Source organism: Halostagnicola bangensis (genome assembly GCF_054653435.1).
Map to the genome: position 1 here is coordinate 1,577,452 of NZ_BAAIGG010000002.1, position 112,450 is coordinate 1,689,901.

Consider the following 112,450-nt stretch of genomic DNA (forward strand, 5'->3'; position numbering starts at 1 on the left):
CACGGACAGTTCCTCGGAATCGAGAACACAGACAATCGACAAGAATCGACACACGTGCTGTAACTACGTCGAGTAGACAGCCGTCGAACCAACCTCCTTGCATCTTCTAACTCCCACTGAGCGACGGGTTCTCGAGAAGACAACACTCCAAAAGACCCGATCGACCGCACCGTCCTCGAGTGGGAGCCGAAAACGATCGACTCAGTCGGACGCCTCGGCGGCCGCCAGCGGATCGATCGCGATTTCGACCGCCACGCCTTCGACCTCCCACTCCTTTCGGTGACCGTCCTCGAGCGAGCCGAGTTCGTCGGCGCGAACCTCCTCGCGGATCAGGTCCTCGTGGTCCGCGACGAGATCGGCGACGCGGTCGTCTTCGACCTCGAACTCGAGTGCAATTCGCTCCTCGACGTCGAGGTCGAGTTCCTTTCGCATCTCCTGGACTCGGCGGATGACCTCTCGAGCGTAACCCTCGCTCTCGATGTCCTCGGTGAGCGAGGCGTCGACGTAGACGACGCCGCGGTCGTCACCGTCGGTTCCGAAGGCCGTTCCGGCGACGTCCTCGGGCGTTTCGGTGACGAACGAGACCATCGACGCTTCGAGACCTTCGTCGTCTTCAAGTACGTCGTCGACCGCCGCTTCGAGCGCCTCGAGGTCGGGATCCTCGATGCTGGCCTCGTTGAGGGCGTTCATGACTTCGCCGGCCCGACCGCCGAAGGCGGGGCCGAGTTCGCTCATGTCTGCCTCGGCGCTGTAGGCGAGTTCGCCCCACTGTTCGCCGGGGGAAACGACCTGCACCTCGCGGGCGTTGAGTCGATCCGCGAGCAGGTCGGTGTGACGGGTTACGGCTTCGACAACGCGGTCGTCGTCGGCCGCGACCACGACTCGCGCGATCGGCCAGCGGAGCTTGCGGCCAGCCTGCTGGCGAGCGTTCGCGCCCGCCTCCTCGATGCCACGGAGGAGCGCCACGTCGGTCTCGAGTTCTGGATCTTCCCAGGTTTCCTCGACCGCGGGCCAGTCGCACATGTGGACGGTGTCGTGTTCGTCCTCGCCGGTGAGCGTGCCGTAAATCTCCTCGGAGATGAACGGTGCGTAGGGTGCGAGCAAGGCGACCGTTTCCCGAAGGACCCGGTAGATCGTCGCGTAGGCGGCTTCCTTGGAGGCGCTGTCGTCTTCCTCCCACATTCGTTCGCGGACGGCCTGAATGTAGAATCGAGAGACATCGTCGACGACGAACTCCAGCAGCGCATCGAGCGCGCGGTCCTGACGGACGTCTTCGAACGCCTCGGTCATCTCGGCCTTGGTCGACTGAAGACGGGCGAGGATCCACTCGTCGACTAACTCGAGGTCGTCCTCAAGAGTCTCGAGGCTGGACTCGTTCGGATCGAAGCCGTCCAGACGCATGTACGGAAGCGGGAACCGGAACACGTTCCAGAGGGTCCGAAGCTGGTTTTCCAGCGTCGCCATCTCGTCCCACGAAAAGCGCATGTCCTCGCCCTGCGGGTTCGCCGAGAGCAAGAACAGCCGCATTGCGTCCGAACCGTGGCGCTCGATCGCTTCGTCGGGTTCGACGACGTTGCCGACCGATTTGGACATCTTGCGGCCGTCCTCGTCCAACGCGTGGCCGTGCATGAGAACCTCGTCGTACGGCACCTCACCCATCGCGGCCGTCCCCATCCCGAGCTGGGACCAGAACCAGCCGCGGGTCTGGTCGTGGGCCTCGAGGATGAAGTCAGCTGGCCAGAGCTCGTCGAATCGCTCTTCCTCGCTGGGATAGTTCAGCGTTCCCCACGAGGCGACCGATGAGTCGAGCCAGACATCGAAGACGTCGGGAACGCGGGTGTAGGTCGTCCCGTCCTCGGTGATCGTCAGATCGTCGACGGTGTCTTTGTGCAGATCGACGGAATCGGCGTCGATATCCTGATCGACGCGTTCTGCGAGTTCCGCTCGGTCGCTAACGACGATCATATCCTCGTCGTCATCGCGTCCTTCGGGCGTCCAAACTGGAAGCGGGATCCCCCAGTAGCGCTGGCGGGAGACGTTCCAGTCCGGGGCGTCCTCGACGAAGTCACGGAAGCGGTTGTCTCGAGCCCAGTCTGGGTGCCACTCGCTGTCCTCGACGTTCTCGAGAAGCTCGTCCTTGACATCGGTGATCGTGATGAACCACTGGTCGGTGACGATCTGGAGGATCCCCGTGTCGCAGCGCCAACAGTGGCCGTAGCTGTGGTGAACGTGTCCTGACGATAGCATCGCGTCGTTGTCCTCGAGGTCGGCGATGATCTCCTCGTCGGCGTCCTTGACGAACTGACCTTCGTACGTGCCAGCTTCCTCGGTGTAAACGCCGTCGCCGTCAACGGGACAGAAGATCGGGAACCCGAGTTCCGTCCCGCGGTCGAAGTCCTCCTCACCGTGGCCCGGTGCGGAGTGGACGAGCCCGGTGCCGTCGCCGTGGGTGTCGACGTAGTCGCCCGCGTAGACCTCGAGGGTTCCCTCGGCGTCGACGTGGTCGGGCACCTCCTCCTCGAGCGGGTGCTCGTAGGACCAGCCGATCAGCTCCTCGCCGGTCAGCTCCTCGACGACCTCGTAGTCCTCGTAGCGGCCCTCCTTGAGGACCTCCTCGTGTTTGGCTTCGGCGAGGTAGAGAAGTTCCCCGTCTCGCGACTCATCGCCGCTCGACCCATCCGAGGCGCTTCGCGCCTCGCGCTCACCGTCTTTCCAGGCGCGCACACCGACGTAATCGCCCTCCTCGTCGACGGCGACGAAGGTGTTCGCCGGGATGGTCCACGGCGTCGTCGTCCAGATGACGATCGACCCATCTCGGTTCTGAAGGTCGAACTTCACGTAGATCGAAGGATCCTCGACGTCCTCGTACTCGACTTCGTTGTTCGCGATGGCGGTTTCACAGCGTGGACACTGCGAGATCGATCGGTGGCCCTTCTCGACGAGGCCACGATCTGCGGCCTTCGAGAAGCCCCACCAGGCGGCCTCCATGTACTCCGGCGAGAGTGTCTTGTAGGGGTCGTCCCAGTCCATCCAAACGCCGAAGGACTTGAAGTCGCTCTGGAGTCCCTCGAGTTGCTCCTCGGCGTACTCCTTGCAGGCGTCGATGAAGTTCTCCTCGCCGAACTCCTCGATGTCTTTTTTGTTCTCGAACCCGAGGTTTTCCTCGACCTGGGTTTCGATCGGGAGTCCGTGCATGTCATAGCCCGGCCGGTCCGTGACGTCGTAGCCGCACATTCGAAGGTAGCGGATGTAAACATCCTTCAGGGACTTGTTCCAGGTCGTTCCCATGTGGGCCGATCCGGAGGTGTACGGTGGGCCGTCGACGAAGAAGAACGACTCGCCGTCCGCGCGGTGCTCGACCGTCTGCTCGTAAGCGTCGACGTCGTCCCAGTACTCGAAGACCCGTTGTTCTACTGCTTCGGGGTCGTACTGGTCGTCGACCTCGCCGAACCTGCTCATGCGTAACGTAATTCGCTGGGGAAGTAAAGAGGAATCGATATCGTGAGTCGGGGACGGACGACCGCAAGGAGGACGACGAGACGGACCCGGCGGAGAAAGCCGGATTACCGATGCATCAGACGCGCGAGCAGTTTCTGATAGCCGAGCCCGTAGACGCCCGCGTAGAGCATGACGCCGCCGAGTGCAGCGAGCCAGACGGCGACCATCGCTTCACCCGAACCGAAGTGTTGGACGCTGGCATACTCGGCGGCAATACCCGCCGCAGTAAGGGCAATCGCGGCGACCGTGTAGACTAATAGTGCAAGGGCCTCGATCAGCAGTTCCGCTCTCATGGCTGCCGTAAGCCACTCAGTAATTGTAAACTTGTCCCCTCGAGCACTCGAGTAACGGGCCGAGCGGGGCGAATCCGACAACGCCGAGTCGCTGGAGAACGAACCGAGACTGTGCCCGAACCCGACGCCGACTCGAGCGGAAAATCCTCCGTGAGCGCAGAAGACGTCACGAAAGCGGCGTTTCCGACCACGCGCAACGTCCTCGAGCGCGACTGCACCCGCTGTCGCGCACTCGCCGATTCTCGCGAGTGCATCTCGTGGGGAACCGGCGACCTCGAGGCCGACATCGTCGTCGTTGGCGAAGCACCCGGCCGCGGAACCCCCGAGGCGGACCGCTGGCGGGGCGGCAACTGGACGGGGAAAGCCTACACCTCGAGACACTCAGGCCGGCGAATTCGTACGATGCTCGAGCGGATCGGCTACGGCGAGGAATCCTACTACACGAACGCGGTCAAGTGCTTTCCCGCCGATTCGGACGATCCGACGACCAACCGGGAGCCACGCGACGAGGAGCGGGAGAACTGCCGCGTCCACCTGCTGACCGAACTCGAGACGATCGGCCCCGAAGTCGTCCTCGCGACCGGAAAACACGCGACGACGACGGTCCTCGAGGCGGAGGGCAAGTCCATCGACGGCTTCCTCGAGACCGTCCTCGAGCCGGTTCACTGTGAGAGCCTTGGGGTCTGGCTCATTCCGATTCTGCACCCCTCGTATCAAGACGTCTGGATCGGGCGGCTGGGCTACGAACCAGAAGAGTATCTCGAGGCGATTCGAGAGACGCTCGAGAGGGTGCTCGAGTGACGGACGAAATTCTATCCGAGAATAGGTTCACAACTGGATATAGTCGACGAGTGCATCGGTTACTTTGGTGACGAGCGGATCATCGAGTCGCCCCTGCCAGAAGTCGATATCCTCGCTGTCGATCGACTGTATCGCCCACGGAATGATTCGACTATCATCGGGAGTCCCACCTCGAATCCACGCATCTTCAGGAATCTCGACGAGGTCTTCCATCCATGTCCGTGTCGTCAACGAGAGGGCAATATACTGCTCACCGTAGAACGGCTTTCGCTTGTGGTTCGAGATGACGAGCCACGGCCGTGCGTCTTCGTCACTTTTGTACGGATCAGCGCCATAAACGACATCTCCGGGCTCGTATATCGGTGTTTCGTCGGCTGTCACTCCTCATCCTCCTCGAGACTCGGGTGTTGATCGTCAGGAATGTGTGCCCGCCACTCTCGGCGATCCTCTCTTCCGAACTGCTGGTTGAACAGTCTCGTCGCACGGGCGTATCCGTTGTGCTCATCGAGTCGCCGCTCATCTGCCGTAATCGCCCAGTACGTTCCTTTGTGCTCGACGAGCGATCGGTTCTTCAAGCGAGTCAATGCCGTGCTTACGGCCCCTTCATCGAGATTAGTCTGCAAAGCGATTTCTCGTGCTTTGAACGCCGTATCATCATTTTCGGCAAGGTATCCAAGCACGTAATCAGCCACCGAAAGGCCCTCGAGTTCCTCCTCGCTCGATTGTTCGAAGGTTTCTCTGTCGATGGACATCGGTATCTGTGGGTACGGTACGTAGTGTTATAAGCGTGATTCACGAGAACCACGTGAATTGATGTGGTCTCGAGTAACCTTCTTGGGTGGAGGCGACACACACCTGCGTATGGGTACGATCTTCAGCCAGATCATCGACGGCGACATTCCGGCACGAATCGTTTACGAAGACGAGACTACGATCGCCTTTCTCGACGCAAATCCCCTCGCGCCAGGACACACGCTCGTAATCCCCAAAGAGGAGTACGAACGACTCAACGACGTTCCCGACGATGTCGCGACCGACCTCTACGCGACGATCCATCGGCTGGTTCCCGAAGTCGAGGAGAGCGTGGACGCCGACGCGAGCACCGTTGCGTTCAACAACGGCGAGGCGGCCGGTCAGGAAGTCCCCCACGTTCACTGCCATATCGTGCCGCGGTTCGAGGGCGACGGCGGCGGCCCGATCCACGCCATCGCTGGCGATGCGCCCGATCTGTCGGACGACGAACTCGACGATATCGCCGAGGAGATCGGCTCTCGAGTCTGAACTGTCGTCACCAACTCAGCTCGACTCGAGCGGAGAGATCCGTTTTCCCGCCAATTCCCGGATCGAGTCCGCCAACCAGTTCCCGTATCGAGTTTCCCGACTACTTCTCAGGTCAGGTCTCCCAACCAGTTCCCAGATCAGATAACGGCCAGCCGAGTTTATCACCTGTGGGCTGTAAACACCCATCATGGGCGCTATCGACGTCGACGGACTGACGAAGGACTACGGAGAAGTTCTCGGGGCCGACGACCTCACCTTTTCCGTCGAGGAAGGCGAGATATTCGGTTTTTTAGGCCCGAACGGTGCCGGCAAGACCACGACGATCAGGCTCCTGCTCGGTCTGCTCGAGCCGACCGACGGCACCGCTAGTGTCCTCGGCGCGGACATTCGCGACGAGAGCGCCCTTATCGAGGCCAAGCGCCGACTCGGCTACCTACCGGCGGATCTCGGCTTCGACGAGAAAGCAACCGGGGAACGAGTGCTCGAATACTTCGGCTCGATTCAGGGCGACAGCCGGCGTGAGGAACTGCTCGAGTTGTTCACCCCGCCGCTCGAGCGGGAGATCCGGGAGTACTCGAGCGGGAACAAGCAGATGCTCGGGCTCGTCCAGACGTTCATGCACGACCCCGACCTCGTCATCATGGACGAGCCGACATCGGGACTCGATCCGCTGAAACAGGAGCGGCTGCTCGAGTTTCTTCGAGCCGAGCGCGACCGTGGAACGACGGTTTTCTTCTCCTCGCACGTGCTGAGCGAGGTTCGGCGCGTCTGTGACCGCGTCGGAATTCTCCGCGAGGGCAGACTCGTCGCCCTCGAGGACGTCGAGACCCTGCTCAACCGCGGCGGGAAGCAGGTTCGACTTCGACTCGCCGAGCCCAAAAAGGGGTTCGAGCCGATCAACGGCGTGGCCGAACTCGAGAGGACCGGCCGGTCGATCGCCTTCACCTACACGGGCGAGTACAACGCCTTGCTCTCGCATCTGGCGAGCTACGACGTGGTCGACGTCGAAATCGACGAGCCGGCGCTCGAGACGATCTTCATGCACTACTACGGAGACGCGGACGAGGAAGTCGAGGCTCGAGCGGACGCCGAGACGGTCGACGACGAAACGAGGGAGCCGAGTGCGGAGCCGACGACGGAGGAGACGGATGCTTGATATCGCCCGGTACGAAGCCGAACGCCGGCTTCGAGGAACGGTCGCGCTCGCGATCGGAATCGGCGTGCTCTCGCTGGCGTTCATCGGCTTTTTCCCCTCGTTCGCGGACGCCGACATCGACGAGCTCGTCGAGGCCTACCCGCCGGCAATGCAGGAGGCCTTCGGGATTCAAACCCTCGGGACGATCGAGGGCTTTCTCGCCGTCGAAATCTACCAGTTCATGTGGTTGCTCCTGCTCGGCCTCTACGTGGCTTACGCCGCGGCGAACTCGGTCGCCGAGGACGTCGAACGCGACCGGATGGACCTCGTCCTGTCGCTTCCGGTCTCTCGAGGCCGCGTCGTCCTCGAGACGTTCGCCGCCCTTGCTGTACCGGTTCTCGTGCTCAACGCCCTCGTTCCGGTCGCCGTTTACACCGGCGTCGTCGCCATCGGCGAGTCGATTTCCGTCCAGGATCTCGCGATGGTGCACCTCCTCTCGATCCCCTACCTGCTCGCGTGTACCGCGATCGGACTCGTGCTCTCGGTGACGGTTTCTCGAGCGACCGTCGCGAATCGACTCGCCATCGCCGTCGTCTTCGTGCTCTTCCTGATCGAATCGATCACCGTGGGGACGGACGACTACGGGTGGATCGGGAACGGTAGCCCGACACACTACTACGATCCGACCGAAATCCTCGTCGAGAGCACCTACGACCTGACCGGCGCGGTGATCCTGCTGATCGCGACCGCAGTACTCGTCCTCATCGCTCGAGCGCTGTTTTCACGCGGGGATATCGGGGCGTGAGCCCGTAGCGTACAGCCCCTGCCCGATCCAGCCCGGAGGTACTCGACCGAATCGAACTGCCGTGAGTGTTTTTACACTCGAGCGTGAGCCTCGAGTATGAGTCCGGCAAGCGGATTGAGCAGGTTGGCCGCGCTGGCGCGGGAACACCCCGTCGCGGCGGCACTCGAGGTGGCGACACTGCTTGGGTGCGTGCTGTTGGTCGTCGGAACCTACGTCGCGATAGCGAGCGGGCCGCCGACCGGCACGGGCGAGTTGTGGCTCGGAATTATCATCGGCGGCGGGGCGATCGTCGTGCTCTGGACGGTTCTCGTGCCGCTGTACGAACGACTGTTCGCGTGAGCGGTGAGTAGCCTCTCCCCCAACACCTTCTCCGAAAATAGCGAATCGCGCTATCAGCTCCCGAATCGGCTCTCAGACGAACAGACCGAACAGAAGATCGCCGTAAACCAGCGCGATTACCAGTCCGAGGAAGACCGGTACCAGAAACGGCGTTCCCGGCGAAATCCAGACCGTCTGTTCGTCCGTCAGGCTCTCGAGTCCCGACCGGAGCGACTCGGCAGACGTGCCGTAAGCCGCGTGATCGATGTCCTCGAGGAACGCCTCGGCACCCCACGGATCGTCGATCGCGGGCTCGGTTTCGGGGGCGGCCACCGACTTCCCGTCGATAGTCGGCTGGTCCGACTCCTCGTCGAGATCCGCCTCTCCCGACTCCTCATCGAGGCCCGCTCGTTCCGTCTCTTCATCGGCAACCGACGACTCGAGGGGCTCCCCGCCGTCGGTTCGAACCGCCGCGTCGACGGCACCGTCGGTTGGCTGGTTCGGTTCCTCGGGGAGCGAGTCGGGATCCCGATAGCGCTCGGGATCCGACCGAAGCTCCTCGAGAGAGACGTTGCGCCAGCGGAGGTACATCCGAAGCGCATCCAGATCGAGTCCGCCGCGGTTGAGCACGCTCGGCGACTCGAGAAGCGTCCCGTGGGTTTCGGTCACCCGATCCCACGAGATGGGCCAGCCGAGGAACATCACCGGCGCGATTCGCCCGGCGAGGGCGTTTCGGGCGGCGAGTGCGAGCGGAATGGCGATACCGATCAGCACGGCATTTGTGAGGATCGTAAAGGAGAACGTGCCGACTGGCGTCGTCGCCGTCGGAAACCCGACGGAACCGACGACGTACTGCGGGAAGGTCGGAAAGAGCAACGCGAGCGCCATCAGCGCCTTGGCGTCCGCCCCGCCGAAACCGCCGAACCACCAGAACAGATACGCGAGCGGGACGACGAAGCCCAGGCTCACAGTCACCGGTAGCAAGAATTCTTCGAACCAGACGGTCGAATCGGACGCGTTCCAGGCGAGCCACCCGTCCCAGACGAGCAAGAGCGCACCGAGCGTCGACAGCGGAATCCAGACGCCGCTCGAGACGCGCCGAGTTTTGATATCGCGATACGCGACCCACGCGAATACCGGAACGGCGATCAATCGAAGGAGATCGGGAACCGCCGTCAACGAAGCCGAACCTATCACACGACTCCCTCTCGAGCGAGGGAGCGTTATAGTTTCGGCCCAACAGAGATGTGGCCGAGTCAACCGGTGAGAACAGCAGACGATAGACGAGCGATCAGAGATGCTCCTGATCGAATTACCGGCCACAGATAATACCAATTATATTGGATACTAGAATACTCGTTATGAATATAGTATGAAATATCAAAACGACCTGAAGGAAAGTAGCGTACTAACCGGGATTGAACGGGGTATGCAGTGATTTCATCGCTGTACTGGTTTCTCTTCTATGACAAACGGGCGGAGTCGAATGCTTACAGGGGTGGTGTGATCTAAGTGCGTAATAAGGTATTACGGACACAGTTTCGGACGTATTAGATATACATAAATATATTGAAGAGCCATCGACTATCGGTTATTGGCGGGAGCATTTTATATAAAATATATGTTCTATTTGCATAGTTCTTTGTTAGTTGTTATATCGTCCACGCCACTCCCTCGGATTACTGCATGCGACTCACTCCATCGTTTCGCCTACTGACCGTACCGATACTTGATCCTGATCGTATCCGCCGACTCCTCCGCCTCCCGAAGGAGCGTCCGCTGGTAGGACTCGTTTTTCATTCGCCCGGTCGGCACTGCGATACCGATGCAGGCCTCTAACTCCCCCTCGACGATGATCGGGACGGCGAGCAACCCCATTCCGTTAACTTGCTGGTCCCAATCGACCGCGTATCCCTGCTCGCGGATGGTCTCGAGTTCGTCTAAAAGCGTCTCCCGATCCGTAATCGTGCGATCGGTCACCTGCGGGAGCCCGCGCGTCTCGAGGAACTCCTCGAGGCGCTCGTCCGACATGTGTGCCAGGATGGTTTTTCCGGGCGCGTGGGAGTGTGTCGGAAGGGTCATGCCGGGATAGATTCCTAACTCGAGGGATTGATCCTCGAACTCCTCGTGGAGAATCACGGACTGTCCCGCCTCTTCGATCACCAGCGTCACCAGTTCGCCAGTCGCCTCGGTGAGTCGCTTGAGCTCTAGCTTCGAAACCTGATAGATCCTGCTTCGGTACTTGATCCGCGACCCCGTCGAGAGGAACTTGTAACTGAGAGAGTACTCGCCGTTCTGGTTGACGACGTAGCCGGTCGTCTCGAGCGTCCGGAGGTACACGTGCGCGGTGCTTTTTGGAATCTCCATTCGTGTCGCTATTTCGGACGGGCCTGCACCGTTGGTTTCCCAGAGGAGGTGGATGACCTCGAACACCCGTTGGACCGACGTGAGTGATGGAGTGGATTTAGTCACGGTATCAATTGGCACGTTGAGTCTGTTAAGTGGTTCGATTATATTAGACGAGGTGGATGAAAACGTACCACAACGAGCCGTACAAACTGAGTAGTGATGAAGTGTTGGCTCAGCAACCACATGGCGTCCAAGCAAAGTAGACAGTGTGAAGATCATCTGCCAACATCAATTACACACATAAGATTGTAATGGGATCGTGTTCCGTCGTTTATTACATGATTTTTTCTGGATAACAACCATCGTCGCGGGCTAAGCCAATGTATCCAACTATATTGGACAGTAGGGGTCCCGGGTGACGGGCGTTCTCCTGACCGGCTGTCCGGACCGATACCGACAACGCTCGATAGCGGCAACTGACTGGCTGTTACCCGCCGGTAAACGACGGTAGCGGCGAATCGCCGGGTGTCGCTTCCAAAGATATATGAGAACCAAACACGCAGTTTCCATTGATGACGATTGACACAGTGAGACGAGTCGCGGTTCTCGGCGCAGGAAGCATGGGTCACGGGATCGCAGAGGTCGCTGCGATCGGTGGCTACGACGTAACGATGCGCGATCTCGAGGAAGACCTCGTCGACGAGGGCTACGAAAATATCGAGTGGAGCGTCGAAAAGCTCGCGGAAAAGGGGCGAATCGACGAATCCAGCGAAGACGTTCTCGAGCGAATCGAGACGACCACCGACCTTCCCGACGCCGTCTCGGACGCAGATCTCGTGATCGAGGCCGTTCCCGAGCAGATGGAGATCAAGAAGGATACCTTCTCGACGGTCGATGAACACGCGCCCGATCACGCGATTCTGGCGTCGAACACCTCGAGTCTCTCGATTTCGGAGATCGCAATGGCGACCGACAGGCCGGAACAGGTCATCGGGCTTCACTTTTTCAACCCGCCGGTGAAGATGGATCTCGTCGAGGTAATCCGCGGCGAAGCGACGAGCGAGGAGTACGCCCAGGCCGGCTACGAGTGGGTCGAGTCGGTCGACAAGACCCCGATCCACGTGCGCAAGGACGTCCACGGCTTCGTCGTTAACACCGTCCTCGTCCCGTTCATGGAAGAGGCGGCCTGGATGCTCTCGAACGACGAGACGGACATTCAGACGGCCGACGCGACGATGGTCTACGAACGGGGCTATCCGATGGGGCCGTTCGAACTCAACGACTTCGGCGGCATCGACATCGGTTATCACTTCCGCGACGCCTCCGACCAGCCCGTTCCACCCGCAGTCGCGGAGAAAGTCGAGAACGAAAACCTCGGGAAGAAGACTGGCAAAGGGTTCTACGACTACGGCGACGGGGAGGCGTCGGACGCCGACGGCGTCGATTACGGCCCGAGCGACGCCGGCGACTTCGACGCGCTTCGAACCGAGGCAGTCATGATCAACAACGCGGCGTGGCTCATCGGAAACGACGTCGCGACACCCGAGGAGATCGACACCGGGCTCCGTCTCGGCGGCAGTTTCCCCGAAGGGATGTGCCGGCGCGGCGACCGCGTCGGCCTCGACGCCGTCCTCGAGAAACTCGAGTCGCTCCACGAGGAGTACGGCGCGGACCGCTACGAGCCGTCCGACTACCTCCTCGAACTCGTCGAGGAAGGCCACACCGGCGAAGACGCCGGCAAAGGGTTCTACGACTACCGAACTGACCCACCATACCACTACCTCGACTGGGAACTCACCGACGACGGCGTCCTCGACGTGGCGCTCGACCGCCAGGAACGGCTGAACTCGATGTCCGAGGACATGTTCGCGGAGATCGACCGATTGCTGACCGATGTCGACGTCGACGAAGTCAGCTGCGTCGTCTTCTCCGGTGCCGGCGACCGGGCGTTCAGCTCCGGCGCGGATATCACCGGCTTCACCGCCGGCGAGCCGGTCGACATCATGGACCCGGACGACGTGTTTACGACCGTCTATGAGTTCGACCGGCCGACGGTCGCGAAGATCGACGGCTTCTGTCTCGGCGCGGGTATCGAACTCGCGCTCGCCTGCGACATCCGGATCGGAAAGGAAGGATCGACGATCGGCACGCCCGAGACGGATCTCGGCCTGATCCCCGGCGGCGGCGCGACTCAGCGCCTCGTTCGACTCGTCGGCGAGAACCGAGCGAAGGAGATGGTCTTCCGGGGCCTCAAGATCGGTGCGGAGGAGGCCGAAGAGTGGGGGATTCTGAACCACGCCGTCGAGGACGACGAGTTCGAAGACGTCGTCGACGACATCGTCTCGGATCTCGTCTCGGGGCCGCCGGTCGCGCTCAAGGCCGCAAAGCAGGTCATCAACGAGGGCCAGGAGACGAGCCTCGACGCGGGCCTGTCGATGGAAAAGCAGTCGTTCGCCCTGCTGACGACCACCGACGACATGCTCGAGGGCGTCACGGCGTTCAGGGAGAACCGCGATCCGGAGTTTACGGGTGAGTGATCGATGACCCGCAACGTCGCAATCGTCGGCGGCGGGCAAACGTCGTGGGGTGACCGCGACGCTAGCTGGAAGGACCTCGCACAGGAGGGCGGCAAGGCGACGTTCGACGCCGTCCCAGATATCGGTCCCGAGGACATCGAGGGGCTGTTCGTCGGCGCGGTCCAGCCCGAACGGTTCGCGTTCCAATCCCACGTCGCGCCGATGGTCGCGGAACTGCTCGGTATCGACGTGACGAAGATGATCGCACGCACGGAACTGGCCTGTGCGAGCGGCCAGGCCGCCCTGCGATACGCCTGGCTCGCCATCGCGGCCGGCCAGTTAGACGTCGCGCTCGTCCTCGGCGTCGAGAAGATGAACCTCGGCAAAGAGCAGATGCCCGAGATGCAGGCGTCGATGTCGAACGTCCTCGACAGGGAGTTCGACGGCGTCAACGGCCTCTCTGCGCCGCCGTTTTTCGCCTGGTACGCCCAGCGACACATGCACGAGTACGGCACGACCCGCGAACAGCTCTCGCAGGTCGCCGCCAAGAACAAGTCCAACGCGGCGAAGACGGACTTCGCACAGTTCCAGCGCGAGATCGATCCGGAAGATGTCACCGAATCGCCCGAAATCGCACCGCCGCTTCACCTCTACGACTGCAGCGGTATCACGGACGGCGCCTCGGGCGTGATCGTGATGAGCGAGGAGAAAGCTCGAGAGGTAACCGACACCCCCGCCTGGATCACCGGGAGCGGTCAATCCTCGATGGCGGGCAACTCGATCAACAACCTGCCATCCTACGACGGCTGGCCGCAGGCTCGAGAAGCCTCTCAGGAAGCCTACGATCAGGCCGGCATCGAGGACCCGCTGAAAGAAATCGATGTCGCGGAGGTCCACGATTGTTTCTCGATCAGCGAGATCATCGAGTACGAGGAACTCGGCTGGGTCGAACGCGGCGAAGGCGGCCAGTTCATCGAGGACGGTCGAAGCCATCTCGACGGCGATATCGCGGTCAACCCGCGCGGCGGCCTACTTGGCTGTGGCCACCCGCTCGGGGCGACCGGCGTCTCGCAGGCCCTCGAAATCACGAATCAGTTCCAGGGCACCGTCTCGAGTGACCGACAGGTCGAGGACGCGACGACCGGACTCATCCACAACTTGAGCGGCAGTGCGTCAGTTCACAGCGTCATGACGCTGGGGCGTGATCCACAATGACGGAGCAACCAGATTCCACCGATTCGACCGATCAGTCCGGCTCGAACGACGCGAACGGATCGGTCCCGAGAACAACCGTATCGATCCCCTCGGAGATCGAGCTCCCCGACCTGCTCGATTTCTACGAACGACAGACGGCAGAACACACCCAGATCTACGAGTTTTACGAGAACCTCGACGAGGGCAGGCTGACGACCACGCGCTGTCTCGAGTGCGGGGAGACCCACTACCCGCCCCGGATCGTCTGTCCCGAGTGTATGAGCGACGACCTCGAGTACGTCGACTTACCACACGAGGGCGAGCTATTCGCGTTCAGCGAGTCCCGCGGCGGCACGCCGCTTGGCTACCACGACACGTCACCGTTCGTCGTCGCCATCGTCGATCTCGGCGAGGTCAAGCTCTCGGCGCGGATCGACGACGCTCGGTACGACGACCTCGAGATCGGCGATCCGGTCTCGCTGAAGATCGTCGACATCGACGACGGGACTGAACGGGAGCGGGTCTTTTATCGGTTCGAACCACGAGGTGAAGAACAATGAAAGACTACGAACTCACCCTGCAGGTCATGCTCGATCGGGCGGTCTCCCAGTTCGGCCACAAGGAGATCGTCTCCGAAGAAGCGGACGGTACGACGCATCGCTACACCTACAGCGAGGCCGAAGAGCGGATCTGCCAGCTCGCGAACGGGCTCGACGAACTCGGCCTCGAGCTGGGGAGTCGAGCGTCGGTGATGGCGATCAATCACCACCGCCACTACGAACTCTACTTCGGGCTCTCCTGTAGCGGTCGGAGCATCCACATGACGAACCACATGCTCCCCGAGGAGCACATCGTGGAGATCATCAACGAGGCCGAAGACGAGGTCGTCTTCGTCGATCCCGAGTTCGTCGACACCGTCGAAGCCGTCGCGAATAAGTTAGAAACGGTCGAGGAGTACGTGATCCTCGACGACGAGGTTCCCGAAACCGACCTCGAGCCGGTCCGGTCCTACGAGGACCTCCTGGAAGGACAGGCCACCGACTACGAGTGGCCCGAAATCGACGAGGAACGCGAGGCCGGGATCTGCTACACGTCGGGAACGACGGGGCTCCCGAAGGGCGCGGCCTACACGCACCGCGGGCTCTACCTGCACACGCTCACCCACAGCCACGTGGACGTGTTCAAAATCAGCGAAAACGACGTCGTCATGCCCGTCGTCCCGATGTACCACGTCAACGGTTGGGGGCTCCCCTACACCGCGACGTTCTGTGGCTCGAAGCTCGTACTGCCGGGACCGAAGACCAGTTCCGAAGAGACGGCGGCGCTTATCGACCGCGAGAACGTCACGGTCACCGCGGCGGTGCCGACCGTCTGGCGCGAGATGGCGAGTTTCTATGACGAGCGCGACGACGTGGAACTCGAGAGCTTAGACCGAGTCCTAACCGGCGGTAGTTCGCCGCCCGAGTGGCTCATGGAGAAGTTCGACAAGGAGATCGAAGCGCCGATCCACCAGGGTTACGGGATGACGGAGGCGGCTCCCCACCTCGTGAACACGATGACGACCACCGAGGTCCAGGAAGAACTCGACGAAAGCGGGCAGTACCACCAGCAGATGAAACCTGGCATTCCCGCACCCGGCGTGCAGATCCGGCTTCGGGACCAGAACGGCGATCCCGTTCCTCACGACGGCGAGTCCTCCGGCGAGATTCAGGCCCGATCACCCTGGCTCATCGACGAGTACTTCAATCGGCCGGAGCAGACCGAGCAGTCGTTCACCGAAGACGTCCCCGAGAGCGAAGCGACCGGGGAGTCGGACGGCGCGTCTTCCAGACGGTGGTTCAAGAGCGGCGACGTCGGCACCATCGACGAGTACGGCTACCTCGAGGTCGTCGACCGACTCGACGACATCATCAAGAGCGGCGGCGAGTGGATCTCCTCGATCGAACTCGAGAACGAACTGATGGCCCACGACGCGGTCGAGGAGGCGACCGTCATCAGCGTCGAACACGAGAAGTGGGACGAGCGACCGGTCGCCTACGTGGTTTCGAACACGGAAGACGTGACCGCCGGCGAACTCGAGGAGCACCTCCTCGAGCGGTATCCCAAGTGGTGGATGCCCGACAAGATCGTCTTCCGGGAGCAGATTCCGAAGACGACGACCGGGAAGTTCAACAAGAAGGTACTCCGTGATGACTTCGACGAGGAGTACGACGGGCTTCCGCTCGAGGAGTAGCGAGTCGATTCGGTCGTTCGGGCACGTTCGGGCTCGATTCGATTCCTCGAGCTCGGTCCGATTTTTCAGGACGCACTTGGTCCGAACCTATTCGGCGCATGATCCGAGCCGATCAGTCGACGACCGGGAGTACCAGACAAGACCGACGGTCCTCGTCGTGGAACACCTGCTGTGTCGCGCGCTGAACGTCGTCTTCGGTGGCTTTCGATATCTCCTCGATATCGGTGTTCGGATTGCGGTCGAATCGCGGGAAGTTACTGCTACTCACTTCCAATCTGATCCGGTGACCCTCGGCGAACGTGTGCGCGGTCGGCCAGAGGTCGATATCGAGTTCGTAAACGGTTCCCGGCGTCATGAACGACGGCTCCGCGAGCGAGTCGCGGTACCGAGCCCGGACAACGCCTTCGGTGATGTTCGCGGCGTAGCCGTCGGGCTCGACGTCGACGAGTTTCGCCGTGAAGTCGGTGTCGGGCGCGGAACTCGAGGCCGAAAGCGCGACCGATACGGGGCCGGCGATCGAGACCGACTCGACCAGTTTCTCAGACGTGTAGACGAGCACGTCCGATCGCTCTTCAACAGCTGATTGATTCCTCACCCCCGGCGGGACGGCTTCGGGATTCAAAACTGGGCCGCCGACGGAGGGAACGGGGTCAAGGGGATCGTACTCGTAGGTGTCGGCAGTCGTGCCGGACTTGGTGGACGAGTCAACGAGTTTCCCGTCACCGTGTCTCGAGTTCGCTTCGCCATCACTCGTCAGGAAGTGCGTCGTTGGTTCATGAGCTGGCGGCCATCGACTGTCTTCGCGCCACTCGTTGTCGCCCATCTGGAAGTACTCGACGTCGGGATAGCTCGCCGCCTCCGTCTCCTTGCCCTTGAGGTGGTGATCGAACCAGGGGAGGATCCGTTCTGACACCATCGTTGCCGCGCTCTGTTCGCCGAAATCGCGGTCGCCGACCTCGGTCTCCGACGTTCCGAAGGTCATGTGGTCCCACGGGCCAATAACCATGTGGTGGTTGTCGCGAATCCGTTCGCCGCCATCCTCCTGAATCGCCCGATAGACGTCGGTGTGGCCGGTCAGGAAAATATCGTACCAGCCGCCGGCGTGCAAGACCGGGATATCGACGTCGTCGATCCCTTCCGTGACGTCGAGGCCAGCCCAGAACTCGTCGTACGTCGAATGTTCGTGCCAGTCGCGCCAGTACGGCGCGAGTTCGTCGAAGCTGGGAATCTCCTCGAGCGGGCGGTACTCCATGTACTCCATCGGATTCTCGGCGATCTCCTCGGTAAACGTCCCAATCGCTTCCGGGTCCGCATCCTCGATTTGACCTCCCTCTAAGCCCTGAAAAGTGACCTGTATCGTCCACCCGAACGCGCTGGCCAGTTCGAACGCGCCGCCCGGATACTTGATGTGCTCGTAGTAATCGCCGGGCGTGATCGTCGGGGCGATGGCCTCGAGGGCGGGCGGTTCGGCTAACGCGGCTTGCCAGGTCGTCATTCCGACGTAGGAACTGCCCAGCATGCCGACCTGTCCGTCGTTCCACGATTGCTTGGCGATCCAATCGATCGTGTCGTATCCGTCGTCGGCCTCGAAGACGAACGGATCGAACGTTCCTTCCGAACCAAATCGGCCCCGGACATCCTGTAAAACGACGGTGAAGCCGTTCTCAACCGCGGCTTCGGTTCCTCCGGGGACGCCCTCCTCGGTCTTGTCGTACGGCGTTCGCATCAAAAGCGTTGGATACTCGCCGTCGTCCGACGGCCGGTAGATATCCGTCGCGAGTTCAACGCCGTCTCGCATCTCGACCATGACGTCCGTCTCTGTTCTTCCGTTTAGCGGGTCGTCGGCCGTCTCCTCGGACTCGAAACATCCGGCGATGCCCGTTGTCGCTCCAGCACCGAGCAACAGGAGTAATCGGCGACGACGCAAACGCGTGTGACTGTCTGAATGCATCCAGTACGAGAGTTACATGGTAACATACATAAGAATACCTTAAGCAGTCAACACAATCACCTATCGAGTACGTTATGCTCGAGAGAATTTCCAGACAACGGTCGTTTATTTGCACTAAATCCGGTGGGCTACAACTCCGAGCCGAGGTCTTGCACCTCCTCGTGGACTTCTCGGACTTTGTCGGCCTGCCGGTCGTTCGTTTCGGCCAGCGTTTCGATTTCCGAGGCGACTTCTTCAATCTGACTGACCGACGTGCCGAGCATCGTCGTGACCTCCTGGGCGGTCGCCGCCTGGTCGTCCGTCGCCCCGGCGATCTGGTCGATACCCGTATTGGCTTCCTCGACGGCGGCCCGAATTTCGGATTGTTTGTCGTCGATCGTACGAGCGCGCTCGACGGCTTCATCGACGCGGCTGATCGTCGTCTCGACGCTATCGATCGTTTCGGTCGTGTTCTGGCTGACATCCTTTACGATGTCCTCGATCGTCCCGACTTCCGCTTTCGATTGGTCGGCAAGCTCTTTGACCTCGTCCGCGACGACGCCGAATCCTTCGGCCCCAGCATCTACCTGCGCGGCCTGAATGTTCGCGTTGACGGCCAGCAGGTTCGTTTCGTCGGCGATCTTGTCGATCACGTCGACGATCTTGTCGATCTCTTCGATCCGCTGCTCGAGGGTTCGCGTACTCTCTGAAAGGGTATCGGTCGCGCCGCGAACCTCGTCGATCATCGAGACGATGTCAGCGGTCGCTTCCTTGGAATCGGCGGCCAGTTCGGCGGCCGTCTGGCTCTGGTTGCTGACCGCTTCGGCGCTCGCGGAGATTTCTTCGACGGTCGCCGACAGCGACTCCATCTCGTTGCGAACTTCGGCGAGGTTCTCGACCTGTTGTGCGGTCAGGTCGTCGACGTCGTCGGTGATCTCCGCGTTCGTCTCGGCCGCCGTAAGCAACTCCTCGACCGCGCCGTCGACGGTTTCACTGATCGCCGCCTGTATCTCCTCGAGTTCGTTGCGCTGGTCGACCAGATCCGTCACGATGGTGATGTACTCGAACGCGCCGATCGACTCGCCGTCGGGCGAACGAAGCGGGACGCCGGCCGTGCGGATATGCCACTGATCGTCGGGTGGACCGCCGGAGCGTATCTGTTCTTCCTGAATTGGGGTTCCTTTTCTGGCGATCTCCTCCGCCAGGGTTTCCTCGACGCCTTCGGTGCCGATCACATCCAGCGCCTGCTCTCCGACCGCGTCCGCTTCGGAGACGCCGGTCAGTTCCATACTTGCGTCGTTCCAGTGTGTGATAGCACCGCCGTCGTTGACGACGAGGATCGGTTCCGGGAACTCGTCGACGATCCCTTCGAAGAGGTTTCGCCAGAAATCGCGTTCCGCTCGCAACCGGCCGTTCTCGTCTTCGCCGTCCATGTCGTCGCGAGCGATCTGATCCGGAAGCAACAGCTCACTGCTAGTCATTAGCGCACCTGTTGGAAGACCGTCCGAATATATCTACCGGCCGAACACTTTTTCCGAGGGTGGTCGGGTAGTGTTCTCTCGAGAGCGAGATGATCTCCTCGAAGAAAGAGACGGTGCGCTCGAGGGGTCCTCGACGAAGCTTCGAGAGAAGAGGTGAAAACCGGCTTAGTGCGGCAGTTCCCGCCCGTAGAGGCCGGTCGGTTTGTAGAGCAACACGAGGATAATCACGATCAGCGCCGTCATACCGCTTAATCGCGGCGAAATGGCGGTCGTCGTGAACACCTCGAGAAAGCCGATGACGTACGCGGCGATGAGGCTCCCCCGAATCGAGCCGATGCCGCCGAGGATGACGATCGCGAACGCCAGAACCAGCGGCATCATACCCATATCGTAGGACGCGGCCCGGAAGGTCCCGTACATAACACCTGCAGAGCCAGCAAGGAGACCGGCCACCGCCCAGACGAGGAGCGTGATCTGGTTCGTGTTGATGCCGACCAGCGCCGCGCCCTTTTCGTTCTGTCCCGTCGCGATAATCGCCTGTCCGACTTTCGTGTGGTTGATGAACACGAACAACCCGATGATGAACAGCCAGGAGATGACGAATATCAGCAGGTTGTTGTAGAGAAACGAGACGCCGCCGATCGATGTACTGCCGGCGAGCATCGAGGGGACCGATCGAGGATCGGTCCCGACGGCCGCTCGAAACGAGTACTCGATGACCAGCCAGGCCAGGAGCGTGATAATGAGGACGTTGACCGGGTCGTCCGTGTGCTTAACGAAGACGGAATGCAAGACGACGTGGAAGAGCGCTCCCATCACCGTCGCGGCAGCAAGCCCGATCCAGACGCCGTATCCCATGCCGGCGACGAACCATGCGGTAAACGCGCCGACCGTAATGGTTCCGCCGTGGGCGAGGTTCGCCTGCCCGGCGACGCCGAACACCAGCGTGAACCCGATCGCGATGAGCGCGTACAGCGAACCGAGGATGAGCGTGTTCGCGACGATACCGACGATGTCAACCATTCGTCAGAACCACTCTGGTTCCTGATAGTCGGCCGTTGCCAGATCCTCCGGGTAAACCACTTCCTGGATGCCGTCTCCGTCGTCGTCAACTTGCCACTGGAAGTTGACTCGGCGAAGGCGGTCCTCCCCGAACTGGGCGTCGTGGGGGAATTCGTCTCCTTCGCCGTTGAACGCGACCGTTCCGCGGGTACCCTCGTATGTGTGCGACGCGAGCGCCGGAACGATCGCCTCGGAATCTGTCGTCTCCTCTTGCTCGACGACTTCGGCCCACATCTTGATGCCGTCGTAGGTGGCGTAGGAGAAGGCGTCGTTCGGATAGACGCCGAATTCGTCGTAATAGTTCTCGGCGAACGGAATCGTTTGATCGGTGAGTTCCGCGGTGTGGACACCCGGCGTATTGCTCATCGCGAACTCGGTCGCACCGTCGAACGCCTCGTGTGCGCCGGGGTCGTTGATCTGTGAGATCAACCCGGCGATCGCGAACTCCCGTTCCTCGTCTCGCCACTGAATCTGTGCGGGACCAGCGGTGTGTGCCATGCTCATCAGAACGGCGTCGGCGTCTTCTCCCTCGATACTGTCGAACATCGGTGTGAAGTTATCCGTGTCGCCCGGATAGCGCTCGTTGTACGGCACTTCGATCCCCTGGTCCTCGAGCAAGTCCGGGAGATCCTCCGAGAACGGCTGGGTCCACTCGAACTCCTCGTTGAGCACGGCGATTCGATCCCACCCCTCTTCCTCGTGCATGTACCCGGCGAACTCCGCGACCGACTCCGCCCAGAGGACTCCGTTTCCGTAGGGTCTGAAATGGTACTTGTATCGATCGTAATCGTCCGCGAGGTACCGCGAAACCTCCGGCGACGTGTTTCCGCCGCTGATGTGAACGACCTGATGTTCTGCGATGTTCTCCATGAGGTCGAGCATGACCTCCGTCTGGAACACGCCGGCGGTCATATCGACGTTATCGTCGACGACGAACTCGAGATACCGATCCTCGGCGGTCGTCGGCGAACCTTGATAGTTTGCAACGTGAAGTTCGACCTCCTCTCCGAGCACTCCGCCGTCGTCGTTGATTTCGTCGACGGCCAGTTCCGCGGCGTATTCCTGTGCCGTTCCTTGCGGTGCACTTCCCGGTTCGAAGGCGAGGAGCCCGATCTGGACCCCATCATCGCCGTTCCCGCCGTTTGAACCACCGAGACACCCCGCAACGGACATCGTTGCACCTGCACCAATCATTCCGACAAACCGTCGTCTGTCGATACCCTGGGTTGCGTTATCACGCATAATAGTTGGGATGACCACCCTCCTAAATAAGTGTGTTGGTAACATGCCATAACCCACGAGTCAACACTGGACAATAAGTTATAAATACAATGTTGCGTCATCTCTAGCGAGAGGGTAAGTGATGACATGACACGTCTGGATCTCGAGCCGCGACAAGCAGTGGGTATCGTCTGTCTGATAGGGTTAGCATCTGCACCGTTTTTGCTCCCCGTTCTTACGTTACGACAGCTTACGGGCGCGCTGTTTCTCGGGATGTTCGCGATGAGTTGGGACTACGTCTCGGGGTACACCGGTCAGCTCAGCTTCGGACACAGTATGTTCTTCGCCACGGGCGGCTATACGGCGGCGCTTTTTAATCTCCACCTGGACGTTACACCCCTGCTCGCAATCATCATCGGAACGATTGCGGCGGGAATTCTCGGCGTCGTTATCGGCGTTCCCGCACTTCGGCTTCGAGGACCGTATCTCGCGCTCATCACGCTCATCGTTCCGCTCATACTCGTACAGATCGTCAACATCTTCCCCGGAACGCTCGGTGGAGAAGCGGGGTTGCGCAGTCCGGATAATCTGATTTCCGTCGGTGACACGATAGCACCGATCCTTTCGACGATCGGTTTCGAAACGCCGTTCGATCAGGAGGTGTTCGTCTACTACTATCTCAGTCTCCTGTTGTTCCTGGCGATCTTCGCCCTGTTTTACGTCTTCACTCGCTCGTACGTCGGCGACATATTCACGGCGATTCGAGAGGACGAGGACGCGGTACTCGCCTCGGGTATCAACCCGGCGAAGTTCAAGGTTTTCGCCTTCACGATGAGCGGTGCGGTCGGCGGCCTCGCCGGGGCGGCGTTCGTCCACACTCCGGTCGGGAATCCGAATCCGGGGCTTCTGTTGGCGGTCGTCGTCAGTATCGAAGTCGTACTGATCGCCATTCTCGGCGGGATGGGGACGATCACGGGCCCCGCAGCCGCTGGGATCGGCTACTACTTCGTTCGAGATTTCCTCCAGTCGACCGTCAGTCACGTCTCGATGGTGATCTTCTTCTCGGTCGCGCTTTTGGTCCTGTTTTTCCTTCCGAAAGGAGTCGTTCCGTGGCTGGCCGACCGGGGACGTACGTTGCTAGCGTGGCGAGACCAACGCGGAAAGCCGACCACTTAATACGGAGACATCAATGAGCTCACAATCTACGCAATCGACGGATGGGACAGCGAACACGGACGACGTGCTCAGACTCGAGAACGTGACCAAGCGCTTCGGCGGCGTCGTCGCCGTCGACGATCTTTCGTTTTCGGTTCACGACCGGGAAATTCTCGGGTTCATCGGGCCGAACGGAGCCGGCAAGTCGACGACGTTCAATTGCGTCTCGGGGGCGTTTCCGCCGACCGACGGCAAGGTGTACTATCGGGACGAAGACATCACGGGCGTGCCACAGTACGCGCTCGTCGAGAAGGGACTGGCACGGACCTATCAGACGTTTCGACCGCTAGACGATCGAACCGTCCTCGAGAACGTTTCGCTCTCGATGGTACCTAACAAGTTGTTCTCGATCGAAGAGTTTCGGACCGACGTCGAGGATCGGGCCAAAGATATCTGTCAGCAGGTCGGGTTGACCGAATACATGCACCAGACGCCGGACGAACTGCCACACGCCGGGCTGTTACGCCTCGAGGTCGGTCGCGCCCTCGGGACGGATCCCGACCTCCTGTTAGTCGACGAACCGTTCGCCGGACTCACGCCCGAAGAGGTCGAACGAACGGCGACGCTGTTCCGATCGCTTCGCGAAGACGGCATGACGTTGATCGTTATCGATCACAACATGCACGGACTCCTCGACCTCGTTGACAGGGTCGTCGTGATCTCGTTCGGCGAAAAGATCGCCGAAGGCAGTCCGGAAGAGATTCGAAACGATCCGACGGTTCAGGAGGCCTATCTCGGAGGTGAACTATGAGTACAACGACGCCGGACGCCGACGACGCCGTGCTCTCGGTCGAGAACCTGTCGGTATCCTACGGGAAAGTACAGGCGCTCAAGGACGTCGACATCGCCGTTCGAAGCGGCGAAACCGTCGCGGTTATCGGCCCCAACGGAGCGGGGAAATCGACGCTCGTCGATACGATTGGCGGGTTTCACGACTACGAGGGAACCATCCGGTACAACGGGACGGAGATCGCCGACTCGTCGACGCCGGCACTGATCGACGACGGCTTGTTCTACTGCACGGAGCGGCGGGACCTGTTCGACTACATGAGCGTCGAACAGAACCTTCGACTCGGCTCATACCTGAACGACGAAGGGGAGGAAGAACGACTCGCAGACGTCTTCGATCTCTTTCCGCGACTCGAGGAGCGACGATCCCAGGAGACACAGTCGCTGAGCGGCGGCGAAAAGCAGATGCTCTCGCTCGGGCGGGGGCTGATGAGCGATCCCGAGTTCCTCATCCTCGACGAGCCCTCGATCGGACTCGCACCGGTTATCCTGCAGGATATCAGCGAAGCCCTCGAATCGATTCAAGAACTGTCCGTCGAGGTCCTCATCTGCGAACAAAATATCACCTTCGCGCTCGAACACGCAGACCGCCTCTACTTGCTCGAGAACGGGGCCGTTCGACGCTCGGGAACGCCGGACAGCCTCGAGTCGGACAAGTTCGTCGAGACGTACATCGGCGGCTAGGACGGTTTCGGATTTCGCCGTCCGAACGACGCGGAGTCGGTTTCGACGAACGACGATTTCTCGAGGGGCGGTTCGGCCATGCGATATATAGAGACCCACATATAGGATCGAACCCAGTGAAACCACCGAGACGCGGTTGGGGCTTCCGAGCGAACCGTGCGACAAAAATCGGGAGACGAATCTGCGAGAATGATTCGAATCGACCAGCCTGAACCGTTCCTATGATGCCATAAATAACATATTACACTACATATTATCCAGATGTTACTTAATGGACCGGGAAGATACTTGAGAAAGCCAACTCACAGAAGGAAGTGCTGTCTCAGTTATCTAGCGAACGAATTTCCCGGGATAAGAAGAAGAATAGGAAAGCGTTCGTAGAGCAGTTCAATCGATCAGACAGTCGGCTATATTTTCCAGTTATACACTACATTATTCGAGATTTTATCTATAGATGTTACAGTCGGTGGAGTATTCAGCGGAGAGAACCCGATAACCGATTACCCCACAATATGAAATATAAGAAGAGAGAACCAATAATAGACAGTAATATGATGGAAGATACCTCTCAAGATATTGTAGTTCGAGAGCCGAGCAAGGTGGTGGGGCGTTTCTGACTCCGAGCAAGGGCAAAGCGGTGGGTCGTTTCTGACTCCGAGCAAGTCGGCGCGACGGTTTCATCGGCTTCGCGTCGCTATCGCGAAACTACGGCGATTGCTCGCGAGAAACCGGAAGCGTAATCGTAAACGTCGAGCCCTCGCCGGGAACCGAATCGACGTCGATCTGTCCGTCGTGTCGCTCGACGATCCGCTTGCAGAGTGCGAGTCCGATGCCGCTCCCTTGCTGATCGTCGGCGCTTGGGAACCGTTGAAAGACCTGAAAGATACGGCCTTCGTTACTGGGATCGATCCCAACACCATTGTCCTGAACGGTTATTTTCCACTCGTCTCCATCTCGCCTGGCCGAGACATCAATCTGCGGAGGATCCGCCCCCGAATACTCCATTGCGTTGCTCAAGAGGTTCTGAAACACCTGTCGAAGCTGATTACCGTCCCCCTCGACACACGGAAGCGAACCCCCCGTGATTCGAGCGTCGGTCTCCTCGATATGAACTTTCAAGTCCTTTCGGGCGTCCGCGAAAACGTCGTTCAAATCGATCATATCGAACGGATCCCCTCGCATCTCGACTCGTGAATACTCGAGGAGTCCGTCGATCATCTCGTGCATCCGCTCGGCACCGTCGACCGCGAACTCGAGAAACTCTCGCCCCTCCTCGTCGAGGGCCGCGCCGTGTCGACGTTCGATCAGGTTCAGATAGCTCGTGACCATTCGAAGCGGCTCCTGCAAGTCGTGACTCGCCGCATACGCGAACTGCTCCAGCCGTTCGTTCGAGCGCTCGAGTTTCCGTTCGTACTCCTTGCGCTCGGTGATGTCGCGAAAATACAACGAGACGCCCGTTTCTGACGGATAGATGTTCCCCTCGATCCAGTTCCCGAGCGGTTCGTAGTAGTGCTGGTAACTCGTCGGTTCCTGGGTTTCTATCGCCGTCTCGAAGCTCTCTCGAACGTCCTGATCGTCGGTCGCATCGGGAAACATCTCCCAGAGCGTGTTCCCGAGGAGTTCTTCCTCGGAACGCTGGAGGAGCACTTCCGCGCGATCGTTGACGAGCGTATATCGAAGCTCGTCGTCGAACGCACAGAACGCGTCGTCGATCCGGCCCAGTATCCGCTCGAGCTTTCCTTCGAGTTCTTTCCGATCGGTGACGTCCGTTTGCGTACAGACCGCGCCATCGAAGGAGCCGTCGCCGTCGAACAAGGGGGTACAACGGACCGACAGCCAGACGCGCGTCCCGTCTGCCTGAGTAATGCCGATACCGTCTTCGATCACCGGTTCTTCGGTCCGCTTCGTGCGTGAAAAAACGGTGTTATCCGGCGAGATCTCGTTGCCGTCTCGATCGGCGAACTCCCACGATTCGTCGAGAACGCTGGTCGGAAGTTGATCGGTCGAGCCACCGAGGAGGTCCTCGGCGTGGTCGTTCGCGAAGGTAATCGTTCCGTCAGCGTCGATGGCGGTAATGCCGACCGGACTCGTCTCGAGGATTCGGTCCGTGCGTCGGTCGTTATCCCGACGGTCGGTCCGCCGCGGTCCGTCGAGAGCCGACGTGAGAATACTGGCAACGTTTTCGACGAAGCGGGCATCGTCTTCGGTGAAATCGCGGGGGTTCGTCGAGTACGTGCCGAGAATACCCCACGGATCATCATCCGGTCCGAGCGAAACGGTAATGCCGCTTGTGATATCGTGTTCGACGAGGACTGAAGCGACCGAAAAGCGATTCCCGGGTTCGAGCTCAGAAACGATAACCGGCTCGTCCGAACGCAGGGTGTGTCCAAACAGCGACTTCGACATCGTCGACAGGTTCGAGGACTCCGCTCCCGTCTCGTCCCACCCGGCACCCTCGCGAAAAGACAGCTGCTCGTCGCTCGAGTCCGTTTCGAGAACGTGACAGAATTCCGCGTTCAACGACGTCGTGATCGCTTCTATAGCATCCTCGAGCAACTTATCCGAATCGTCGTCCTCGAGCGCTTGCGTTCCGAGGTCGGTAACGAGTTCGCGTTGGTGAACCCTGATCTCGAGTTCCGTTCTGGGCTTAGATGACGAACCCATTTTGGGACCAGTACTGGCTGGTTACGGTAAAGTCTTGCCGCGCATACATCGAGGTTTGAAATCTACGCCGAGGGACCAAAGCTTCCGTGACGAAATCGCCCGCTGTGTCGAAATGCGTTCGGAACAAGCGAGGGGGCGACCGAAGAGAGCCACTCCGGGCTGGACAATCAAGGCTACGGTCGAATAGTAAAGCGGGATCACGAGGGATCCCACAATCCGTGTAAATACGACGGGTACGAGTACGGTCGTTAAATGACGCGGTTCTGCAGGTAGTCGAGGTGTTTCGCGTTGTAGACGATTTTGACTTCCTCGGTTTCAGCCGAACCGATACAGGTCAGGACGACGTCTTTCTCCTCGACTTCTTCGTCGGAGAGAATCTGTTGCATGTCCATCTGGATTTCGCCTTCCTTGATGATGGCTGCACAGTTTGCACACGCGCCAGCTCGACAGGAGAACGGCCAGTCGTAGCCCTGCGCCTCTGCGGCCTCGAGGATATACTCGCCTTCGGCGACGTCGAGGGAGCCGTAATCCTCATCGTCGAGACCGGCGTCAGCCGCGTTCTCGAAGAGGTCGTCGTCGTCCATCTCCCATCCCTGGTCATCTAACACTTCGTAGTTGAGGTATTCTACGGTGGGCATCAGGCGGTGATTCGAGTCCCGCACTGGTATAGCTTGCTGTTCAGTCCTAAATTGTCTTTCACATAGAATTGGTAAGTATCCATGGATTGGTTCGGTGATCGTATAGTTTCACGGCAGATATCGGTCTAGAATCAAAGATACGGGCAGAAATAGCTCGAACGGTTAGAATCCGAAGATCGGAACGTATCGGAACGTGAGAAATGCTCCCGTCGTCGAAATAATCGGAACGACGTTTTGCATGAGGATCACCCGAGCCGTCGTCGAGGGATTGAACAGATCGGACGCTTTCGGAATGTCGCTGACTTCCTCCTCGCCGATTTCCGGGGACGGTTCGCCTTCCTCGTCGGCCGTGAGCGCACCGACCGAAACCGCCGTCTCTTCGCCTCGAGCTGCCTCCGAGAGTCGAGTCGTCCGGGTTGCACGACCCCAGCCTAGCCCGACGATGGACATGGTCGCGATGACGACGAAACTCGCCGGGATCCCGATCCAGGAGAGTCCGACGACGAGCATCGAGCTGATGACGGCGACGACAACCGCCGCGGTCAGAGGCAGGTTAGTGATATCGTTACCGAGCGTATCGAGCGTTCGGCGGGCGATGGTAAACGCGCCGATAGCCACCGCGATCGAACCGATGATGATGGCGGGATCCTCCGCGAGTTCGCCGCTCCCGACGAGCGGTGCGACGGCGTTCGCGATGTTGCTCGTTCCCGAACTGAAAGCCATGAGACAGCCGATAATGATAACGACTGTCGACCCAGTCCACTCCCGTCTCGAGACGCCGGCTTCGACGCGCAATCGGGGAATATACCCCGAAGTATCGATTCCGAGCAGGGCGTCCTCAGCGGCGTTGCCTTCGATGGCCACCCACTCGTTGATCCGCGTATAGAAATACCGGCCGACAACGCCGCCGATCCAGAAGCCGATGATCGGGGCGACGATCCACCAGATGGCGATTTCTCCGAGGACGGCCCAGTTGAGTTCGCCCGTTGCCAGGCCGAGCGCGGCGATCGCGCCGACCGCCGTCATCGACGTGGAAGCCGGAACGCCGGCATAGTTTCCGATGAAGAGGGCACCGCCGATGAAAAAGAGGACGGCGACATTGGCCTCGAGGGTGAAGATAGCCGTGCTTGTCACCAGTTCGTTTCCGAGCGTATGGACGACCTCCCGTCCGATCGTAAATGCGCCGATCGCGAAGAAGATCGACATCAGCGCCGCTGCAATGCCTTTCGAAAGGATATTTGCACCGACGGCAGGCCCGAATGCCGGGCCGGTCGTTGCACCACCGATATTGTATCCGACGAAGGCTGCAACGAGAATTCCGACGAGTAGCAGTACTTCTGTCACGTCTGTAAAATAGAGTGTGAAGACCTAAAAGCACGCGTATTTTTGTTCGCCGCTGACCGGTCGAGATCGAAGGGTGTTGGTACAAACGAACCGTCGAGAGCGGTGCCGAGTCGTCGCGCCGGACCAACGGGATTATCCCGACCGGCACCGCGCGTTCCCGTATGAGCCAGTTCCCAGCGTTCGAGGTGATACCGGCCGTCGACGTGCAGGATGGAGAAGTCGTCCAACTCGTACAGGGCGAACGCGGTACCGAAACGCGCTACGGCGACCCCGTCGATGCCGCACAACGGTGGATCGACGCGGGGGCGAAAACGCTCCATCTCGTCGACCTCGACGGAGCCTTCGAAGGGGAGCGAGCGAACGCCGACGCGATCGACGCGGTCGTCGATTCGGTAGCCGTTCCGACGCAACTCGGCGGCGGCATCCGAACCGCCGAGGGTGCGACCGATCTGCTCGAGCGCGGCGTCGACCGAGTCATCCTGGGGACGGCGGCCGTCGAAAATCCGGAAATCGTCGCCGAGATCAGCGAGACCCACCCTGATTCGGTGGTCGTGAGCCTCGACGCGAAAGACGGCGAGGTCGTCATCGAAGGGTGGACCGAAGGGGCGGGAATTACGCCCGTCGAAGCCGCTGAACGCTACGAGGACCTCGGTGCCGCCGGGATCCTCTTTACGAACGTCGACGTCGAAGGGCAACTCGAGGGGGTCGCCACCGAACCCGTCCGGGAACTCGTCGAGGCGACCGATATTCCCATCGTGGCCAGCGGCGGCGTCGCCACGCTAGAAGACGTGCGGGCGCTCGAGGAAGCCGGCGCGGCCGCCGTCGTCGTCGGGAGCGCGCTGTACGAGGGCGAGTTTTCGCTCGAGGAGGCCCAGGCCGTCGTCGACACCCAATAGCACGAAACGATCTGAGAGAGCGGTGGCCGGGAGCGGGCGTCGAGCCACGGCGAGACGCCCGCGACCCGGGGAAAGGCAGGCGGTTCACATCCATCTGAACCGCGAGGTCACGAGAGCACGGCGCGACGCGCCGCGGGACGACGAACGGGCGACGCCCGTGAGTCAGTGACCGAGCGGGCCGACAACTGACTCGGAGTGAGCAACGCGAACGAAGAGGAAGGAGGAGCGCTTTTAATCGAATTTTTGCCGAGGGCCAGCTTGCTGGCCCGCAGAGCAAAACTTCGGTGTCAAAACTTCGGTGTCAGAACTTCGTTCATTAGGACTGCCAGAACGCCGGCGTCAACAGTACCAGTACGGGGATGATCTCGATGCGTCCGATCCACATCATGATGATCATGACGAACTTGGAGAACACCGAGAACCCTTCGTAGTTGCCCATCGGACCGGCCATTCCGAACGCCGGTCCGATATTCAGGAAGATCGAAGCCGCCGCCCCGAGCGCGTCGAACTCCGAGACGACAGTGGTGGGATCTCGAGCGGCGTCGACGACGAGGAAAATCGTCAGCAGGAAGAAGATCACGATGGCGAGCAGGACGTACGAGAAGATGTCGGTGATCGTATCCTCGTCGACGACGCTGTCGCCGAGTCGCACGGGACGAACTGCTTGCGGGTGAATCGAGGTAAAGAGGTTCCGATGGAGGCTCTTGAGAACCACGAGCCAGCGCAGGGACTTGATCGAACAGGTCGTACTCCCCGCCATGCCGCCGATGAACATGCATAAAAAGAGCATGTGCTTCGCGCCGGGCGACCAGAGGTCGAAGTCCACCGAGGCGTAGCCCGTCGTCGAGACGAGCGAGACGACGTTGAACACGCCGTGTCGGACCGTCGGCTCGAGCCCCTGATCGAACGTCGAGTCGACGTACAAAATGGCGACGACGAGCAAGCTGAATGTGCCGAGGATACTCAAGTAGAAACGGAACTCCTCGCTTTTGAACGGCTGGAGGTAGTTACCCTGGACGACGTAGTAGATCAGCACGAAGTTCGTCGCCCCGAGAATCATGAAGGGGACGATCGCCCACTGAGCGATCGGCGAAAACGCGCCGGCGCTCTGGGCCTCCGGCGAAAAGCCGGCCGTCGCGACGCTTGTAAAGGCGTGTGACACGGCGTTGAACAGATCCATTTCCGGCGCCAGACCGAGGAGATAGAGCGCGTAAAAGGTCGTCACCGCCGCGACCGTTAGTCCGACATACAGTCCCCAGATGAGCCGAGCGGTGTCGCCGATGTGCGGACGGAGTTTCGTGACGTTTCGCGTCTGCGTTTCGGTCTCCATCAACTGTGCACCACCGACCATCAGGTTCGAGAGCAGGCCGATGGCGACGACCAGGATACCCAGTCCGCCGAGCCACTGGATGAGCTGTCGCCAGAGCATGATCGCTCTCGAGTGTTCATCGAAATCATCGATCACGGTCGCTCCCGTGGTCGTCAGTCCACTCGTGCTCTCAAAGAGCGCGTTGACCGGATGGGCGAGCGTGCCCACGCCGGCGACGAAAAACGGGATCGCGCCGATAGCGGCGACGGCGAGCCACGTCACCGCGACCATCAAAAACGCCTCGCGCTGGCCGAGATCCCGCTCCACGCTGAGTCGCTCGAGCCCCAATCCGGCCAGTAATGTCGCAATAATCGCGACGACGAACGGCGTCGGATCGGAGCCGTCGATCATCGCCAGACCGAGCGGCGCGGCCAGCGGAACGGCGAGCCACTTTAACACCGTTCCGGTGAGGCTGCAACTCGAGCGCCAGTCGACGCGGATCTTCATCGAGTCAGAACGTGAGGCGGAGAGGAAATAATCGGTTCGGTCGGCGATTCACCGGAGATCGCGTAACCGAGCAACCACGTAGTGTGCAGAATAGCGGCGAGTTCGCGGTCAGGACGATCGGTTGTAGCCGTGACCGAAATAGAGGGCGAGGACGTTGATTGCTAACAGAGCGAGAAATGCCATCGTAACGGTCGGGTCGCCGAGACCCTGAGAGAGCAACGGGACGTGAACGAACGGCAAGGCGATCGCAACCCAGAACGAGAGGAACTGGGCCGGTCGTTTGATCGTCCGGAGCAGGCGGCGATGGGTGTCAATATCTCGATCCGTCTCAGTAGGCGACTGAGCGATCGATTCGTTCGGGAGCGGGGAGGAGTTGGACATCTCGGGACATTCACCTCAGTTACTCATGACTTTCATCGGCGATAACATATAATAGGGAGAAGGTTGGCGTAATTTCGGTCCGTTTTACGCGAGTAGGCGATGTAATCGGATGTTTCGAGACGCACTCAAAAATCTTTAGACATTTTATAGAACGTTCTAAAGGAGTTTTACCGGATTAGCGTGAGTTCTCAAACCGGGCTTCAGAGAGGGGGTCAGCGAGCAGTTCGAGCGCAATCGCCTTGTACCGCCGGCCCCCTCGTTTGCCCATGAGCGAGCGAACGGCGACCGTCACCCGCGAGACGGCCGAAACGACGATCGAGTGTACACTCACCGTCGACGGTAGCGGGACCGCCGACGTCGAGACCGGAATCGGGTTCTTCGATCACATGCTGAGCGCACTGGCCAAACATGGATTGTTCGACCTCGAGGTCGACTGCGACGGCGACCTCGAGATCGACGATCACCACACGGTCGAGGACGTCGCGATCGTCGTCGGAACGGCCCTCTCGGAGGCGCTGGGCGATCGAACGGGGATCGTCCGGTACGCCGACCGACGGGTTCCGCTGGACGAAGCCGTCGCCTCGGCGATCGTCGACGTGAGCGGTCGCCCTCGGTTTTACTTCGACGGCGAGTTCTCTCAGGATCAGATCGGCGACTTTACGAGCGACATGGCCCGGCACTTCGGCGAGTCGCTGGCGATGAACGCCGGGCTAACGCTCCACCTCGCGGTTGAGGGCGAGAACGCCCACCACGAGGTTGAGGCGCTGTTCAAGGCGCTCGCTCGAGCGCTCGACGACGCGACGCGGTTCGACGAGCGCCGGGAGGGCGCGCCGAGTACGAAAGGGACCCTTTCGGAGTGATAGGAGCGCAGTCGTTCGGCCGCAGTATAATCACGGCGCGGTGACGATGTTAATCCGTTTTTACCGCCTCGAGATGCCGCCCGACCGGCGGCGTGAGCGAGAAGAGAGGACGAATCCGACCTCGATCTTCGGACGGCGTATTTCGGGAGCGCTCGTACGTCTCGAGGAGCGGTTCCGTGTCTGTTCGCCTGGAAGCCCCACAATCTGCAGCGAGCGTGCGACGGCGGAGCCACCAACTGAACGCGAGCCAACAACCCAGTACTCCCAGCGCTCCGAGAAGGCCAAAAACGGAGAGTCCGACGATGGTCGATGCGAGCAAAATACCCGCAGTGATCGCTCGTAACTCTCGGATACGCAGCTTGTGAGAACCCGCTTCGCGAGTGCACCGAGCCTCGAGTTCCGCGTCCGAACACGTCTCGAGGGCATGATCGGTAACGTACAGCCGCCGGTTCCAGAACGGGCCCTGGAGATAGACGGCTGCGATTCGATTCTCCGCTCCGGGGAGAACGCCGCCGATGGACGCCTCGAGGTCGGTTGCCTGGAGCGCGTCCTCGAGCCGTTGGCGCTGTCCGTCCGTCGGTTCGGTGACCTCGTTGACGAGACGGGTCGAAAACTGCCCCCAGAGATAAAACATGGCGACGAACAGGATGCCGGTAGCCGGGCCGGCGATCCAGAGCGGCGTCTCGAAGACGAGACCCGCGGTCGCGATCACGACGACGGCGATCGCGAAGAGACCGAGCAAAAACCTGGTCAGTCGCCACGTCGCGCGAGCGGCGGAAAGGTCGGTCTCGGCTCGCTGGCGAGCATAGGGGAAGACACCGAGGGAGGACACGATTACCACCGCGAAAACGGTGCCGAGCGCTGGAATCCAGGCCAGCACCATTGCAATGCCACCACCCAGCGCCGGGTCGATCGACTCGAGAACCGCCTCGGTCCGTGCGGGAAAATCACCGACGAAGACGGTTCCGGCGAGCGTCAGAAAACCGACGGCGATGAGCTGTCGATACGTCCCCGCGCTCGCACGCTCAGGATCGACATCGTCTCGAGCGGTGTACCAGCCGTACAATCGAAGCCAACAGAAGCCGATAACGAGGGCGAGACCGATTCCGAGGAGCGACCGGGAGACCATACGGCGATCATGATACGTTCGTCAATTGAGCGTTTCGGTGTCAACGGGCGGCCAGCAAAACCGGTACAGACCGAGGAAAGAGCGGAGACTACCGGTTCACGAACGAACGAGTTGGTCGCCATTTTCGGCGAACTCGCCGTCCTCAAGCGCGTGCTCGATGATTTCCTCGACTTCGCGCGTCTCGAGATCGTAGGCCCCTGCGGCGAGCGTTTCGACGGCGCTTCGGTCCATCGGGAACTCGCGGTTTCGGAGCAGACGGATGACCTTGCCGTAGCCCTGTGGCGGGCTCGCCTTCGAGTTCGCGTTCGAATTACTGGAGTTCGAGGAGCTGCTGTCTTCCCCAGTATCGGAGGAGTCTCTCTGTTCGTCGGTACTCGAGGGGGCATCAGTAGTTGAAGATTCGTCTGTACTCGAGGACTCTGTGGATACGTCTTCGGTGTCCTCGGATTCGGAATCGGGGCTTCGCTCGAGCGTGATTCCGAGGTCCCGGTCGTCAGCTCCGGAACCCTCACGGTCCGAGTCGTCCACAACGGCGTCCGCTTTGGCTTCGCTCACGTCGATTACGGATGGCCGGCCAGTTCGGTCCGGATCCTCTGCTGTCGGTTCCACGCCGCTCGCATCGCCACAGGGAGATGAATCGTCAGCGTCGGTCACATCGTCGGCGGCGGTCACATCGTCGGCGGCGGTCACATCGTCGGCGTCGGTCACATCGTCGGCGGCGGTCACATCGTCGGCGGCGGTCACCGCATCGGAATCGCTCCCGGAAGTCGGTTCCTCGGACGACTCGACGCCGGCGCGAGCGAGCAAGGGTTCGAGCAGGTCCTCAAGTCGATCGCCACACGTACGACAGAGGACGACGCGGCGCTGTTCGGCTTCGGTCGGTTCGAGTTCGGGTGGTAGCAGTTCGAAGGTCCCCGCGGCGTCGGTTCCGCAGAAGTCACAGTGGCTGAGTGCGCGCATGAGAACTCGTTTCGACTACGCCCTCAAAAACGTCCGTCAGACGCGAGGTGAGCCGTTCGCGTCTCGTGGCGTTTTAACAGCGACGAGCGACCACCGGACATTATACCACGGCCCGCGAATATACGAGAACGAATGTTCGACGAGATCATGGAGAAGTTCGAGGGATCGCCGAGCCAGCAGGCGGTTATCCGCCTGCTGCTCGAGCGGGGGTTCTCGGTCAACGACGAAGGCCGCGTCGTCTCCGGTGGGATCGAGATTCCGAACACGGGTATCGCCCGCGAAATCGACGTCGACCGACGCGTCGTCGACTCGACGACCGACGCGATCCTCGAGGATCCCGAACTGAGACGGATCTTCCAGAACATCTCGCAGGTGCCGAGCCTGATGGATCTCGCGCCGGTGCTCGATCTGACCGTCCTGTCGATCGAGGTCGACGACGCCGATAAGAAAGGAATCGTCGCGACGATCACCGGACTGCTGGCCGATCACGACATCTCGATTCGCCAGACGATCAGCGAGGATCCCGAGTTTACCGATGATCCGCGCCTGTACCTGGTCACCGACGAAGATCTGCCGGGAGAGCTGTTTACGGACTTACGGGAGATTACGTTCGTCCGCAAGATCGAACTGCAGTGAGAAGCAAGGAGAGAAGACAGTGACCGGAACGTACCGCACCCTTGCCGAGCCCGCCACCGCCGAGTTCGTCGACCAGGGATCGGAGTTCCTCGGACACGCCTGTCCCGCCGAGTCCGTCGACGCGGCGGAGGAGTTCGTCGAAACGGTCGAACGGGAATACGACGACGCGACCCACAACGTCCCGGCATACCGCGTGCGAGCGGACGCCGAGGGCAACTTTTTGCGGGAGTACTCGAGCGACGACGGCGAACCGTCGGGATCGGCCGGCAAGCCTGCGTTGAACGTCCTCACACAGGAGGAACTCGAGAACTGCGCGGTCGTCGTAACGCGGTACTACGGCGGAACGAACCTCGGGGTCGGCGGCCTCGTCCGCGCCTACTCGAAGGCCGTCAAAGACGCCGTCGAAGAGGCGGGTGTCATCGAGGAACGCCCCCACGAACGGGTTGTGATCACCGTCGAGTACGACGATTCCGGAACCGTTAGAGGAATTATAGAGAGCGAGGGCTACGAGTTCGACGCGAGCTACGCGACCGACGTGAGCTTCGGCGTTCGGGTTCCAATTGCGGAGAGCGAGGCGTTCAAAGATCGACTGCGGAGCGCGACGAGCGGGCGGGTCGATCTCGATTAGCCCGAGGACGTAACCGAAATCGAATTTCCGGGAATGATGGAATTGCGAGACCGATTTACCGAGGAAATCGAAACCCTACCATGACAAAAAATACGCTCAAAATCACGTTTAAACAGCGCAACGACCACCAGGACGCGGCTCGAGAGCGACTCCGACGCGCCGAAGCCGGTGAAAGCGGTGATGCAATCGAGCAAGACGTGCGATACATCCTGAACTTCGAAGAGTTCGACGATGTCGACCGCCTTATGCGCACGTCGAATCTCGAGCTCATCGAGGCCATCGTCTCCGAGGGCCCCAAAGTATTCGACAAACAGCGACTGTCGTCGATCGAGATTATCGCGAAGTGCATCGAAACCTGAAAGAACTCGAATCGTTAGGTGTGGTTGAGTTCGAGACAACGGGACAACGGAAGAAACCGATCCTTCGTAACGGGGCCGAGACGATCGATTTCTCGATTCAATTTCCAGATTCCGGCGACAATGGAACGATATCCAACGCATCTGCGTAAAGTGATGTCGTCGTCCGTCGCGTATTCTGACTCGGCCCGTTCGTGAGCAGGAGACTATTTCGAATCGAAACTGCTAATTCTCGCGGCGAGGTGACACGTATCATGAAGACGATCTCCCCCGACGATTACTATGCTCTCACGCAGGTCGAGAGTCCCCAAATTTCGCCCGACAGCGAGCGCGTCGCCTACGTCGAAAAGGTTCCAACTGACGAGGAGAGCTACGAGGCGACGATCCACGTCGTTCCGCTGGGCGGAGACGACCCACAGCAGTTCACCGTCGCCGAAGGCGTCGATAGCCAGCCCCGATGGAGCCCCGACGGCGAATACCTCGCGTTCGTCAGCACTCGAGGCGCGGACGACGATCGGCCGCAGTTGTGGATCCTTCCGACGGCTGGCGGCGAGGCGAGGCAGGTGACGAACGTCTGCGGCGGCGTCTCCGATATCGAGTGGAGTCCAGACGGGACGAAAATCCTGTTCGCCCAGCAGGTCACGGACGAAGACCGCGAGGAAGGTCGCGATCTCGAGGTCGAACCCGACTACGAACCTGAGTCGCCCGATCCGCGCGTGATCGACCGGATGATCTATCGCGCCGGAACGCAGTACCTCGACGGCAAGCGGGCGCACGTGTACGTACTCGATGTCGCCGCGGCGCTCGAGGACGGAGCGGGCACTGCAAACGAGAACCAGGCCGGTGGCCCAGGCCGAGGTGAGGACGACGGCACCGACTCGGAGCCAGTCGAACGAATCACCGACGGGGACGACGATTTCGTCGGGCCGACGTGGGGAGACAGCGGGACGATCTACTACGCGAGAAAGGTGACTGAGGACGACCGAGCGCCAGATGATTCGGTCACCTTCAAACTGCTCGAGTGCGACCTCGAGTCGGGCAAATCGGCGGCGTTCACGGAGACGACCGGCTGGATCGACTCGCTGTGGGCGACCGAAGATGGACGGATCGCCTACCCCTCCACCCCCGAAGAACGACTCACGCTGGCCCAGACTCAAATTCGGGTCCACGATCGGGAGACGGGAACAGAGACGGCGCCGACGGAATCGCTCGATCGAGATCTCGCTCACGACGGCCACGTTGAGTGGGGGCCCGACGGTGAGTTGCTGTACTTTACCGTCCCTGACGAGGGGTCCGTCGTCTGCTATTCGGCACCCGGAGACGCGAGCAAGCCGCCAGAGCCGGTCTACGGCGAGGGCGTTACCGTTGAAGACTTTTCTGTCGGCCCGGACGCCATCGCGTTCGTCCAGAGCGAGTGGGACCACCCCGGAGACGTCTTCGTGACGACTCGAGGTGGCAACGAGACCACGCGGCTGACTCGTGCCAACGACGAGTATCTCACCGACCGCGCCGTCTCTCAGCCCGAAGAATTGTGGATCGACAGCGACGCGGGGACGATCCAGGGGTGGGTGCTCACCCCGCCCGAGTTCGACGAGGACGAAACCTACCCGCTCGCCGTCGAAATCCACGGCGGCCCGCACGTCCAGTGGACCACCTCGGGGACGATGTGGTACGAGTTTCAGGCGCTTGCCGCCAGCGGCTACGTCGTCTTCTGGTGTAACCCTCGAGGGTCGACCGGCTACGGGCAAGAACACGCGGCGGCGATCGAACGCGACTGGGGCGACGTGACGCTGACCGATATTCTCGCCGGCGTCGACGAAGTCTGTGAACGCGAGTACGTCGACGAGAACGACACCCACGTCACCGGCGGAAGCTTCGGCGGCTTCATGACCGCCTGGTCCGTGACCCAGACGGATCGATTCCGGGCCGCCGTCTCGCAACGCGGCGTTTACGATCTGACGGGATTTTACGGCTCGACGGACGCGTTCAAACTCGTCGAAGGCGACTTCGGAACGACCCCATGGGAGGACCCCGAATTGCTCCGGGCGCAATCGCCCGCCGCACACGTCGAGGGTGTCGAGACCCCGACGCTCCTGATTCACTCCGACCGGGACTATCGAACGCCCGCCAACACCGCCGAACTGTTCTACCTCGGACTGCAAAAATACGGCGTCGATACCCGTCTCGTTCGCTACCCTCGAGAGGGCCACGAACTCTCCCGAAGCGGCGAGCCTGCCCACGTCGTCGACCGCCTCGAGCGCATCGTTCGCTGGTTCGACGGCTACTCGAACTATCACGACTCGCCGCCTGCGCTCGAGTGCGATCCGGGCGAGGGATTGAGTGGAGGCGAGAGCGAGGAGACGGGAGACGAAGGCAAGAACGAGAGCGAAACGGACTAGGTCCAATTCGACTGCAACTATTGACTAGGGAACCGCCAGCGGGCTCGAGGGTTCGAGGTGAAACGAGAGGGTTCAAACGGCGGGGATAGGTTCGCGCTCTCGAGTCGAAACGGGGGTGTGTGCCTGAGGCACAAAGCAGGGAGTGACGTGCCGACAGCTGACGGGAATACCGTTAGGAGTCTCGGGTCCAAAACTCAGCTATGGACCGAAACGTCGGCGGGATCGATCGGCTGCTTCGGTTCGGCGGTGGATTCACACTGCTGATCTACGGGTACCGGAATCGAGAAACGACGATCGGCACGCTCGCGTTTATCGCCGGAAGCGATATCCTCGCGACCGCGATCATCCAGCGGTGTCCGATAAACGCCGTGTTCGGAATCGACACCTGCGGCGAGGAGAACTGGTAGAGCAAGGGCGACTCGAGACACAGCCCAAGAAGTCACTGGAGAAACCGCAAAGTAGCGCTCAGGTCGTTCGGAACGCGCGGTCACCCGCGTCGCCCAGTCCGGGGACGATGAAGCCGTCGTCGTCCAAACGATCGTCGATCGAGACGGTGAGCAGATCGACCTGCTCGAACTCCTCGTCGACGCGCAAGAGCCCGTCGGGTGCAGAAACCGCAGAGAGAACGATGAGATGCTCCGGATCGACGGAGTTCTCGACGACGTGGTCCAGGACGGCACACATCGTACTCCCCGTCGCGAGCATCGGGTCGGCGACGATGACGGTATCTTCCTCGTGGATCTCCGGCAGTTTCACGTAGTCGATCGTGATCGGGAACGAGCCGTCCTCGCCCCGGCCGGCTTCTTCGTCTCTGCTCGCGCTGATGACGCCCTGTCGCGCGCGAGGGAAGGCTTTCAGCAAGCCTTCGACGAACGGAGTCGCCGCGCGCAACACGTTGATGATGACGACGTTGTCGAGTCCCTTGACGCGCTCGCCCATCGTCGGCTCGAGGGGCGTTTCGATCTCGGCGTACTCGGTTTCCATCCGGCCGTCGATGATCTCGTAACCGCAGATACGGCCCAGTTTGACCAGCCCTTTCCGAAAGCCGACCTGTTCGGTTTCGACGTCTCGAAGGCGTGAAAGCGTATCTTTCGCCAGTGCGTGAGTGACGACGTAGGCGTTGTCCCGCTTGTCTATCGGCATAGTAGTACAGCCACTCGCCGGATAGTTCATGGTATCGATCCGGTTCGAGCGGGTGACGACGAGCGAACCCGCAGATTTCCCCCCAGCGGAGAAGTTTATACCGCTTCGCGCCATACGACTCCCTTAACCGAATGGAAGAGAGCATCTCGGGTTTCAAAGTCCGCGGTGATTGGTCGACCGTCGTCGAGCACGGGGAGCGAGTCACACGCGCGCTCAGAGACGCCGGTGTCCACGACCCCGATCACGACTACGGCGCGCGCTTCGCTCGAGCCTTCGAAGAGTGGGAGGAGTGGCGGCCGAAAGCCCACGAAACGCTCGAGCGAGACGTCAGCGAGAAAACCGCTGATCAAGCGAGCGTCGAAGAAGGAAAAGGCGAAAAGGCCGGTAAAGATCCCGACGAGGACATCAAAACCGCTGGCGAGAAACTCTCGGAGTCCTACGAGCAGTTAGAAGAAGACGACGCCGAAGCCGCCGTCGACAACTGGAAGGAATCCATCGATTACGTCGCGCGGGCGGCGGATTCTGCGAGTCGAAAAGCGCTTCGCCGCGTCGAGGACACGGTCTACCAGAACGTGATGACCCAACTCGCACCCTACTACTTCGACAACGAACTCGTCAGCGCGAACATCCAACAGTCCGCCCGTGGAAACGACAACGGCGAGTCGTTCGTCTTTGAGGTCAACGTCAACGACGACGTGCTCAAAGACGATATTTCGGAATCGCTCGCGTCCTACGAGGACGAGGTCGATCGCTGGCACGTCGTCACCGAGAAGGATACGGAGGCCGCCGAAGCGATCGAAGGTGCCGAGCCGCCGCCGGAACCCGAGGACAACTCGAAGTCGACGACGAACTGACCGGTTCGGAGGGGGGTCGGTACCGGAGACACCGTTCGAGGGGATCGCTCTCGCAAGTAGGCCGGCACACACTTGTAGGGCCCGCTGGTAACCCCGTATAGATGGTCGATATCGCGACGATCGCGACGTTTCTCATAGCCGCACTCGCGGCGCTTTTTATGGCCTGGTCGATCGGTGCCGGCTCAAGTGGATCGACGCCGTTCGCACCAGCCGTCGGTGCGAACGCGATTTCAGTCATGCGAGCCGGGTTTTTCGTCGGTATCCTCGGATTTGCGGGTGCGGTGTTACAGGGTGCGAACGTCTCCGAAGCCGTCGGGACCGAACTGATCGGCGGCGTAACGTTGTCGCCGATCGCCGCTGCAGTGGCGCTCACCATCGCGGCGACGCTCGTCGCGATCGGGGTCTTCGCCGGCTATCCGATAGCGACGGCGTTCACCTCCACCGGGGCCGTGATCGGCGTCGGGTTAGCGATGGGTGGTGACCCCGCGTGGGCGAAGTACACGGAGATCGCCGCGATGTGGATACTCACGCCCTTTGTCGGCGGCGGAATCGCGTACACGATCGCACGGGTTTTACGAGACGAACCGATCGGCGAAGAGCGGTTGATTATCGGGCTCGCCGCACTCGTCGGCGCAGTGGTCGCAAACATCGAGTTCGCCGTGCTCGGTCCACCAGACGGTGGAGAATCGATCGCACAGACGATCGGCGGCTGGCTCCCGCTGTCGCCGATCCTTTCTGTCGCCAGCGTGACTCTGGGGATCGCGATACTCTGGGGGATCGCCATCGGAGCCGACCTCAACAAAGGGACCGAACGCGGCGAGAGACACTTCCTGCTCGTTCTCGGCGGGCTCGTCGCCTTCTCGGCGGGCGGCAGTCAGGTCGGTCTCGCGATCGGACCGCTGGTACCGATCTCCGGCGACCTCGAGTTACCCCTGATCGCATTATTGCTCGGGGGCGGCGTCGGACTCCTGATCGGTTCGTGGACGGGAGCCCCCCGGATGATCAAAGCCATCTCACAAGACTACTCTTCGCTGGGGCCGCGACGCTCGATCGCCGCGTTGATCCCGTCGTTCGCGATCGCACAGGTCGCCGTGCTGTACGGCATTCCCGTCTCGTTCAACGAGATCATCGTGAGTGCGATCATCGGAAGCGGCTACGCCGCATCGACGGCGGGAGGAGGAGTGAGCGGGAGGAAAATGGGGTACACGGTCCTCGCGTGGGTTCTTTCGCTCGTCGGCTCGATCCTCATCGCGTTCTTCGGCTACTGGGTTATCGATATCCTGTTGCTCTGATAGGGTCGTTCGTAATTCTCTCCCAGCATAGATACTCAGTCGTCGGTTTCACTCGGCAAAACTCGTTCTCCGCTAAGGCTGGCTGAAAATAGGTACGAACGACCCTATGAGAGGAAGACGGCGAGCGCGATACCGAACGGCATTTACACGAACGGCCGTGAATTCCAGTATGGCAGTAGACGATTCCGAACCGATTCAGTGGCGGCGGGACGCCGCAACGTCGCGAACCGTTCGTATCCTGTGGTCACTCGGCGTCGGGACGTTCTTCGCCGCGGCGCTCATCATCGTCTTCTGGCGACTGTTCGATATGACCGGCCAGACCGGCGGCCAATCGATCATCGTCGCCGGCCTCGCCGCACTCGTCGTTACAATCCTCGCGTTCGCGTTCGGTAGTAATACCGAACAGCGAGTCGCGCGAGTGAGCGAACGGCTCCCGGTCAGTGCACCGACCGGAACGAGCCTCGAGCGAGCACTCGATGCGGCGCTCGGAATGCTCGTGATGGCCGGCGCGATTGCGGCCCTGATGGTGACCGGTCGGTACGTCTCGCAGAACGAATTGCTGGAACTCGGTGCCGGTCCGTTTACGTTGCTCGCGGCACTGACGATTCCGCTCGCACTCGTCGCAATTGCACTCTCGTCGTTTCTCCGGTCGGTCGGCACGCTCGATCACGAAGAGCGAGTGATCTACCTCCACGACCCCGATCAGGCGATCGAACTCGAACTGATCGAGGACACCTCGATCCGCAGACTCGGAGACGCGGCGATCTTGAGCCTCGAGTACGCGCAACCGGACGGTCAGTACGTGCAGGGACCGCGGCGGATCGTCGTTCCGCCGGCGGTCGCACGAGAAGTACAGGAGTTAGTCAACGCCGACAACTGATAGGGTCGGTTGTCAGTTATTTCCGGCCATTCGCCGCCCCGCTCTGGCGACAAACCGGTACACAGGGACAACCAACCCTATGAGCGCTCCTCGGAATGTCGTCCGCCTCGTCTGCTCCTCCGTCTCTTCTTCAGCCGCTTGTGCCCCGCCTACTCCTCCGTCTCTTCTTCAGCCGCTTGCGTCTCCCCGTCTTCGTCCAGTTCCTCGAGTTTCCGGAGTCGAGCCTTCATGATCCGGGTGTTTTCGACATCTTCGACGGTGATCCGGACGCCTTCGTAGGTGAGTTCCTCGCCTTCCTCGACGAGTCGGCCCGCTCGATTGAAGATGAAACCGGCGATGGTCTCGAACTCCTCGCCTTCGGGGAGTTCGATCTCGAGGGCCTCGTTAACGTCCTCGATGTTGACCTCGCCGCGGACGAGGACGGTCCGTTCGTCGATCTCTTCGACGGGGAGATCTTCGCCGCCCTCGAGGATCTCGCCGATGATCTCCTCGATCATGTCTTCCATCGTCACCAGCCCCTCCGTGGTTCCGAACTCGTCGATGACGATCGCCATGTGCATTCGGTTTTCGCGCATCTCAGTGAGCAACTCGTCGACGTTTTTCGACTCGGGCACGTGAAGCGTCGGCTGGATGAGGTCGTCGATCTCCAGGTCGTTGGCCTTGGTTTCGCCGTAGTTGAGGTCGCGAACGAGGTCACGAATGTGGACGATACCCAACACGTTGTCGAGGCTATTTTCGTAGACCGGCACTCGAGCGTGACCGCTTTGGATGCAGGTTTCGATCGCCTCGTCGATGTCGGCGTCCTTTGGAACCGCCGTCATATCGAGTCGAGGGGTCATCACTTCCTTGACGATCGTGTTGTTGAATCGGAAGATCCGCGTGAGCATCTCGTGTTCTTCCTCCTCCAAGACGCCCTCGCGCTCGCCGGACTCGATCATCTCCTGGATTTCGTCGCGAGTCACGTAGGGGGACTCAATCGCCCCTGTAGATCCGGTAATACGGTTGACCTGACGGGTGAGATAATCGAACAGGACGATGAGCGGGTAGAGGAGGTACTCGGTTGCCTTGAGCGGTTTCGAGATCCGAACCGACCAGGTTTCGGTGTTCTCGACGGCGTAGGACTTGGGAACGCTCTCGCCGAACAGCAAGACGATCGCAGTAATGCCAAACGTCGCCAGCAAGACAGCAGCCAATCCGCCGAAATAGAAGCCAAGCAGCGCAGTCGCGATCGAGGACATCGCGATGTTGACGATGTTGTTGCCGACGAGGATCGTCACGAGCAGGCGGTGTGGATCCTCCTTCAACGACTTCACCAGCTCTGCGCCCGGGACCCCTTCTTCGACCATCCCCTCGACGCGGTGTTTCGGGAGCGAGAACATCGCGATCTCCGAGGATGAGAAAAAGCCCGATAATGCGATGAGGACGACGACCGCGAGCGCCCCGAGAATCGTTACTGTCGACCGGTCGAACTCGAGTCCAGCAACTGGAACTTCGTATGTGGCAAGCAAGATGTCGAGGAACGAAGACAACGCCATTGATTATCGAGAAATTATCACCCTGCCGACTAACCCTTTATCCTTTTGTGAGGGATTTCCGGCGACGATACGTTTACCCGCCCGTTTCACCAACGGAGACACATGAGCGCACCGAGTGAATCACCGATCACCCTGTACCGACTGCAGGCCTGTCCCTACTGCGAGCGCGTGGTTGCCCTCCTCGAGGAGTACGACCTCGAGTACGCCTCGCGGTACGTCGAACCGATGCACTCCGAGCGGGACGTCGTCAAACGCGTCGCCGGCGTCCGGTCGGTCCCCGTTATCGTCGACGAGGAAACGGGCGTCACGATGGCCGAAAGCGGGAACATCGTCGAGTACCTCGAGCGGACCTACGGTGAGCACGGAAAAGCACAAGGCGCGGCCGCAGGGGGTGACGACTGAATGCCGGACTTCGACGTCGTCGAACTCGGTCCGACGGATCATCCCGAAGCCGGCGACGAGGCACCCGATTTCACTCGCCCGCTCGTCAACGACGAGTTCTGGGAGGACCGCTCGCTGTCGGAACTAACCGACGAGGGGCGAGTGATTCTCGTCTTCACGCCGATGATCGCCTCCTACGCCGCGAAGTACGTCTGGGACGAACTCACGGAGCGCGGCTGGAACGAGGGCGACACGCGCGTCGTCGGCGTCAGCGCCTCGACGCCCTACGCACACTCGAGCGTGATCGCGGACAACGACTATCCGTTCGAGCTGTTCGCGGATCCGGCAAACGGCGTCGCGGAACGGTACGGCATTGCCCACGACCTCGACGGAATGGCTGGCGTTTCGGAGCCCCGAACCGCGTTCTTCGCGATCGATTCGAATGGCGTCGTCGAGGCCAGCTGGGTCGCCACCGAGTGGCCCGAGTTCCCCGAGTATGACGACCTCGAGGAACGGCTGGATCTCGTCTGAGGTGACTTTCGGAGACGACTCCGTGGGCGACTATCGGTCGACCAAACGTCGATGCGCGCTCAGGAAGATGCGTTTGCCCCAACGAGTCCTCGTTTACGAACAAACAGGCGACGGTACACGACCCGAAGCAAAACGAGGACGCTGAGAACGATCCCTAACCCCATGACGACGAACGGATGAAGCAACACGCCGCCCGAGTCGCCGAAATAGATCACGTAAACGCTCGCCGTTGCCCACCAGAGCGTATACGCGCTGACGACACCGTACAGAACCGAACTAGCGATTCCTAACGCGACGAGAGCCATTGATTGGGGAAGCTCACCCGACATCGCGAGCGCGGAGACGAGTCGGACGCCGTACGCCAGCGAACCGAGTAAAACGAAGAGTGCCAGAACCCCTGGAATGAGAAGTACTGGGAGTACGAACAGATCGACGGGCGGCGTCCAGCCAGTGTCGAGCGGGATCTGCGTCCATACAGCCCAAAACCCCACCAGAAAGATCACGAGGAGTGCAAGCGCAGGTTCTATCCGTTCCCGGTTGAGCCGGAAAATCGGTTCGAGTGATATCATGCCTCATCAATATTGTCCCATTGACAAATGGATATCCCCCACGTAGTTCGAATATTTCTGGAATTTAATGGTTTCCGTGTCAAACCGTGAGGACATACGCACCGAGACGTTCCACGCACCGAACGGTCCAACCGCAACGCGGTACGTTTTTGGCCGCGACGAGCGGAGTTCGAATCGAAACCGTGTCATCGTCATCTCTCGAGCGAGCCGCGACGGCGATTCGGAGCGGCGAGCTCGTCGTCTACCCGACCGAAACCGTCTACGGCCTCGCCGCCGACGCGCTCGACGCCGCGGCGGTCGAACGCGTTTACGACGCGAAAGAGCGGAATCGATCGAACCCCGTCTCCCTTGCGGTGCCGTCGGTTCCCGCGGCGCTCGAGCACGTTCGGGCGACCACCCGCGAACGGGAGTTCATGGCGACGTTCCTTCCCGGCCCCGTCACCGTCCTCTGTCGGCGGCGAGAGAGCGTCCCGGACGAACTCACTGCCGGTGCTGATCGCGTCGGCGTTCGCGTTCCGGATCACCGACTCGCGCTGGCGCTCTGTGAGAAGGCCGAGACGCCGATCACGTCCACGAGTGCGAACGTCAGCGGCCGCTCGAGCGCCAGGCGAGTCGCGGATCTCGACCCGGAGATCCGCGACCGGGCGGCCGTAGTGCTCGACGGCGGCGAAACCGCGGGCACCGAAAGCACCGTCGTAAACGTCTCGACGGGCGAGATCCACCGCCGCGGCGCGATGGCCAGCGAGATCGAGCAGTGGCTCGACGAGCGGTGAGCCGGCCGAGCGTTTCGGACCCGGACGGCCGTACGAGACTCTCAACCCAGCCCGAGCAACGACCGGAGCGTTCGCGTTCTAACGCCACACTCGCCCGCGTACTCGCATGCTTCGCACTTCGAATCGTTTTGAATGCGCGCGGGGGGCCCATCGAGTTCGCGAACCGTCCGAAGCACCCGACGGTACCGGGCCTTCCGGCGAGTCGTCATCTCGAGCCGTCGAACGACGCCGTATGAGGGGTACTCGAGCCAGACGCCCTCGACCGGCGTTTCGTGCTCCCAGGCGAGCGCCTTCGCGGCCGCGACGGCGTGGACCGACTGGGATTCCCAGACGCCGGTTTCCGGCGGCTTTCCCGTTGAGACGAGCGCAGGCTCGAGCGGGTCGGACAGAACCTTGTGAACGATTCCGCGCACGTCGCGTCCAGTGGCAAGGACGGATTCGGCAGCGGGGTTACAGATAGGGTCCCACCGGTCCGCCCGCTCGAGTTTGGACCGGGTGTGCTCGAGCGCACGTCGGAAGGAGTCTGGATCGGTTTTGATCGGCTCGCCCGCGAGGGCGTTCGCGTCGGCCTCGAGCAGGGCTTCGTACCGAAAGGCGAGCGACCGGATGTGTTCGACGGTCGCGGGCGGGTCGCGTTCGTCGCGGCGACGGTCGTAATAGCATTTGCGCGGACAGTAAGCGGCCGATCGGAGATCGCTGAAAGCGACGCGGGACACGGCCGCGTTGGCCGCCCGATCCGATAAAAAGGGTAGCAGGTCCTAGAGCGAGACGTCGGTTTCCATTCCCTCGGTTGCGTCCTCGAGGCCGTCCTCTCGAACGTCGCTGGCCATTCGATCCGTCAGATCCGAATCCGCCAGAACGCTATCGAACTCGTCCCGGTACCGATCGTTGGCTGCCCGGGATTCGTCTCGAGCCGACGCGATTCGACGGTATCGTCGGATCTGTTCCTCGCTGGCGTCGTACTCCGAAGCGATCGTGGCTGGGTCCTCATCACGTTCTCGGATCGCAACGAGGTCGACCTCGTCCGCGTCGACGTCGTCCACCAGATGAAGCGAGGCCCTCGCTTCGAAGATGCTCTCTTCCGTGGCATCAAGCTCCGAAGCGATCTCTTCGTCACTCGTTCCCTCGTAGAACTCCTTGGCCACGTCGATCAACTCCTCGTCCGTGAGCGGGGTATCGAACTCGTATCGCTCGCGCATCTGGGTGACGACGTTCTCGACGCGCTCGTCGATCGTTCGCTCGTCTTTCTCGAGCGAGCCCCGACTCGCCGTCTGAGACTCAGTGACGGTCTCCTCACCGTCGGTAACGCTCGTAAAGAGATCGCGAAGTTCCTCGGTTTTTTCGTTCATGAGTGGACACTGGAGATAGGACGCTATATAAGCCTGTTGCCAGATATCGTCACGACGGAACGGAAAACAACCCACATATCTAAACTCAAAACAAAAATAACATTTTACGCAGACGGCGTCGGGTAGGGGTACCGAACGCGGTGATAAGAGTTAAGTCGAATCCCCGCACGTGATAGAACATGAACATTGTCGCACAGGCGGGCGCGTCGAGGGACATGTATCTGGGGCTTCACGGCGTCGAGATACTCCTGTTTTACTTCCTCGTCGCGGTCACGCTCTTCGTCTTCGCCTACGGAGTGTACCGCCGATTCGCGCGCTACACCCGCGGGGACGAAGATCCGTTCGCTCGACTCGACGACCTGCCGAACCGAATCGTCAGCGCAGCCAAAATCGTGCTCTCAAACGAGAAGCAGTTCAACCGAGACCTCTACGGCGGGCTGATGCACTCCTTTATCATGTGGGGTTTCCTGACCCTCCTCATCGCGACGCTCATCATCGGCTTCGAAGCCTACGCGACCGACATGCTGTTTGGCATCCTCTTCTGGGAGGGCGATTTCTACCTGGCCTACCAGTTCATGGTCGACGCGATGGGACTGCTGTTCGTCGTCGGTATCGCCATGGCGATGTATCGCCGGTACTGGGTCCGAAATCACCGCCTCTGGGATCGCCACACCTCGAGTGAGGACGACATCTTCATCTGGACGCTGTTCGGCCTCGGCGTCGGCGGCTTCCTCCTCGAGGGATTCCGTATCTATATCACCGGGATGCCCGAGCACGAGATCGTCAGCTTCGTCGGCTACGGCCTCGCCATGCTGTTCGGCGCGATCGGCGTGCCGACGGTCGGCGGCGCGGACGTCGCTCAGGAGTACGTCGCGATGGGCGCGTTCGGCGCGAACGCCGAAACCCTCCACTGGCTCTCGTGGTGGTCTCACTCCTTGCTGGCGCTCTTTTTCATCGCGTGGATCCCCTACGCCAAGCCGTTCCACATGATCTCCTCGTTCGCGAACGTCGTCACCCGCGACGAAAAGGCGGGCGCACGACTTCCCGGTGTGCCCTCGGACCTCGACGCGACCAACGCCGAGGATATTGACGACTTCACCTGGAAGGACATTCTCGACCAGGACGCCTGTACCAAGTGCGGCCGCTGTTCGTCGGTCTGTCCCGCGAAAGCTTCGGACCGCCCGCTCGACCCGCGAAACGTCATCCTCGACCTGAAATCCTATCGTGAGGAACTCGACGCCGGCGGCGAGGAGAAACCGATCGTCGCCGACGGAGGCACCTCAGTGATCAACACCGAGACGATGGAATCGTGCATGGCCTGTATGGCCTGCATGGACGCCTGCCCGGTCGAGATCGAGCACCTGAACTCCTTTACGAAGCTCAACCGTCAGATGACCGATCAGGGCGACATCGCCTCCTCAATGCAGGACGTCTTCCAGAACGTTATGCAGGACGGCAACACCTTCGGCAACAGTCCCCGAAACCGGGGCGACTGGGCCGACGAACTCGAGTTCGACGTGACCGACGCTCGCGAGGAGGAAGTCGACTACCTCTGGTACGTCGGGGACTTCCCCAGCTACGACGAGCGCAACAAGCAGGTCGCGCGCTCGCTCGCGACGATCCTCAAGGAGGCCGACGTGAGCTTCGGCATCCTCTTCGAGGACGAAAAGTACGACGGCAACGACATCCGCCGCGTCGGCGAGGAGTTCCTCTACATCGAACTCGCCGGCCACCACGTCGAGTCCTTCGAAGCGTGCGAGTTCGACAAAATCGTCTGTACTGATCCACACTCTTACAACACGTTCGAGAACGAGTATCCGGAGGTCGACTTCGAGGAGTTCGCCGACGACCCGATCATGCCCTTCGAGTACGACGAGTTCTGGAACGACGACGGCGAGATCGACGTGCTCCACTGGACCCAGGCCGTCGAAGAGTTGGTCAACGACGGCAACCTCGAGCTATCCGGAACCGAACTCGATTACACGGTCACCTACCACGATCCGTGTCACCTCGGGCGGTACAACGACGAGTACGAAGCGCCTCGAGAACTCATCAAAGCGACGGGCTGTGAGCTCGACGAGATGCCGCGCAACCGCGCCAACTCGTTCTGTTGTGGCGGCGGGGGCGGCGGCCTCTGGATGGACTTCGAAGAAGAACCCAAACCGAGCGAGGAGCGCATTCGCGAGGCGCTCGAGGACACCGACGCCGGAAGCGGCGTCGAGAAGTTCGTCGTCGCCTGTCCGATGTGCATGACGATGTACGAAGACGGGCGCAAAACGGGCGGCTTCGAAGACGACATCGAGGTCGTCGACATCGCCGAACTGATCGTCGAAGCGATTGGGAAAGAAGAGCGGGCGAGTCTCGAGGTCGCGGCCGACTGATCGGGTCGGTTCGAGTCGGGTCGGCTACGAATTGGGCTCAGAGACGAAACGGAGCCGGCTACGAGTCAGGGTCGTCTTCGAAGAGTTCGAGCGTGGCGATTCCGACAGCGTGAGAAAGCAATGCAACCGTCTACGCGTCCGAAATCGGGCCGTGTTCGTACTCAGGCCGAGGCGTCTCGAGACGTCGTTCCACGCGTTTCCTCGAGACGAACGTCGCGAACGTACTCGAGGAAATTCTCGAAGACAAGTTTCGCCTGACAAGCTTGCTGGTAGTTCTCGTCGGTGATCTCCGTGAGGACGGATTCGCGGCGTTCGTCGGAGAGTTCCTTTCGGTGGACGAGTTCGCGCGCGGTTTTCGTATCGTACTCTGGATGGAACTGAACGCCGAAGACGCGGCCTTTGTTGAAACCGTGGTTCGAGTACTCGTTTTCGGCGAGGGGCTCTGCACCCGGCGGAAGCTCGGTGACTTCGTCGGAGTGACTCGTGAAGGCGGTGAACTTGCCGTCGATGCCGTCGAAGAGCCTCGAGGAGCCGGTGTGTTCGATCTCGCTGTAGCCGACCTCGTAGGCACCCATGTCGGCGACGGTGCCGCCCAGTACGTCCGCGAGGAGCTGGTGGCCCCAACAGATGCCGAGAAACGGGACGCCTTCGTCGATCGCCTCGCTTACCCACTCGTTGACTGACAGGATCCACTCTTCGTCCCAGTACACCGACGACCGCGAGCCGGTAACGACCGCGCCGTCGAACTCGACTGTGTCGGGAACCTCGCCGCTGTTGACGTCGAACTCGACCAGGGAGGCGTCGAGTTCGCGTCGAAAGTTTCGTGTCGTGTTCGCGTCCTCGTGTGCGGCGTTGAGGACGGCGATACGGAGTTGACTCATTACCAGTTGTAGACGGCTCGTTGGAAAAATGCCTTGCGCCCGTCACGGGCGTTGCCGTGATCTGCGTCACGACGAAACTGGATGTCAGAACGGAACTGTCCCGAGGTTCGGCAGAAGCGGCCGTCGGAGGCGAGATTCCAAAGCGATGAGTTCGGGACAGTATGCACTGGAGACGACCGTACACGCGGGGGGACTTAACGAATCGAACTGTGCAGTACGAGCGTCCATCACGGTTCGAATGGTATCGGTTCGTGTAATTATGGACGGAGGTTGGATATCCGGGACGGACGAAACCGAGACGACAGCGGCGCCGGTGGCCGATCGGCTCTGGCTCACGCTCGGCGTCGCGACGCTCGCGATTGTAGTAATAGCTGTGACCATCTCCGGATACTTCCTCGTGACCGGAGAGCCGGGCGGCGAGGCGCCCGCCGGAGTCGTGTACGGCTCGAGCGCCATCGCGCTCGCGCTGGCGGTGGCCCTGCTGTGGTGGCGGTTCGACGAGGCGGAACGGCGGGCGGCATTTCCGCTACGGCGACCGACTCGAGCCGAACTCGGCTGGACGGTCGTGTTCTTTCCGCTCGGGCTAGGCGCGTTTCTCGGCGGCGAGTGGGTCGCGGGGCTTCTCGGGTTCGAAATGGAGCCGTTCTACGCGTACGACTTGACCGACCCGCTGACGTTCGCCGGGGTTGTGTTGGGGGCGGTGGTCGTGGCACCGGTCGCCGAGGAACTCCTCTTCAGAGGGGCGTTGATCAGTTCACTCGGCGACCGTGGGTGGTCTCCGATCGCCGCCGGCATCGGGTCGATCGCCGTCTTTGCCGGATACCACGTCTTCGGACTCGGCATCGCGGGAGTCTTCGCGATCGCTGCGTGGGCGATCTTCCCGACGATACTCCGGATTCGGTTCGACAATCTCGCCGGGGCGTGGTTACTGCACCTGTTAAACAACGTATACGCGTACGTGATCGTGACGCTATTTATCGTCTAAGCGAGAAAACTGACGAGAGGAATGCGAGGAGACGGCGGTAGCATCTACCGATTCTGCGACGGGACGAGCGCGTGAACGATCTCGCGTTCCGCCCGCCGGAGCAGATCCGAGGCGGTGCTCTCGGAACAATTCAATTCCGTTGCGATTTCGGCGAGCGATCCCTCTCGAGGGACTTCGTAGTATCCGACGTTTTCGGCGGTCCGTAAGGCGCGATACTGTCTCGCGGTTAATCGATCGGTGATCCGTCGATCACGACCGTGGTAATCGCCGACTGACTCGATTTCGATCGACACCGCTTCGGAGAGGTCGCTCACCACCTCACGTAGCTCCTGAAAGTCCCCCAGAATCGTGACCGTAACCGTTCCATCTTCGACGACGACCGGCGGAACGTGGATAAAATCGTGGCCCAGAAACACCGACCACCACGAGGTCCGCTCGTGGGCATCTTCCTCCTGCGTGTAGACGTAGAACCTGCCGTCACTGACCGGTCTGATCTCGTGTTTGCATATTTCGGGAGCGTCCGCCAGCGCATCGGCGTAGACGTCTGGATCCCCGTGAACGAAACACAGCTGATTGAGAATCAGTTGGCGACTCATTCGCCACATGAGCAGTTCTTCCCTGATGATCGCATCACTGGCGGCCAGCCGACGACTCAAATCGGACTGAATCGACGGGTCAGGAACGACGGTGAGATCGATAAACTGCATTCGGCAAACCGTTCAGGTGAGTAATACAAAAATTTGGCTGGTGGGAGCCTGCCCCGAGTCCAAAACGGTGGCTATCGGAATCAGCGCTCGTCTTCCTGTGACTCAAGAAAGCCCAGGAGCCAATCATTCACGGTCCGAGAGCGTTCGATAAACGCGAGGTGGCCCGCGTCATCGACCGCTTCGAACTCGCCCCGCGGGAGCCCTCGAGCGAGTCGCTCGCCGCCCTCGGGATCGACGAGTTCGTCTTCGGATCCGTGGACGACGAGCGCGGGCTGGGTGACCTCGACCAGCCAATCAGTCGCATCGAATCCGGAGAGTGCTCCGAGTTGGGCCTCCCATCCCGTTCGGGAGGCGTCGCCGTCGGCTCGCCAGTCGACAATTCCCTCGAGAACCTCGGGCTGGCGTTCGCGAAAATCGGCCGAGAGGACGGTCTCGAGCGACGAGCGGATCGCCTCACGGTCCTCTGGTGGGGCGAACAGGGGCTCGAGGTCGAACGCAGATTCCGTCGGTGCGGTTCCGAGCAACGTGAGCGTCTCTACTCGGTTCGTCGTTCGTGCGGCCGCGAGCGCGACGGCACCGCCGAGTCCGGCACCGACGACGTGGGCCGATCGGGTTTCGGAGTCAGCGATAACGGCCTCGAGGTCCGCCGCGAGCGTCTCGAGGTCGTAGGGTCCAGACGGGGAGTCCGATCGCCCCGTTCCGCGAAGATCCCAGACGATGGTCTCGAACGGGCCGGCGAGAGCCGCGTGTTGCCAGCCCCACGACCAGCCGCCGAGGCCGGCTTCGGGGACGAACACGACGGTATCGGAACTACCGGCGGGACTGTCCCGATAGCCGTCGCCGTCGACCTCGTAGTGAAGCGAGACGTCTCCGTTCGACGCAGTTGGCATGTTCGACTCGAGGTGTTGGAGACGGGCACCGGTTTCGGTTTCGGCTTAACTTCGAAAAACGATATCAATCACACGACGCGTTAGCGCCACGCCGGAAGCTCCGGCGCGTCGTCGGCCTGCATCGAAAGCCACGCACCGTCGGCTGAAATGTCCGCGATGACGTACTCGCTGCTCGATCCTCCCGAATCGATGGAGCCAACGACGGTGTCGTCGGACCCAACCGAGTGTGCGTGACTGTTGGGCATGGGAGAAGTTCTCACCCACACACGTATAAACGCATCGAAATTGACTGTCCAATGGAAATGACTGTCGTCGTAATTGGTTCGATGGGGAGATCGTAACGACCCCGAACAGATGAGGAGGACTCCCGTCAGATCCGACCAGTGAAACACTGGGTTTATACTCATTTTAGCCGTACAAGCGGGACATGAACGTAGCCGACGCGATGACGCCGCGCGAGGAGGTCGTGACCGTCGAACTGCCGGGAACCAGAACCGACGTGCTCGAGTACTTGCAAGAACAGTCGTTCTCGTCGGTCCCCGTCGTCAAATCCACCGACGAGGAGACCGAATACCGCGGGCTCGTCTCTCGAGACGCCCTGATCGAACAGCCGGACGAAGACCAGCTCGTCATGCTGATGGACGACGTGCCGACGACGACCGCGGAGACGTCGCTCGAGGATGTTGCGCGCGAGATAGTCGAAACTGGCGCGCGGCGAGTGCCAGTGGTCGACGGGGAGTTCGAGGGAATCGTCACGGTAACCGACGTTATCCACGCCATCGCGACGGGCGATCAGGAGACCGACGATGTCGTCGGCTCCTATGCGAGCGAGAACGTGAACACGACCTACGAGGGAGCTCCCCTGGCTGTCGCAGAGCGCGAGTTGTACTACGCGAACGTTCCGTACACGGTTGCACTCGATGAGGAGGGGAGTATGAGCGGCGTCCTCACCGAAGTCGACATCATTGACGTGGCTCGCATCGTCGAAGGCGAAGAGGAGACGGGAAACAACTTCCCGGATCAGGACGCCGACTACTCCTGGGAGGGAATCAAAGGCGTCGGGAGCCGCTACCTACCGACTCGAGACATCGAGATTCCGAACGGCCCGGTCGAGGACTTCATGACCGGCGACGTCGTCACTGTGACGGCCAAGCGGTCGGTACAGGAGGCCGCACAGGAGATGATCAGCAACGACGTCGAGCAGATTCCGATGGTAACCGGCGAACAGCTCGCGGGTATCGTCTGTGACGTCGACCTACTGGAGGCACTGTATGAGTAACGAGAGCACAACCCAAGAACAAGAACAGAACGGCGACGCCGAGCGGACGAGCGAACAGCTCGTCGAACTCGCCAAGCGTCGGGGCTACTTCTTCCAGTCATCGGGAGCCTACGGCGGCGTCGGCGGCTTCTACACGTTCGGCCCGCAGGGCGCATCGTTGAAGAGCAACGTCGAGGACGCCTGGCGCGACCGCTTTGCCCTCGAGGAGGGCAACATGGAGATCGACGCGCCGACGATCATGCCCGAACCCGTCTTCGAAGCCTCGGGCCACCTCGACGGCTTCGACGACATGCTCGTCGAGTGCTCGGAGTGTGGCGAAAGTCACCGCGCGGACCACATCGTCGAGGACAACACGGACTTCGAGGACGCCGAGAGCCTCCCCATTCCGGAGGTCGAGGAGGTCATCGCCGAGTACGAACTCGTCTGTCCCTCCTGCGGTGCCGGACTCGCGGGCGAGGCCGTCGAAGCGTTCAACCTCATGTTCGCGACGAACATCGGCCCCGGCGACTCCCAGCCGGGCTACCTGCGGCCCGAAACCGCACAGGGCATCTTCGTCGAGTTCCCGCGGCTCAAAGAGTACGCCCGAAACACGCTTCCGTTCGGCGTCACCCAGATCGGCCGGGCCTACCGCAACGAGATCAGCCCGCGCAGATCCATTATCCGGACTCGAGAGTTTACCCAGGCCGAACTCGAGTACTTCATCGACCCCGAAGAGGACGAACCGGACCTCTCTGCGGTCGAAGACGTGGATGTGCGGCTGTACCCCGTCACCGAACAGAACGCAGAAGACGGCGACGAGATCGAGACGACCATCGGCGACGCCGTCGCGGAGGGCGTCATCACCGACCCATGGGTCGCGTATTTCCTTGGCATCGCTCAGGGGTGGTACGATTCCATCGGCGTCGACATGGACCGGTTCCGGTTCCGCCAGCACCTCTCGGGCGAGCGCGCTCACTACGCGAGCGACTGCTGGGACGCCGAGAGCGAGATCGATGGGAACTGGATCGAGATCGCCGGCTTCGCCCATCGGGGCGACTACGACCTCTCGAAACACGCCGAACACTCCGGCGACCGCTTTACGGTCTTCAAGCAGTACGACGAGCCCAAAACCGTCGAGCGCGCCACCGTCGACCCCGATATGAGCTACCTCGGGCCGGAGTTCGGCGGCGACGCACAGGCCGTCGTCGAGAAACTCGAGGCCCTCGCGGGACGCGATCGGTCCGCATTTGACGACGAATCGGTCGAGATCGAACTCGGGGGCGAGAGCCACGAGATCCCCGTCGAGAAGACCGGTTTCGCCGTCGAGGAGCAGACCGAAGCCGGCGAGCACGTCGTTCCGAACGTCATCGAACCCTCCTTCGGCGTCGATCGGGTCGTCTACACCGTCCTCCACCACGCCTACCGGGAGGACGAAGTCGCGGGCGAGGAGCGCACCTACCTCGAGCTCGAGCCCGAAGTCGCGCCGACGTTCGCGGGCGTGTTCCCGCTTCAAAACGACGACGAACTCGAGACCCAGGCGGACGATATCGCCTCGGATCTGCGCGAAGCCGGGCTGTCGGTCACCTACGACGACTCGGGGAATATCGGCCGACGGTACCGCCGACAGGATGAGGTCGGCACGCCGTTTTGCGTGACCGTCGATTACGAGACAATCGAAGACGAGGAGACGGCGGTGACGGTTCGCGAGCGCGACTCAACCGACCAGAAGCGCCTGCCTGTAGACGGGCTGGCGGAAACGCTCGTCGCACTTCGGAAGGGCGAGGTTGCGTTTTCGGACCTTGAAGAGTAGAACCGCCTGACAATCCAGATCTGCGGTCAACGGCTTCTTCGAACCAGCAGATCGTCAATTGCCTCGAGGAGGTCGTACGGCGACGGACGGTCCAGCGACGTCTCGCCGTCGTAGCTGTAGGCGACCGACGGCTCTCCGCCGCGACAGTCCAGAACGAGTGTCACGGGAACGCGTCCGATCGAAGCGACGAACCGGCCGATCGTTCCGTACTGCGTCGGCTGGTGAAACTCCTCGCGGACGACACCGTCGTCGTCCGCCAGAATCGGAAACGGCGGGTCTACGAGTCGTCGCCAGGACCGAACTTTTGGTCGCGTTCCCGGAACGACCACCGCGACCGTCACGTCCCGCCGTCGGAACTCGTCGTACTCGGCCGCAAGTTCGCGGGCCTGCTGGCGACAGGTTCCGCTCCGATGGCTCTGCATGAGCGCAAGAACGACGAACGCCGCGTCCGAGGCGAGTTCCTCGAGCGAAACTGGATCCGGCCCCTCACCGACATTGGGGTGCTCGAGTGCGAGCGTTTGTGAGTCCATATCACACATACGATCCGACGACCAAAGATGATAGGCTGGCAGTCGCAACGCGTCGAACGACACGATTCAGCGTCCGCCCTTACACTTCGACCGCGGGTCGCCATGACCGACAAACACCCCTCTCGAAAAGTAATCCGACGAACTGAAGGTCACGTACTTCGAGGACTCACGGGATGGCCGACGAACTCAAGCGACGACTGGTCCACTCGAGCGGTGCCGGACTGGTCGCTCTCTACCTGCTCGCCGCCTCTTTCGATCTCGGACTGACGTGGGATCGCTTTCAGCTACTGATGGTCGTCCTCGCGGTCGGGACGATCGGCCTCGAGTTCCTCCGACTCAAGGCCGGCCTCGAGTTGTCCCTCTACGACAAACTCACTCGAGAGTACGAACAGGATCAGTTCGCCGGCTACGGTTACTACATGGTCTCGATGACCGTCGCCGTGCTGGCGTTCCCGTCCGAAATCGCCCTGCCCGCGATGTTGATGCTCGCGATCGGTGACCCGATCAGTGGCGCGGTCTCGGACAACTCCCTCCGGCGGTTCAAGAGCCCGAAGGTGTTCGCGACGATGTTCGTTGTGAGCTTCCTGCTCGCGCTTCCGTTCCTGCGTGAGCATCCCGAGGTCGCGGTTGCGGCGGCGATCGGTGCAATGGTCGCCGACTGTATCACAGTGAAAATCGGCGACTTCGTCGTCGACGACAACCTCACGATCCCGATCTACGCCGGGTTGTTGGGGTATCTGGTTCTCGAGTTCACACCGTTCTGATCGGTGTTGCTTTCGGCGGGGGTTTCAGCGAGGTGCCAGCTACAAATCACTCGCGCGGAACCGCCGATACCCAAACCACGTCGCAAAGACGATCCAACCGAGGAGCACGGCGACCGCGAACGTCGGCCGTTCGTAGAACGCTGGGTCTGCAGGAGCCCGAATGAAGGTCCCGCCCTCAAGATCGGGAAACGCTTCGGCGACGAGATAGGTGTACGCCGCAATCGGGTTCAGCGCGACGATAGCATCGTACCACGCGGGGTAGGTCTCCGGATACGACAGCCCGTAGCTGACGTACACTCCGAGCCGCGGAAGCTGACTCCAGACGTTGGCCGCAAAGATCACGAACGTGCCGAACGCGGCAACGGTCGCTCGAGTGGCCGTCCGGGTGACCGCCGAGAGAAACACCGCGAGCGCGGTGAACGTGACCCCGAGGAGGACGACCAAAACCACCGCGCCGACGAGGTTTCCCGGCTCGAAGGAGATCCCGCGAAGGTAGCCGACCGGAACGGCGGCGGCGATCGCGGCGAGTACCGCCGTCGTCATGACGAGGGACCGGCCGATCAGCGTGCCGAGAACGACCGTTTTCCTCGAGAACGGCAACCCGAGAATAACCGTGAGCGCGCCGCCCGTTCGCTTCTGAACGAGCGACGAACAGAAGAATCCGAGCGCGACAAGCGGCGTGAGCAACACGAGTACCGGGACGAGTTCGGCGAACAGGTCGACCTCCGAGGGCTCGACCACGGACGAGGACGCGGCGTTGTTGGCCACCCACGCGCCAACGAGCACGTACAGCCCGACGATGACCTGTGCCTGGCGCTCGCGGACGGTATCGCGAACGTCTTCGCGGACGTAAAGCGCCAACCTCGAGAAGCCGCCGGACGCCATCAGGCGACACCTCGAGTGTAGTTCTCGAAGAGATCCTCGAGCGACGTTTCGCTGGTGGTGACGTTCAACACGTCGACGCTCGAGTCGTGAATCGTCGCGATTACCAGCGCCTTCACGTCATTTCGACAGGCGACGACGACCGATGTTCCCGTTGTTTGCACGTCCGCGACGCCCTCGAGCTTCCGAATGCGGTCGGGAATCTCCGGCGGGACTGCCGACAGTTCGGCCGTGATCTGGGCAGATTCGTCGGTGTCCGCCCGGAGGTTCTCGAGGCTGTCGACGGCAACTAGCTGTCCGCCGTCGAGGATAGCGATTCGATCGCAGACCGCCTCGACCTGTTCTAAGATGTGACTCGAGAAGAAGACGGTCGCGCCGCGAGCGTTTTCCTCGCGGACGATCTTTCGCATGGTTCGTGCGCCGTTGGGATCGAGGCCGGTCGAGGGCTCGTCCAGTATCAGGAGGTCAGGTTCGCCGACGAGCGCCATCGCGAGCATGAGCCGCTGGGACATCCCCTTCGAGTACTCCTCGAGAGGGTATTCGTCGGGACCGAGCATGCCCACGCGCTCTATCAGTTCGTCCGGATCGTCCTCGGTGCCCTTTGCTTCGATGGCGAACTCGACGTGCTCGCGGCCCGTTCGCTCGCCGATCGGGCCGTAGCCGTCGGGAAGGACGCCGACGCGTTCTCTGGCGGCGACGCTCTCGGTTTGGACGTCGTGTCCGAGAACGTGAACTGATCCGTCGGTCGGTTCGGCGTACTCGAGGAGGAGGTCGATCGTCGTCGACTTCCCGGCCCCGTTCGGGCCGAGAAAGCCGAATATCTCACCTTTCTGAACGGTGAGATCGAGATCTTGGACGGCCGTGACCGAGCGGTTGCCGAGCAAGCCGTAGCTCGTGTACCGTTTAGTCACGCCGCGGAGTTCGATGGCGGCCATACGACAGACGTGTTACGATATTACCATTATCCTTTTGATCGGTTCGTGACGGAAGGGTTCTAGAAGTGACGGCAAACCCCGAGGAGGACGCTGTGCGTAGATCGTATTCGCGTCGACGAATTTCGCGGGTTTCGTAATGAAGTTCGCGCGACCGGAGGATCGAACGGTGACTCGAGCATCGAACTCGAAACGTCTCGTCCGCCGACGACGCATCGCCGAACCGTCGTTTCAGTAGAAAAACCTATACCGTTACTGTAGAATCACGACGACAGATGGGTCCCACGACAATCTCCTCCCTCCGCGAGTCGGGTAGCCGGCTTCGAAGTCGCCTCCGTGACGGCGTTCGGATCGACACGCGAACGCTCGCGATCTTTCGCGTCAGCGTCGGCCTCCTCGTCCTCGCCGATCTGTTCCTCCGGGCGCGGAACTTCGGATACTTCTACACCGACGGCGGCGTCGTCCCGCAGTCGCTCGTCCTCGAGACGGCCGGGACGTACCCGTTCTCGATCTACCACCTGACGACGGATCCGACCCTGATCGCGGGGCTGTTCGTCCTGCAGGGAGTGATCGCGGTCCAGTTGATCGTCGGCTACAAAACTCGGATCGCAGCGGTGCTCACCTTTCTGTTCGTCATCTCGCTGGACAACCACAACCCGTTCGTGTTGAGCTACGCGGACACGCTGTTTCGCCTGTTGACGTTCTGGGCGATCTTCCTCCCGCTTGGCGAGCGATGGTCGATCGACGCCGTCCACGCCGATCGCAAACCCAGGGCCGCCATCGCGAGCGTCGCCTCGGCGTTGATCCTGGGCCAGATGGTCTACATGTACTTCACGAACGGGCTGATTAAATCCCAGTCCGACGTCTGGACGAGCGGGGACGCCGCGCCGCTGGTGCTCGGCCTCGACGAGATGACGTTCCTGCTGGGCGACACCGTTCGCCAGTTCCCAGTCCTGCTCGAGTACGGCGGCCTGCTCTGGTTCGTTATGCTCCTTTGTTCGCCGCTCTTGTTCGTTCTGCGGGGCCGCCCGCGGATGCTACTGGCTGGGATGTTCGTCGCGGGCCATCTCTCGTTCGCGCTGACGGTCCGCATCGGCGCGTTCTCCTACGTCTCGATAGCCGGAATTTTGCTCTTCTTGCAGGCGCAGTTCTGGGACGATCTGGGTGCGATAGCGACTCGAGTGGGGATCGACGTCCCCGGCCTCGCCGCTCGAGCGACGGGACGTCTCGAGGGGGTTGCACGGCGAGTTCCCAATTCAGGATTCGCCGACGAGCGGAAACGACTCACCCTCGCCAGCGAGCGCGCGTACAGCCTTTCGCTGGGGGTCGTCGTCGTCACCGTCCTGTTCGTCGCCACCGTACTGGCGGTCAACGTCGGCGGGGCCGCACTCGACGACGAGAGCGATCAGGAGTTCGAAGACCGAATCGAGGGATCGGTCCACGAGACCCTCGAGGAGCACCGGGGCGTCGCGCAGATAGAGACGGTCGCCTCGAGTCTGGGGATCGATCAACCGGTCGGCTGGGGCGTCTTCGCCGGGCCGGATCCGCGGACGACGGATCGGTACTACGTCTTCCCCGCCGAGACCGAAAGCGGCGAGCTGGTCGATGCCTACAACGAGCGGCCGCTGGCCTACGATCGGCCCCACGACGAGTTGCAACTGCAGTACGACACCTACCGGGAGCGGTTCTACATGAACAGCGTCCGCCGCGGCGGCTACGGCGGAAACGACGTCCCCGCCGTACTGGCCGACGATATCTGCGAGCAGTGGGCCGAGGACCACGACGAGGAGCTCATCCGCCTCACCATGTACGTCGTCGAAGAGGACATCACCCACGAGACGATCGATACGCCCGGCGACCGCAACCGGGAGTACACGGAGTTCTACCGCCACGGCTGCGGCGACAACGAACCTGCGACCGTCCAACCGCCGGAGTGACGGGTGTCCAACCGCTGAAATGACGGGCGTCCAACCACCGAGATAACGGGCGTCAAACCGCTGGAGTGAGCGACGATCGAAGGAACTGAATATCGTCACGATGCCCGAACTCGAGCATCGACCAACCGCTTTTGCTGCGTTTCCGCCCATCGTGACTACTTCCACCGCGCTTTCTCAACCCTTAACAGCGGCCGCGTCGAACGACCGGCAATGGCAGCGACGGACGAGGACATCCCCTCCATCGATCACCCCCTACTTGCGCCCGACTTTCTCGAGCGACGACTCTACCAGCTGAAACTCGCGGGAACGGCGGCGGACGACCACACGCTCGTCTGTCTCCCAACCGGGCTGGGGAAGACGACGGTGAGCCTGCTCGTGACCGCGCGGCGACTCGAGGAGGCCGGCGGCAAGTCGCTCATGCTCGCGCCAACGAAACCCCTCGTCCAACAGCACGCGGAGTTCTACCGCGAAGCGTTGCAGATCCCGGATGAGGAAATCGTCGTCTTCACGGGCGACGTGAGTCCGGAGGATCGCGCCGAACTCTGGAACGAGTCGACGATTATCATGGCGACGCCGCAAGTCATCGAGAACGATCTCGTCGGCAGTCGAGTCTCGCTCGCAGACGTGACTCACATCACCTTCGACGAGTGCCACCGGGCAACCGGTGACTACGCTTACAACTACATCGCAGAACGGTACCACGCCGACGCCGACCACCCGCTCGTAACGGGGATGAGCGCGTCACCGGGCGGCGACGAGGAGGCCATCCTCGAGGTCTGTGAAAACCTCGGGCTCCACGAAGTCGAGGTGATGACCGAGGAGGACGCCGACGTCTCGGAGTTCACCCACGACACCGATGTCGAGTGGGAGCGGATCGACCTCCCCGAGCAGGTTATCGAGATTCGAGACGCCCTAAACGAGGTGATCAAAGAGCGCCTCGAGAAGTTAAAGGAACTCGGCGTCGCGAAGTCGACCCAGCCCGATCAGTCCCAGAAGGATCTCAATCGGATGCGCGCAGAGCTACAGGAGCTGATCAACAACGATCAGTCGGAGGGGTTCAAGGGGATGTCCGTCCACGCCGAGGTGATGAAACTCCGGCAGGCGGTGACGCTGGTCGAAACCCAGAGCGTCGAGGCACTCCGGCGGTACTTCGACCGGCAGCGAAACCAGGCCCGCTCCTCCGGGGCTTCGAAGGCGAGCCAGCGACTCGTCTCGGATCCGCGGGTCCGCGAGTCGATGCGAAAGGCCGAGAAGTACGACGAGCTCCACCCCAAGTATCGCAAGACGCGGATGCTGCTGGCTGAAACGTTGGGCCTCGACGGCGGCGAGCGCGTGATCATCTTCACCGAATCGAGGGACACCGCGGAGGCGCTGACGGACTTTCTGAACGACAGCTTCGACGCCAAACGCTTCGTCGGACAGGGCGACCGCGAGGGGAGCGACGGGATGACCCAGAATCAACAACAGGACGTGTTGAACGACTTCCGCGCGGGCGAGTTCGAGGTGCTGGTCTCGACCTCCGTCGCCGAGGAGGGCCTGGACGTGCCCGAAGTCGACCTCGTGCTCTTTTACGAGCCCGTCCCGACGGCGATTCGGTCCATCCAGCGGAAGGGTCGAACCGGCCGCCAGTCCGAAGGTCGCGTCGTCGTCCTGATGGCCGAAGACACCCGAGACGAGGCGTACTTCTGGATCTCGAGGCGGCGAGAGAAGGAGATGGAGAACGAGCTACGAGAACTGAAAGGGATGGCCGACAACCTCGAGGAGGAACTCGACGACGCCCAACAATCGCTCGCCGCGTTCGAGAGCGGCGGCGAACGCGCGGGGAGTGAGGCCAGCGATAGTGGTAGAAGCGAAAGCGAAGCGGAAGTGAACGCTGGTGCGACAAAATCGCCCGAAGGAGCCGCATCTTCCAGTGGAAGTGGGGGGGTTTCCGGTCAGCCCGGATTGCAGGAGTTCGACGCCGAATCGGCCGACGAAAGCGACGGAAACGAGGCGGACGGATCGAGCGAAGACGAGGTCGAAACCCACGAGCCACACGCGGAGGGAGACGCGATCGAAATCGTCGCCGACCAACGCGAGATGGACGCCAACATCGCTCGAGAGCTTTCCAAACGCGAGGAGATCGACATCCGCCTCGAGACCCTCGAGGTGGGCGATTACGTCCTCTCGGATCGGGCCGTCGTCGAGCGAAAGTCGGTCGCCGACTTCGTGGACTCGCTGGTCGGCGGCGATCGGTCGGTCTTCGAGCAGGTCGGCGCGATGGCCAGACACTACTCCCGACCGATCGTGATCGTTGAGGGCGACGGGCTGTACGAACAGCGCGACATCCATCCGAACGCCATCAGGGGCGCGCTCTCGAGTCTCGCCGTCGACTTCGGCGTGAGCATCTTGCGAACCGAAGACGAATCCGACACGAAGGAGTTACTCGGCGTCATCGCCGGGCGCGAACAGGAAACCTCGAGTCGCGAAATCTCGGTCCACGGCGAGAAACAGAGCAAGACCCTGGCCGAGCAACAGGAGTACGTCGTCGGTTCGATCGCCGAAATCGGGCCGGTAACCGCGCGATCCTTACTCGAGGAGTTCGGTACCGTCGAGGCGGTGATGATCGCGAGCGAGGACGAACTCCAGGCGGCCGACGGCGTCGGCTCGGTCACCGCAGAACGGATTCGGGAAGTTATCGGGAGCGACTACACTGGTTCCGGAAAGTAGCCGGGACCGAAGGGATCGAACGGTCCTTACCGCAACGCCGACAACGCCTCGCTCGCCTCGCGGGCGGCCTCGAGACACTCTTTGGCGTACCGCGGGTCGTCAGTTTCGGCGGCTTTCCGTGCGAATCGCTCGAGGGACTCGACCAGCGCGTCCTGTGCGACCTCGAGGTCGCCGTCGACGGGGGCGGGAGACGAACGACCGTTGCCGGCGGGGTCTCGACTCGACTGGTCCCCAACGGGGGTTCGAGACCGGTCAAATGGTTCGTCTCGAGCGTCGGACGGCTGAGCGGCCGTTTCGTTCGCGTTCGACGGCTCCGGCTCGTTCCGCGGTTGAGCGGGCGTGGCTCGAGACCCTGTCGATCGGTCGTTCGAAACCGATTCGGTCGGTTCGGGCCCGGATTCGGGAGCGTCGACGGTTCCGGATGCGCCTTCGGTGGTAGCGGGGTCAGCGCTATTCGATTCCGGTGATGCCGTCTGACCGTCCGAAGCGCCAGTTCCCCGAGTGTCCTCTTCGGCCGACTGGTCGGCAACGGACGCCTCGACGCCCTCGGCGGTGCCGTGACAGGACGGACAGAACGTCGTTCCGTTCTGCTGAAAGAGCGGATCGCCGCAGGTGTTACAGTGGGTGTTGGTCATCCGCGCCCCCTTTAGCAGGAGGTCGCTCATCCGCTGGGTCGCCTCCCGCTCCTGTTTGTCGCGCTCGTACTTCTCTCGAAGCTTCTCGCGCTCGGCTTCCTTGTCGAAGTCGCTCATACTCGTCTCAACGGGCTGGAACGTCGAAAAGGCTACGAAGAGGGTTGAAGGGGTTGAGAAATTGGATACGAGCGACCGCGTCGCTATCGCTCCTCGCCCGTTCGGCGGTACATCCCCTTCGATTCGGGTCGCGTCTCCTTGAACCCGAACCGGTCGTAAAAGCCGTCGATGTCCGCCATCAAGTTGACGTACGCCCGAGGCGGGGCGTTCTCCTCGAGGTGCGAAACGAGCGCGGCCATCATCGCCGTCCCGAGGCCGTTTCCCTGATGTTCGGGACGGACCGCCAGGTCGCCAATCTGGAAGACCGTCCCGCCGTCGCCGATGATTCGCCCCATCCCCACGACCTCCGAATCGGGCCCGTACGCGACGGTCACGCCGTAAAGAGAGTTTGGAAGGCCGCGTTCGATTCCCTCGCGCGAGCGAGCCGGAAGTCCGGCGGCGTCACGAAGCTCGGCGAACTGCTCGAGCGTTGGGAGCTCTTCGCGAAGATCGTAAGATTCGGGAATGGTGGCGAAATCGCTCTCGGAATCACTAGTCATACCGGAAACGAGGGGTCCAGCAACCGAAGGAGCGCCTGCTTCGACGCAGCGACGACCGGCGACGGCGGCCGCCGGTAACGTCGACCGGTGAGTCCCTCGAACCAGACATTATCTCTCCGCGACAGCTCGCTCGAGCGTCGCGACCGCCTCCTCGGGCGTCTCGACGGCATCGACGCCGGGAATCTCGTGGGTGTCGATTCCGACGACCGGGCGGTCGTACACCTGTGCGAAGCCGATTTCCGAGAGGGTCCCCGCACTGCCTGCCAGCGCGACGACCCCTTCACCGTTCATCGGAACGAGGACGTTTCGGGCGTGACCCAGTCCCGTCGCAATCGCCGTGTCGACGTACTCGTTCGCGTCGGTCCGGCGATCCGTCGGGAGGATCCCGATGGTCGCTCCGCCTTCGGATTTCGCCCCGCGACAGACCGCTTCCATCGTCCCGCCGAGACCGCCACAGACGACGGTGTGGCCGTTTCGCGCCAGTGCCTTCCCGACCGCCACGGCAGTTCCCTCCTGTTCGTCGGTAATCGTTCCGCCGCCGACCACGCTGACTCGCATACTCGAGACTCAAGGGCCGGCTGTATGATCGGTTCGGTCTCAGTCAGGAAGTCGACGAACACCAGTTCGACGATCAGTAAATCGTACAAATCGACGGGTTTCGACGGATTTAACGCGGGGGACGGTGCACCATTACGTGGTATGACGAAAGTTAGCGTGGTCGGCGCGGCCGGGACGGTCGGGGCCGCCGCAGGCTACAACATCGCGCTTCGGGACGTTGCAGACGAGCTCGTCTTCGTCGACATTCCGGACAAGGAAGACGACACGGTCGGACAGGCCGCCGACGCGAACCACGGCGCGGCCTACGACTCCAATACCGTCATCCGACAGGGCGGGTACGAGGACACCGAAGGATCAGATGTCGTCGTTATCACGGCGGGTATTCCACGGCAACCGGGACAGACCCGTATCGACCTCGCTGGCGATAACGCGCCGATCATGGAGGATATCGGTTCCTCACTCGCCAAGCACAACGACGATTTCGTCACGATCACGACCTCGAACCCCGTCGACCTGCTCAACCGCCATCTCTACGAGAGCGGCGAGCGCGCACGGGAGAAGGTGATCGGCTTCGGCGGCCGGCTCGACTCCGCACGATTCCGGTACGTCATCTCCCAGCGCTTCGACGTCCCCGTCCAGAACGTCGAGGCGACGATCCTCGGCGAGCACGGCGACGCACAGGTCCCCGTCTTCTCGAAGGTTCGAGTAAACGGTCGAGATCCCGAGTTCACTGCCGACGAAAAAGAAGAACTCCTCGAGGAGCTCCAGACCTCCGCGATGAACGTCATCGAGAAGAAAGGCGCGACCGAGTGGGGGCCGGCCACCGGCGTCGGCCACATGGTCGAGGCCGTCATCCGCGACACGGGCGAAGTGCTCCCCGCGAGTGTCACGCTCGAGGGCGAGTTCGGCCACGAGGACACCGCCTTCGGCGTGCCCGCCAAACTCGGTTCGAACGGAATCGAAGAGATCGTCGAGTGGGACCTCTCGGAGTTCGAACGTAACGAACTCGGCGAGGCCGCAGAAAAGCTCTCCGAGCAGTACGAGAAGATCTCCTAACTCGCGTCGATCGGCGCGACCATTTCTCGAGCCCGACGTATCCGGGTCCCGAGCGACGTTTTCCAGAGAAGACAGTAGCAGGATTTATCGACTATATCAATTGAGGAGACTGTCGGGTATCTCGACACCGGTGATTTCATACCCGTTCGCGAGAATAATACAATCATGGCTCCCGAAAACACAACGTACACACGGAGAAGATTCAGCGCTCTCGCGGGCGTCGGTATCATCGGACTGAGCGGCTGTCTCAGCGGAGACGATGACGACGAGCCGGAAGACAACGACGAGGAACCGAGCGAAGACGACAACGGCGAAGACGATAACGGCGAAATCGACGTCGGAGACCAGCCCGACGACGCAAGCGCGGTGATTACAACACCCGAGGACGGCGACACCGTCGAGTCGCCGGTCGAAATCGAGGCGGAAGCCGAAGGCATCGAACTCGCGCCAGCAGGAGAAGCTACCGAAGGTGAGGGACACCTGCACGTGCTGGTCGATCACGAGGGCTTCGAAGAAGGCGAAACCATCCCCGGACCAGGTGACGAAGCCGAAGCGGACGGTATCTATCACTGGGGTGACGGACAGTCCAACGGAGAGATCGAACTCGAGCCCGGCGAGTATGATCTAACCCTCCAGATCGCCGACGGACCACATCGCGCCTTCGGTGAAACCGACGAAATAACGATCACCGTCGCGGAGGAGTGAGGAAGTCACTCCGTCGAAACGATTTCACCGCAAAACGACCTCACATCGAAACGACCCCGAAAAACGAACCACTTCGTACTTGACGGCACTTTCGTAGACGACGTGCAGTCGAGATATGAACGACGTTTGAGAGGAGATTCCGATTCAGCCGTTCCGACCGACCGCGTCCGTCAGCCGAGAACCGATGCCGATCCGGTCGAACGAGCGCCGCGTTATCGCTTCCGCACTCGCGCCTCGAGCGGGCCGGGATCGAGCGTCACACCGAGCGACGGCTCGAGAGACTCCGTGAGGCGGCCGAACTCGACGCGGCTGACGATCGAGGCGAGGGCGAGTTGTAGTTCGATCATCGCAAAGCGCATTCCGAGGCAGTGGCGAGGCCCGCCGCCGAAGGGAAAGTACGCGTACTCGGGCCGTTCGGTATCGGCGAGCCACCGCTCGGGGCGGAACGTCTCGGGATCGGCCCACCAGCGTTCGTCGCGGTGGATGCCGTACGCCGAGAGCTGGAGGGTCGTGTCGGCCGAAATCCGATACCCGGCGAGCACCGCGTCCGTGAGTGGTTCACGGTAGACGCCCGTGATCGGCGGGTAGAGTCGCATCGCCTCCCTGAGAACGGCTTCGGTGTACTCAAGGCTGGCGAGGTCGCCGACTGCGGGGTCCCGATTGTCACAGACAGTCTCGAGTTCCGACTCGAGTTTTGCGCGAAGGTTTGGATTGCCTGCGAGGAGCCAGCACGCGACCGCGAGCGTGGTCGAAGTCGTCTCGTGACCGGCGAAGAGGAACGTGACGAGTTGATCTCGGATTTCGTCGGGCGAGAGTCGCGAGCCGTCTGGGTACTCCGCTCGAGCTAATACAGAGAGGAGGTCGTCACCCGTCGTGTCCGTCCGGCGGCGCTCCGTGACCAGTTCAGTGACGAGTTCCTCGAGGCCGGCCATCGCGGTCTCGTACTCGCGACCGACGCGGTCCGGAACCCACGACGGTATGAGCGAGCCGACAGCGAGGCGGCGGGGCGACGCATACTCGTTGACTGCGGTCGCCGCCCGCGTGACGGTTCGCGTGCGGTCGTCCTCGAGCGGGAGATCAAACAGCGTCCGGGCGAGAACGCGGACGCTGTAGGTCGCCAGACCGTCCCGAAGCGAGACGATGTCGCCGTCGTCCCACCCGTCGACGAGCGCGTCCGCCTCCGCGACCATCTCGTCGGCGACGGCGTGAATGCGATCGGGCGTAAACGACGACTGCAACAGGGTTCGCTGTCGACGCCACCGCTCGCCCTCCGTGAACGCGATTCCGTCGGGGGCGATAAGCTCGCCGAACTCGGTCTCGAACTCGCCCTTTCTGAACTCGTCCGATCGCGAGACGAGGACGGCCTCCACGACGTGGGGGTCGTAGACGAGGGCGAACTCGGTACCGTAGGCCCCGTAGGAGACGATATCACCGTGCTTCCTGGCAGACTCGAGGAACGCGATCGGGTCGCGGGCGATCGAAATCGTGCTCCCGATCAACGGAAGGCCGCGCGGTCCCGGCGGTCGGTCGGCGCTCGAGGAATCTGCCGCCAGCGACGCGGCATCGTCGGAGCGGAGCGAGTGCGGTTCGGTATCGGACATGTTCGTACGCAGGATGGGAAAGATGGTCGGCGTTTTCCCGAAGCACTGAACTTCTTTATTATGGAGCGTGACCGGCGAATATGCAATCAACGGATCTGACGCTCCGACTGCCCGAGCGAATGCAGCTGCCGGTTCCCAGGCCCGATTCCGAACTCGAGTTTCGCCGCGAGGAACTGCTTTCCTGGCACGTCGATCCCGAGACCGAGCGGGTGCGATTCCTCTCGCTGATCGTCGGCGACCGCGACAAAATCCGGGAGACGGCAACCGACCTGACCGTCGTCCACCGGTTCGAGATTACGCCCGTCGACGAGGACACGTTCTACGGCTACGCCGAGATGGACCTCCGGGGGGCCGACGAGGCGTTACTGGGAACGTTCGACGACTCCGGCCTCGTGATCGTGCCGCCGATCATCTACACCGGTCGCGAGAGCGTCCACGTTACCGTTCTCGGCGAGCCTGACGCGCTCGCGGGGCTGGTCAAGCGCTTCCCCGATGACGTCGGCGTCGAGGTCGAGCGGGTGAGCGATCACCAGCGGAAAGCCGAGACCCTCGCCGGGCGACTGACCGCGCGACAGTTCGAGGCGATGGAGACGGCTCGAGAACTTGGCTACTACGATATCCCCCGAACCGGATCGCTGGCCGAGGTTGCGGCGGCGCTCGAGTGTTCTGAAAGCGCGGTCTCGACGCTCCTGCGGACGGTCGAGTCGAAGCTTGTCGATGCAGCGTTACGACGGTGAGAAACGGAGCTACCTACGGAATCAACTGCTCGCCGTCGTCGTCGTAGATCGCGATCGCGTCGACGGGACAGGTCCGAGCGGCGAACTTCGCGTCGAGTTCCGCGTCGTCTGGCACCTCACGAACGAACACCCCCTCTTCTTTCTCTTCGCCCCCTTCGAGAACCGCCTTTCCCGCAGACTTGTCCTTCGAGAAGGCGTCCCATTCGGCGACACACTGGTACATGCCGATACACGTGTCTTCGTCGAATTCGACTTGCATACGCGATGGTTCGGGAGTCTTCGACATACCGCTTCCGGACCGAATTCCGTGGCTGACGGACGAGATGGCAATTCCCACACATATTGCCACCAGATTAAAATGAATGTAAGATAGGGTTAGTATTATAATGACGAGAGAGGAAAGATCACGAGAAACGTACAGTAAAGATCGAAGCCATTCACGACGACGGGTCGTCGCGGCGAGTGCGGGAATCGCTGGTGCTGGCGTTCTGGCTGCTGGGTACCATACCCAGATCGCTCGCTCGCAAGACCTTCCACCGAGCGGAACGGGCCAAGATGTCTACGCGGATGGCTGTGACGACATTGATCACTGGGAACTCGAGCTCGAGGAGGCCGCCGAGAGCTGGAGCGCGCGTTCGAGCCCGAGTCGATACTGCTCGGTTCCGTGTACGTTGACCAACAACGACGAATTAGCGGTCGGTCAACAGGTTCGAGTCGGAACCGGTAACGATGCAGACGAGTTCGAAAACGCGGTGTACACCGTTGCTTCGGAGCACCAAGACGAGACGCTCCGGTTGACGCCGAGCGGTCTCGACCGGATTGGGACGAGCGAGTCGGAGACGGTGACGGTCGGTTCGCAGGCGGTCCATCCGAGCTACGACACTCGCCAAGGTGGAGAGCTGAACGACGAGTACATCGAGTACGTCCTCGAGGAAGACGACGAAAACGGCGAGAGCGATGACGACGAAAACGGCGAGGACGAGAGCGGCGACGTCGTCGTGATCGCGCCCCACGGCGGCTACATCGAGTACGGAACGGACTTTCAGGCCGATCGAGTCGTCGAGGAACTCGGTGCGACGGGGTGGATCTGTTCGGGGTTCAACGAGGGCGGCGGCGCGTTCGATCGCTGGCACAGCTACTCGACGGAGATCCACCCGCGATCGTTTCCGGAACTGGACTCGCTTCTCGATCGAAGTTTCGAATGGGGTGTCGCGTTTCACGGCTACTCGAACGACGGCATCCTGGTCGGCGGAACCGCCGACGACGACGCGAAGGAGGTCGTGACGGACGCCATCTCCGAGCAGCTCCCCGATCGAACGGTCAGCGTGGTCGAACGCGACGCCACGGAGTACACCGGTGCGAACCCCGAAAACGTGCTCAATCAACTCGCACCGGTCGGACGGACAATTCAGCTCGAGCAGCCAGCCGACGTCAGAGGGCAAGAATGGGCGGGGATCGCCGACGGCGTCAGCGAAGCGTTCGAGGAACTCCTCGAGTGATCTCGAGTGCGTCTGCAGAGTCACACCGAGACGATACTTTAAACCGCGGGACGGCACAAGAGCGAGTAATGAACGTCGAGGAGCTGTCGGGGCTCCCGCTGGGGGCGCTCGAGCACTTTCAGGACGAGGGGATCGAGGAGTTGTACCCACCGCAAGCCGAGTCCGTCGAAGCGGGGATCCTCGAGGGGGAGAGCCTCGTTGCCGCCGTGCCGACCGCGAGCGGGAAGACGATGATCGCCGCCCTCTCAATGCTTTCTGCGGTCCAGCGCGGGGGGAAGGCACTGTACATCGTTCCCCTCCGCGCCCTGGCAAGCGAGAAAAAGGCCGAGTTCGACGCCTACGAGGAGTTCGGCGTCACGACGGGCGTGACAACCGGAAACTACGAGTCGACCGACGAGTGGCTCGCCACGAAGGACCTGATCGTCGCGACCAGCGAGAAGGTCGACTCGCTCGTTCGAAACGGCGCGGACTGGCTCTCGGATCTCACCTGCGTCGTCAGCGACGAGATTCACCTGATCGACGACCGGAACCGGGGACCCACACTCGAGGTGACCCTCGCGAAGCTCCGGGAGCTAAACCCCGGATTGCAGACGGTCGCACTTTCGGCGACAGTCGGCAACGCAGACGAAATCGCAGACTGGCTCGAGGCTGACCTCGTCGACACGGATTGGCGACCGATCGACCTCCAGATGGGGGTCCACTACGGCAACGCCCTCGAGTTCGACGACGGCTCGACGAGAGAAGTTCCCGTCGAAGGATCCGAAAAGCAGGAGGCCGCTCTGGTCCGGGACATTCTACAGGAGGGGGGTTCGTCGCTCGTTTTCGTCAGTTCGCGTCGAAATGCAGAAGCCGCAGCGCGGCGACTTTCGCAGGTCTCGAAGCCGGAACTCACCGACGAGGAACGGGACGAACTGTCAGAACTCGCCGACGACATTCGGGACGTCAGCGACACCGAGACGAGCAAAGACCTCGCAGACTGCGTCGAACGCGGTGGCGCATTTCACCATGCGGGACTCGCGAGCGAACACCGAACGATCGTCGAGGACGCCTTTCGCGACCGACTACTCAAGATGATCTCCGCGACACCGACACTCGCCGCCGGCGTCAACACGCCCGCCCGGCGCGTGATCGTCCGCGACTGGCGGCGGTTCGACCCCACTGCCGGCGGCATGTCGCCGCTGGACGTTCTCGAGGTCCACCAGATGATGGGCCGGGCCGGACGGCCCGGGCTCGATCCCTACGGCGAAGCCGTCCTGCTCGCGAACAGCCACGACGAGCGCCAGGAACTGTTCGACCGGTACGTCTGGGGCGAACCGGAACCCGTTCGCTCCAAGCTCGCCGCCGAACCCGCGCTTCGCACCCACGTTCTCGCGACCATCGCCTCCGGATTCGCTCGGACGCGCCGAGGATTGCTCGAGTTCATGCAGGCGACACTCTACGCGAGCCAGTCGACGGAGGGGAGCCGACTCGAGACGGTCACCGACGACGTGCTCGAGTACCTCGAGTCGAACGACTTCATCGACCGCGAGGGCGGACCGACGACGACAGGAACAGGAGGGACGACCGACGAGCAAGCAGAACCAGCGACCGACGCATTCGTTTCCGCCGCGGAGCTTACGGACGAGGAAACCGACAGCGACAGGGATCATGATGCTGGCAACGAGGTCGAACTCACCGCCACCAGCCTCGGACACACCGTCTCGAGGCTCTATCTCGATCCCATGACCGCCGCGGAAATTGTCTACGGTCTCGAGTCGGCGAACGATCGACCGACGGCACTCGGGCTTTACCAGCTGATCTCGCGGACGCCGGACATGTACGAGCTCTACCTCCGTTCGGGCGAGGACGAGACCTTCGGCGAACTGTTCTACAAACGCGAAACGGAACTGCTCGGCGACGCGCCGAGCGAGTACGAGGACGGTCGGTTCGAAGACTGGCTCGCCTCGCTGAAAACCGGCAAACTACTCGAGGACTGGGCCGAGGAACGCGACGAGGAGTGGCTCACCGACGAGTACAAGATCGGGCCGGGCGACCTCCGCGGGAAGGTCGACACCGCCGAATGGCTGCTCGGCGCGGCCGAATCGCTCGCGAACGAAATCGGAAGCGAGTGGACCGTCGCGGTCCGAGAGGCCCGCGCCCGCGTCGAACACGGCGTGAGCGAGGACCTCCTCGAGCTGGTTTCGGTTCGGGGCGTCGGCCGCAAGCGCGCGCGCCAGCTCTACGACGTCGGCATCGAAGGTCCTGCGGACCTCCGAAACGCCGACAAGGGAGTCGTCCTTGCGGTGCTAAAAGGGGAGAAGACGGCCGAGAACATCCTCGAGAACGCCGGCCGCGAAGATCCGTCGATGGACGGTATCGAACCGCGAACGGACCTTGAGGGCGTCGAAGTGACGACGAACGCGGGGAGCGACCAATCCGAAACGACAGCGGAGAACAGCGGGGCGAACGAAACCGACGACGATCAAGCCAGCCTGGGTGATTTTTGATGGAGCTACTCGAGGGGCTACTCGAACTCGAGGACCTCGACTCGTTCGTCGCCCGACTCGGCGAGTTGGGTGACCGCCACGGGGTCACGATTCAGGCCTTCGACGCGAGCTATATCGCCGGCGAACGCCACCTCGAGCGCTCTATCGAGCTGGCGGACCGGGCACGCGAGCGCGGCGAGAACGTCGCCCGCGATCGGGCCGTCGAAATCCTGCTGTACGCCGCTGGGCGAAGACAGATCGACCGAGCGCTCGAGATGGGCGTCAGCGACGGAGAGAACCGCGTTGTCGTACTCTTCGATGCCGGTGGCAACGGCGAGGGCAGCGGAGATGATGGCGAAAACAGCGACAGTGGCGAAAGCGGCGAAGACGGCGGCGAAACGCGGGCCCGCAAAGAGGTAATCGAAGCAGAACAGTTCGATCCCGAGCCGACGCTCAAGGGTCCGGACGAAGAGACGCTCCAGTCGTACTTCGACATTACGTCGGCCGAACGTGAGGCAACCGACGCGGGACTCGAGGATCTCGTCTGCGAGCGAGTTGCGTTGCTCGAGGTCGAAAAGTAGTCACCGGTGAGAGGGGTGACCGCACTCAGACTGCGACTCGACACTACGTTCTTGGTACTTCCGCCTGAATTTACACCATGGCCACGCTCGAGGATCCGATCGAAATTGGCGGAGTACGGGTCCCGAATCGACTCTATCGGGCTCCGTTACTCGAGTGCGCCGGAAACGGCCCCGACGCCGTCGACGCGCTGATCGAGGATCTCGAGCCCGCGGCGGAATCGGGGGTCGGACTCATCTGTCAGGGAGCGACCATCGTTCGCGGCGAGGGCGGGTGTGCCGCGCCGGGAATGACTCGCGTCCACGACCCCGAGTTTGTATCCCGGTTGTCGCGGCTCACCGACCGAATTCACGAACACGGCAGTCGGATCTTCGTCCAGCTCGAGCACGGCGGCCTCCGGAGTATGGAAACCTGGCACGCCGAGCACCGCGCCGAGAATCCGGATCTCGAGCAACTCGCCGTATCGAAGCCGCCGTGGCAGTTGCGAGTGCTCGATCGGCTCGGTTTTCTCTCCTGTGATCCTCACGTGCTGACGACCGAGGAGGTGTACGAACTGGCCGCGGACTTCGGCAGGTCTGCAAACTACTGTATCGAAGCGGGCTACGACGGCATCCACCTCGCGGGGGCGAACATGGGGATTATCCAGCAGTTCCTCTCGCCGTTCTACAACCGCCGGGAGGACGAGTTCGGCGGGAGCCCCGAGGCTCGCCTCGAGTTTCTCGCGCTGGTTCACGACGAAATTCGCGACCGGGCGGGGGACGTTCCGCTGTTGACGAAAGTGCCGGCTGAGACCGCCGCGCCGCCGTGGCCGGTCGTCCGGCGGACCCTCTCGCTCGAAGATGGTATCGAAATCTGCCGTCGACTCGAGAAAATCGGTTACGATGCCGTCGTTCCCGTCAACGCGTCGGTCGTCTGGGACATGAGCATCGTTCGCGGTGAATACCCCGACCGAGCATGGGCGAACGAGGCGATGGTCGAGGGGTACGACGCGGCCTTCGGCGGTCCCAATCGCCGACGGCTCGTCGCCGCGGCGAACTGGATACAATCGCTACAGTACGATTTCGAATCGGCCTGGAACGAAGGATTCTGTCGACGGGTTCGCGACGAAGTTTCGATTCCGGTACTTGCCGAAGGCGGAATACGGGAGCGCGGCGAAATGGATCGGTTGCTCGGCGACTCGAGTCGTCAATCGGGCTCGAGCCGAAACGGCGGGTCGGCGGCCAGCGACATGGTCGGCATGGCTCGACCGTTCTACGCCGAGCCGAAACTGGGTGCGCGACTGCTCGAGCCCGAATCGGCCGAGACTCGCTTGCTGTGTGAGAGTTGCAACAACTGTACGGTGCCGCAAGTGACCGGCGCACCCGGTATCTGTCGAACGCCAGCCGTACTCAGCGAACGCGGCGAACTCGAGCGCGCTGGCGTATACGAACGAGAAAGACGTGGGGGGTGAGACGGCTCAGCTATCGGTGGTGACGGGTTCGTCAGTCAACTCCTCGAGCGTGCCTTCGACGGTGTAATCGGGTGCCTCGACGATCAGCTCGGAGTCGTCGGTCAGATCGGGGAATCGGATTTCGGTTTCGTAGATTCCGTCGCCGTCGATTGGGGCGACCTCGTAGCTTCCGCCGTCGGCGGTAGAAATGTGGACGTACTCGTCCTCGTAGGACGGATCCGATTCGCCTTCGATCTCGTACGTTTCGACATCGGCATCGGCTTCGTTGTACTCCGTCGGATAGCCGGCCTCTTCCCAACCGAGGTAGCCCTCGTCGATGGCGTACACGTCGTTGAATCCGTCCGCCTTGAGATCGGCTCCGCGCCGGACGGCGAGCGAGTGCGGACAGTCACAGTAGGTTACGACCCGCGTGTCGGTCGACCAGTCGTCGGTCGGGTCGTCACCTTCGTTATCGATTCCCGGACTCAGGACGGCACCAGGGATGTGTCCGGCGTCGTACTGACTGACGCCGCGGGTATCGACGAACTTCGCCTCGTCCTCCTCGAACCACTCGTGAACGTCCTCCGCGGGAGCGAGCGGGATCTCCGCTCCCTCGAAGGAGTCGGTTTCGTACTCCGACTCGTCCCCATCGCCGCTATCATCGTTACTCCCGAACTCGTCGAGACATCCGGCAGTGGTCGCGAGGGATCCACTCCCGGCGATAGCGAGAAACGATCGTCTATTCATACCATCGTGTACGAAATGTATTTAAATAGTTCTTCCGACGGATCGGACGCGGGTTGAGACCCCCTCGTTTCGACTGGAGAACAGGAGAGGGGAACGGTAAACTGCTCGAGTTGAAGTAAGAGGATAGTCCATCCTGGATTCGAACCAGGGTCTCGGCCCCCAGAAGGCAGAAGGATTGGCCACTACCCTAATGGACTTCGTGCGACCATAGATTGGGGAAGGTATAGTTTATCGCTTTCGGTTTGTAACCATTCAAATCCTGAGACGGAGCCGGGTTCAGTAGCGAATCAAAGCGAAAACGAACCGAGACGGATAATTCGTACTACGTTCCAGACGTGCGCGAGTGACCATGTTCGATCCTGTGACAATTTGCACAAAGAACGATACAGTGGTCTATTTCAGTACGTATGCGCTCCATCGATCGATTATCCGAAATTAGTTCGGCGACGGTTGAGCGTTTCTCATCAACGTGGTGATAATCCAGAGCCGCCGGATCGTCCTCCGAACAGCTTTCACAACCACCGGTTTTGCGTTTTTGCTCGTGTACGATCCGGCGACATTCACGGGTTGGCGGGTCGTAGTGGCGTTTCCGGTGACAATTTGCACACAATACGACACAGTGTGAAAGTTCATCCTGAAGCGCGTCCCTTCCATATCCGTACGTTACCATTCGACAAACCGACATGGTCTTTTCAGATGGGTCAGCGTGGTGGAAATCCAAACACTGAGCTGTGTCGATAGAACACTGCGGACATCCTCGCACATGTTTTCGGTGGTTGAGCCACTTTCGCAAACGTCTCCGACGTTGCAAAGTGCGTTCAGTGTTCCGCTCGACGTGTCGATAGTGCCAGCGCTGATCGACCGTAAGCTCCTTCCACACCATCCCATCGGGTAACTCGAGCTCGTCAGGCTTGGATTCGACTCGAGAACCACCCGAAGAGTACGTCTCGAGGCCGGCAGCCGCTTTGGCCTCGTTCCAACTTCCGAGCGTCCGGATGATGGTGGCGGAGGCGGGCGTCCACCCCAGCTCCTCGTACTGGGCCTTCGACGGCGATTCCCCGAGTTTCTCCGAAGCCCGTCGTAACGCCGTGAGACAGTTCTCGACAGTCGTCACGGACGGTTTGGTCCCAGTATAATATATAAACAGTCGGAGTCCGTTCCCCACTGGGAGAGTCTAGTTCGGCCGTTCTCACGGTTCGACTGTCACTCGAGGGAGCCCAGTTGAAACGAGAACGCAAATCGAGTCAGAACCGATACCCCTTTTCCGCTCTCTCGCGCAGCCTCGAGTATGTACGTTGGACGCTTCGTCGTCGTCGGCCCCGATGTGGGAGCCTACCGCGTCTCCTCGCGGTCGTTCCCGAACCGAAAGATAACTGCTCGAGAGGACGCCTTGACCGTCGGCCCAACTGAAGACGCACCGGAGACCGACAATCCTTACGTCGGGTACAACTGCCTTCGCGTCGTCGAGACCCCGAAAGGGGAGACGGCCGCCTTCGGAAACGGGTCACACGTCGATCCGATCGCGGAGAAACTCGAGCGGGGCTATCCCGCGCGGGACGCGCTCGCGACGAGTTTGCTCGCGCTCGACTACGAAAAAGACGATTACGATACGCCGCGGATCGCCGCGACGATCGGTGCGGACGGCGAGGCGCTAATCGCCACAGTTCGGAAGGACTCGCTCATCGTCAAAACCGTCGAGGAGCCGACGCTCGTCGCGACCTACGAGACGGACACTCCCGGGGCGTTCGAGTTCGAAGCCACGAGTGCCAAAGAGGCCGCAGGCGAGGCCTACGACCTCGAGTTCGAACACGCCGTCTGTGCGGCGGGCGTCGCCCGAACCGAAGACGGGTTCGAGACAGCGATCGAAAACGGCGACTGATCGGCGGCGCTACTTTTCTCGGCCGAGGTCACCGCCGAACCGCAGGAAGCTACAAACGCCTCGAGCGAGTTGTGTCTCCCATGAACGTCGGCCTCATTTCCGACATCCACGGCAACCGGATCGCCCTCAAGGCCGTCCTCGAGGACATGCCACCGGTCGACGAGCTGGTGTGTGCCGGCGACGTGGTCGGCTACAATCCGTGGCCGGCCGAGTGCGTGGAAGCTCTCCGAGAAGGCGCGATGTTGAGCGCCGTCGGGACGCGGACGGGAGAGCCACGCGATCGCGACGTTCCGACGGTGATCGGAAACCACGACGCCGCCGTCGTCGAGGGAACGTCGTTCCGATTCAACGGAATGGCCCGCGCCGGCGTCGAACACGCGCAGGCGGAACTGACCGACGACCAGCGCGACTGGCTCGGATCTCTGCCCGAAGAACGCGTCGAATTCGACGGCCGGATGAAGCTGATCCACGGCCACCCCGACGATCCGGATCGGTACACCCGTCCGGAGGACTTCTCACCGCGACTGCTCGAGGACGAGGATATCCTCATCCTTGGCCATACCCACGTCCAGCACGTCGAGACGTACGCGGAGGGGGTCGTCGTCAATCCGGGGAGCGTCGGACAGCCTCGAGACGGCGATCCGCGGGCGGGGTACGCCGTCGCGGATCTCGACGCCATGACCGTCGAAACCCATCGCGTCGAGTACGACGTCGAGAGCGTTCAGGAGGCCGTCGACGCGGCCGGGCTTCCCGACCGTATCGGGACGCGACTCGCTCGCGGGAAGTGATCTAACGAACCTCGAAGCGCGAGAACGCTTGAAAGAGCGACCTCGAAGGGGTTTTCACGAAGCCGTTCGTGAAGTGGTGATATGGTAATCGCCTGCCACACCGGCCGTATCGACAGGAATCGACGGCGAGCGACTGTGGCACGGTGTTGTGACCGGCCCAATATCGGAGGTCGACTCGAACGGGCAAAACGGGTTGCTCACGAACAGCCGAGTTGGACGTCACACGAGAGCCGATGATCGGGCGAATACGCGAGGACGCGCTCACGATGTGCAATCGCGACCCCGCCGCAACCGGCTGTCTCGAGGTCGTGCTCTGTTACTCGGGATTGCACGCCGTCTGGGCGCACCGGATCAATCACCGGCTCTGGAATCTGGGTTTCAAGCTTCTCGCTCGAGTGTTCTCGCAGTTCGTCCGGTTCCTCACCGGCGTCGAAATCCACCCCGGCGCGTCGATCGGACGGCGCGTAACGATCGATCACGGGATTGGCGTCGTAATCGGCGAGACGGCCGAAATCGGTGATGACGTGCACATGTATCACGGTGTCACCCTCGGCGGGGACACGAACAAACCCGTCAAACGACACCCGACGATCGAGGACGGGGTCCAGATCGGGGCGAACGCGACGCTGTTGGGCGACATTACGATCGGAGAGAACGCGGCAGTCGGTGCTGGCTCGGTCGTGACGGGCGACGTGGGCCCGGAGACGACCGTCGTCGGCGTTCCCGCCGAGCCCGTCAATTAAAACGCAATTCCGCGGTCACAGCAGTTCAGGAATCGAACTGCTCCCAGATAGCGCCAATCCGGTCGTACACCCAGGGAGCGACCACCCGTGAGAGCAAATATAATTACTGGTCGCGTCTGTATCCCTATTCGTCCGGCCTTATCCCTGCTCGTTACGACCTTATCCCTGCTCGTCGTCGACCGTCCCGCCCGATCCCGGCGGCGTCCCTTCGCCAGTGACGCCGTCGTCTTCCTCGAGGCTCGCATCCATCTCATCACCGTTGGCAAAGCTATCGTCGTCAGAGTTTGCTTCGCCACCGACATCGTCATCGGACGCCTCCACCGCAGGATCGGAGGTATACGCAAGCTCTAGCGTGAGCTTCGCCGTACACTCCATGAGCCCCTCGTCGAGTTCCGTCTCACCTTCCTGCTGGTCGAGATACCCGTTACAGCGGTTGTGCTCGACGACGTTCATCAGCGTCGCCGCCGAGCCACATTCCGGGCAGTCGAGGTAGTAGTTTCCGTCATCGTTCTGGTGCCAAGCGTCCGGCTCGAGTTCCATCCGGGCGACACCCGCCTGATCGCTCATGAAGACTGATAGGACGGTGAGACGGGTAAATTCGGACCCGGCAAACGCAACCAGACGAGGTGTGATCGCCACCACGAATGAGGGAGAAACTGCCGAATGAGTCGTCCGCAGATTGTGGCGAACGAGTCGTCTCAGACCAACGGCTCGAGCAATTCCTCGCCGGCCGCGAGCAACTCCTCGATTCGTTCCTCGTCGGTCGCTTCGGCGTACACTCGAAGCACGGGTTCGGTACCGCTCGGGCGAACCAAAAGCCACGAGCCGTCCTCGAGCAGGAGTTTGAAGCCGTCCGCGGTGTTTACGTCCTCGACTGCCGTCCCGGCAACCGTTTCGGGGATTTCCTCCTCGAGATCGAGGAGAACGCGCTCTTTTTCCGACTCCGGGCAGTCGACGCTGACCTTGTCCTGCGTGACGGTGCCGTGTTCCTCGAGTAATCGATCGACGCGGTCGTCGAGCGGTTCCTCCGCGTGCATCGCCGCCGCGAGGAGGGCCATCAGGACGCCGTCTTTCTCGCGGACGTGGCCGCGAACCGTGAACCCGCCGGACTCCTCGCCGCCGACGAGCGCGTCGTGGTCGGCCATCGCTTGGGCGACCCACTTGAAGCCGACGGGAACCTCGTGGACGGATTCGTCGTGTGCGTCAGCGACCCGATCGATCAGGTAAGTCGTCGACACGGTTCTGACCGCAGCGCCGTCGTTCGACTCGAGCAAGAAGTCATAGAGCGCGGCGAAAAACAGGTTCTCGTCGAGATAGCCCCGTTCGGGCGTGACGATTGCGAGACGATCCGCGTCGCCGTCGTTCGCGATGCCGAGATCGACATCGGAGCGATCGTCCTCGGGTTCTCCCGAAACGATCTCGATCAACTCCTCGAGATTCTCGGGGGCGGGTTCGGGGCCGGTTCCGCCGAACTCGGGATCGAGGTCACAGCGCAACCGGTCGACGGCGGCACCGGCATCCTCGAGGAGCCGATCCGTCGTCCCTCGACCGCTCCCGTGCATCGCGTCGTAGGCGACGGTGAGATCAGATATAGCGGCGCGAGTTCCAGTCGCCTCCTCGAGAACGTCCATCGCGGCCTCGGAGTGGGAGTCGACGAAATCGACCTCTCGGGCGGAGCCGTGTTCGGAGGCCGGAAGCAGATCGGGTTCGGCGAGCCGATCGGCGACGGCGTCCATCACGTCCGGGAGCGCAGGTGCGCCGTCTTCGGGGATGAACTTGACGCCGTTGTACTCCGGCGGGTTGTGTGAGGCGGTGACGACGAGCGCGCCGGCGAGATTCCTGTCGACGATAGCGTGGGCGATCAGCGGCGTCGGGCGGTCGCGATCGCTGAGTAGAACATCGAACCCGTTCGCACAGAGGACACGCGTCAGTTCCTCCGCGAATCCGCGCGAGGTTTCCCGGGCGTCGTATCCGATCGCGACGGGTGCCTCGAGTCCCTCGTCCCGGAGATACGTTGCAACTGCCTGTCCGACTATCCGCACCCGAGGCGTGGTGAACTCCTCGAGTGTCGCCCGCCAGCCGTCGGTTCCGAACGAAATCGTCTCCATAGCGCGAGTATCAGCGGCCGGTGCGAAAAAAGCGACGACGTCCGTCCGTTTCGAAGAATCGGAGTGGGAACCGCAACACTGGATATCCGAACGGTCGCTGGGCCCCTCGAGTACGATCTCAGTCGAATGTCGGCCGCCTCGAACGGGTCTCGGGTCGACAAGACGTTCGGCTCGAGCAGATTCCGTCCGAACGGCGATGACGTTTTCCCAACCGAGATGATAATCCACCTATGACACGTGGTCCCTCCGTCCTCGCCGTTTCCGGTAGCCTTCGGGACGAAAGCTACACCCGGACGGGGCTCAAATACGTCCTCCGGGCCGCTGAGCAAGCGGGTGCACAGACGCGTCTTCTCGATCTTCAGGAGTACGACCTCCCGCTCTACGATCCGGATATCGAAGGGCAGGGAGACGGCACGGAAGTCAAGCGGCTCGTCCGTGAGGCGGATGCCGTCGCGCTCGGAACGCCGGTCTATCACGGCTCGTACTCCGGCGTCCTGAAGAACTTCCACGATTATTGTGGATTCGACGAATACGAGGACACGACCGTCGGGCTCCTTGCGACCGCCGGCGGCGGCAGTTACGGCTCGACGCTCGATCACCTGCGTATCACCGTTCGAGGGGTTCACGGCTGGGTGCTCCCACATCAGGTCGGTATCCGAGGCGCGTCGGGAGAGTTCGATGCCGACCCCGATGCGATCGACGGGCGGGCATTCGTCGATCCGAGCCTCCAAAATCGCGTGGAGAAGCTCGGACGAATGCTCGCCGAGTACGCCTTCATCGAACCCGACGTGAGTTCGCCGCGGACGGCGAACACGGACGATTAGGGAGCCGGCGGCGGCAGGATCCGGAGTACTCGACGGGACAGATCATCGACAGACCGGCTCACTCGAGGCCGACGAGCCGTTCCTTTTCGGTTCTCGAGCACTGCTTGATCTCGTACTCACGCGACATCGCGGCCGACTTCGAGTCGTATCGCTCGTGATAGACGAGCTCAACGGGTGTTCGCGGTTTCGTGTACTTCGCACCGTCACCAGCGTTGTGTTCGGCGACGCGACGCTCGAGGCCCGTCGTATAGCCCGTGTAAAGGCTCCCGTCGGCACACTCGAGGACGTAAACGACGTGATCACTCATCGAGTATCGGTTCGCCCGCGGCGACAAAAAGTCCGACCTTTACGGTGTTCGGGGACGGTTCAGCGGTTGCGTGGTGATCGTCTCTGTTCGCGTTGGGATCAGACGCGTCGAGAGCGTTCTCGTGCAGCTTCTGCGATCCCTGCGTTCGCCGAGCAGCTGGTACACGCGTGGACGTCACCGTGTTCGTCTGCAAACACGCGAACGAAGCGCTCCGAGACGTGCGCACTGCAGTGGTTACACTCTGGCATAGTTCACCGGCGTTTGCCGGCACGTAGAAATAATCGGTAGTGTACTAAATAACCTTCCCCTATCGAAGACTCATATTTGGGCTATAGAAGAATATTTTTCCGATATCTGTTATTCATTGGGGTCGTCGAAAATCATTATCCCTCATTCGATTGTGTCACAGCTCGATCGACGGCCTGTGCGATAAGCGCCGCCTGGGCTCCAGCGACGAAGCCGGCATCGATGTTGACGACCGAAAGGACGGTACAGGACTGGAGCATGCCAGCGAGAGCGGCCTCACCGTCGCCACCGTATCCGTAGCCACTCGAGACGGGCACGCCGATCACGGGTGCATCGATCAGTCCGGCGACGACAGTCGGCAACGCACCCTCGCGGCCGGCGACCACGATCACGACGTCCGCTGCCCGCAATCGATCGACTTGATCGAGTATGCGGTCGAGCGCGGCAACGCCGACGTCGTCGAGTCGATCCACGGTCGCCCCCGCATCTTCACAGACGACCTGTGCCTCGTCGGCGACCGGGGCGTCGACGGTCCCTCCGGTCGCGATCGCGACCGTCGCCTCGAGCGACGGACGTTCGTACTCCGCTGTTCGGACGAGAGCCGATGTGCTCCAGTGATCGATGGTCGCGTCGGGTTCGGTGTCGTCGATAGCGGACTCGAGAACCCTGATTTGCTCATCCGAAAGTCGAGTGATGAGCGCTCGTCCCGTCGTTTCGAGTGCGGTCGTCGATAGCGACGCGACCGCTTCGGGTGATTTTCCCTGAGCGAAGATCGCTTCGGGAATCCCGCGTCGCTGTCGACGGGTCGCATCGAATCGACCGGCGTCGTCGGTGACGTACCCGGCGAGCTCGGCTTCGGCCTGGGCCGGGGAGAGAGATCCCTCCGCGACGGCCTCGAGAAGTTCGCGCATATTCGTTCTCGTCGGCGCACCTACTCGAATCCGTCGGCACTCGTTGCAAACCCACTCGAGGACCGCGCGCGAGCAGGTCTTCGGGGTATTTAGCCGGTCAGAGACCGATCGAAAACTCATCGGACATATATTTTCCGGTGAAATCAGGCGTCGGAACCGACGAATTGGCCCCTGCAGACCCGGTATTGGCGGTAGTAACCGAAACAACTATAAGAGGGAAACGGAAACGAACATTTCGTATGGCAGATCTGATCGTCAAAGCCGCCGTAAAAGAAGCGCTCGATGATAAGAACGTCGCCTCGGACTTCTACGAAGCACTCGACGAGGAAGTCGACGAGCTTCTCGAAGACGCAGCACGACGTGCCGAAGCAAACGACCGGAAGACGGTCCAGCCCCGCGACCTGTAAGGATCGCCCGCTAAAAATTTTTATTGGCGCTACGGTACAGAGCAACAGCACCAGTCAGTGCCAGACCAACGACACCGTTCAGCACAGAGCAATAGCACTGTCCACTCGAGACCACTAGCACTATCTAACGGAGAGCAACGGTCCCACGTTCGTCGCAGTTGTCTCGGTCCGGCGGAACTGCACTGATCGCGTCAACAACGAACGCGGCCAGAAGCAACGGAACAGGAAAATCATCGTCGAACAGTTCAGTCTCTTATCGTCAGGGCGAAACCGGGCTCAGTGCTGGCGGCGTTGCTCGAGGTACTCTTTCGTCCGCCCGAGGACGACGTAATCGTTCTCCTGAAGCGCCGCAATCGATGCCGAGCCCGTAACGAACATCGCCGTCCGAAGCTCGAGCGAGAGCGTCTCGATCAGATCGACGACTGCATCGGTTCCCTGCCCGGCGGGGGCGAGAAACGGCTTCGCCAAGCCGCCGGCTCGAGCACCTAGTGCGATCGCTTTCGCGATGTCGAGTCCGGACCGAACGCCGCCGCTCGCGATCACGCAGTCGTGGGATTCGGCGGCCTCTAGCGTGCTGACCGCGGTCGGGACGCCCCAGGCGCGAAACAGCTGGCCGATCTCCTCCTGTCGGTCGGCACCGACCGCGGCGGCCCGGTACGATTCGATCCCGGACCACGTCGTCCCACCTTTTCCCGCAACGTCGATGGCGTCGACGCCCGCCTCGGTGAGCCGTCGAGCCGCACCTCTCGAGATGCCGTTGCCCGTCTCCTTGACGACCACGGGGACGCTTAGTTCGTCGGCCACGTGTTCGATCTCTGCGAGACAGCCGCGGGCGTCGATATCGCCCTCGGGCTGGACGGCTTCCTGCAGGAAGTTGAGGTGGATTGCCATCGCGTCCGCCTCGATCATCTCGACGGCGCGTTCGACGTCTTCGATATCGTACTCGAGCAACTGGGCGGCGCCGACGTTGCCGTAGAGGAAGGCGTCGGGTGCGACGTCTCGAACGACTGTGTAGGACTCGAGCAGATCCTCGTCGGTGAGCTCGAGGCCGGCACGTTGGCTGCCGACGCCCATGGCGATCCCCGTCTCCTGGGCGGCCTCGGCGAGCGCTCGGTTGAGCTTCGTCGTGTTTGGGTGGCCGCCGGTCATGCTCTCGATGACAATCGGAGCGGCCAGTTCGTGCCCGAACAGCGTCGTCGACGTGTCGATTTCGTCGCGATGAATCTCGGGAAGCGCGTCGTGGACCAGGTCGATATCTGCGAATCCCGTTCCCGACGTCTCGACGTCTTCTTCCTGAATGATACGAATGTGGTCGTCTTTCCGGTCGGAAGTCTCGGGCATCGGTTCGTCTCTACTACGCCAGTAGCCGACGAGAACTGAAAAGGTGTCTATTCGGGCCGGCGGTTCCGTGGGGCGGGAGAATCCACGGTAATAGGCCAAGAACGCTCTGTTACCGGGAATATTTTTGTTGGTTACTAGCAAACATCAGTCTATGAAACGACTCCTGCTCGTGGCGGTCAGCCTCCTTGAGATAGCGTTCCCAGACCGAATCGTCGCCTCGGCGGAACGGCTGGCGTTCGACAATCCCGGCGAGGGTCAGCTGCAGCCGTGGACCATTCCGATGGCTCGCCTTGAGGGACTGCTCTTTTGCTGGCTCGTCCTCACGGGGAGGGCAAAGGCACCCGCGGTCAGTCGGACGGTTGGGATCATCGGCGTGCCGGCGTTTCTCTTTCCGCGACGGTTCGTCACGCTCGCGCTCGGAATGGCCTACGAGAATCCCGACGAACTCGAGTTGAAACCGTGGGTGGTTCCCGCGACGCGGTTGCTCGGCGTGTGTTACGTCGCGATTGCGTTGTTTTCGGGGCGAGCGAAAGCCTCCTCGACTGCGGATTGAAGTGATACTCGAGAACGCAGAGCGAATCTCGAAAGCGGAGTCGAGGGACGGATCTCGAGTCGAAACGACGGGGTTCGAGACGAGTTCGAGGGGAAACGAAGGGGTTCGGCGGGATGAATGGAGCGAATTCAGCGAGGACTACTCGAGGAACGGATCGCCCACGCGACAGCCACAGGGCCGGGCCCGGTGGGCCATCGGCCCGGCGCTGGTGACGACCAACACGGGGCCGCCACAGCGCGGACACGGCGAAAGCACCGAGTCGTCGTCCGAACTCGAAGTCGAGTGAAACGGATGGGAACCAGACGAATCAGGCGAAAAGAGCGATAAGAATAGCGACAATAAGGAGTTCGCCGCCGACGAGAATCAAAAGAACGAGCCACTCCATGTTTCGCTTCATCCAGCCGTCGAACCGTCCTCGAGCGGAGACCTCCGCGTCCTGCGAAGCGTCGGTCTCCTCGTGCCGTTCGGGCGCGTACTCGCTCGCGACGATCCACCCCGATTCGGGGTCGAACGACGCCGGAATCCGCGAGCCGATCAGCTCCTCGAGTTCGAGCGGCGAAACGCCGGCCACCTCGAGAAACCGGAGGAATTCCTCGCACTCCTCGAGCGAGCCGTGTTTCGGGCCGTCGAAGTACTTCGTGAAGTTGGTGTCGCCGTGGGGCGTCTCCATCTCGATGGCGATCGAGGAACCGCCCTCGGGCGAGGAGACGTCGACGACGATTAGCTCGTCTTCCATGTCGTTGCGATAGGCCTCCTCGAGCCGGCGTTTGACCGACTCGTCGACGGTTCCCATCGGCGACACTCGAGGCGCGTCGGCGGCGCTATCGGACGCTTCGATCTCGGCGTCTCGCTCGTCCTCGATCGTTCGACGCGCCATTCGCCTGCTAGTACGATGGAGGGAAAAATAAGCGTACAGGTCGGCGACACGTACGCCCTGGAGGCGACGGTCGGGTTGGCCGGGTACCAACGGACACACCAATCGCTCAGTACTCCCGAACCTCGACGCCGGTCTCGGTCCCGATGTAGGTCGCATCCGTCCGCCCGACGAACAGCCCGTGCTCGAGAACCCCCGGAATCGACGCGAGTCGGCTCGCGAGTCGTTCGGGGTCCTCGATCGGGCCGAACGAACAGTCGAGCACGAGGTTGCCGTTGTCCGTGACGACGGGGCCGTCCTTGTGTTCAGCCTCGCGAAGCGTCGGCTCGCCCTCGAGCTCTCGAACTGTGTCGGCGACGGCCGAATGGGCGTCGGGCACCACCTCGAGCGGAATCGGCCCCTCGAGCCGGTCGGCGAGCTTCGAGGGGTCGGCGACGACGACGAACCGGTCGGCCGCGGTGTCGACGAGCTTTTCCCGCATGTGGGCCGCCCCGCCGCCCTTGATCAGGTCGCCGTCGCCCGCGTCGGATCTGTCGAGGACCTGTTCGTCGCCGTTCCCGGTATCGACGACCCGATCGGCTCCGTCGATGGCCAGATCGACGCTCGAGACTGCGTCAAGCGAGGTGAGAGGGATTCCGACCTCGAGCGCGAGTTGGCGTGATTGAAAGGACGTGGGGATGCCTTGTATCTCGAGTCCGTCCGCGACCATCTCGCCGATCGCCCTGATCGCGTGGGCCGTCGTAGAGCCGGTTCCCAGTCCGACGACGAACCCGTCTTCGACTTCCTCGGCGGCGCGTTCGCCCGCCCGGCGTTTCGCCTCGTCGGAACCGCCCGTGCGTTTCATGTCTCGAGCACTGTGGGGAATCGGCAAAAACGTTGCACCTCCGGTCGAACGGGGCCAGACGACGACGAGCGCGAAACAGTTCACGGCTCTCGGAAAACCCGCGAAGATTTTTCGCCGGGGATGTAGAGGGGACCACCATGTCGAATACGGGGACAAACTCGAACCCGGGGGCCGACCCGAGCCCGGGCACACACCCGAACGGAGGTACTGCGGTCTCTCTCGAGAACGTTCGCAAAACCTACCAGCTCGGGGAGCCGGTACACGCGCTCGACGGCGTCTCCCTCGACGTGCCCCGAGGATCCTACACCGCGATCATGGGGCCGAGCGGCTCCGGGAAGTCCACGTTGATGAACCTCGTCGGCTGTCTCGACACGCCGACCGAGGGAACGGTCGTTGTCGACGGGCAAGATGTGAGCACCCTTTCAGGACGCGAACGAACCAGCCTCCGCGGGACCGAGGTCGGGTTCGTCTTTCAAACGTTTAACCTCATGCCGCGGCTAAACGCTCTCGAGAACGTCGCGCTCCCCCAGTTGTTTCAGGGGATTTCCCGCAGCGATCGACGCGACCGAGCGCGCGAACTCTTAGAGCGCGTCGGACTCGGCGACCGGACGGATCACCTCCCGAACGAGCTTTCGGGCGGACAGCGCCAGCGGGTTGCACTCGCTCGAGCGCTGGTGAACGACCCGGCGATCGTGCTCGCAGACGAGCCCTCGGGAAACCTCGACACGGAAACCGAGGCACAAGTGCTCGACCTCTTCGCGGAGTTCCACGGCGGCGGGACCACGATGATCGTCGTGACCCACGAGCGCCACGTCGCCGAGCGCGCCGAGCGGATCGTGCACCTGCTCGACGGTGAGGTCGAGCGGATCGAAGAACTCGAAGGGGGCCCGGAGGGAGACGAGTAATGGGACCGCTCGAGAGTCTGCGTCTCTCCTGGCGCTCGATCGCGGGCCACAAGCTCCGGTCGGGGCTGACGATGCTGGGCGTCATCATCGGCATCGCGGCAGTGATCGCGTTCGTCACGCTCGGTGCGAGCCTGCAGGCTGGCGTTATCGGCGACATCAGTCCCGACGACCAGCGCAACCTCTACGGCTGGGCGGCAGATCCCGACGTCGAGGCTGGACCGGGTGCCGGCGCACAGCCCGTCTTCAGCCAGAACGACCTCGACGCCGTCGGCGATCTCGAGGATGTCGAGGCGGCCTACGGCTACGCCCCCTTACAGACCCAGACGATCAGCGACGGCAACGAGACAGTGCCACAAGGCGACGGCGTCGTCGCGTCGGGCTCGTCGTACATCCGGGCGGACACGCTCGAGGCGGGCGAGCAGTTCGAGTCGGGCGAGGAGCAGGCGGTGCTTAACCCCGCGGCGGCCGGCCAGTTCGAGGAGGACGTCGAGGTCGGCGACGAACTCACGATCACGCTATTGACCGGCCAACAAGTCGAGACGGAGGTCGTCGGCATCACGGATACCTCCGAGGGGCTAAGCCCGTTCGAAGGGTTCGAGAACTCGCCGAGAGTCTACGTCCCGACCGAACCGTACTACACCGAGCGGGCGGCCGAGATGGGCGGCGGACAGCAGGAGGGGGACGGTGAGCAAACCGGAGACGGTCAGCAGGATGGAAGACAACAAACTGGAGACGAACAACAAGCAGACGGCGACCAACAGAACGGAGGTGAAGGAGACGACCCACAAACCGCCGCGCTGGCGATGCAGGACGAACCCGAAGCCGAAGGGGCCGACGACGCCTGGTTTACCGCGATCATCGTCGAGGCAGAATCGACCGACGAGGAGGCGATCGAGGACGCTCGAGACGCCGCGACGGCCTACCTCGAGAGCGACGAATCGGACGCGAGCGAGTTCCTCGGAGATGATCTCGTTGTATCGCTCGAGACCAGTACGGAACTGCTCCAGCAGTTACAGGACATCCTGAGCCTGCTCCAGAACTTCATCGTCGGCATCGCGGCGATTTCGTTGTTGGTCGGCTCGATCGGCATCGCGAACATCATGCTCGTATCGGTCACCGAACGAACGCGGGAGATCGGGATCATGAAAGCCGTCGGCGCGCAGAATCGGGACGTCCTCGGACTCTTCCTGATGGAATCGGTGATCCTCGGACTGGTCGGCGCGGTGCTGGGAACCGCACTCGGATTCGCCGCAGGCTACCTCGGGGCCTGGTATATCGGACTCCCACTGGTCTACCCGCTCGAGTACGTCGTACTCGCCGTCGTTGTCGGGATCCTCGTCGGCGTCGTCTCGGGGCTGTACCCCGCCTGGCGGGCCGCGCGAACGGACCCGATCGACGCGTTACGCTACGAGTGACGGTAACTGGGCGTCGATCAGGTGTCGAATCGACCGTCGTCATCGTCTCGGGAATCGACTTCGTCGTTGGGCCTTCCGCTATCGCGGCGGTTCCCGACTCGATCATCGTCGGTATCCGTGTTGATCGGGGGCCGGTCTCGATCCCAGTAGGAGTCCGATTCGTGATCATCGACTCGGTCGCCGTCGGAGGGGCCGAATCCGTCGTCCTCGAGCGGGGCTTCGTCTGTCTCCGAACGGGTGCTAGTCGTAGCGTACTCGCCCTCGGACGAACGACTCGAGTCGCGGGGCGCGTTTTCGTACCCTATCGTTTCTCGTGCGGAGGCGTGTTGTTCGGGATACTCGCGCGCCAAATACGCGCCAAGCAGGCCGCCGAACACGGAGAGTCCGACGACGTAGACGAAAAAGCCGCCGGCGACGATACCAAGAAACAACAATCCGACAGCGGCTCCGCTCGCTGGCATTCCGGCCACGCCGAAGCCGACGCCAAATATCACGGCGAAGAACATCGCGATACCGGCCATCGGCAGGAACATGATCAGTCCCGAGAGCGCGCCGGAAATCGCACCATCGCGGCCGTCCGATCCCTCGAGAAATCCAGCGGCGGCACCGCCGAGAATCGTCGAAAACGGGATGAACGAGAAAACGACTGCGACGACCGCGCCGATAACCGCGTTCACGAGTGTCCGTCCGGAAACCATAGTCAGGTTCCTAGATGGCAGGTGCGGAGAAAAAGACATGGGATAGCGAAGACGACGGGAAGACCGGCAGACGAAAGCAACTTGGCCTCAACCGTTACCGGCAGGCCGAGACTCCGGATCGTCGGACGAGTCTTCAGATTGAGCGGGTTCTTTCGGTTCGAAGCCCGAGGCCTCGAGATCGGCGGTCTCCTCGACGATTTCGGTAAACGTTCGATCGCCGTTGACTTCGTCTCCGAGCAGGTCGACGGCTTCGACGAAGACAGCGACGATCAGCGGGCCGACGACGATACCGATCGGACCGAGCGTGAACAGGCCGCCGGTAAACCCGACGAAGTAGAGGCTTCCCGGCAGATTCGCGGATCGACGGGAGAAGTACGGCCGGACGCCCACGTCGGGGAACCACGCGATCAGCGCTACGCCGAGTACTCCTACGAGGATTCCGGCGACGAGTTCGCCGACCGCAACATGGTAGATCGCGATCGGGGCGATGAGCAGACTCGGCCCGATTATCGGCACGAACTGAAGGATCGCGGCGATCATCGCCAGGGTAAAGGCCATGTCGTATCCGAGCGCCCAGAACAGCGGGTAGCCGATGAGCAACGTTGCGACTGAGGTCGCGAGTTGCAACACGTAGATAGCATACAGGGTTTCCCGCGCGCGCTGGGCGAGCGCGTAGACGATGTCGCGGTACCCGTGTGGAACCGGTGCGATGGCCGCTCTCCCAGCCGCATCACCCTTACGGAGCAAGGCGAACAACAGGATGACAAACAGCGCGAACTTGATCGCGAGGACCGGCAAATCGGAAGCGAAGGCGATCGCGACGTCGCTCAGCCAGGAGAGAGCGAACGACTGCACTTCGCCCGCTTCGAGCGTGTACGTCTGGTCGTATACGTCGATCACGATTTCGGATGGAAGGCTTCGAACGAGCGCCTCGAGTTCCTCGAGACGGAGATAGAGCGTCAGGAAGATCGGCGAGAAGACAGCAAGAACGGTTACAAAGCCGAGCGTCGTCGCAGCGATGGCCGCCATGCGATCGGTGAGCCCTCGCCTGATAAGCCAGCCGTGGACTGGGATGAGAACGTATGCGACAGTCAGCGCGAACAAAATCGTCCCGAGCACGTCGAGTAAAATCGCTCCGGTGAGCACGCCGAGTATGGCAACGATTCCGGCGATAACGAGTCGGCGATTCGATGGCACAGATACACCTCACAGTCGATGCCTAAAGTCGTTCGGACCGCCGGAGCGCCGATCACGGCGTTTAAGACTACCGGGTGTCACAACCGAGTAATGCAACGACGTACGTTCGTTCGTGCCGTCGGCGGGGCCACAGCAACTGCGGGGATTGCCGGCTGTCTCACCCGAGAAAACGGCGAAAACGGAGAAAACGGAGAGGAGGACGAAGGTGAACTCAAGATCGCGACGTACTCATCGTTCGTCGAGGGGGAACTCGAGGACGGGGACTCGCCGGCCGAGTGGCTCAAAGAAGCGTTCGAGGAAGAGTACCCGGATACGGAAATCGATTGGACGGTCCCCGAAGAGGGACTCAACGTCTACATCCAGCAGGCCCAACAGGAGAGCGGCGTCGATGCGGACCTCTTTCTCGGCCTCAACGTCGACGATCTGGTCCATGTCGACGACAATCTCGACGAGCAGTTGTTCGAGTCGCTCGACCGAGACGAACTCGAGAACGCGAATCGGATTCGAGACGATATCGACTTCGGTGACCCGGACGACCGAGTGTTACCCTACGATACGGGATACATCAGTCTCGTCTACGACGAAAGCGCGGTCGAGACGCCCGAGACGTTCGACGATCTACTCGATTCGGAGTACGAAGACGAGTTCGTCGTCCAGAACGCACAGGACTCCGATCCGGGACAGGCGTTCTTGCTCTGGACGATCGACCAGTACGGCGAGGACGACTACCTCGACTACTGGCAGGATCTACAGGACAACGGCGTCATGGTTGGCGATAGCTGGACGGACACCTACTTCGGACCGTACGCGAACGAAGAGCGGTCGGTCATCGTCTCCTACTCGACCGATCAGGTCTTTCACGCGGGCGGCGACGATCCCGATCTCACCCGGAACCAGATCGCGTTTCTCGACGACCAGGGCTACGAGAACCACGAGGGGATGGCCGTCTTCGCCGACAGTACCAAGACCGAACTCGCGCACAACTTCATGGACTTCGTCCTCACGAGCGAGGCCCAGGCCGCGATCGCCGAAAAGAACGTCCAGTTTCCCGCGGTCGCGGACGAGTTCGTCGACCTCGACGAGAGCTTCTATGACTACGCCCACGAGCCCGAGGAGTCGGTTACGTTCACCTACGACGAACTCGACGGCAATCTGAACGACTGGGTCGACGACTGGGAACAGACGATCGTCCAATAACGGATCGTGACACCGAGCGACGAACACGACAGCGGTCGGAGTTTGATCGGGAAACAGCCCGTTCGTCGCTTCCTCGAGGATAGTACCGTCGCCGACTGGCTCGAGCGCCACGCGCTGAAACTGACGGCGCTCCTGTCCGCCGGCGTGCTCGCCGTAATGCTGTATTTTCCCGTCGGTATCGTGTTCGCGAACGCGGTCTTCGTCGACGGCGTTCCGACGCTCGAGCACTTCCGGGCCGTGCTGGCCGATCCGTTCTACTTCGGGTCGCTGGCGGCAGTCTTCGAGAACCCGCTCGCGATCGGGAGTCACCTCGGCACGCTCGTCGGCTGGCTCGGCGCGATTTCGATCTCGTTGTCCCTCGAGACGCCGCTTCCGGGCCTCGAGGTTCCGCTTCCCTGGGTTTCCGTTCAGACCCCCGGCGTTCGGGGCGGACTGTTCGGCTTTACCGCCTATCAGGCGGCGCTATCGACGATAGCGAGTTTGGTGCTCGGATTGCCGGCGGCGTACGTGCTCGCAAACTACGAGTTTCGGGGCCGACAAACGATTCGATCGCTGACGATCCTGCCGTTCGTCCTTCCCGGGATCATGGTCGCCGTCGGCTTTTACGCCATGTTCGGGCAGGCGGGAACGCTTAACTCGTTGCTCGGCGCAGTCGGGCTCGGACCGTACTCGTTCATGCAGTACAGTCCCCTCGCGATCGTTATCGTCGCCCACGCGTTCTACAACGCGCCGCTGATCGCCAGAATCACCGTCGCCGCGTGGGAGTCCGTGGATACGCGAACCGTCGAAACGGCCCGCAGTCTGGGGGCGAGTCGCCGCCGTGCGTTCCTCGACGTGGTCGTCCCGCAGTTGCTTCCGGCGGTGTTCACCGGCGCGCTGTTGACGTTCATCTTCACCTTCATGACCTTCCCGATCGTGCTCGCGCTGGGCGGCCTCGAACTGGCGACCGTCGAGGTCTGGATCTACGATCGAATGCGCCGCCTGAACTACGCCGAAGCCGCGACGCTTGCGATCCTCGAGACGATCCTCTCGCTTGGACTTACTTACGCCTATCTCAGGTACGAGTCCGCCCAGTCCGGGCTTTCACGGGCCGCGTCGTCACCCGGCAGAGAAAAGCTCTTTCCGGACCTTCGAACCGCACTATCCCCCAAACGGCTCGCCATCGTCGGCTACGGCGTCGTCGCGCTGGTCGTCTTCGTCGGGCCGATGGTGAGTCTCGTCATCGGAGGAGTTACCGACAGCAACGGTGTTACACTTCGGCACTACTCGTTCTTGCTCGAGCGTCAGATCGAGGGCGCGGATTTCCAGACTCAGCCGTATCCGGCGATTCGAAACTCGCTGCTGTTTGGTCTGGGAACGCTCCTGATCGCCGTTCCGATGGGCGTCATCGTGAGCGTGGTGACGGCTCGCGCCGGGCAAAGCGGGACGATCATCGACACACTCGCGATGGTGCCACTCGCCGTCAGCGGCGTCGTCTTCGGAATCGGGCTCCTCCAGGGACTCGTCTTCGGCATCTCGCTTCCGTTCGGCTGGCAGTTTCAGGTGACCGGGGCGGTCGCGATCGTCGTCGCACACGCCGTCGCCGCCTATCCATTCGTGACGCGAAACGTTTCACCGCTTCTGTCGAATCTCGACCCGGCGATGGTGGAATCCGCTCGCGCACTGGGCGCTTCACGAACCCGCGCTCTGCTCGATATCGAACTTCCGTTGATCGCCAGCGGGATCGTCGCCGGCGCGGCGTTCGCCTTTGCAATCTCGATCGGCGAGTTCTCTTCGACGGTGATTTTGGCCGGCGGCAGCGAGACGTACACGATGCCAGTCGCACTCGAGCGGTATCTGGGCCGCCGATCCGGCCCTGCGATCGCCATGGGGACGATCTTACTCCTCGTCACCGCCTCGAGTTTCGTCGTCATCGACCGCGTCGGCGGGAGGTTCGAGCGGTGACCGAACTCAGCCTCGAGGCCGTCTCTAAGCGGTACGGCTCGGGAGCCGGCGCGACAGAGGCCCTCGAGCAGGTCGATCTCGAGGTTCGAGACGGCGAGTTCTTCACGCTCGTCGGCCCCTCGGGCTGTGGCAAGACAACGACGCTCCGGACGATCGCCGGCTTCGAGGAGCCGACGACGGGAACGATCACTTTCGACGGCGAACCGATGACCGGAACCGACCCCGAGAACCGCGACGTCGGCGTCGTCTTCCAAAGTTACGCGCTCTTTCCGCACATGTCCGTCGGCGAAAACGTCGGCTACGGATTGCGGTTTCGGGACCCCCCTAACGGCACCTCGAGCGAGCAACGCATCGAAGAACTGCTCGAGTTGGTCGACCTCGAGGGCATGGGTGAGCGAGACCCGACACAGCTCTCGGGCGGGCAACGACAGCGCGTCGCCCTCGCTCGAGCGCTCGCGCCCGAGCCGAGCGTTCTCCTGCTCGACGAACCGATGAGCGCCCTCGATGCGCAACTTAGAGAGTCGCTTCGTAGGCAACTGAGCCGGATCCAGGAGACGCTGGATATCACGACCGTCTACGTGACTCACGATCAGGAAGAGGCACTCGCCGTTTCGGATCGTGTCGCCGTGATGAACGAGGGGAGAGTCGAGCAGGTCGGAACGCCCGAAACGATCTACCGAACGCCGGAAAGTCGGTTCGTCGCGGAGTTCATCGGCGACAACAACGTCTTCGAGGGGGAAATCCTCGAGAAGGGGCCCGAGAAGGCACAAGTTACAGTCAACGGGCGAACGTTTCGACTCCCGCCCTTGGACGGGGTCGATGACGGCTCGGTGCAAGACGGAAAAGCCGGGAACCGTGGCCGAGTAACGTTCTGCGTCCGTCCGGAACACCTCTCGCAAAGCGCGGAAACCAACAGATTTCCCGTGGACATCGAAACGAGCGAATTCCTCGGAACCACCGTTCGCGTCCACGGAAAATGGAACGGGATGTCGGTCGTCTTGCTCCTCGAGGAGGTTCCGGACGGCGACCTCACAGTCGGCTTCTCTCCCCGCGATTCAACCATCGTCAGACGAACCACGCAAGGCTGAAAATCGTAGTTCCAGAGGGAGAACCGTTTGTTCGGTCGGAAGACGGTGGATCGTCAGTCACCGATCGTCGACCACCCCGATCGAACATATTCGGGACTGTTCTTCAGGGTTGAGAACCGGAACGGGACTGAAGGAACTGACCACTACAGTTCTTTTCAACGCTGGCTGGTATCACGACCGAGGCCACGAATACGCCGTGACACCGAACGTGTCCCGTTGAACCGGTTGCGAGCCCGTGGATGCGATGGTCTTGCCAGAGCCACAAACGGGCCCGACGTTCCGATATTGCTGTTTCGGTCGTTCTACTGGTTGCCTCGTAGATCGTCTACTTTCGAATGTTCACCCAACACACACCGACAAACACGGCGACATCGTCGAACACATCAAAATCGACGACCGCTCTAAGAACCTACGAATCAAGTACATGAACGGATACACGGCGGTCATTATGATCGCAAACACTGCGACCTTCCTCACCGGCGGTGCAGTCGCGCTGCTTGCGTTTCGGGCGTACAGACGAACGAACGCTCCAGCACTCCGAGCCGTCACGATCGGGTTTTGCTGTATCATCGTCGGGTCGGTCCTCGGCGGACTCGCCCACTATCTCGAGGGGGACGTCGCGCTGGGCGTGGCCGTCCAGAGTTCGGCCACGGCGTTCGGTTTCGCGATCCTCCTGTACTCGTTGTACGCGGAGATGAGCGACTCGGCGTCCGGCTCGACGACAGTAATTCGATAAGCTGAACCCGGTGACCGAGCTGGCTATCGGTGTCAGCCCTCAAGCTGGCTACGACTCGAGTCGGTTACGACTCGAGCCGGCTTCGGAACCGCTCGAGACCGAGTTCGAGCATGTCGGGACTCACCGGCTGGAACTCCTCGTCGGCGGCGAGATACGATCGAACCGAATCCCAACTGTCCCGAGCGTAGCGTTCGTCGAGCAGGACGCGAACGCCGACGTCTTCGGGACTGCGGACCACCCGGCCGATCGCCTGTCGCGCTTTTCTAACTGCGGGAACGGTCAACGCGTACTCGAATCCATCGCCGAACTCGTCGTCGTAGGCGCGGCGAACGGCCTTCGTCCGCGGGCTCGAGGTGTTGACGATGGGGACGCCACAGACGACCGCTGCCGAGAGCCGATCACCGCGATAATCGACCCCCTCGGTGAGCGTTCCCCGCAAACTCGTGACCAGTACCTTTCCCTCGCCCGAGAAGAATTCGTCTTTGAGCGACTGGGTCGTGTCGTCGCTGCTGGAGGCGTCCACGAGGACGGGTTTGGCGATTCGATCCTCGAGCGCTCCCGCCGCCCACTCCGCCTCGGCGTAACTGGGCATCCCGACGAGGACGTTACCGGGAAGGTCGGCGACCTGCTCGAGCGCGTCGACGTAGCTCCTACGGGTCGGGTTTTCTTCGCCAGCGCGACCTCTGTTCTCGTAGGTGAATTTCGGCGCGGCGACCGCGAAGCTCTCGCGGTTTTCCGCCGGAAAATGTAACCCGTACTGGCGCTTCGTGACCGGCCGATCTTCCTCGCGTTCGAGGTACTCGAGGCCCGCCACCTCGGTGAAGGCGTCCATCGGCTCGAGGGTCGCGCTCATGAGCACGCCGCCGCCGAATGTCGAGAGCTGCGAGCCGATCGCATCGCTCGGAACGCAGTTGTGTAAGGCGAGTTGAGCGGTGTAGGCCCGCCGCCACGAATCGTCGGGCTCCATCTCGTTCCACGTCCGCTCGAGTTCGATCTCCCTGAAGTAGTCGGTGTGCCCGCGGCGGTACCACTCGCCGAGGAGACGACCGGCGGCGGGCATCGAGCGGGTTCGGTCCTCGTCCTCCGCGGAATTCAAAATTCGTTCGACGATCGCGCCGACCGCCTCCGCCCGAACCCAGACCGAATCGCTGTATCCCGCTCGAGACGCCCATTCGCTAATCTCGTCCTCTGAGGGTTCGGCGGGGTCTCGAAGCGGTATCTCGTCATCTTCGAGCTGTGTCAGATCCGCCTTCCAGTTTCCGTACTCCTTCTCGAGGTGGGCCTCCACGCGTCGCTCGAGTTCGCCCCGAAGATCCTGCACGAACTCGAGGGTCTTCTCGAGTTCCTCGTAGGAAACGTCGCTATCGGCGAGTTCCCCCCGAACGAGATCCGCGTCTGCGGTCTTGGACCCACCCTCGGTTTCTCTCCCCTGTCGTTCGTGCCGGACCGGCTGGATCACGCGCGAGAGTTCCGTCTCCGCATCTCGTAGCGTCCTGTCGGCCACCCCGTCGCTGACGAGGTTTCGAACGCGGGGCTCGAGCATGTGAGCTTCGTCGCAGACGACGAACGTTGAGTCGTCGAGCAACGCGCCGGTAAACGAAGAGGTCGTCGTCGGATCGAACGCGTGGTAGTAGTTCCCGATCACGACCTCGACGTGGCCGAGTACGGCCCCCATCACCGAGTGTGGACAGGTTCCGTGGCTGGCGGAGAGGCCGACGAGGTCTTCGGGCGTGACGAGTCCCGTCTCGGTGAAATCGAACGGAACCGCTTCGGCGGCGTCGCCGTCGCTCCCTTCGTCGGGAAGATCCTCGAGGTACTGCGCGTAGAACGGACAGTACTCGACCTCGCTTCCGGCCGGCCCGCCGTCGTCGTACTCGGGGAGATCGGGGGGATAAGGAGTCGCTTCGCCTGCGGTCTCGAGGAAGTTGGTCGAGCCGCCTCGAGAGCCGCTGTCGGCGAGCCCGATCTGTTGACTTCGCGCGCGAGAGGCGAGATTACCCGCCGTCGTCGAGCCGCCTTCGCCCGTGAGTGCTCGCGTACGGTCGCGAAGTGTCTCACACCGATCGTAGACGTTGCCATCGTCGATTCCCGCCTTTCCCTCGCGGTTGTAGGGACAGACGTCCGCCTTCCCGACGAGCGTGAGTCCGGAGACAGGGTCCCAGTCGGACGGGAGATTCGCGTTGATCGTCTCTAAATCCTCTTCGAACTGGTGGAGTTGCTGTTTGACGCTCGTGAGGACGAACACGCGCTCGTACTCGCTGTCGGGATCGCGAACGAGGTCGATCCCTGCAGTGAGCGCGATCATCGTCTTGCCGGTGCCACAGGCCCCCTCGATCACGGTATAGCCGCCGTCGCGTGCGGTTTCGATGGCTGACTCGATACCGTCGACCTGCTCGTCGTAGGGAGTCGGATGGCCGAACACCGAGCGCCAATTCGTCATGCTGTGCGTATTCATCGTCGGTCAGCCATATCCTTGACGGACCTCGATTGGTCCGGCTTCCGGGATAAACCCTGGCCCGCTGATCGCTCGGTTGCGTGACTACAGTCTCGATCTACGTTCGACCGCTATTTTGCCACGGTTCGACTGCAAGCCAGCCGAAATTCGACTCGAGGAATGTTGAATATAGTCAGGCGTCCACGATGAATCCTCGGGAAGAATTTCATATTGATACTGCCAGCGTGGGGCTTACACGTGTTGGTCACCTAAGAAAGGTATGAGAGTCCCGAAACAACTACGAGACGTCGACCGACACGGAGCCACCGTTCGGACCTACAACTACGACGACAGCGGCGTTATCGTGGTCGACTTCGGTGCGACGGCCAGCGATATCACAGTCGACGTGGTCGACGGCACGGCGATCGTCGTCACGGACGACGAACAGTTCGAATTCGAACTGCCAGCTGACGCGAGCGAGGTTTCCGTGAACAACGGAATCCTCACGATCACCGAATAGCGCTCCACCATACCATCGCATCACTGGCTACCCATTATTGCCACCCCGTCACTGGCTACCCATTACTAGCCACCCCGTCACTGACCACCCATTATTAGCCACCCCGTCACTGACCACCTCGATCAGTAGTCCTCGCACAATCGAATTTCGGTGTCGGTGATCGAATCGATCGTGTAGATGCGCTCCGAAACCACAACCCACTCGAGTGCTCGGCCACTACGATCGCCATGAGCGATTCGTTCGACGTCGAGACCTGGCGCTCGGAGCTCGAGGAAAAGCGCGCCGAAAAAGACGAGTTCTTCGCCGACCATCCACAGTCGCCGATCCCCCCGGAAGAGCGCGAGGAGTTTTCCGGCCTCGAGTACTTTGAGCCGGACTCGGACTATCGCGTGGACGCGACCGTCACCGTCCACGACGATCCCGAACCCGTCACGATGGATACGACCACGGGTCGAGAGGTCAGATACCTCCGAGTCGTGACGCTCTCGTTTGACCTCGAGCGAGCGGATCCGGAGCTAGCCGATGGGACCTACGAACTGGCGGCGTATCAGATGGAGCGGCCCGAAGAGGAACCCCTATTTATTCCGTTTCGGGACAAAACAACCGGACAGCAGACCTACAAGGGCGGTCGGTACATGGAACTCTCGCCGGAGAGAGACGTGGCGGATGGCGACGACATCGTTCTAGATCTGAATCTCGCGTACACGCCGTTCTGTGCCTACAGTGAGACCTTTGACTGCCCGCTACCGCCGGAAGAGAACTGGCTCGAAGTAACGGTTCCAGCGGGCGAACGGTTCGAGCAATAGCGCATCCGAAACGGGAGATTCAAGTTTCGAGAACGGTGGCATCTCGAAAAGAGGACGGTTTCGACTCGAGCGCGATCGAAGTGAGAGGAAAGCAACGAGCCGTAACCGGGGGATGCGAGTGGTTTTCAATCGGTCTCGAGTGGAAATTAGGGGGTTCGGAACTGGTCGGCATTCTCGCCGGCCACGAGCTGAAAAACGACGGCACTGGGCCGATCAGGGCGAGACGCCGACAGTAAGGAGGGTTCCATACTCTCGATACCGTTCGACCATCTCCTCGCGCGTCTCCCAGTCATCCGTCGGGAATTCGGCTTCGTGCGGGATCGTGGTCTCGCGGTCGGGGATGTTGTCCTGTTCGGCGACGTGAAGGCCCGCGTTTCGGAAGGCGCTTCGGTACTGCTCGCGGTCCCACCGTGTCATCTCGACGGAGATGAACTCCTGCCACTCGTGAGAGTGAACGTTCTCCTCATAATAGTTGACCGCACAGTAGAAGGTCCCACCGGGTGCGAGGACTCGAGCGATCTCCTCGAGGGTCTCGTGGGGGTCCGCCGCGTAATAAAATGCTTCCATCGACCAGACGTGATCGATCGAGTCGGTCTCGAACGGCAGCGAGCCGAAGTCGCCGACGACGTAGCCGACCTGTGAATCGTCCGTGTAGTCCGCGGCGTTGCGGGCCATCTCCGGCGAGCCGTCGAGTCCGTAGACGCGGCCCGCGCCGTTGGTGTCGCGGATCGCCCGACCCGCGTATCCGCTTCCGCAGCCGAGGTCGAGGACGGTGTCGCCGGCTTCGACCGGCATTCTCGCAAGCGCGTGCTTTGCGGTGTGCCAGTGGCGATCCTCCATCCCTTTGTCACGACCGGCCGTCGCCCACTCGTCGAACTCCTCGCGAACGCTCATGTGGGCGCTATTGTGCCGCGGGAGACAAAACGCGTTCGCATGACCGATACACTTTTTAGGATAGCCTAAATTAGTAGAGACAGAGAGGTTTAGGCTGGCCGAAACCCCTGGGCATCGGGTTGAGACCGGCTTATAGCGATAGCTGTCCCACCTCTCGCCCCATTTCTCCGAAACACAATCGGAAGGTATTAGTGTTTTAGGTCAGCCTAAAACTAAATATGCAAGAACGCAACAGCAACCGATCGACTCGAACGCCGACTGGACGACGACGATTCCTCGCCATTACAGGCATCTCAGCAGCCGGCGTTGCAGGCCTCGCAGGATGTCTCGGAGACGATGACGACGTCACCCCGATCGCGGAATCCGAACCGCTATCGGAGTCCGTCGACTCAACTGCCATCAAATGGGACGACCTCGGCGACCTCGAGGGGGAAATCGACATCTACTCCGGCCGAACACGCGACCAGATCCATCCGGTGTTCGAGGCCCTCGAAGACGAGTACGATGATCTCACCGTCAACGTCGATTACGACGATAACGACGTACACGTGAACCAGCTCATTCAGGAAGGTGACGCTGCGGGAGCGGACCTGATGTATTCGCAGGATCCCGGCGCGCTCGGCGAACTCGAGCGAGAAGGCGCTGTACAAGAGCTTCCGGAGGACATCGTCGAGGCCGTTCCCGAAAGCTACCGCGACCCGAACGGGTACTGGACCGGCGTGACCGGTCGCGTGCGCTCGATTCAGTACAACAGCGAACGCTGGGACGGCGACGAAGACGACTTCCCGACCGACATCATGGAGTTCGCGACCGACGATCGGTTCGAAGGGATCATCTCGACGCGGCCTAACTCGGGGACCTTCCGCGGCTTTATTCAGGCGATGGTCGAACGCAAAGGCGAAGACGAAACCCGTGAGTGGGTTCGGGCGATGGTCGAAGATCAGGACATCCAGCTCTTCTCGGGCGGATCCGATCAAGCCGAGGCTGTCAACACTGGCGGTGACGACGATCCGATCGTCGGCCTCGGAAACAGCTACTACGCCGCACGTATTCTCAACGAAGATCCCGACGCACCGATCAGAGCGACGTTTACCGAAGAAGACGCCGGCTGTCTGTTCAGCGTCGCAGGCGTCGCCGCGACGAACAACGTCGGCGATCCCGAACTCGTGGCAGAGTTCATCCGTCACCTCATCGCCGCCGAAGGACAGGAATTCATGATGGAAGCGAACGGAGAGTACCCCGTCGTCGAAGGGGTCGAGTACGTCGGCGACCTCCCGAACCTCGAGGAGATCAACCCGCCGGAGTTCGACCTCAGCGAGTTCGACATGGACCTCCAAGAAGCAGGCGACCTCCTCGAAGAAGAGGGAATGACGGTCTAAGACCACTCTCTACTGGAACCTCACCTACTGGAACCTTACTTTCCACCGGAACCCCATTCTTCCATTTCCACCGGAACCCCATTCTTCCCCTTCCACCGGAACTCCATTCTTCCCCTTCGCCGAGACCTCATTATTTCTCTTCTACCGAAACCTCATTCCTCCTCTTCCACCGGAACCTCATTCTTTCTATTTTCTCATAGTTTATTGATCCTCATGGTTTATTGAATTTTGAATCCGTTCAGCTGTCCACCTCGGGACGCTTCGGGGCATTTAGGTAGACCTAGCTCAAACGAACGAGTAAGAGTCGCGGCCCCTCAGCGAACAGATCAGACGTCCATAATGAAATCACTCACGAACTATTTCGATTTTTCACGTCGACTCGAGCCGATTCTCGAGCGTCTCGGTGAGACCGACCGTTCGATGGTCGCGCTAGGAACGGCGAGTGCCATCGTTGCATTCCTCGTCGTCTCACCGATGTTCTGGCTGGTCTGGCAGGCGACGACGGTCGAGCCGTCACGAGCCTATGGGCTCATCGTCTCCTCGCAGACGGCGTGGGTGACGGCAAACAGCGTCGGACTGATGGCCCTGGTCACCCTGTTTTCGATTCTACTCGGCGTTCCGCTCGCCGTTCTGACGACTCGGACTGACCTTCCGTACCCGCACTTCTGGACCATCGTCGCCGCACTGCCACTCGTTATCCCGAGCTATATCGGCGCGATCGCGTTTACCGGCATGTTCGGCTCCGGCGGGGAAGTCGACTCGGTGTTCGGAATGACGCTTCCGCCCGTTGACGGACTTTCCGGAGCGGTATTTATCATCACGCTGTATACGTACCCCTACGTTTTCCTGACGACTCGAGCCGCGTTACTGTCGATGGATAGCTCGATCGTCGACGCCGCTCGGACGCTCAACGCCGGGCCGTTCGAAGCGTTCCGCCGCGTTACATTACCCCAGATACGACCGGGAATCGCCGCCGGCGCATTGCTCGCCGGTCTCTACGCGATATCCGACTTCGGGACGCCGGCGTTCATGCAAGCGAACGTCTTCACGAGTTCGATCTACTGGGAGTTCAGTAATTTTGCCGTCGAATACGCCGCGTTGCTCGCGTTGCAACTGGTCGCGATCGTTGCCATCGTTCTGGTCATCGAGGCTGGCATCGGGCAAGACGAAGACGCCGCCGGGGGTCCGGGGCAGGGTAGCAAGATGCGACTCGGCCACTGGAAGTGGCCGGCAATGGGCTTCGTTTCGACGATCGGAATCGTCACCCTCGTCGTCCCCGTCGCCATTTTCACGAACTGGCTCATCCGCAGTCAGGGCGATCCGATCCCGTCACTCGAGTTCGAGTGGGGGTACGCGTTCAATTCGGTCTATCTCGCCCTGTTGGCCGCACTGGTCGCCTGCCTGTTCGCACTCCCCGTGGCCTACTACTCCGGTCGGGCCAACTCGCTCGTCTCGCGGATTCTCGAGCGAGCAACCTACATCGGATTCGCCGTTCCTGGCGTCGTTATCGGACTCGCACTGGTGTTCTTGGGAACCAGAACCTTACCCTCATTTTACAGGCAAGGAGTCTGGTTGCTCGTCTTCGCGTACGTCGTCCGCTTCCTGCCACAGGCGGTCGGGACCGTTCGATCGTCCGTCCTTCAGGTCGACGAAAAGACCATCGAGGCCGCTCGGACGCTCAACGCCGGCCCACTCGAGACCTTCCGGCGCGTCACATTGCCGTTCATTATGCCCGGCGTGATCGCCGGTGGGATCCTCGTCTTCCTGACGACAATGAAGGAGTTACCGGTAACGTTGATGCTCCAACCCGTCGGAATGGATACGCTGGTCTCTATCGTCTGGGATGCACAGGACGCGATCGCCTACCGATACGCGGCCGTTCCGGCCCTCCTTTTGATCCTCATCTCAGGACTCTCGATGGTTATCTTGCTCCGGCAGGAAGGCGGAGACATCAGTTGAAACGGTCAGGATAACGGTTGAATCAGATAGATCGAGAGTCGCCCCACAGATGATCTGAGCCAGAGTATAAAGCGAATCTGAGGAGAGATCATATCGAGGGTACCTCATAACGGCAAAGATGGTAGATGACCCACCGTCGTAGGGGGCTGTATCTCGAGATATCCGCACGCTTAAGTCGATCCCGAAAGTTGATATCCTCAATATGGAGTACTCGCTCGAGATCGATGACACCCCGGAAACGGTACCAGGTGGAACTGGAATACTTCTTCTCCATCCAAGCACAGGCGAAACCGACCGCATCGATACGGAATTCTTCAAAACGGATACCGACCACTTCCTCGTCGTTTCCACTCGAACCACCGCTCGAGAGGTGAGACAGAAACTCGAGTACTACGATGTCGACGAGGAATCCGCCGAGATACTCGACACGCTGAGCATCGAACGCGGCTACTCACGCCGCTCGAGCGATACCGTCCATTACGTGAGCGCACCGGACAACATCGACGGAATCCTCGAGCACATTGACGGCTTTCTCGATGCACACGACGGCAAACTCCGGATCAGCTTCGATTCGGTCACGGAACTCGCTTACTACGCCGACGACGAAGCCGCCCTCGAGGCCGTCGAAAAGATTCTCGGACTACTCGAAGAATACGATGCGATCGGGCTCTTTCACCTCTCCGAGGAAGTCCACGACGACGACATCGTCGACGAGTTCCGCGAACTCTTCGACGGCGTGATCGATCTCGACGAGGATGGAACCGTCGCGACGGAGTTCTAACTCGAGCGTAACGTATCGGTTCGTATACTCAGATTGATCGCGTCAGCTGCGGTTCGTCCTCGAGTGCTTTGTTACGGTTCGTCCTCAAGCGCTTTATTACGGTTCGTCCTCGAGTGCTTTGTTACGGTTCGTCCTCAAGCGCTTTATTACGGTTCGTCCTCGAGTGCGTCGAACGTCTTTTTGACCCACTGAATCCCGTACTCGGGACCGTGATCTCGGTAGGCCTCCGTTTCGAGTGCGCCGAACGGCGCTGGGAGTTCGATTGCGTGTTTGATGGCGGCACATGCGAGTTCCGTCGCATCGGCGAAGTCCGTTTCCCCGCGCGCAACCGCCCGTGGGAGTTCGCCCACTCGTTCCTCGAGACTCGAGCCGGCGTCTTGCCACGCCTCGGCGAGTTCAGGGTGGTCGCCGTGCCAGTCGGCGAACTCTTGGCGGGTTTGCAGTCCCGTCCAGCCGTCAAACAGCGCCGCTGCGATCTGGTACGTCGAGTTCGGGTCGAGCGGCGTCGCAGCTGCCAGTTCGGGATACCGCTCCTCGAAGAATCCCAGGAAGTGCTCCGGAATCCCCAGAGAGAGTTCGACGAGCGCCTCTGCGAGCAAGAAATCGATGAATTCGTCCGGAGAGCCCCCGACTCGAGGCTTGACGAGGACGACCGGCGGATCGGTCTGTCGAGTCCAGGCGACGCTTCCGTCTCCCGGCATTCCGATGGTGAACTCGCCGCCTGCATACCGACTCAATAGCGTCGGGGCATCATCGGGAAGCCACGACGCGGGATAAGTCGCCGGCTCGAGCGAATCGACGACGAGCCCGAGATCCTCAGCTTGCGCTGGTGGAAGCGTTTCGAAATCCTGGTTGCAATCGAAAACGAGGGTGTCTGGTGCATATTCATCTCGAACGTCTTCGACCGGCCTTGAGAGGGAACGATCCTCGAACATCAGACGAAGACGGTCTGAAAGACGAGCAGGATCGACAGCAGGGCCGACACGGTGACCGTGGTGAGAACGATCTTGGTTGCAGTACTCATACAGGAGTCGTCTCGGTCACGTTGCTTAAATCCATCTTTCTCCAGTGAATTCGCCAGAAACGTTCGACCACCGGAAAAACGTTCGACCACCGGAACTCAGACGAACACGCGGACTCTCGAGTGGAAATATTCCCCAGTGGAGGAGACTGTGGATATAGATCCTATCGAACGGAAATGAGAGGAAAATACAGTCGAACGAACCCCCACCGTTTCGACTGGAACCGCAACCAAAGGCATTCCTACTCTTCGTTACCGTCTCGCCACGAATCCGGGACATCGATGACGTATCGGCCGTCTTCCTGAAGTGAGATGATGTACTCTTCGCGGTTGTAAAGTTCCATCAAATTCAGCTCGTACTGGCCCGGTTTGAGAATTTTGATACTCTCGAACTGCTCGTTGAGTTCCGCCCGGAGATCCTCGAGCGAGGGTTGTTCCCCCGTCGGTTCGCTCACGACGCGACCGTGATCCGGTGCGGTCGCATCCTCGATTGGCGCTGTCGAATCCGGGAGTTCGTCCGATTGAACGACATCGCTTCTGGCACTTGCCTGTGCGGTATCCTCGCTCTCGGTAAGTTCGGTTTCGGCTCGTTCGGTACCAGTTCGGTCGGGTTCGGCACGAACTGAATCGGTCCCTTCGGATTCGGGACGTTTGGGATCGGTTGGTTCGGAATCGATCGGTTCGGAATCAGTTGGTTCGGGATTTGCCGGTTCGGATTCGGCTTGTCTGGAACCGGTCCGTTCGGTGGCCGAACCCGCAGTTTTGCGATTAGATTTCGAGGACGTGGACGAGGAGAGAGATTCTCCGGATGGGGTGTCGGTCGGTGCGGAGGATCGGCGCTCGTTCCGGCCTGTAGTAACAGTTGAATCGGTCGAATCGTTACCCTCGAGATCAGAATCCGCGGTGGATCGGTCCTCGGGCGGTCGAGCGGAGTCCGGCCACTCCGGAAACTCACCGCTCGAGGACGGAACGTTGTCGCTATCGCTCGCAGTCGTCCAGTCGGAAACTCTGTTCTGAACCGGCTCTTCGAAGCCATCACCGTGATCTGTTTCGTCGCGCGTAGCGGACGAACTTCCAGCGCCCTGAGTTGGCGAATTTTCAGCGTCCTGAGTTGGCGAACTTCCAGTGTCCTGGGTTGGCAAATTTTCAGCGTCCTGAGTTGGCGAACTTCCAGTGTCCTGGGTGGACGAGTTCTCGGCAGTGGTTGGCTGTGATTCGGTACCGGGCGTAGACTGTGGTTCAGTACCGTGTTGAGGAGTCTCCGGACCGGTCTCTGACTGTTCTGGGACGTCGCCGGCACTTTCAGATTTGTCAGCAGGATTCGTATCAGTGGACACGAAATCACGAACCGTTTCGGCCGCTCGAGCGGCGACGCTATCGGCCGACTCTTTCGACGGCGGATCAGGAGGTGTACTCGAGTCGTCCGGCTTGACACCAGATGCGTCTCCTCGAGCCGTCGACGAGGGGGCAAACTGGAACTTGTTGCCGCCACAGTTTGGACAGCCAGAGAGCATTTCTTTCGAGCCGTCGGGAAACGTGCGGCCGCAGTTCGTACACTGATGTGGCATTAGTTACGGCTGACGAGCGCGCTGATGAGCGTTTCGTCCTTGTGAAGTGTCTCGATCTGGTTTGCCGGACCGATAACGGTGAGTTTCTTCGTCGACTCGTTGTTACCCATAATTCGACCGAGGATCGACGAGTTACCCGTACTCGACTTTGGATAGGTTTCGATCTCGATACCGTTGAACTCGTCGGGGCTGATTTCGGCCATCGTCACCTCGATGAGGCGACTCTCCTCGTCGGGCGAGAGACCTTCCTCGAGAATCACGATGTTGCCGTCGTGAACGCCGTCGAGAATCATCCGGATCTTCTCCATGCTTGCCATCCCATCCATTCGTTCGCCACTGATGAGATCGATCTGCACACCGTCGGGGCTCTCCGGTCCATCTCCATCGTCTGCGTTCGTTGCTTTCGGCATCTCAGGTCACCCGAAGTACTCCGCGATGTTTTCGTATACTTCGTCCATGTTGTCGCCTTCTTTCGCCGACAACGGGACGGTCTTGTGCTGTGGGAACGCATCCTCGATACGCTTGACACTCGCATCGTCCAGATCGATCTTGTTGGCGAAGATAAGGACGGGAAGGTCGCGCGATTCGATGATCCCGATTAACATCGTGTTGACCTGCGTGATCGGGTCTTCGGCGCTGTCGAGCACGTAAATGACCCCGTCGACATCTTCGCGAAGCCAGTGCATGGCTTCGGCGACACCTTCCGTCGCTTCTCGCGAGCGACGGATCGCATCGTCTTCTTCCATCTCACCGGTGAACTCTTCGTAGTCCACTTTGGTCGTGACACCGGGAGTGTCAACGATATCGATGGTGACTGACTTTCCGTTGCGCTCGATTTCCACGCCTTCTTTTCTTCGCGCGCGCCGCGTTTCGTGTGGAATGTGACTTTCCGTCCCGATTGCGTCACCTGTCCAGTCTCGAGCGATGCGATTCGCTAACGTCGTTTTCCCGGCGTTCGGCGGCCCGTAGATTCCAATCCGCTTTGGCTCCTGTTCGGAAAACAGCCGATCCGTAGCGCGAGAGATACTATCTTTAAGTCCTTTTAACAGTCCCATCCTAGGGGGCCTCCAGCACCATATGGGTGCATCTGCGCGTACTACGGAACTGTACTCACTTAAGCCTACGTCAGACGTATTTACTATTCAATAAGAAAGAACGTCAATCAAATGAATGGATAGGCATTGTATGAATGGACGAGATGACACTGACTGGGGAAGTGAAGTACAGATAATGAGTAGCAACTGAAGATAATGAGTAGCAACTGAAGATAATGAGTAGCAACTGAAGATCGTGGATGGGAGCTACAGACAATGGGTAGAGAGTACAGATGAAGTGGCGGAAAGTACAGTTGACCCGGTAAGCAAGAGTACCCAGTCGAAAGAGAGGTAACTGAGATTAGGATCAATAGCCGTCGAGCAGAAGTTTTGGGAGAGTCCCAATTCCGAAACCACGAAAACGGAGGATAGAGAGTGAACCGAGCATAATTGTTTCTCTCGAGTGTCAGGATCAATTGTGCGTACTAGAACCATACTAGTATACACGGGCCATTCCCCCACCCCCTTGTTTCGAGTGGAGATGGCGAAAAGAGGGGGGTCGATGAATTTCGGTTTGGAGGGATTTTGCGGGAAAAGAGACGAGAGAAGTCAGAAAAGAGGAGTAGAAGACGTCTCGAGGGTATACGAGAGGGTTGAACGGTTCTAGTAAGTGAACGGCTATAGAGGAGCAGTTCTAGTAATGACTAGGATTACTTAATCTAACTCTAGTAAAACAATGCTTTTGCTAGTTCTGCGGATACTGTTTCCTGACCATAGACATAAAACTTCCCGTTCTAGAATCCTCCCCTCCCCCACCCCCTCTCGTAACGCTCTCCACTCGAAACAAAGGGGTGGGGGTCAATGACAAATCATGCTACCGTCCCACACGTTCCTTTC

The 112,450-nt window shown here is 61.2% G+C and carries 110 protein-coding genes, 1 tRNA gene and 1 pseudogene (1 of these 112 cut by a window edge); 58 read left to right on the plus strand and 54 right to left on the minus strand.

Translation table 11 applies throughout. The features are described 5' to 3' along the window. A protein-coding gene (locus tag ACYQ14_RS09475) for a hypothetical protein (RefSeq protein WP_459887410.1) crosses the window boundary here: on the plus strand, nt 1-63 show its final stretch. Its footprint begins 1,041 nt before the window's first position; only the last 63 of its 1,104 coding nucleotides appear in the window; its start codon lies off the left edge, out of view; the stop codon is at nt 61-63. A gap of 138 nt (nt 64-201) precedes the next feature. On the opposite strand, the gene ileS is transcribed toward ACYQ14_RS09475, so the two are convergent. Beyond that, the gene (gene ileS, locus ACYQ14_RS09480) at nt 202-3,459 is read right to left on the minus strand and encodes an isoleucine--tRNA ligase (protein WP_459887412.1); all 3,258 of its coding nucleotides are present in this window, start codon (nt 3,457-3,459) and stop codon (nt 202-204) included. A 104-nt stretch (nt 3,460-3,563) separates the two neighbouring features. Then, nucleotides 3,564-3,791 (minus strand): DUF8151 family protein, encoded by a 228-nt coding sequence (locus tag ACYQ14_RS09485; RefSeq protein ID WP_459887414.1) that lies wholly within the window; start codon nt 3,789-3,791, stop codon nt 3,564-3,566. Between the two features lie 150 nt (nt 3,792-3,941). On the opposite strand from ACYQ14_RS09485, the gene ACYQ14_RS09490 reads away from it, so the two are divergent. Continuing rightward, nucleotides 3,942-4,592 (plus strand): uracil-DNA glycosylase, encoded by a 651-nt coding sequence (locus ACYQ14_RS09490; protein ID WP_459890036.1) that lies wholly within the window; start codon nt 3,942-3,944, stop codon nt 4,590-4,592. Nucleotides 4,593-4,619: 27 nt separating this feature from the next. Here ACYQ14_RS09490 and ACYQ14_RS09495 read toward each other — a convergent pair whose 3' ends face one another. Next, nucleotides 4,620-4,973, minus strand: a complete 354-nt coding sequence (locus ACYQ14_RS09495; protein WP_459887415.1) for a type II toxin-antitoxin system PemK/MazF family toxin — start codon at nt 4,971-4,973, stop codon at nt 4,620-4,622. Continuing rightward, on the minus strand, nt 4,970-5,344 hold the full coding sequence (locus tag ACYQ14_RS09500; RefSeq protein WP_459887417.1) for a MarR family transcriptional regulator: 375 nt from the start codon (nt 5,342-5,344) through the stop codon (nt 4,970-4,972). The genes ACYQ14_RS09495 and ACYQ14_RS09500 overlap by 4 nt, the downstream gene beginning before the upstream one ends. A gap of 109 nt (nt 5,345-5,453) precedes the next feature. Here ACYQ14_RS09500 and ACYQ14_RS09505 point away from each other — a divergent pair, with 109 nt between their 5' ends. From ACYQ14_RS09505 to ACYQ14_RS09520, 4 genes are all read left to right on the plus strand, one after another. Beyond that, nucleotides 5,454-5,873, plus strand: coding sequence for an HIT family protein (locus tag ACYQ14_RS09505; protein ID WP_459887419.1), 420 nt, complete (start codon nt 5,454-5,456; stop codon nt 5,871-5,873). Between the two features lie 187 nt (nt 5,874-6,060). Continuing rightward, nucleotides 6,061-7,029, plus strand: coding sequence for an ABC transporter ATP-binding protein (locus ACYQ14_RS09510; protein WP_459887421.1), 969 nt, complete (start codon nt 6,061-6,063; stop codon nt 7,027-7,029). Next, nucleotides 7,022-7,813 carry an ABC transporter permease subunit gene (locus ACYQ14_RS09515; protein ID WP_459887423.1) on the plus strand — a complete coding sequence of 264 codons (792 nt, stop codon included), beginning with the start codon at nt 7,022-7,024 and terminating at the stop codon, nt 7,811-7,813. The genes ACYQ14_RS09510 and ACYQ14_RS09515 overlap by 8 nt, the downstream gene beginning before the upstream one ends. A 96-nt stretch (nt 7,814-7,909) precedes the next feature. Next, nucleotides 7,910-8,152, plus strand: a complete 243-nt coding sequence (locus ACYQ14_RS09520) for a hypothetical protein (RefSeq protein WP_459887425.1) — start codon at nt 7,910-7,912, stop codon at nt 8,150-8,152. A 72-nt stretch (nt 8,153-8,224) separates the two neighbouring features. Here ACYQ14_RS09520 and ACYQ14_RS09525 read toward each other — a convergent pair whose 3' ends face one another. Beyond that, nucleotides 8,225-9,328 carry an A24 family peptidase C-terminal domain-containing protein gene (locus ACYQ14_RS09525; RefSeq protein WP_459887427.1) on the minus strand — a complete coding sequence of 368 codons (1,104 nt, stop codon included), beginning with the start codon at nt 9,326-9,328 and terminating at the stop codon, nt 8,225-8,227. 513 nt (nt 9,329-9,841) lie between these two features. Beyond that, on the minus strand, nt 9,842-10,603 hold the full coding sequence (locus tag ACYQ14_RS09530; protein ID WP_459887429.1) for an IclR family transcriptional regulator: 762 nt from the start codon (nt 10,601-10,603) through the stop codon (nt 9,842-9,844). Nucleotides 10,604-11,052: 449 nt separating this feature from the next. On the opposite strand from ACYQ14_RS09530, the gene ACYQ14_RS09535 reads away from it, so the two are divergent. Genes ACYQ14_RS09535 through ACYQ14_RS09550 form a run of 4 tightly spaced genes read left to right on the plus strand, consistent with a single transcriptional unit; the run spans nt 11,053 to nt 16,423 of the window. Further along, nucleotides 11,053-13,017 (plus strand): 3-hydroxyacyl-CoA dehydrogenase/enoyl-CoA hydratase family protein, encoded by a 1,965-nt coding sequence (locus ACYQ14_RS09535; RefSeq protein WP_459887431.1) that lies wholly within the window; start codon nt 11,053-11,055, stop codon nt 13,015-13,017. 3 nt (nt 13,018-13,020) lie between these two features. Continuing rightward, nucleotides 13,021-14,211, plus strand: coding sequence for a thiolase C-terminal domain-containing protein (locus ACYQ14_RS09540; protein WP_459887433.1), 1,191 nt, complete (start codon nt 13,021-13,023; stop codon nt 14,209-14,211). After that, nucleotides 14,208-14,750, plus strand: coding sequence for a Zn-ribbon domain-containing OB-fold protein (locus ACYQ14_RS09545; RefSeq protein WP_459887435.1), 543 nt, complete (start codon nt 14,208-14,210; stop codon nt 14,748-14,750). The genes ACYQ14_RS09540 and ACYQ14_RS09545 overlap by 4 nt, the downstream gene beginning before the upstream one ends. After that, the gene (locus tag ACYQ14_RS09550; RefSeq protein ID WP_459887437.1) at nt 14,747-16,423 is read left to right on the plus strand and encodes a long-chain fatty acid--CoA ligase; all 1,677 of its coding nucleotides are present in this window, start codon (nt 14,747-14,749) and stop codon (nt 16,421-16,423) included. The genes ACYQ14_RS09545 and ACYQ14_RS09550 overlap by 4 nt, the downstream gene beginning before the upstream one ends. 112 nt (nt 16,424-16,535) lie before the next feature. On the opposite strand, the gene ACYQ14_RS09555 is transcribed toward ACYQ14_RS09550, so the two are convergent. The 4 genes from ACYQ14_RS09555 to ACYQ14_RS09570 form a co-directional block, all read right to left on the minus strand. Next, the gene (locus ACYQ14_RS09555) at nt 16,536-18,374 is read right to left on the minus strand and encodes a CocE/NonD family hydrolase (RefSeq protein ID WP_459887439.1); all 1,839 of its coding nucleotides are present in this window, start codon (nt 18,372-18,374) and stop codon (nt 16,536-16,538) included. Nucleotides 18,375-18,502: 128 nt separating this feature from the next. Beyond that, the gene (locus tag ACYQ14_RS09560; protein ID WP_459887441.1) at nt 18,503-19,834 is read right to left on the minus strand and encodes a methyl-accepting chemotaxis protein; all 1,332 of its coding nucleotides are present in this window, start codon (nt 19,832-19,834) and stop codon (nt 18,503-18,505) included. Nucleotides 19,835-19,999: 165 nt separating this feature from the next. Continuing rightward, nucleotides 20,000-20,857 (minus strand): branched-chain amino acid ABC transporter permease, encoded by an 858-nt coding sequence (locus ACYQ14_RS09565; protein ID WP_459887443.1) that lies wholly within the window; start codon nt 20,855-20,857, stop codon nt 20,000-20,002. Between the two features lie 3 nt (nt 20,858-20,860). Beyond that, entirely contained in the window at nt 20,861-22,138 is a 1,278-nt protein-coding gene (locus tag ACYQ14_RS09570; protein ID WP_459887445.1) for an ABC transporter substrate-binding protein, read from the minus strand. Between the two features lie 126 nt (nt 22,139-22,264). On the opposite strand from ACYQ14_RS09570, the gene ACYQ14_RS09575 reads away from it, so the two are divergent. From ACYQ14_RS09575 to ACYQ14_RS09585, 3 genes are read left to right on the plus strand one after another with little or no spacing between them, the layout of a single operon-like run. Then, the gene (locus tag ACYQ14_RS09575; RefSeq protein WP_283836688.1) at nt 22,265-23,293 is read left to right on the plus strand and encodes a branched-chain amino acid ABC transporter permease; all 1,029 of its coding nucleotides are present in this window, start codon (nt 22,265-22,267) and stop codon (nt 23,291-23,293) included. A gap of 13 nt (nt 23,294-23,306) precedes the next feature. Continuing rightward, on the plus strand, nt 23,307-24,083 hold the full coding sequence (locus ACYQ14_RS09580) for an ABC transporter ATP-binding protein (RefSeq protein WP_459887447.1): 777 nt from the start codon (nt 23,307-23,309) through the stop codon (nt 24,081-24,083). Beyond that, nucleotides 24,080-24,805, plus strand: a complete 726-nt coding sequence (locus tag ACYQ14_RS09585) for an ABC transporter ATP-binding protein (RefSeq protein WP_459887449.1) — start codon at nt 24,080-24,082, stop codon at nt 24,803-24,805. The genes ACYQ14_RS09580 and ACYQ14_RS09585 overlap by 4 nt, the downstream gene beginning before the upstream one ends. Nucleotides 24,806-25,510: 705 nt before the next feature. Here ACYQ14_RS09585 and ACYQ14_RS09590 read toward each other — a convergent pair. The 3 genes from ACYQ14_RS09590 to ACYQ14_RS09600 all read right to left on the minus strand — a co-directional run bounded on the left by ACYQ14_RS09590 (nt 25,511) and on the right by ACYQ14_RS09600 (nt 29,451). Further along, nucleotides 25,511-27,469, minus strand: a complete 1,959-nt coding sequence (locus ACYQ14_RS09590; protein WP_459887451.1) for an ATP-binding protein — start codon at nt 27,467-27,469, stop codon at nt 25,511-25,513. Between the two features lie 248 nt (nt 27,470-27,717). Continuing rightward, nucleotides 27,718-28,107, minus strand: a complete 390-nt coding sequence (gene fer, locus ACYQ14_RS09595; RefSeq protein WP_283836684.1) for a ferredoxin Fer — start codon at nt 28,105-28,107, stop codon at nt 27,718-27,720. 162 nt (nt 28,108-28,269) lie between these two features. Further along, nucleotides 28,270-29,451 (minus strand): inorganic phosphate transporter, encoded by a 1,182-nt coding sequence (locus ACYQ14_RS09600; protein WP_459887452.1) that lies wholly within the window; start codon nt 29,449-29,451, stop codon nt 28,270-28,272. A 161-nt stretch (nt 29,452-29,612) separates the two neighbouring features. Between ACYQ14_RS09600 and hisA the strand changes: the two genes are divergently transcribed. Further along, complete coding sequence (gene hisA, locus ACYQ14_RS09605) at nt 29,613-30,347, plus strand: 1-(5-phosphoribosyl)-5-[(5-phosphoribosylamino)methylideneamino]imidazole-4-carboxamide isomerase (protein WP_459887454.1); 735 nt, start codon at nt 29,613-29,615, stop codon at nt 30,345-30,347. A 316-nt stretch (nt 30,348-30,663) separates the two neighbouring features. Here the strand turns inward: hisA and ACYQ14_RS09610 are convergent, their stop codons facing one another. Together ACYQ14_RS09610 and ACYQ14_RS09615 are read right to left on the minus strand one after the other, a co-directional pair. Further along, nucleotides 30,664-32,163: a TrkH family potassium uptake protein gene (locus tag ACYQ14_RS09610; RefSeq protein ID WP_459887456.1), complete on the minus strand. Its 1,500-nt coding sequence runs from the start codon at nt 32,161-32,163 to the stop codon at nt 30,664-30,666. Between the two features lie 108 nt (nt 32,164-32,271). Further along, a complete protein-coding gene (locus tag ACYQ14_RS09615) occupies nt 32,272-32,544 on the minus strand; it encodes a DUF8028 family protein (RefSeq protein ID WP_459887458.1) in 273 nt (90 codons plus the stop codon). 266 nt (nt 32,545-32,810) lie between these two features. On the opposite strand from ACYQ14_RS09615, the gene hisB reads away from it, so the two are divergent. After that, a complete protein-coding gene (hisB, locus tag ACYQ14_RS09620; RefSeq protein ID WP_459887460.1) occupies nt 32,811-33,404 on the plus strand; it encodes an imidazoleglycerol-phosphate dehydratase HisB in 594 nt (197 codons plus the stop codon). A 49-nt stretch (nt 33,405-33,453) separates the two neighbouring features. Here hisB and ACYQ14_RS09625 read toward each other — a convergent pair whose 3' ends face one another. Next, nucleotides 33,454-34,533, minus strand: coding sequence for a M48 family metalloprotease (locus tag ACYQ14_RS09625; RefSeq protein ID WP_459887462.1), 1,080 nt, complete (start codon nt 34,531-34,533; stop codon nt 33,454-33,456). 96 nt (nt 34,534-34,629) lie between these two features. After that, nucleotides 34,630-35,493, minus strand: coding sequence for a hypothetical protein (locus ACYQ14_RS09630; protein WP_459887464.1), 864 nt, complete (start codon nt 35,491-35,493; stop codon nt 34,630-34,632). Between the two features lie 132 nt (nt 35,494-35,625). Between ACYQ14_RS09630 and trpY the strand changes: the two genes are divergently transcribed. The 5 genes and pseudogenes from trpY (at nt 35,626) to ACYQ14_RS09655 (ending at nt 39,919) form a co-directional block, all read left to right on the plus strand. After that, a complete protein-coding gene (trpY, locus tag ACYQ14_RS09635; protein WP_283836675.1) occupies nt 35,626-36,129 on the plus strand; it encodes a TrpY family transcription regulator in 504 nt (167 codons plus the stop codon). Between the two features lie 19 nt (nt 36,130-36,148). Next, nucleotides 36,149-36,757 carry an IMPACT family protein gene (locus ACYQ14_RS09640; protein WP_459887466.1) on the plus strand — a complete coding sequence of 203 codons (609 nt, stop codon included), beginning with the start codon at nt 36,149-36,151 and terminating at the stop codon, nt 36,755-36,757. An 80-nt stretch (nt 36,758-36,837) separates the two neighbouring features. After that, a pseudogene (locus ACYQ14_RS09645) lies at nt 36,838-37,265 on the plus strand (HVO_A0114 family putative DNA-binding protein). Between the two features lie 102 nt (nt 37,266-37,367). Then, on the plus strand, nt 37,368-39,512 hold the full coding sequence (locus ACYQ14_RS09650) for a S9 family peptidase (RefSeq protein ID WP_459887468.1): 2,145 nt from the start codon (nt 37,368-37,370) through the stop codon (nt 39,510-39,512). Nucleotides 39,513-39,712: 200 nt separating this feature from the next. Next, complete coding sequence (locus tag ACYQ14_RS09655) at nt 39,713-39,919, plus strand: YgaP family membrane protein (protein ID WP_459887470.1); 207 nt, start codon at nt 39,713-39,715, stop codon at nt 39,917-39,919. Between the two features lie 58 nt (nt 39,920-39,977). Here the strand turns inward: ACYQ14_RS09655 and upp are convergent, their stop codons facing one another. Next, the gene (upp, locus tag ACYQ14_RS09660; protein ID WP_283836671.1) at nt 39,978-40,655 is read right to left on the minus strand and encodes a uracil phosphoribosyltransferase; all 678 of its coding nucleotides are present in this window, start codon (nt 40,653-40,655) and stop codon (nt 39,978-39,980) included. A gap of 131 nt (nt 40,656-40,786) precedes the next feature. Here upp and ACYQ14_RS09665 point away from each other — a divergent pair, with 131 nt between their 5' ends. From ACYQ14_RS09665 to ACYQ14_RS09675, 3 genes are all read left to right on the plus strand, one after another. Further along, nucleotides 40,787-41,509: a DUF5828 family protein gene (locus ACYQ14_RS09665; RefSeq protein ID WP_459887472.1), complete on the plus strand. Its 723-nt coding sequence runs from the start codon at nt 40,787-40,789 to the stop codon at nt 41,507-41,509. Between the two features lie 101 nt (nt 41,510-41,610). Then, nucleotides 41,611-42,801, plus strand: a complete 1,191-nt coding sequence (locus ACYQ14_RS09670; protein WP_459887474.1) for an inorganic phosphate transporter — start codon at nt 41,611-41,613, stop codon at nt 42,799-42,801. A gap of 169 nt (nt 42,802-42,970) precedes the next feature. After that, complete coding sequence (locus ACYQ14_RS09675; RefSeq protein WP_459887477.1) at nt 42,971-43,681, plus strand: hypothetical protein; 711 nt, start codon at nt 42,971-42,973, stop codon at nt 43,679-43,681. A gap of 149 nt (nt 43,682-43,830) precedes the next feature. Here the strand turns inward: ACYQ14_RS09675 and ACYQ14_RS09680 are convergent, their stop codons facing one another. Further along, complete coding sequence (locus ACYQ14_RS09680; RefSeq protein ID WP_459887479.1) at nt 43,831-45,216, minus strand: hemolysin family protein; 1,386 nt, start codon at nt 45,214-45,216, stop codon at nt 43,831-43,833. 102 nt (nt 45,217-45,318) lie between these two features. Here ACYQ14_RS09680 and ACYQ14_RS09685 point away from each other — a divergent pair, with 102 nt between their 5' ends. Continuing rightward, nucleotides 45,319-45,618 (plus strand): glutaredoxin family protein, encoded by a 300-nt coding sequence (locus ACYQ14_RS09685; protein WP_283836666.1) that lies wholly within the window; start codon nt 45,319-45,321, stop codon nt 45,616-45,618. Next, nucleotides 45,619-46,128: a redoxin domain-containing protein gene (locus ACYQ14_RS09690; protein ID WP_459887482.1), complete on the plus strand. Its 510-nt coding sequence runs from the start codon at nt 45,619-45,621 to the stop codon at nt 46,126-46,128. Between the two features lie 59 nt (nt 46,129-46,187). Here the strand turns inward: ACYQ14_RS09690 and ACYQ14_RS09695 are convergent, their stop codons facing one another. Beyond that, nucleotides 46,188-46,697, minus strand: coding sequence for a hypothetical protein (locus tag ACYQ14_RS09695; protein ID WP_459887484.1), 510 nt, complete (start codon nt 46,695-46,697; stop codon nt 46,188-46,190). 182 nt (nt 46,698-46,879) lie between these two features. On the opposite strand from ACYQ14_RS09695, the gene ACYQ14_RS09700 reads away from it, so the two are divergent. Then, on the plus strand, nt 46,880-47,470 hold the full coding sequence (locus ACYQ14_RS09700) for an L-threonylcarbamoyladenylate synthase (RefSeq protein WP_459887487.1): 591 nt from the start codon (nt 46,880-46,882) through the stop codon (nt 47,468-47,470). Nucleotides 47,471-47,511: 41 nt separating this feature from the next. On the opposite strand, the gene ACYQ14_RS09705 is transcribed toward ACYQ14_RS09700, so the two are convergent. Beyond that, nucleotides 47,512-48,186, minus strand: a complete 675-nt coding sequence (locus tag ACYQ14_RS09705) for a CRISPR-associated protein Cas4 (protein WP_459887490.1) — start codon at nt 48,184-48,186, stop codon at nt 47,512-47,514. A gap of 42 nt (nt 48,187-48,228) precedes the next feature. After that, the gene (locus ACYQ14_RS09710; RefSeq protein WP_459887492.1) at nt 48,229-48,819 is read right to left on the minus strand and encodes a conditioned medium-induced protein 4; all 591 of its coding nucleotides are present in this window, start codon (nt 48,817-48,819) and stop codon (nt 48,229-48,231) included. Between the two features lie 179 nt (nt 48,820-48,998). On the opposite strand from ACYQ14_RS09710, the gene ACYQ14_RS09715 reads away from it, so the two are divergent. Then, a complete protein-coding gene (locus tag ACYQ14_RS09715; protein WP_459887495.1) occupies nt 48,999-51,200 on the plus strand; it encodes a heterodisulfide reductase-related iron-sulfur binding cluster in 2,202 nt (733 codons plus the stop codon). 161 nt (nt 51,201-51,361) lie between these two features. Here ACYQ14_RS09715 and ACYQ14_RS09720 read toward each other — a convergent pair whose 3' ends face one another. Continuing rightward, nucleotides 51,362-52,081, minus strand: a complete 720-nt coding sequence (locus ACYQ14_RS09720; RefSeq protein WP_459887498.1) for a type 1 glutamine amidotransferase — start codon at nt 52,079-52,081, stop codon at nt 51,362-51,364. Nucleotides 52,082-52,340: 259 nt separating this feature from the next. Here ACYQ14_RS09720 and ACYQ14_RS09725 point away from each other — a divergent pair, with 259 nt between their 5' ends. After that, nucleotides 52,341-53,066 carry a CPBP family intramembrane glutamic endopeptidase gene (locus tag ACYQ14_RS09725; protein ID WP_459887501.1) on the plus strand — a complete coding sequence of 242 codons (726 nt, stop codon included), beginning with the start codon at nt 52,341-52,343 and terminating at the stop codon, nt 53,064-53,066. Nucleotides 53,067-53,110: 44 nt separating this feature from the next. Here the strand turns inward: ACYQ14_RS09725 and ACYQ14_RS09730 are convergent, their stop codons facing one another. The 3 genes from ACYQ14_RS09730 to ACYQ14_RS09740 form a co-directional block, all read right to left on the minus strand. Continuing rightward, the gene (locus ACYQ14_RS09730; protein WP_459887503.1) at nt 53,111-53,773 is read right to left on the minus strand and encodes a helix-turn-helix domain-containing protein; all 663 of its coding nucleotides are present in this window, start codon (nt 53,771-53,773) and stop codon (nt 53,111-53,113) included. A gap of 80 nt (nt 53,774-53,853) precedes the next feature. After that, entirely contained in the window at nt 53,854-54,663 is an 810-nt protein-coding gene (locus ACYQ14_RS09735; protein ID WP_459887506.1) for an alpha/beta fold hydrolase, read from the minus strand. A gap of 80 nt (nt 54,664-54,743) precedes the next feature. Further along, entirely contained in the window at nt 54,744-54,908 is a 165-nt protein-coding gene (locus ACYQ14_RS09740; protein ID WP_283836655.1) for a DUF7556 family protein, read from the minus strand. 182 nt (nt 54,909-55,090) lie between these two features. On the opposite strand from ACYQ14_RS09740, the gene ACYQ14_RS09745 reads away from it, so the two are divergent. Together ACYQ14_RS09745 and glyS are read left to right on the plus strand one after the other, a co-directional pair. Then, nucleotides 55,091-55,942 (plus strand): CBS domain-containing protein, encoded by an 852-nt coding sequence (locus ACYQ14_RS09745; RefSeq protein WP_459887508.1) that lies wholly within the window; start codon nt 55,091-55,093, stop codon nt 55,940-55,942. After that, on the plus strand, nt 55,935-57,731 hold the full coding sequence (gene glyS / locus ACYQ14_RS09750) for a glycine--tRNA ligase (protein WP_459887511.1): 1,797 nt from the start codon (nt 55,935-55,937) through the stop codon (nt 57,729-57,731). The genes ACYQ14_RS09745 and glyS overlap by 8 nt, the downstream gene beginning before the upstream one ends. 26 nt (nt 57,732-57,757) lie before the next feature. On the opposite strand, the gene ACYQ14_RS09755 is transcribed toward glyS, so the two are convergent. Next, complete coding sequence (locus ACYQ14_RS09755; RefSeq protein WP_459887514.1) at nt 57,758-58,261, minus strand: peroxiredoxin family protein; 504 nt, start codon at nt 58,259-58,261, stop codon at nt 57,758-57,760. 173 nt (nt 58,262-58,434) lie between these two features. On the opposite strand from ACYQ14_RS09755, the gene ACYQ14_RS09760 reads away from it, so the two are divergent. After that, nucleotides 58,435-59,025: a diacylglycerol/polyprenol kinase family protein gene (locus ACYQ14_RS09760; protein WP_459887517.1), complete on the plus strand. Its 591-nt coding sequence runs from the start codon at nt 58,435-58,437 to the stop codon at nt 59,023-59,025. Between the two features lie 39 nt (nt 59,026-59,064). Here the strand turns inward: ACYQ14_RS09760 and ACYQ14_RS09765 are convergent, their stop codons facing one another. Further along, nucleotides 59,065-59,910, minus strand: coding sequence for an ABC transporter permease subunit (locus ACYQ14_RS09765; RefSeq protein ID WP_459887519.1), 846 nt, complete (start codon nt 59,908-59,910; stop codon nt 59,065-59,067). Further along, nucleotides 59,910-60,842 carry an ABC transporter ATP-binding protein gene (locus ACYQ14_RS09770; protein ID WP_459887522.1) on the minus strand — a complete coding sequence of 311 codons (933 nt, stop codon included), beginning with the start codon at nt 60,840-60,842 and terminating at the stop codon, nt 59,910-59,912. Before ACYQ14_RS09770 ends, ACYQ14_RS09765 begins: the two co-directional genes overlap by 1 nt. 272 nt (nt 60,843-61,114) lie before the next feature. On the opposite strand from ACYQ14_RS09770, the gene ACYQ14_RS09775 reads away from it, so the two are divergent. Both ACYQ14_RS09775 and ACYQ14_RS09780 read left to right on the plus strand, forming a co-directional pair. Further along, the gene (locus ACYQ14_RS09775) at nt 61,115-62,776 is read left to right on the plus strand and encodes an HTTM domain-containing protein (RefSeq protein WP_459887525.1); all 1,662 of its coding nucleotides are present in this window, start codon (nt 61,115-61,117) and stop codon (nt 62,774-62,776) included. A 210-nt stretch (nt 62,777-62,986) separates the two neighbouring features. Continuing rightward, a complete protein-coding gene (locus tag ACYQ14_RS09780; RefSeq protein ID WP_459887528.1) occupies nt 62,987-65,485 on the plus strand; it encodes a DEAD/DEAH box helicase in 2,499 nt (832 codons plus the stop codon). Between the two features lie 26 nt (nt 65,486-65,511). Here the strand turns inward: ACYQ14_RS09780 and ACYQ14_RS09785 are convergent, their stop codons facing one another. The 3 genes from ACYQ14_RS09785 to ACYQ14_RS09795 all read right to left on the minus strand — a co-directional run bounded on the left by ACYQ14_RS09785 (nt 65,512) and on the right by ACYQ14_RS09795 (nt 67,334). After that, complete coding sequence (locus tag ACYQ14_RS09785; protein ID WP_459887530.1) at nt 65,512-66,237, minus strand: Sjogren's syndrome/scleroderma autoantigen 1 family protein; 726 nt, start codon at nt 66,235-66,237, stop codon at nt 65,512-65,514. A gap of 83 nt (nt 66,238-66,320) precedes the next feature. Then, on the minus strand, nt 66,321-66,776 hold the full coding sequence (locus tag ACYQ14_RS09790; protein WP_459887531.1) for a GNAT family N-acetyltransferase: 456 nt from the start codon (nt 66,774-66,776) through the stop codon (nt 66,321-66,323). Nucleotides 66,777-66,884: 108 nt separating this feature from the next. Then, nucleotides 66,885-67,334, minus strand: a complete 450-nt coding sequence (locus ACYQ14_RS09795; protein ID WP_283836644.1) for a TIGR00725 family protein — start codon at nt 67,332-67,334, stop codon at nt 66,885-66,887. Between the two features lie 141 nt (nt 67,335-67,475). On the opposite strand from ACYQ14_RS09795, the gene mdh reads away from it, so the two are divergent. Together mdh and ACYQ14_RS09805 are read left to right on the plus strand one after the other, a co-directional pair. Further along, entirely contained in the window at nt 67,476-68,390 is a 915-nt protein-coding gene (gene mdh, locus ACYQ14_RS09800) for a malate dehydrogenase (protein ID WP_459887534.1), read from the plus strand. A 165-nt stretch (nt 68,391-68,555) separates the two neighbouring features. Continuing rightward, complete coding sequence (locus tag ACYQ14_RS09805) at nt 68,556-69,095, plus strand: DUF4399 domain-containing protein (RefSeq protein ID WP_459887537.1); 540 nt, start codon at nt 68,556-68,558, stop codon at nt 69,093-69,095. Nucleotides 69,096-69,307: 212 nt separating this feature from the next. On the opposite strand, the gene ACYQ14_RS09810 is transcribed toward ACYQ14_RS09805, so the two are convergent. Further along, nucleotides 69,308-70,696, minus strand: coding sequence for a cytochrome P450 (locus ACYQ14_RS09810; RefSeq protein WP_459887540.1), 1,389 nt, complete (start codon nt 70,694-70,696; stop codon nt 69,308-69,310). Between the two features lie 80 nt (nt 70,697-70,776). Between ACYQ14_RS09810 and ACYQ14_RS09815 the strand changes: the two genes are divergently transcribed. Further along, on the plus strand, nt 70,777-71,433 hold the full coding sequence (locus tag ACYQ14_RS09815) for a helix-turn-helix domain-containing protein (protein ID WP_459887543.1): 657 nt from the start codon (nt 70,777-70,779) through the stop codon (nt 71,431-71,433). A 13-nt stretch (nt 71,434-71,446) separates the two neighbouring features. Here the strand turns inward: ACYQ14_RS09815 and ACYQ14_RS09820 are convergent, their stop codons facing one another. After that, nucleotides 71,447-71,692 carry a ferredoxin gene (locus ACYQ14_RS09820; protein ID WP_459887545.1) on the minus strand — a complete coding sequence of 82 codons (246 nt, stop codon included), beginning with the start codon at nt 71,690-71,692 and terminating at the stop codon, nt 71,447-71,449. 127 nt (nt 71,693-71,819) lie between these two features. Here ACYQ14_RS09820 and ACYQ14_RS09825 point away from each other — a divergent pair, with 127 nt between their 5' ends. From ACYQ14_RS09825 to ACYQ14_RS09840, 4 genes are all read left to right on the plus strand, one after another. After that, on the plus strand, nt 71,820-72,932 hold the full coding sequence (locus ACYQ14_RS09825; RefSeq protein ID WP_459887548.1) for a poly-gamma-glutamate hydrolase family protein: 1,113 nt from the start codon (nt 71,820-71,822) through the stop codon (nt 72,930-72,932). Between the two features lie 68 nt (nt 72,933-73,000). Beyond that, nucleotides 73,001-75,418, plus strand: coding sequence for an ATP-dependent DNA helicase (locus ACYQ14_RS09830; RefSeq protein WP_459887549.1), 2,418 nt, complete (start codon nt 73,001-73,003; stop codon nt 75,416-75,418). Continuing rightward, the gene (gene cgi121, locus ACYQ14_RS09835; protein ID WP_459887551.1) at nt 75,418-75,978 is read left to right on the plus strand and encodes a KEOPS complex subunit Cgi121; all 561 of its coding nucleotides are present in this window, start codon (nt 75,418-75,420) and stop codon (nt 75,976-75,978) included. Before ACYQ14_RS09830 ends, cgi121 begins: the two co-directional genes overlap by 1 nt. Nucleotides 75,979-76,055: 77 nt before the next feature. Continuing rightward, a complete protein-coding gene (locus ACYQ14_RS09840) occupies nt 76,056-77,426 on the plus strand; it encodes an oxidoreductase (protein WP_459887554.1) in 1,371 nt (456 codons plus the stop codon). A 6-nt stretch (nt 77,427-77,432) separates the two neighbouring features. Here the strand turns inward: ACYQ14_RS09840 and ACYQ14_RS09845 are convergent, their stop codons facing one another. The 3 genes from ACYQ14_RS09845 to ACYQ14_RS09855 all read right to left on the minus strand — a co-directional run bounded on the left by ACYQ14_RS09845 (nt 77,433) and on the right by ACYQ14_RS09855 (nt 79,317). Next, complete coding sequence (locus ACYQ14_RS09845) at nt 77,433-78,152, minus strand: rhodanese-like domain-containing protein (protein ID WP_459887557.1); 720 nt, start codon at nt 78,150-78,152, stop codon at nt 77,433-77,435. A 124-nt stretch (nt 78,153-78,276) separates the two neighbouring features. Next, nucleotides 78,277-78,349: transfer RNA gene (locus ACYQ14_RS09850), tRNA-Gln, on the minus strand. A 125-nt stretch (nt 78,350-78,474) separates the two neighbouring features. Then, entirely contained in the window at nt 78,475-79,317 is an 843-nt protein-coding gene (locus ACYQ14_RS09855; protein ID WP_459887560.1) for a homing endonuclease associated repeat-containing protein, read from the minus strand. A gap of 123 nt (nt 79,318-79,440) precedes the next feature. Between ACYQ14_RS09855 and ACYQ14_RS09860 the strand changes: the two genes are divergently transcribed. The 3 genes from ACYQ14_RS09860 to cysE all read left to right on the plus strand — a co-directional run bounded on the left by ACYQ14_RS09860 (nt 79,441) and on the right by cysE (nt 81,562). Next, a complete protein-coding gene (locus ACYQ14_RS09860; protein ID WP_459887563.1) occupies nt 79,441-80,031 on the plus strand; it encodes an IMP cyclohydrolase in 591 nt (196 codons plus the stop codon). Nucleotides 80,032-80,111: 80 nt separating this feature from the next. After that, complete coding sequence (locus tag ACYQ14_RS09865; protein ID WP_459887566.1) at nt 80,112-80,819, plus strand: metallophosphoesterase family protein; 708 nt, start codon at nt 80,112-80,114, stop codon at nt 80,817-80,819. 233 nt (nt 80,820-81,052) lie between these two features. Then, nucleotides 81,053-81,562, plus strand: coding sequence for a serine O-acetyltransferase (gene cysE, locus ACYQ14_RS09870; RefSeq protein ID WP_459887569.1), 510 nt, complete (start codon nt 81,053-81,055; stop codon nt 81,560-81,562). Between the two features lie 159 nt (nt 81,563-81,721). Here cysE and ACYQ14_RS09875 read toward each other — a convergent pair whose 3' ends face one another. Both ACYQ14_RS09875 and ACYQ14_RS09880 read right to left on the minus strand, forming a co-directional pair. Continuing rightward, a complete protein-coding gene (locus tag ACYQ14_RS09875; RefSeq protein WP_459887571.1) occupies nt 81,722-82,129 on the minus strand; it encodes a hypothetical protein in 408 nt (135 codons plus the stop codon). A gap of 131 nt (nt 82,130-82,260) precedes the next feature. Beyond that, nucleotides 82,261-83,670 (minus strand): phosphohexomutase domain-containing protein, encoded by a 1,410-nt coding sequence (locus tag ACYQ14_RS09880; protein WP_459887574.1) that lies wholly within the window; start codon nt 83,668-83,670, stop codon nt 82,261-82,263. A 230-nt stretch (nt 83,671-83,900) separates the two neighbouring features. Between ACYQ14_RS09880 and ACYQ14_RS09885 the strand changes: the two genes are divergently transcribed. Then, entirely contained in the window at nt 83,901-84,494 is a 594-nt protein-coding gene (locus tag ACYQ14_RS09885) for an NADPH-dependent FMN reductase (RefSeq protein WP_459887577.1), read from the plus strand. 58 nt (nt 84,495-84,552) lie between these two features. Here the strand turns inward: ACYQ14_RS09885 and ACYQ14_RS09890 are convergent, their stop codons facing one another. The 3 genes from ACYQ14_RS09890 to larB all read right to left on the minus strand — a co-directional run bounded on the left by ACYQ14_RS09890 (nt 84,553) and on the right by larB (nt 85,958). Then, nucleotides 84,553-84,801 carry a GIY-YIG nuclease family protein gene (locus ACYQ14_RS09890; RefSeq protein WP_459887580.1) on the minus strand — a complete coding sequence of 83 codons (249 nt, stop codon included), beginning with the start codon at nt 84,799-84,801 and terminating at the stop codon, nt 84,553-84,555. A gap of 98 nt (nt 84,802-84,899) precedes the next feature. Further along, nucleotides 84,900-85,049, minus strand: coding sequence for a DUF7563 family protein (locus ACYQ14_RS09895; protein ID WP_459887583.1), 150 nt, complete (start codon nt 85,047-85,049; stop codon nt 84,900-84,902). A 135-nt stretch (nt 85,050-85,184) separates the two neighbouring features. Next, entirely contained in the window at nt 85,185-85,958 is a 774-nt protein-coding gene (gene larB, locus ACYQ14_RS09900; protein ID WP_283836626.1) for a nickel pincer cofactor biosynthesis protein LarB, read from the minus strand. A gap of 239 nt (nt 85,959-86,197) precedes the next feature. Between larB and ACYQ14_RS09905 the strand changes: the two genes are divergently transcribed. Further along, a complete protein-coding gene (locus ACYQ14_RS09905) occupies nt 86,198-86,365 on the plus strand; it encodes a DUF1931 family protein (RefSeq protein ID WP_005578700.1) in 168 nt (55 codons plus the stop codon). A gap of 276 nt (nt 86,366-86,641) precedes the next feature. Here the strand turns inward: ACYQ14_RS09905 and fni are convergent, their stop codons facing one another. Further along, complete coding sequence (gene fni / locus ACYQ14_RS09910; RefSeq protein ID WP_459887587.1) at nt 86,642-87,706, minus strand: type 2 isopentenyl-diphosphate Delta-isomerase; 1,065 nt, start codon at nt 87,704-87,706, stop codon at nt 86,642-86,644. A 151-nt stretch (nt 87,707-87,857) separates the two neighbouring features. On the opposite strand from fni, the gene ACYQ14_RS09915 reads away from it, so the two are divergent. Continuing rightward, nucleotides 87,858-88,259, plus strand: a complete 402-nt coding sequence (locus tag ACYQ14_RS09915; RefSeq protein WP_459887590.1) for a hypothetical protein — start codon at nt 87,858-87,860, stop codon at nt 88,257-88,259. A 1-nt stretch (nt 88,260) separates the two neighbouring features. Next, nucleotides 88,261-88,545, plus strand: coding sequence for a hypothetical protein (locus ACYQ14_RS09920; RefSeq protein ID WP_459887593.1), 285 nt, complete (start codon nt 88,261-88,263; stop codon nt 88,543-88,545). Nucleotides 88,546-88,566: 21 nt separating this feature from the next. On the opposite strand, the gene ACYQ14_RS09925 is transcribed toward ACYQ14_RS09920, so the two are convergent. Together ACYQ14_RS09925 and rpiA are read right to left on the minus strand one after the other, a co-directional pair. Next, entirely contained in the window at nt 88,567-89,136 is a 570-nt protein-coding gene (locus ACYQ14_RS09925; protein WP_459887596.1) for a hypothetical protein, read from the minus strand. Nucleotides 89,137-89,242: 106 nt separating this feature from the next. After that, a complete protein-coding gene (gene rpiA / locus ACYQ14_RS09930) occupies nt 89,243-89,977 on the minus strand; it encodes a ribose-5-phosphate isomerase RpiA (RefSeq protein WP_459887598.1) in 735 nt (244 codons plus the stop codon). A 137-nt stretch (nt 89,978-90,114) separates the two neighbouring features. Between rpiA and ACYQ14_RS09935 the strand changes: the two genes are divergently transcribed. Next, entirely contained in the window at nt 90,115-90,882 is a 768-nt protein-coding gene (locus tag ACYQ14_RS09935) for an ABC transporter ATP-binding protein (RefSeq protein WP_459887600.1), read from the plus strand. Further along, nucleotides 90,882-92,297 (plus strand): ABC transporter permease, encoded by a 1,416-nt coding sequence (locus ACYQ14_RS09940; protein WP_459887602.1) that lies wholly within the window; start codon nt 90,882-90,884, stop codon nt 92,295-92,297. The genes ACYQ14_RS09935 and ACYQ14_RS09940 overlap by 1 nt, the downstream gene beginning before the upstream one ends. A gap of 17 nt (nt 92,298-92,314) precedes the next feature. Here ACYQ14_RS09940 and ACYQ14_RS09945 read toward each other — a convergent pair whose 3' ends face one another. After that, complete coding sequence (locus tag ACYQ14_RS09945) at nt 92,315-92,995, minus strand: DUF5518 domain-containing protein (protein ID WP_283836610.1); 681 nt, start codon at nt 92,993-92,995, stop codon at nt 92,315-92,317. Nucleotides 92,996-93,082: 87 nt separating this feature from the next. Beyond that, nucleotides 93,083-94,192 (minus strand): AI-2E family transporter, encoded by a 1,110-nt coding sequence (locus tag ACYQ14_RS09950; protein WP_459887606.1) that lies wholly within the window; start codon nt 94,190-94,192, stop codon nt 93,083-93,085. 90 nt (nt 94,193-94,282) lie between these two features. On the opposite strand from ACYQ14_RS09950, the gene ACYQ14_RS09955 reads away from it, so the two are divergent. From ACYQ14_RS09955 to ACYQ14_RS09970, 4 genes are all read left to right on the plus strand, one after another. Next, complete coding sequence (locus ACYQ14_RS09955; RefSeq protein ID WP_459887609.1) at nt 94,283-95,389, plus strand: thiamine ABC transporter substrate-binding protein; 1,107 nt, start codon at nt 94,283-94,285, stop codon at nt 95,387-95,389. A 42-nt stretch (nt 95,390-95,431) separates the two neighbouring features. Then, on the plus strand, nt 95,432-97,333 hold the full coding sequence (locus ACYQ14_RS09960; protein ID WP_459890038.1) for an ABC transporter permease: 1,902 nt from the start codon (nt 95,432-95,434) through the stop codon (nt 97,331-97,333). Further along, nucleotides 97,330-98,421, plus strand: a complete 1,092-nt coding sequence (locus ACYQ14_RS09965) for an ABC transporter ATP-binding protein (RefSeq protein ID WP_459887612.1) — start codon at nt 97,330-97,332, stop codon at nt 98,419-98,421. Before ACYQ14_RS09960 ends, ACYQ14_RS09965 begins: the two co-directional genes overlap by 4 nt. A 424-nt stretch (nt 98,422-98,845) precedes the next feature. Then, the gene (locus tag ACYQ14_RS09970; RefSeq protein ID WP_283836604.1) at nt 98,846-99,157 is read left to right on the plus strand and encodes a DUF7521 family protein; all 312 of its coding nucleotides are present in this window, start codon (nt 98,846-98,848) and stop codon (nt 99,155-99,157) included. 64 nt (nt 99,158-99,221) lie between these two features. Here ACYQ14_RS09970 and ACYQ14_RS09975 read toward each other — a convergent pair whose 3' ends face one another. Further along, nucleotides 99,222-101,597, minus strand: coding sequence for an ATP-dependent DNA helicase (locus ACYQ14_RS09975; RefSeq protein WP_459887614.1), 2,376 nt, complete (start codon nt 101,595-101,597; stop codon nt 99,222-99,224). 274 nt (nt 101,598-101,871) lie between these two features. Between ACYQ14_RS09975 and ACYQ14_RS09980 the strand changes: the two genes are divergently transcribed. Both ACYQ14_RS09980 and ACYQ14_RS09985 read left to right on the plus strand, forming a co-directional pair. Beyond that, nucleotides 101,872-102,111, plus strand: a complete 240-nt coding sequence (locus tag ACYQ14_RS09980; protein ID WP_459887616.1) for a DUF7127 family protein — start codon at nt 101,872-101,874, stop codon at nt 102,109-102,111. Between the two features lie 227 nt (nt 102,112-102,338). Then, complete coding sequence (locus ACYQ14_RS09985) at nt 102,339-102,917, plus strand: DUF1684 domain-containing protein (protein WP_459887619.1); 579 nt, start codon at nt 102,339-102,341, stop codon at nt 102,915-102,917. A gap of 213 nt (nt 102,918-103,130) precedes the next feature. On the opposite strand, the gene ACYQ14_RS09990 is transcribed toward ACYQ14_RS09985, so the two are convergent. Next, a complete protein-coding gene (locus ACYQ14_RS09990) occupies nt 103,131-103,811 on the minus strand; it encodes a class I SAM-dependent methyltransferase (RefSeq protein WP_459887621.1) in 681 nt (226 codons plus the stop codon). A gap of 218 nt (nt 103,812-104,029) precedes the next feature. Here ACYQ14_RS09990 and ACYQ14_RS09995 point away from each other — a divergent pair, with 218 nt between their 5' ends. The 3 genes from ACYQ14_RS09995 (at nt 104,030) to ACYQ14_RS10005 (ending at nt 107,930) form a co-directional block, all read left to right on the plus strand. After that, nucleotides 104,030-105,190 carry an ABC transporter substrate-binding protein gene (locus tag ACYQ14_RS09995; protein WP_459887624.1) on the plus strand — a complete coding sequence of 387 codons (1,161 nt, stop codon included), beginning with the start codon at nt 104,030-104,032 and terminating at the stop codon, nt 105,188-105,190. Between the two features lie 339 nt (nt 105,191-105,529). Further along, nucleotides 105,530-107,149, plus strand: coding sequence for an ABC transporter permease (locus ACYQ14_RS10000; RefSeq protein WP_459887627.1), 1,620 nt, complete (start codon nt 105,530-105,532; stop codon nt 107,147-107,149). A gap of 202 nt (nt 107,150-107,351) precedes the next feature. Next, nucleotides 107,352-107,930 carry a DUF7090 family protein gene (locus tag ACYQ14_RS10005; RefSeq protein WP_459887629.1) on the plus strand — a complete coding sequence of 193 codons (579 nt, stop codon included), beginning with the start codon at nt 107,352-107,354 and terminating at the stop codon, nt 107,928-107,930. Between the two features lie 146 nt (nt 107,931-108,076). Here the strand turns inward: ACYQ14_RS10005 and ACYQ14_RS10010 are convergent, their stop codons facing one another. The 5 genes from ACYQ14_RS10010 to ACYQ14_RS10030 all read right to left on the minus strand — a co-directional run bounded on the left by ACYQ14_RS10010 (nt 108,077) and on the right by ACYQ14_RS10030 (nt 111,574). Further along, nucleotides 108,077-108,865 carry a DUF7089 family protein gene (locus ACYQ14_RS10010; RefSeq protein ID WP_459887632.1) on the minus strand — a complete coding sequence of 263 codons (789 nt, stop codon included), beginning with the start codon at nt 108,863-108,865 and terminating at the stop codon, nt 108,077-108,079. After that, nucleotides 108,865-108,954, minus strand: coding sequence for a hypothetical protein (locus ACYQ14_RS10015; protein ID WP_459887635.1), 90 nt, complete (start codon nt 108,952-108,954; stop codon nt 108,865-108,867). Before ACYQ14_RS10015 ends, ACYQ14_RS10010 begins: the two co-directional genes overlap by 1 nt. Before the next feature lie 239 nt (nt 108,955-109,193). Next, a complete protein-coding gene (locus tag ACYQ14_RS10020; protein WP_459887638.1) occupies nt 109,194-110,519 on the minus strand; it encodes an OapC/ArvC family zinc-ribbon domain-containing protein in 1,326 nt (441 codons plus the stop codon). Further along, nucleotides 110,519-110,929, minus strand: a complete 411-nt coding sequence (locus tag ACYQ14_RS10025; protein ID WP_459887641.1) for a DUF2073 domain-containing protein — start codon at nt 110,927-110,929, stop codon at nt 110,519-110,521. The genes ACYQ14_RS10020 and ACYQ14_RS10025 overlap by 1 nt, the downstream gene beginning before the upstream one ends. Nucleotides 110,930-110,935: 6 nt before the next feature. Further along, complete coding sequence (locus tag ACYQ14_RS10030) at nt 110,936-111,574, minus strand: Era-like GTP-binding protein (protein ID WP_283836589.1); 639 nt, start codon at nt 111,572-111,574, stop codon at nt 110,936-110,938. Between the last annotated feature and the right edge of the window lie 876 nt (nt 111,575-112,450).

Bases quoted from the DNA above. Each gene is read 5' to 3' on its own strand.
- ileS (WP_459887412.1), bottom strand. From the start codon at position 3,459: ATGAGCAGGTTCGGCGAGGTCGACGACCAGTACGACCCCGAAGCAGTA.
- ACYQ14_RS09485 (WP_459887414.1), bottom strand. From the start codon at position 3,791: ATGAGAGCGGAACTGCTGATCGAGGCCCTTGCACTATTAGTCTACACG.
- ACYQ14_RS09500 (WP_459887417.1), bottom strand. From the start codon at position 5,344: ATGTCCATCGACAGAGAAACCTTCGAACAATCGAGCGAGGAGGAACTC.
- ACYQ14_RS09505 (WP_459887419.1), top strand. From the start codon at position 5,454: ATGGGTACGATCTTCAGCCAGATCATCGACGGCGACATTCCGGCACGA.
- ACYQ14_RS09510 (WP_459887421.1), top strand. From the start codon at position 6,061: ATGGGCGCTATCGACGTCGACGGACTGACGAAGGACTACGGAGAAGTT.
- ACYQ14_RS09515 (WP_459887423.1), top strand. From the start codon at position 7,022: ATGCTTGATATCGCCCGGTACGAAGCCGAACGCCGGCTTCGAGGAACG.
- ACYQ14_RS09520 (WP_459887425.1), top strand. From the start codon at position 7,910: ATGAGTCCGGCAAGCGGATTGAGCAGGTTGGCCGCGCTGGCGCGGGAA.
- ACYQ14_RS09535 (WP_459887431.1), top strand. From the start codon at position 11,053: ATGACGATTGACACAGTGAGACGAGTCGCGGTTCTCGGCGCAGGAAGC.
- ACYQ14_RS09540 (WP_459887433.1), top strand. From the start codon at position 13,021: ATGACCCGCAACGTCGCAATCGTCGGCGGCGGGCAAACGTCGTGGGGT.
- ACYQ14_RS09545 (WP_459887435.1), top strand. From the start codon at position 14,208: ATGACGGAGCAACCAGATTCCACCGATTCGACCGATCAGTCCGGCTCG.
- ACYQ14_RS09550 (WP_459887437.1), top strand. From the start codon at position 14,747: ATGAAAGACTACGAACTCACCCTGCAGGTCATGCTCGATCGGGCGGTC.
- ACYQ14_RS09555 (WP_459887439.1), bottom strand. From the start codon at position 18,374: ATGCATTCAGACAGTCACACGCGTTTGCGTCGTCGCCGATTACTCCTG.
- ACYQ14_RS09560 (WP_459887441.1), bottom strand. From the start codon at position 19,834: ATGACTAGCAGTGAGCTGTTGCTTCCGGATCAGATCGCTCGCGACGAC.
- ACYQ14_RS09565 (WP_459887443.1), bottom strand. From the start codon at position 20,857: ATGGTTGACATCGTCGGTATCGTCGCGAACACGCTCATCCTCGGTTCG.
- ACYQ14_RS09570 (WP_459887445.1), bottom strand. From the start codon at position 22,138: ATGCGTGATAACGCAACCCAGGGTATCGACAGACGACGGTTTGTCGGA.
- ACYQ14_RS09575 (WP_283836688.1), top strand. From the start codon at position 22,265: ATGACACGTCTGGATCTCGAGCCGCGACAAGCAGTGGGTATCGTCTGT.
- ACYQ14_RS09580 (WP_459887447.1), top strand. From the start codon at position 23,307: ATGAGCTCACAATCTACGCAATCGACGGATGGGACAGCGAACACGGAC.
- ACYQ14_RS09585 (WP_459887449.1), top strand. From the start codon at position 24,080: ATGAGTACAACGACGCCGGACGCCGACGACGCCGTGCTCTCGGTCGAG.
- ACYQ14_RS09590 (WP_459887451.1), bottom strand. From the start codon at position 27,469: ATGGGTTCGTCATCTAAGCCCAGAACGGAACTCGAGATCAGGGTTCAC.
- fer (WP_283836684.1), bottom strand. From the start codon at position 28,107: ATGCCCACCGTAGAATACCTCAACTACGAAGTGTTAGATGACCAGGGA.
- hisA (WP_459887454.1), top strand. From the start codon at position 29,613: ATGAGCCAGTTCCCAGCGTTCGAGGTGATACCGGCCGTCGACGTGCAG.
- ACYQ14_RS09610 (WP_459887456.1), bottom strand. From the start codon at position 32,163: ATGAAGATCCGCGTCGACTGGCGCTCGAGTTGCAGCCTCACCGGAACG.
- ACYQ14_RS09615 (WP_459887458.1), bottom strand. From the start codon at position 32,544: ATGTCCAACTCCTCCCCGCTCCCGAACGAATCGATCGCTCAGTCGCCT.
- hisB (WP_459887460.1), top strand. From the start codon at position 32,811: ATGAGCGAGCGAACGGCGACCGTCACCCGCGAGACGGCCGAAACGACG.
- ACYQ14_RS09625 (WP_459887462.1), bottom strand. From the start codon at position 34,533: ATGGTCTCCCGGTCGCTCCTCGGAATCGGTCTCGCCCTCGTTATCGGC.
- ACYQ14_RS09630 (WP_459887464.1), bottom strand. From the start codon at position 35,493: ATGCGCGCACTCAGCCACTGTGACTTCTGCGGAACCGACGCCGCGGGG.
- trpY (WP_283836675.1), top strand. From the start codon at position 35,626: ATGTTCGACGAGATCATGGAGAAGTTCGAGGGATCGCCGAGCCAGCAG.
- ACYQ14_RS09650 (WP_459887468.1), top strand. From the start codon at position 37,368: ATGAAGACGATCTCCCCCGACGATTACTATGCTCTCACGCAGGTCGAG.
- ACYQ14_RS09655 (WP_459887470.1), top strand. From the start codon at position 39,713: ATGGACCGAAACGTCGGCGGGATCGATCGGCTGCTTCGGTTCGGCGGT.
- upp (WP_283836671.1), bottom strand. From the start codon at position 40,655: ATGCCGATAGACAAGCGGGACAACGCCTACGTCGTCACTCACGCACTG.
- ACYQ14_RS09665 (WP_459887472.1), top strand. From the start codon at position 40,787: ATGGAAGAGAGCATCTCGGGTTTCAAAGTCCGCGGTGATTGGTCGACC.
- ACYQ14_RS09670 (WP_459887474.1), top strand. From the start codon at position 41,611: ATGGTCGATATCGCGACGATCGCGACGTTTCTCATAGCCGCACTCGCG.
- ACYQ14_RS09675 (WP_459887477.1), top strand. From the start codon at position 42,971: ATGGCAGTAGACGATTCCGAACCGATTCAGTGGCGGCGGGACGCCGCA.
- ACYQ14_RS09680 (WP_459887479.1), bottom strand. From the start codon at position 45,216: ATGGCGTTGTCTTCGTTCCTCGACATCTTGCTTGCCACATACGAAGTT.
- ACYQ14_RS09685 (WP_283836666.1), top strand. From the start codon at position 45,319: ATGAGCGCACCGAGTGAATCACCGATCACCCTGTACCGACTGCAGGCC.
- ACYQ14_RS09690 (WP_459887482.1), top strand. From the start codon at position 45,619: ATGCCGGACTTCGACGTCGTCGAACTCGGTCCGACGGATCATCCCGAA.
- ACYQ14_RS09695 (WP_459887484.1), bottom strand. From the start codon at position 46,697: ATGATATCACTCGAACCGATTTTCCGGCTCAACCGGGAACGGATAGAA.
- ACYQ14_RS09710 (WP_459887492.1), bottom strand. From the start codon at position 48,819: ATGAACGAAAAAACCGAGGAACTTCGCGATCTCTTTACGAGCGTTACC.
- ACYQ14_RS09715 (WP_459887495.1), top strand. From the start codon at position 48,999: ATGAACATTGTCGCACAGGCGGGCGCGTCGAGGGACATGTATCTGGGG.
- ACYQ14_RS09720 (WP_459887498.1), bottom strand. From the start codon at position 52,081: ATGAGTCAACTCCGTATCGCCGTCCTCAACGCCGCACACGAGGACGCG.
- ACYQ14_RS09725 (WP_459887501.1), top strand. From the start codon at position 52,341: ATGGACGGAGGTTGGATATCCGGGACGGACGAAACCGAGACGACAGCG.
- ACYQ14_RS09730 (WP_459887503.1), bottom strand. From the start codon at position 53,773: ATGCAGTTTATCGATCTCACCGTCGTTCCTGACCCGTCGATTCAGTCC.
- ACYQ14_RS09735 (WP_459887506.1), bottom strand. From the start codon at position 54,663: ATGCCAACTGCGTCGAACGGAGACGTCTCGCTTCACTACGAGGTCGAC.
- ACYQ14_RS09740 (WP_283836655.1), bottom strand. From the start codon at position 54,908: ATGCCCAACAGTCACGCACACTCGGTTGGGTCCGACGACACCGTCGTT.
- ACYQ14_RS09745 (WP_459887508.1), top strand. From the start codon at position 55,091: ATGAACGTAGCCGACGCGATGACGCCGCGCGAGGAGGTCGTGACCGTC.
- glyS (WP_459887511.1), top strand. From the start codon at position 55,935: ATGAGTAACGAGAGCACAACCCAAGAACAAGAACAGAACGGCGACGCC.
- ACYQ14_RS09755 (WP_459887514.1), bottom strand. From the start codon at position 58,261: ATGGACTCACAAACGCTCGCACTCGAGCACCCCAATGTCGGTGAGGGG.
- ACYQ14_RS09760 (WP_459887517.1), top strand. From the start codon at position 58,435: ATGGCCGACGAACTCAAGCGACGACTGGTCCACTCGAGCGGTGCCGGA.
- ACYQ14_RS09765 (WP_459887519.1), bottom strand. From the start codon at position 59,910: ATGGCGTCCGGCGGCTTCTCGAGGTTGGCGCTTTACGTCCGCGAAGAC.
- ACYQ14_RS09770 (WP_459887522.1), bottom strand. From the start codon at position 60,842: ATGGCCGCCATCGAACTCCGCGGCGTGACTAAACGGTACACGAGCTAC.
- ACYQ14_RS09775 (WP_459887525.1), top strand. From the start codon at position 61,115: ATGGGTCCCACGACAATCTCCTCCCTCCGCGAGTCGGGTAGCCGGCTT.
- ACYQ14_RS09780 (WP_459887528.1), top strand. From the start codon at position 62,987: ATGGCAGCGACGGACGAGGACATCCCCTCCATCGATCACCCCCTACTT.
- ACYQ14_RS09785 (WP_459887530.1), bottom strand. From the start codon at position 66,237: ATGAGCGACTTCGACAAGGAAGCCGAGCGCGAGAAGCTTCGAGAGAAG.
- ACYQ14_RS09790 (WP_459887531.1), bottom strand. From the start codon at position 66,776: ATGACTAGTGATTCCGAGAGCGATTTCGCCACCATTCCCGAATCTTAC.
- ACYQ14_RS09795 (WP_283836644.1), bottom strand. From the start codon at position 67,334: ATGCGAGTCAGCGTGGTCGGCGGCGGAACGATTACCGACGAACAGGAG.
- mdh (WP_459887534.1), top strand. From the start codon at position 67,476: ATGACGAAAGTTAGCGTGGTCGGCGCGGCCGGGACGGTCGGGGCCGCC.
- ACYQ14_RS09805 (WP_459887537.1), top strand. From the start codon at position 68,556: ATGGCTCCCGAAAACACAACGTACACACGGAGAAGATTCAGCGCTCTC.
- ACYQ14_RS09810 (WP_459887540.1), bottom strand. From the start codon at position 70,696: ATGTCCGATACCGAACCGCACTCGCTCCGCTCCGACGATGCCGCGTCG.
- ACYQ14_RS09815 (WP_459887543.1), top strand. From the start codon at position 70,777: ATGCAATCAACGGATCTGACGCTCCGACTGCCCGAGCGAATGCAGCTG.
- ACYQ14_RS09820 (WP_459887545.1), bottom strand. From the start codon at position 71,692: ATGCAAGTCGAATTCGACGAAGACACGTGTATCGGCATGTACCAGTGT.
- ACYQ14_RS09825 (WP_459887548.1), top strand. From the start codon at position 71,820: ATGACGAGAGAGGAAAGATCACGAGAAACGTACAGTAAAGATCGAAGC.
- ACYQ14_RS09830 (WP_459887549.1), top strand. From the start codon at position 73,001: ATGAACGTCGAGGAGCTGTCGGGGCTCCCGCTGGGGGCGCTCGAGCAC.
- cgi121 (WP_459887551.1), top strand. From the start codon at position 75,418: ATGGAGCTACTCGAGGGGCTACTCGAACTCGAGGACCTCGACTCGTTC.
- ACYQ14_RS09840 (WP_459887554.1), top strand. From the start codon at position 76,056: ATGGCCACGCTCGAGGATCCGATCGAAATTGGCGGAGTACGGGTCCCG.
- ACYQ14_RS09845 (WP_459887557.1), bottom strand. From the start codon at position 78,152: ATGAATAGACGATCGTTTCTCGCTATCGCCGGGAGTGGATCCCTCGCG.
- ACYQ14_RS09860 (WP_459887563.1), top strand. From the start codon at position 79,441: ATGTACGTTGGACGCTTCGTCGTCGTCGGCCCCGATGTGGGAGCCTAC.
- ACYQ14_RS09865 (WP_459887566.1), top strand. From the start codon at position 80,112: ATGAACGTCGGCCTCATTTCCGACATCCACGGCAACCGGATCGCCCTC.
- cysE (WP_459887569.1), top strand. From the start codon at position 81,053: ATGATCGGGCGAATACGCGAGGACGCGCTCACGATGTGCAATCGCGAC.
- ACYQ14_RS09875 (WP_459887571.1), bottom strand. From the start codon at position 82,129: ATGAGCGATCAGGCGGGTGTCGCCCGGATGGAACTCGAGCCGGACGCT.
- ACYQ14_RS09880 (WP_459887574.1), bottom strand. From the start codon at position 83,670: ATGGAGACGATTTCGTTCGGAACCGACGGCTGGCGGGCGACACTCGAG.
- ACYQ14_RS09885 (WP_459887577.1), top strand. From the start codon at position 83,901: ATGACACGTGGTCCCTCCGTCCTCGCCGTTTCCGGTAGCCTTCGGGAC.
- ACYQ14_RS09890 (WP_459887580.1), bottom strand. From the start codon at position 84,801: ATGAGTGATCACGTCGTTTACGTCCTCGAGTGTGCCGACGGGAGCCTT.
- ACYQ14_RS09895 (WP_459887583.1), bottom strand. From the start codon at position 85,049: ATGCCAGAGTGTAACCACTGCAGTGCGCACGTCTCGGAGCGCTTCGTT.
- larB (WP_283836626.1), bottom strand. From the start codon at position 85,958: ATGCGCGAACTTCTCGAGGCCGTCGCGGAGGGATCTCTCTCCCCGGCC.
- ACYQ14_RS09905 (WP_005578700.1), top strand. From the start codon at position 86,198: ATGGCAGATCTGATCGTCAAAGCCGCCGTAAAAGAAGCGCTCGATGAT.
- fni (WP_459887587.1), bottom strand. From the start codon at position 87,706: ATGCCCGAGACTTCCGACCGGAAAGACGACCACATTCGTATCATTCAG.
- ACYQ14_RS09915 (WP_459887590.1), top strand. From the start codon at position 87,858: ATGAAACGACTCCTGCTCGTGGCGGTCAGCCTCCTTGAGATAGCGTTC.
- ACYQ14_RS09925 (WP_459887596.1), bottom strand. From the start codon at position 89,136: ATGGCGCGTCGAACGATCGAGGACGAGCGAGACGCCGAGATCGAAGCG.
- rpiA (WP_459887598.1), bottom strand. From the start codon at position 89,977: ATGAAACGCACGGGCGGTTCCGACGAGGCGAAACGCCGGGCGGGCGAA.
- ACYQ14_RS09935 (WP_459887600.1), top strand. From the start codon at position 90,115: ATGTCGAATACGGGGACAAACTCGAACCCGGGGGCCGACCCGAGCCCG.
- ACYQ14_RS09940 (WP_459887602.1), top strand. From the start codon at position 90,882: ATGGGACCGCTCGAGAGTCTGCGTCTCTCCTGGCGCTCGATCGCGGGC.
- ACYQ14_RS09945 (WP_283836610.1), bottom strand. From the start codon at position 92,995: ATGGTTTCCGGACGGACACTCGTGAACGCGGTTATCGGCGCGGTCGTC.
- ACYQ14_RS09955 (WP_459887609.1), top strand. From the start codon at position 94,283: ATGCAACGACGTACGTTCGTTCGTGCCGTCGGCGGGGCCACAGCAACT.
- ACYQ14_RS09970 (WP_283836604.1), top strand. From the start codon at position 98,846: ATGAACGGATACACGGCGGTCATTATGATCGCAAACACTGCGACCTTC.
- ACYQ14_RS09975 (WP_459887614.1), bottom strand. From the start codon at position 101,597: ATGACGAATTGGCGCTCGGTGTTCGGCCATCCGACTCCCTACGACGAG.
- ACYQ14_RS09980 (WP_459887616.1), top strand. From the start codon at position 101,872: ATGAGAGTCCCGAAACAACTACGAGACGTCGACCGACACGGAGCCACC.
- ACYQ14_RS09985 (WP_459887619.1), top strand. From the start codon at position 102,339: ATGAGCGATTCGTTCGACGTCGAGACCTGGCGCTCGGAGCTCGAGGAA.
- ACYQ14_RS09990 (WP_459887621.1), bottom strand. From the start codon at position 103,811: ATGAGCGTTCGCGAGGAGTTCGACGAGTGGGCGACGGCCGGTCGTGAC.
- ACYQ14_RS09995 (WP_459887624.1), top strand. From the start codon at position 104,030: ATGCAAGAACGCAACAGCAACCGATCGACTCGAACGCCGACTGGACGA.
- ACYQ14_RS10000 (WP_459887627.1), top strand. From the start codon at position 105,530: ATGAAATCACTCACGAACTATTTCGATTTTTCACGTCGACTCGAGCCG.
- ACYQ14_RS10005 (WP_459887629.1), top strand. From the start codon at position 107,352: ATGGAGTACTCGCTCGAGATCGATGACACCCCGGAAACGGTACCAGGT.
- ACYQ14_RS10010 (WP_459887632.1), bottom strand. From the start codon at position 108,865: ATGTTCGAGGATCGTTCCCTCTCAAGGCCGGTCGAAGACGTTCGAGAT.
- ACYQ14_RS10015 (WP_459887635.1), bottom strand. From the start codon at position 108,954: ATGAGTACTGCAACCAAGATCGTTCTCACCACGGTCACCGTGTCGGCC.
- ACYQ14_RS10020 (WP_459887638.1), bottom strand. From the start codon at position 110,519: ATGCCACATCAGTGTACGAACTGCGGCCGCACGTTTCCCGACGGCTCG.
- ACYQ14_RS10025 (WP_459887641.1), bottom strand. From the start codon at position 110,929: ATGCCGAAAGCAACGAACGCAGACGATGGAGATGGACCGGAGAGCCCC.
- ACYQ14_RS10030 (WP_283836589.1), bottom strand. From the start codon at position 111,574: ATGGGACTGTTAAAAGGACTTAAAGATAGTATCTCTCGCGCTACGGAT.